Origin of the sequence: Leptospira barantonii (genome assembly GCF_002811925.1) — a bacterium.
GTDB classification, from domain to species: domain Bacteria; phylum Spirochaetota; class Leptospiria; order Leptospirales; family Leptospiraceae; genus Leptospira; species Leptospira barantonii.
The window spans coordinates 40,001-154,794 of record NZ_NPDS01000009.1; the positions used below are offsets into that span (position 1 = coordinate 40,001).

115 protein-coding genes and 1 tRNA gene (2 of these 116 running past the window's edge) are annotated in these 114,794 nt (G+C 44.2%); 57 read left to right on the top strand and 59 right to left on the bottom strand.

Annotated elements, in window-relative coordinates; all coding sequences use genetic code 11:
- Positions 1–590, top strand: partial view of a polynucleotide adenylyltransferase PcnB gene (pcnB, locus tag CH367_RS18005; RefSeq protein ID WP_100763883.1) — the 3' portion only. The gene continues 949 nt to the left of window position 1, outside the view; only the last 590 of its 1,539 coding nucleotides appear in the window; its start codon lies beyond the left edge, outside the window; the stop codon is at positions 588–590.
- Between the two features lie 65 nt (positions 591–655).
- Here pcnB and recJ read toward each other — a convergent pair whose 3' ends face one another.
- The 7 genes from recJ to CH367_RS18040 all read right to left on the bottom strand — a co-directional run bounded on the left by recJ (position 656) and on the right by CH367_RS18040 (position 7,043).
- Complete coding sequence (gene recJ, locus CH367_RS18010; protein ID WP_100763884.1) at positions 656–2,587, bottom strand: single-stranded-DNA-specific exonuclease RecJ; 1,932 nt, start codon at positions 2,585–2,587, stop codon at positions 656–658.
- A 2-nt stretch (positions 2,588–2,589) separates the two neighbouring features.
- Positions 2,590–2,910, bottom strand: a complete 321-nt coding sequence (locus CH367_RS18015) for a bactofilin family protein (RefSeq protein ID WP_100763885.1) — start codon at positions 2,908–2,910, stop codon at positions 2,590–2,592.
- 177 nt (positions 2,911–3,087) lie between these two features.
- On the bottom strand, positions 3,088–3,807 hold the full coding sequence (locus CH367_RS18020; RefSeq protein ID WP_100763886.1) for a glycoside hydrolase family 25 protein: 720 nt from the start codon (positions 3,805–3,807) through the stop codon (positions 3,088–3,090).
- A 142-nt stretch (positions 3,808–3,949) separates the two neighbouring features.
- Positions 3,950–5,116 carry an iron-containing alcohol dehydrogenase gene (locus CH367_RS18025; protein ID WP_100763887.1) on the bottom strand — a complete coding sequence of 389 codons (1,167 nt, stop codon included), beginning with the start codon at positions 5,114–5,116 and terminating at the stop codon, positions 3,950–3,952.
- 83 nt (positions 5,117–5,199) lie between these two features.
- Complete coding sequence (locus CH367_RS18030; protein WP_100763888.1) at positions 5,200–5,523, bottom strand: hypothetical protein; 324 nt, start codon at positions 5,521–5,523, stop codon at positions 5,200–5,202.
- Between the two features lie 12 nt (positions 5,524–5,535).
- Positions 5,536–6,306 (bottom strand): 16S rRNA (cytidine(1402)-2'-O)-methyltransferase, encoded by a 771-nt coding sequence (gene rsmI / locus CH367_RS18035; protein WP_100763889.1) that lies wholly within the window; start codon positions 6,304–6,306, stop codon positions 5,536–5,538.
- A complete protein-coding gene (locus CH367_RS18040) occupies positions 6,303–7,043 on the bottom strand; it encodes an LIC11073 family putative lipoprotein (protein ID WP_100763890.1) in 741 nt (246 codons plus the stop codon). Before CH367_RS18040 ends, rsmI (CH367_RS18035) begins: the two co-directional genes overlap by 4 nt.
- A 121-nt stretch (positions 7,044–7,164) precedes the next feature.
- Between CH367_RS18040 and CH367_RS18045 the strand changes: the two genes are divergently transcribed.
- Complete coding sequence (locus CH367_RS18045; protein WP_100763891.1) at positions 7,165–7,866, top strand: LIC_20245 family lipoprotein; 702 nt, start codon at positions 7,165–7,167, stop codon at positions 7,864–7,866.
- Positions 7,867–7,923: 57 nt separating this feature from the next.
- On the opposite strand, the gene nadE is transcribed toward CH367_RS18045, so the two are convergent.
- Entirely contained in the window at positions 7,924–9,858 is a 1,935-nt protein-coding gene (gene nadE, locus CH367_RS18050; protein ID WP_100763892.1) for an NAD(+) synthase, read from the bottom strand.
- A gap of 114 nt (positions 9,859–9,972) precedes the next feature.
- A complete protein-coding gene (locus CH367_RS18055; RefSeq protein ID WP_100763893.1) occupies positions 9,973–11,052 on the bottom strand; it encodes an acyl-CoA desaturase in 1,080 nt (359 codons plus the stop codon).
- A 207-nt stretch (positions 11,053–11,259) separates the two neighbouring features.
- Here CH367_RS18055 and pyrE point away from each other — a divergent pair, with 207 nt between their 5' ends.
- Together pyrE and CH367_RS18065 are read left to right on the top strand one after the other, a co-directional pair.
- Positions 11,260–11,823, top strand: coding sequence for an orotate phosphoribosyltransferase (gene pyrE, locus CH367_RS18060; protein WP_100763894.1), 564 nt, complete (start codon positions 11,260–11,262; stop codon positions 11,821–11,823).
- On the top strand, positions 11,816–12,523 hold the full coding sequence (locus tag CH367_RS18065; protein WP_100763895.1) for a hypothetical protein: 708 nt from the start codon (positions 11,816–11,818) through the stop codon (positions 12,521–12,523). The genes pyrE and CH367_RS18065 overlap by 8 nt, the downstream gene beginning before the upstream one ends.
- Positions 12,524–12,606: 83 nt before the next feature.
- On the opposite strand, the gene CH367_RS18070 is transcribed toward CH367_RS18065, so the two are convergent.
- From CH367_RS18070 to CH367_RS18085, 4 genes are all read right to left on the bottom strand, one after another.
- Positions 12,607–13,545 carry a hypothetical protein gene (locus tag CH367_RS18070; protein WP_100763896.1) on the bottom strand — a complete coding sequence of 313 codons (939 nt, stop codon included), beginning with the start codon at positions 13,543–13,545 and terminating at the stop codon, positions 12,607–12,609.
- Positions 13,546–13,621: 76 nt separating this feature from the next.
- On the bottom strand, positions 13,622–16,123 hold the full coding sequence (locus CH367_RS18075; RefSeq protein ID WP_100763897.1) for an ABC transporter permease: 2,502 nt from the start codon (positions 16,121–16,123) through the stop codon (positions 13,622–13,624).
- Positions 16,124–16,129: 6 nt separating this feature from the next.
- Complete coding sequence (locus CH367_RS18080) at positions 16,130–16,825, bottom strand: ABC transporter ATP-binding protein (RefSeq protein ID WP_100763898.1); 696 nt, start codon at positions 16,823–16,825, stop codon at positions 16,130–16,132.
- A 195-nt stretch (positions 16,826–17,020) separates the two neighbouring features.
- Positions 17,021–18,145, bottom strand: a complete 1,125-nt coding sequence (locus CH367_RS18085) for a SpoIID/LytB domain-containing protein (protein WP_100763899.1) — start codon at positions 18,143–18,145, stop codon at positions 17,021–17,023.
- An 818-nt stretch (positions 18,146–18,963) separates the two neighbouring features.
- Here CH367_RS18085 and CH367_RS18090 point away from each other — a divergent pair.
- The 4 genes from CH367_RS18090 to CH367_RS18105 all read left to right on the top strand — a co-directional run bounded on the left by CH367_RS18090 (position 18,964) and on the right by CH367_RS18105 (position 23,259).
- Positions 18,964–19,368 (top strand): hypothetical protein, encoded by a 405-nt coding sequence (locus tag CH367_RS18090; protein ID WP_165783327.1) that lies wholly within the window; start codon positions 18,964–18,966, stop codon positions 19,366–19,368.
- A gap of 116 nt (positions 19,369–19,484) precedes the next feature.
- On the top strand, positions 19,485–20,597 hold the full coding sequence (locus CH367_RS18095; RefSeq protein WP_100763901.1) for a FecR domain-containing protein: 1,113 nt from the start codon (positions 19,485–19,487) through the stop codon (positions 20,595–20,597).
- Between the two features lie 107 nt (positions 20,598–20,704).
- The gene (locus CH367_RS18100; protein WP_100763902.1) at positions 20,705–21,994 is read left to right on the top strand and encodes a tetratricopeptide repeat protein; all 1,290 of its coding nucleotides are present in this window, start codon (positions 20,705–20,707) and stop codon (positions 21,992–21,994) included.
- A gap of 89 nt (positions 21,995–22,083) precedes the next feature.
- Complete coding sequence (locus CH367_RS18105; protein ID WP_100763903.1) at positions 22,084–23,259, top strand: hypothetical protein; 1,176 nt, start codon at positions 22,084–22,086, stop codon at positions 23,257–23,259.
- 57 nt (positions 23,260–23,316) lie between these two features.
- On the opposite strand, the gene rlmD is transcribed toward CH367_RS18105, so the two are convergent.
- Positions 23,317–24,699, bottom strand: a complete 1,383-nt coding sequence (gene rlmD / locus CH367_RS18110; protein ID WP_100763904.1) for a 23S rRNA (uracil(1939)-C(5))-methyltransferase RlmD — start codon at positions 24,697–24,699, stop codon at positions 23,317–23,319.
- A 284-nt stretch (positions 24,700–24,983) separates the two neighbouring features.
- Here rlmD and CH367_RS18115 point away from each other — a divergent pair, with 284 nt between their 5' ends.
- From CH367_RS18115 to CH367_RS18135, 5 genes are all read left to right on the top strand, one after another.
- Positions 24,984–25,454, top strand: a complete 471-nt coding sequence (locus CH367_RS18115) for a hypothetical protein (RefSeq protein WP_100763905.1) — start codon at positions 24,984–24,986, stop codon at positions 25,452–25,454.
- A gap of 54 nt (positions 25,455–25,508) precedes the next feature.
- A complete protein-coding gene (locus CH367_RS18120; protein WP_125226142.1) occupies positions 25,509–26,618 on the top strand; it encodes a hypothetical protein in 1,110 nt (369 codons plus the stop codon).
- A gap of 77 nt (positions 26,619–26,695) precedes the next feature.
- Positions 26,696–27,673 carry an ABC transporter ATP-binding protein gene (locus tag CH367_RS18125; RefSeq protein WP_100763907.1) on the top strand — a complete coding sequence of 326 codons (978 nt, stop codon included), beginning with the start codon at positions 26,696–26,698 and terminating at the stop codon, positions 27,671–27,673.
- Entirely contained in the window at positions 27,670–28,455 is a 786-nt protein-coding gene (locus CH367_RS18130) for an ABC transporter permease (RefSeq protein ID WP_165783328.1), read from the top strand. The genes CH367_RS18125 and CH367_RS18130 overlap by 4 nt, the downstream gene beginning before the upstream one ends.
- A 5-nt stretch (positions 28,456–28,460) precedes the next feature.
- On the top strand, positions 28,461–29,267 hold the full coding sequence (locus tag CH367_RS18135; protein ID WP_100763909.1) for an ABC transporter permease: 807 nt from the start codon (positions 28,461–28,463) through the stop codon (positions 29,265–29,267).
- Between the two features lie 10 nt (positions 29,268–29,277).
- Here CH367_RS18135 and CH367_RS18140 read toward each other — a convergent pair whose 3' ends face one another.
- A complete protein-coding gene (locus CH367_RS18140; protein ID WP_100764037.1) occupies positions 29,278–29,739 on the bottom strand; it encodes a hypothetical protein in 462 nt (153 codons plus the stop codon).
- A gap of 122 nt (positions 29,740–29,861) precedes the next feature.
- On the opposite strand from CH367_RS18140, the gene CH367_RS18145 reads away from it, so the two are divergent.
- Positions 29,862–30,329 (top strand): hypothetical protein, encoded by a 468-nt coding sequence (locus CH367_RS18145; protein WP_100763910.1) that lies wholly within the window; start codon positions 29,862–29,864, stop codon positions 30,327–30,329.
- Here CH367_RS18145 and CH367_RS18150 read toward each other — a convergent pair.
- The 12 genes from CH367_RS18150 to CH367_RS18210 all read right to left on the bottom strand — a co-directional run bounded on the left by CH367_RS18150 (position 30,319) and on the right by CH367_RS18210 (position 39,343).
- Positions 30,319–31,206, bottom strand: coding sequence for an alpha/beta hydrolase (locus CH367_RS18150; protein ID WP_100763911.1), 888 nt, complete (start codon positions 31,204–31,206; stop codon positions 30,319–30,321). The genes CH367_RS18145 and CH367_RS18150 overlap by 11 nt on opposite strands.
- Entirely contained in the window at positions 31,169–33,121 is a 1,953-nt protein-coding gene (locus CH367_RS18155) for an Lnb N-terminal periplasmic domain-containing protein (RefSeq protein ID WP_100763912.1), read from the bottom strand. The genes CH367_RS18150 and CH367_RS18155 overlap by 38 nt, the downstream gene beginning before the upstream one ends.
- 216 nt (positions 33,122–33,337) lie before the next feature.
- Complete coding sequence (locus CH367_RS18165) at positions 33,338–33,823, bottom strand: DUF3015 family protein (RefSeq protein ID WP_100763914.1); 486 nt, start codon at positions 33,821–33,823, stop codon at positions 33,338–33,340.
- A 14-nt stretch (positions 33,824–33,837) separates the two neighbouring features.
- Positions 33,838–34,326: a DUF3015 family protein gene (locus tag CH367_RS18170; RefSeq protein WP_165783329.1), complete on the bottom strand. Its 489-nt coding sequence runs from the start codon at positions 34,324–34,326 to the stop codon at positions 33,838–33,840.
- A gap of 78 nt (positions 34,327–34,404) precedes the next feature.
- Positions 34,405–35,286 carry a hypothetical protein gene (locus CH367_RS18175; RefSeq protein WP_100763916.1) on the bottom strand — a complete coding sequence of 294 codons (882 nt, stop codon included), beginning with the start codon at positions 35,284–35,286 and terminating at the stop codon, positions 34,405–34,407.
- 13 nt (positions 35,287–35,299) lie between these two features.
- Positions 35,300–36,013, bottom strand: a complete 714-nt coding sequence (locus tag CH367_RS18180; protein WP_100763917.1) for a hypothetical protein — start codon at positions 36,011–36,013, stop codon at positions 35,300–35,302.
- A gap of 35 nt (positions 36,014–36,048) precedes the next feature.
- Complete coding sequence (locus CH367_RS20875) at positions 36,049–36,387, bottom strand: hypothetical protein (protein WP_165783330.1); 339 nt, start codon at positions 36,385–36,387, stop codon at positions 36,049–36,051.
- Positions 36,384–36,722 carry a hypothetical protein gene (locus tag CH367_RS18190; RefSeq protein WP_100763918.1) on the bottom strand — a complete coding sequence of 113 codons (339 nt, stop codon included), beginning with the start codon at positions 36,720–36,722 and terminating at the stop codon, positions 36,384–36,386. The genes CH367_RS20875 and CH367_RS18190 overlap by 4 nt, the downstream gene beginning before the upstream one ends.
- A gap of 83 nt (positions 36,723–36,805) precedes the next feature.
- On the bottom strand, positions 36,806–37,168 hold the full coding sequence (locus CH367_RS18195) for a TRL domain-containing protein (protein WP_100763919.1): 363 nt from the start codon (positions 37,166–37,168) through the stop codon (positions 36,806–36,808).
- Complete coding sequence (locus CH367_RS18200; RefSeq protein ID WP_100763920.1) at positions 37,165–37,491, bottom strand: TRL-like family protein; 327 nt, start codon at positions 37,489–37,491, stop codon at positions 37,165–37,167. Before CH367_RS18200 ends, CH367_RS18195 begins: the two co-directional genes overlap by 4 nt.
- Entirely contained in the window at positions 37,488–38,042 is a 555-nt protein-coding gene (gene lsa14, locus CH367_RS18205; protein WP_125226143.1) for an adhesin Lsa14, read from the bottom strand. Before lsa14 ends, CH367_RS18200 begins: the two co-directional genes overlap by 4 nt.
- Before the next feature lie 83 nt (positions 38,043–38,125).
- A complete protein-coding gene (locus tag CH367_RS18210) occupies positions 38,126–39,343 on the bottom strand; it encodes a tetratricopeptide repeat protein (RefSeq protein ID WP_100763922.1) in 1,218 nt (405 codons plus the stop codon).
- A 13-nt stretch (positions 39,344–39,356) separates the two neighbouring features.
- On the opposite strand from CH367_RS18210, the gene CH367_RS18215 reads away from it, so the two are divergent.
- The 3 genes from CH367_RS18215 (at position 39,357) to CH367_RS18225 (ending at position 44,033) form a co-directional block, all read left to right on the top strand.
- Positions 39,357–41,471: a sodium-translocating pyrophosphatase gene (locus CH367_RS18215; protein WP_100763923.1), complete on the top strand. Its 2,115-nt coding sequence runs from the start codon at positions 39,357–39,359 to the stop codon at positions 41,469–41,471.
- A 457-nt stretch (positions 41,472–41,928) separates the two neighbouring features.
- Entirely contained in the window at positions 41,929–42,744 is an 816-nt protein-coding gene (locus CH367_RS18220) for an Lp29 family lipoprotein (protein WP_100763924.1), read from the top strand.
- A gap of 308 nt (positions 42,745–43,052) precedes the next feature.
- A complete protein-coding gene (locus CH367_RS18225; protein ID WP_244284626.1) occupies positions 43,053–44,033 on the top strand; it encodes an SRPBCC family protein in 981 nt (326 codons plus the stop codon).
- Positions 44,034–44,212: 179 nt separating this feature from the next.
- Here the strand turns inward: CH367_RS18225 and CH367_RS18230 are convergent, their stop codons facing one another.
- Complete coding sequence (locus CH367_RS18230; RefSeq protein WP_100763925.1) at positions 44,213–45,472, bottom strand: 3-deoxy-D-manno-octulosonic acid transferase; 1,260 nt, start codon at positions 45,470–45,472, stop codon at positions 44,213–44,215.
- A gap of 6 nt (positions 45,473–45,478) precedes the next feature.
- Here CH367_RS18230 and CH367_RS18235 point away from each other — a divergent pair, with 6 nt between their 5' ends.
- Positions 45,479–46,096 carry an HAD-IA family hydrolase gene (locus CH367_RS18235; protein ID WP_100763926.1) on the top strand — a complete coding sequence of 206 codons (618 nt, stop codon included), beginning with the start codon at positions 45,479–45,481 and terminating at the stop codon, positions 46,094–46,096.
- On the opposite strand, the gene CH367_RS18240 is transcribed toward CH367_RS18235, so the two are convergent.
- Positions 46,068–46,838, bottom strand: coding sequence for a flagellar filament outer layer protein FlaA (locus CH367_RS18240; protein ID WP_425268869.1), 771 nt, complete (start codon positions 46,836–46,838; stop codon positions 46,068–46,070). The genes CH367_RS18235 and CH367_RS18240 overlap by 29 nt on opposite strands.
- 69 nt (positions 46,839–46,907) lie before the next feature.
- Here CH367_RS18240 and CH367_RS18245 point away from each other — a divergent pair, with 69 nt between their 5' ends.
- The 3 genes from CH367_RS18245 to proC are packed head-to-tail and all read left to right on the top strand — an operon-like array spanning position 46,908 to position 49,072.
- Complete coding sequence (locus CH367_RS18245) at positions 46,908–47,627, top strand: hypothetical protein (protein ID WP_100763928.1); 720 nt, start codon at positions 46,908–46,910, stop codon at positions 47,625–47,627.
- A gap of 1 nt (position 47,628) precedes the next feature.
- Positions 47,629–48,297, top strand: coding sequence for a YggS family pyridoxal phosphate-dependent enzyme (locus CH367_RS18250; RefSeq protein ID WP_100763929.1), 669 nt, complete (start codon positions 47,629–47,631; stop codon positions 48,295–48,297).
- A gap of 1 nt (position 48,298) precedes the next feature.
- Positions 48,299–49,072 carry a pyrroline-5-carboxylate reductase gene (gene proC, locus CH367_RS18255; protein WP_100763930.1) on the top strand — a complete coding sequence of 258 codons (774 nt, stop codon included), beginning with the start codon at positions 48,299–48,301 and terminating at the stop codon, positions 49,070–49,072.
- Between the two features lie 231 nt (positions 49,073–49,303).
- Here the strand turns inward: proC and CH367_RS18260 are convergent.
- Positions 49,304–49,376, bottom strand: a tRNA-Met gene (locus CH367_RS18260).
- Between the two features lie 196 nt (positions 49,377–49,572).
- On the opposite strand from CH367_RS18260, the gene CH367_RS18265 reads away from it, so the two are divergent.
- The 9 genes from CH367_RS18265 (at position 49,573) to CH367_RS18305 (ending at position 59,541) form a co-directional block, all read left to right on the top strand.
- Positions 49,573–50,631 (top strand): sensor domain-containing diguanylate cyclase, encoded by a 1,059-nt coding sequence (locus tag CH367_RS18265; protein WP_100763931.1) that lies wholly within the window; start codon positions 49,573–49,575, stop codon positions 50,629–50,631.
- Between the two features lie 40 nt (positions 50,632–50,671).
- Positions 50,672–50,902 carry a hypothetical protein gene (locus CH367_RS18270; protein WP_100763932.1) on the top strand — a complete coding sequence of 77 codons (231 nt, stop codon included), beginning with the start codon at positions 50,672–50,674 and terminating at the stop codon, positions 50,900–50,902.
- Positions 50,881–51,843, top strand: a complete 963-nt coding sequence (locus CH367_RS18275) for a retropepsin-like aspartic protease (protein ID WP_100763933.1) — start codon at positions 50,881–50,883, stop codon at positions 51,841–51,843. The genes CH367_RS18270 and CH367_RS18275 overlap by 22 nt, the downstream gene beginning before the upstream one ends.
- Positions 51,840–52,973 carry a tRNA 2-thiouridine(34) synthase MnmA gene (mnmA, locus tag CH367_RS18280; RefSeq protein WP_100763934.1) on the top strand — a complete coding sequence of 378 codons (1,134 nt, stop codon included), beginning with the start codon at positions 51,840–51,842 and terminating at the stop codon, positions 52,971–52,973. Before CH367_RS18275 ends, mnmA begins: the two co-directional genes overlap by 4 nt.
- A 15-nt stretch (positions 52,974–52,988) precedes the next feature.
- Positions 52,989–55,271 (top strand): alpha-hydroxy-acid oxidizing protein, encoded by a 2,283-nt coding sequence (locus CH367_RS18285; protein WP_100763935.1) that lies wholly within the window; start codon positions 52,989–52,991, stop codon positions 55,269–55,271.
- A 99-nt stretch (positions 55,272–55,370) separates the two neighbouring features.
- Positions 55,371–56,447, top strand: a complete 1,077-nt coding sequence (locus tag CH367_RS18290; RefSeq protein ID WP_100763936.1) for a PilZ domain-containing protein — start codon at positions 55,371–55,373, stop codon at positions 56,445–56,447.
- A 14-nt stretch (positions 56,448–56,461) separates the two neighbouring features.
- Complete coding sequence (locus tag CH367_RS18295) at positions 56,462–57,517, top strand: pseudouridine synthase (RefSeq protein WP_425268870.1); 1,056 nt, start codon at positions 56,462–56,464, stop codon at positions 57,515–57,517.
- Complete coding sequence (gene nhaC, locus CH367_RS18300; RefSeq protein ID WP_100763938.1) at positions 57,514–58,926, top strand: Na+/H+ antiporter NhaC; 1,413 nt, start codon at positions 57,514–57,516, stop codon at positions 58,924–58,926. The genes CH367_RS18295 and nhaC overlap by 4 nt, the downstream gene beginning before the upstream one ends.
- A gap of 63 nt (positions 58,927–58,989) precedes the next feature.
- Entirely contained in the window at positions 58,990–59,541 is a 552-nt protein-coding gene (locus tag CH367_RS18305; RefSeq protein ID WP_425268871.1) for a M23 family metallopeptidase, read from the top strand.
- A 43-nt stretch (positions 59,542–59,584) separates the two neighbouring features.
- Here CH367_RS18305 and CH367_RS18310 read toward each other — a convergent pair whose 3' ends face one another.
- The 3 genes from CH367_RS18310 to CH367_RS21025 are packed head-to-tail and all read right to left on the bottom strand — an operon-like array spanning position 59,585 to position 61,806.
- Complete coding sequence (locus CH367_RS18310) at positions 59,585–60,430, bottom strand: isocitrate lyase/PEP mutase family protein (RefSeq protein WP_100763940.1); 846 nt, start codon at positions 60,428–60,430, stop codon at positions 59,585–59,587.
- A gap of 11 nt (positions 60,431–60,441) precedes the next feature.
- Positions 60,442–61,017 carry a DKNYY domain-containing protein gene (locus CH367_RS18315; protein WP_165783331.1) on the bottom strand — a complete coding sequence of 192 codons (576 nt, stop codon included), beginning with the start codon at positions 61,015–61,017 and terminating at the stop codon, positions 60,442–60,444.
- Positions 61,018–61,071: 54 nt separating this feature from the next.
- The gene (locus CH367_RS21025) at positions 61,072–61,806 is read right to left on the bottom strand and encodes a hypothetical protein (RefSeq protein WP_244284630.1); all 735 of its coding nucleotides are present in this window, start codon (positions 61,804–61,806) and stop codon (positions 61,072–61,074) included.
- A 140-nt stretch (positions 61,807–61,946) separates the two neighbouring features.
- Here CH367_RS21025 and CH367_RS18325 point away from each other — a divergent pair, with 140 nt between their 5' ends.
- The 5 genes from CH367_RS18325 to CH367_RS18345 all read left to right on the top strand — a co-directional run bounded on the left by CH367_RS18325 (position 61,947) and on the right by CH367_RS18345 (position 65,089).
- The gene (locus CH367_RS18325) at positions 61,947–62,954 is read left to right on the top strand and encodes an adhesin OmpL37 family surface protein (RefSeq protein WP_100763942.1); all 1,008 of its coding nucleotides are present in this window, start codon (positions 61,947–61,949) and stop codon (positions 62,952–62,954) included.
- 36 nt (positions 62,955–62,990) lie between these two features.
- Positions 62,991–63,599, top strand: a complete 609-nt coding sequence (locus CH367_RS18330; RefSeq protein WP_425268872.1) for a hypothetical protein — start codon at positions 62,991–62,993, stop codon at positions 63,597–63,599.
- A 76-nt stretch (positions 63,600–63,675) separates the two neighbouring features.
- A complete protein-coding gene (locus CH367_RS18335) occupies positions 63,676–64,101 on the top strand; it encodes an SRPBCC family protein (protein WP_100763944.1) in 426 nt (141 codons plus the stop codon).
- 129 nt (positions 64,102–64,230) lie between these two features.
- Positions 64,231–64,560: a metalloregulator ArsR/SmtB family transcription factor gene (locus CH367_RS18340; RefSeq protein WP_100763945.1), complete on the top strand. Its 330-nt coding sequence runs from the start codon at positions 64,231–64,233 to the stop codon at positions 64,558–64,560.
- Positions 64,547–65,089, top strand: a complete 543-nt coding sequence (locus tag CH367_RS18345) for an SRPBCC domain-containing protein (protein WP_100763946.1) — start codon at positions 64,547–64,549, stop codon at positions 65,087–65,089. The genes CH367_RS18340 and CH367_RS18345 overlap by 14 nt, the downstream gene beginning before the upstream one ends.
- Positions 65,090–65,167: 78 nt before the next feature.
- Here the strand turns inward: CH367_RS18345 and CH367_RS18350 are convergent, their stop codons facing one another.
- From CH367_RS18350 to CH367_RS18375, 6 genes are all read right to left on the bottom strand, one after another.
- Positions 65,168–66,205: an LIC11086 family outer membrane transporter gene (locus tag CH367_RS18350; protein ID WP_100763947.1), complete on the bottom strand. Its 1,038-nt coding sequence runs from the start codon at positions 66,203–66,205 to the stop codon at positions 65,168–65,170.
- Entirely contained in the window at positions 66,205–67,101 is an 897-nt protein-coding gene (lsa30, locus tag CH367_RS18355; RefSeq protein WP_100763948.1) for a laminin/fibronectin-binding adhesin Lsa30, read from the bottom strand. Before lsa30 ends, CH367_RS18350 begins: the two co-directional genes overlap by 1 nt.
- Positions 67,073–68,272 (bottom strand): MbnH family di-heme enzyme, encoded by a 1,200-nt coding sequence (locus CH367_RS18360; RefSeq protein ID WP_100764041.1) that lies wholly within the window; start codon positions 68,270–68,272, stop codon positions 67,073–67,075. Before CH367_RS18360 ends, lsa30 begins: the two co-directional genes overlap by 29 nt.
- 47 nt (positions 68,273–68,319) lie before the next feature.
- Entirely contained in the window at positions 68,320–69,270 is a 951-nt protein-coding gene (locus CH367_RS18365; RefSeq protein WP_100763949.1) for an MbnP family copper-binding protein, read from the bottom strand.
- A gap of 144 nt (positions 69,271–69,414) precedes the next feature.
- The gene (locus tag CH367_RS18370) at positions 69,415–69,852 is read right to left on the bottom strand and encodes an LIC_11090 family protein (RefSeq protein ID WP_100763950.1); all 438 of its coding nucleotides are present in this window, start codon (positions 69,850–69,852) and stop codon (positions 69,415–69,417) included.
- Entirely contained in the window at positions 69,849–70,151 is a 303-nt protein-coding gene (locus CH367_RS18375) for an STAS domain-containing protein (RefSeq protein ID WP_100764042.1), read from the bottom strand. The genes CH367_RS18370 and CH367_RS18375 overlap by 4 nt, the downstream gene beginning before the upstream one ends.
- 147 nt (positions 70,152–70,298) lie before the next feature.
- On the opposite strand from CH367_RS18375, the gene CH367_RS18380 reads away from it, so the two are divergent.
- The 3 genes from CH367_RS18380 (at position 70,299) to CH367_RS18390 (ending at position 74,741) form a co-directional block, all read left to right on the top strand.
- Positions 70,299–72,347, top strand: a complete 2,049-nt coding sequence (locus tag CH367_RS18380) for an O-antigen ligase family protein (protein ID WP_100763951.1) — start codon at positions 70,299–70,301, stop codon at positions 72,345–72,347.
- Positions 72,348–72,375: 28 nt separating this feature from the next.
- Complete coding sequence (locus CH367_RS18385; protein ID WP_100763952.1) at positions 72,376–73,290, top strand: glycosyltransferase family 2 protein; 915 nt, start codon at positions 72,376–72,378, stop codon at positions 73,288–73,290.
- A 125-nt stretch (positions 73,291–73,415) separates the two neighbouring features.
- A complete protein-coding gene (locus CH367_RS18390) occupies positions 73,416–74,741 on the top strand; it encodes an adenylate/guanylate cyclase domain-containing protein (protein ID WP_100763953.1) in 1,326 nt (441 codons plus the stop codon).
- Between the two features lie 8 nt (positions 74,742–74,749).
- Here CH367_RS18390 and CH367_RS18395 read toward each other — a convergent pair whose 3' ends face one another.
- Entirely contained in the window at positions 74,750–75,046 is a 297-nt protein-coding gene (locus tag CH367_RS18395; protein WP_100763954.1) for a YciI family protein, read from the bottom strand.
- A 259-nt stretch (positions 75,047–75,305) separates the two neighbouring features.
- Positions 75,306–75,869 (bottom strand): metal-dependent hydrolase, encoded by a 564-nt coding sequence (locus CH367_RS18400; protein WP_165783332.1) that lies wholly within the window; start codon positions 75,867–75,869, stop codon positions 75,306–75,308.
- A gap of 329 nt (positions 75,870–76,198) precedes the next feature.
- Between CH367_RS18400 and ilvD the strand changes: the two genes are divergently transcribed.
- Together ilvD and CH367_RS18410 are read left to right on the top strand one after the other, a co-directional pair.
- Entirely contained in the window at positions 76,199–77,881 is a 1,683-nt protein-coding gene (gene ilvD, locus CH367_RS18405; RefSeq protein WP_100763955.1) for a dihydroxy-acid dehydratase, read from the top strand.
- Positions 77,878–78,414, top strand: a complete 537-nt coding sequence (locus tag CH367_RS18410; protein ID WP_100763956.1) for a nucleoside 2-deoxyribosyltransferase — start codon at positions 77,878–77,880, stop codon at positions 78,412–78,414. The genes ilvD and CH367_RS18410 overlap by 4 nt, the downstream gene beginning before the upstream one ends.
- A 19-nt stretch (positions 78,415–78,433) precedes the next feature.
- On the opposite strand, the gene CH367_RS18415 is transcribed toward CH367_RS18410, so the two are convergent.
- From CH367_RS18415 to CH367_RS18430, 4 genes are all read right to left on the bottom strand, one after another.
- Positions 78,434–79,081: a hypothetical protein gene (locus CH367_RS18415; RefSeq protein ID WP_125226144.1), complete on the bottom strand. Its 648-nt coding sequence runs from the start codon at positions 79,079–79,081 to the stop codon at positions 78,434–78,436.
- A 168-nt stretch (positions 79,082–79,249) separates the two neighbouring features.
- A complete protein-coding gene (locus CH367_RS18420; protein WP_100763958.1) occupies positions 79,250–79,900 on the bottom strand; it encodes a toll/interleukin-1 receptor domain-containing protein in 651 nt (216 codons plus the stop codon).
- Between the two features lie 143 nt (positions 79,901–80,043).
- Positions 80,044–83,421, bottom strand: coding sequence for a methylmalonyl-CoA mutase family protein (locus CH367_RS18425; protein ID WP_100763959.1), 3,378 nt, complete (start codon positions 83,419–83,421; stop codon positions 80,044–80,046).
- Between the two features lie 36 nt (positions 83,422–83,457).
- Positions 83,458–84,261, bottom strand: a complete 804-nt coding sequence (locus tag CH367_RS18430) for a lysophospholipid acyltransferase family protein (RefSeq protein WP_100763960.1) — start codon at positions 84,259–84,261, stop codon at positions 83,458–83,460.
- Between the two features lie 137 nt (positions 84,262–84,398).
- Here CH367_RS18430 and CH367_RS18435 point away from each other — a divergent pair, with 137 nt between their 5' ends.
- Genes CH367_RS18435 through CH367_RS18445 form a run of 3 tightly spaced genes read left to right on the top strand, consistent with a single transcriptional unit; the run spans position 84,399 to position 88,153 of the window.
- Entirely contained in the window at positions 84,399–85,370 is a 972-nt protein-coding gene (locus tag CH367_RS18435) for a phosphatase PAP2 family protein (RefSeq protein ID WP_100763961.1), read from the top strand.
- 1 nt (position 85,371) lies between these two features.
- Positions 85,372–86,658 carry an oligosaccharide flippase family protein gene (locus CH367_RS18440; protein ID WP_100763962.1) on the top strand — a complete coding sequence of 429 codons (1,287 nt, stop codon included), beginning with the start codon at positions 85,372–85,374 and terminating at the stop codon, positions 86,656–86,658.
- 7 nt (positions 86,659–86,665) lie between these two features.
- Positions 86,666–88,153 carry a hypothetical protein gene (locus CH367_RS18445; RefSeq protein WP_100763963.1) on the top strand — a complete coding sequence of 496 codons (1,488 nt, stop codon included), beginning with the start codon at positions 86,666–86,668 and terminating at the stop codon, positions 88,151–88,153.
- Here CH367_RS18445 and CH367_RS18450 read toward each other — a convergent pair.
- The 4 genes from CH367_RS18450 to CH367_RS18465 are packed head-to-tail and all read right to left on the bottom strand — an operon-like array spanning position 88,133 to position 92,812.
- Entirely contained in the window at positions 88,133–89,047 is a 915-nt protein-coding gene (locus CH367_RS18450; RefSeq protein ID WP_100763964.1) for an ATP-binding response regulator, read from the bottom strand. The genes CH367_RS18445 and CH367_RS18450 overlap by 21 nt on opposite strands.
- Before the next feature lie 54 nt (positions 89,048–89,101).
- Positions 89,102–90,460, bottom strand: a complete 1,359-nt coding sequence (locus tag CH367_RS18455; protein WP_100763965.1) for a PDZ domain-containing protein — start codon at positions 90,458–90,460, stop codon at positions 89,102–89,104.
- Positions 90,457–91,923, bottom strand: coding sequence for a S1C family serine protease (locus tag CH367_RS18460; protein ID WP_100763966.1), 1,467 nt, complete (start codon positions 91,921–91,923; stop codon positions 90,457–90,459). The genes CH367_RS18455 and CH367_RS18460 overlap by 4 nt, the downstream gene beginning before the upstream one ends.
- On the bottom strand, positions 91,916–92,812 hold the full coding sequence (locus tag CH367_RS18465; protein WP_100763967.1) for an LIC11113 family protein: 897 nt from the start codon (positions 92,810–92,812) through the stop codon (positions 91,916–91,918). The genes CH367_RS18460 and CH367_RS18465 overlap by 8 nt, the downstream gene beginning before the upstream one ends.
- Here CH367_RS18465 and CH367_RS21030 point away from each other — a divergent pair.
- The 7 genes from CH367_RS21030 to rsmI (CH367_RS18495) all read left to right on the top strand — a co-directional run bounded on the left by CH367_RS21030 (position 92,762) and on the right by rsmI (CH367_RS18495) (position 99,591).
- Positions 92,762–92,989, top strand: coding sequence for a hypothetical protein (locus tag CH367_RS21030; RefSeq protein WP_244284636.1), 228 nt, complete (start codon positions 92,762–92,764; stop codon positions 92,987–92,989). The genes CH367_RS18465 and CH367_RS21030 overlap by 51 nt on opposite strands.
- A 55-nt stretch (positions 92,990–93,044) precedes the next feature.
- Complete coding sequence (locus tag CH367_RS18470) at positions 93,045–93,893, top strand: sulfurtransferase (protein WP_100763968.1); 849 nt, start codon at positions 93,045–93,047, stop codon at positions 93,891–93,893.
- A 170-nt stretch (positions 93,894–94,063) separates the two neighbouring features.
- Positions 94,064–96,223, top strand: coding sequence for an alpha-glucosidase (locus tag CH367_RS18475; RefSeq protein ID WP_100763969.1), 2,160 nt, complete (start codon positions 94,064–94,066; stop codon positions 96,221–96,223).
- 64 nt (positions 96,224–96,287) lie between these two features.
- Positions 96,288–96,713: a thiol-disulfide oxidoreductase DCC family protein gene (locus CH367_RS18480; protein ID WP_100763970.1), complete on the top strand. Its 426-nt coding sequence runs from the start codon at positions 96,288–96,290 to the stop codon at positions 96,711–96,713.
- A gap of 404 nt (positions 96,714–97,117) precedes the next feature.
- Entirely contained in the window at positions 97,118–97,906 is a 789-nt protein-coding gene (locus CH367_RS18485; protein WP_100763971.1) for a M23 family metallopeptidase, read from the top strand.
- The gene (locus CH367_RS18490; protein WP_100763972.1) at positions 97,907–98,722 is read left to right on the top strand and encodes an HAD family hydrolase; all 816 of its coding nucleotides are present in this window, start codon (positions 97,907–97,909) and stop codon (positions 98,720–98,722) included.
- A gap of 32 nt (positions 98,723–98,754) precedes the next feature.
- The gene (gene rsmI, locus CH367_RS18495) at positions 98,755–99,591 is read left to right on the top strand and encodes a 16S rRNA (cytidine(1402)-2'-O)-methyltransferase (RefSeq protein WP_100763973.1); all 837 of its coding nucleotides are present in this window, start codon (positions 98,755–98,757) and stop codon (positions 99,589–99,591) included.
- A 16-nt stretch (positions 99,592–99,607) separates the two neighbouring features.
- Here the strand turns inward: rsmI (CH367_RS18495) and CH367_RS18500 are convergent, their stop codons facing one another.
- From CH367_RS18500 to CH367_RS18515, 4 genes are all read right to left on the bottom strand, one after another.
- Positions 99,608–100,633 (bottom strand): hypothetical protein, encoded by a 1,026-nt coding sequence (locus CH367_RS18500; protein ID WP_100763974.1) that lies wholly within the window; start codon positions 100,631–100,633, stop codon positions 99,608–99,610.
- Between the two features lie 126 nt (positions 100,634–100,759).
- A complete protein-coding gene (locus CH367_RS18505) occupies positions 100,760–101,608 on the bottom strand; it encodes a hypothetical protein (RefSeq protein WP_100763975.1) in 849 nt (282 codons plus the stop codon).
- Between the two features lie 52 nt (positions 101,609–101,660).
- Positions 101,661–102,365, bottom strand: coding sequence for an RluA family pseudouridine synthase (locus CH367_RS18510; protein ID WP_100763976.1), 705 nt, complete (start codon positions 102,363–102,365; stop codon positions 101,661–101,663).
- Positions 102,358–102,810: a MarR family winged helix-turn-helix transcriptional regulator gene (locus CH367_RS18515; RefSeq protein WP_100763977.1), complete on the bottom strand. Its 453-nt coding sequence runs from the start codon at positions 102,808–102,810 to the stop codon at positions 102,358–102,360. The genes CH367_RS18510 and CH367_RS18515 overlap by 8 nt, the downstream gene beginning before the upstream one ends.
- A 211-nt stretch (positions 102,811–103,021) precedes the next feature.
- Here CH367_RS18515 and CH367_RS18520 point away from each other — a divergent pair, with 211 nt between their 5' ends.
- Both CH367_RS18520 and CH367_RS18525 read left to right on the top strand, forming a co-directional pair.
- Entirely contained in the window at positions 103,022–104,200 is a 1,179-nt protein-coding gene (locus CH367_RS18520) for a hypothetical protein (protein WP_100763978.1), read from the top strand.
- 191 nt (positions 104,201–104,391) lie between these two features.
- Complete coding sequence (locus CH367_RS18525; RefSeq protein ID WP_100763979.1) at positions 104,392–105,570, top strand: hypothetical protein; 1,179 nt, start codon at positions 104,392–104,394, stop codon at positions 105,568–105,570.
- Positions 105,571–105,614: 44 nt separating this feature from the next.
- On the opposite strand, the gene CH367_RS18530 is transcribed toward CH367_RS18525, so the two are convergent.
- Positions 105,615–106,031, bottom strand: coding sequence for an SRPBCC family protein (locus CH367_RS18530; RefSeq protein ID WP_100763980.1), 417 nt, complete (start codon positions 106,029–106,031; stop codon positions 105,615–105,617).
- A 126-nt stretch (positions 106,032–106,157) separates the two neighbouring features.
- On the opposite strand from CH367_RS18530, the gene CH367_RS18535 reads away from it, so the two are divergent.
- The 3 genes from CH367_RS18535 (at position 106,158) to CH367_RS18545 (ending at position 108,603) form a co-directional block, all read left to right on the top strand.
- Entirely contained in the window at positions 106,158–106,772 is a 615-nt protein-coding gene (locus tag CH367_RS18535) for a helix-turn-helix domain-containing protein (protein WP_100763981.1), read from the top strand.
- A 77-nt stretch (positions 106,773–106,849) separates the two neighbouring features.
- Positions 106,850–107,902 carry a hypothetical protein gene (locus CH367_RS18540; RefSeq protein ID WP_100763982.1) on the top strand — a complete coding sequence of 351 codons (1,053 nt, stop codon included), beginning with the start codon at positions 106,850–106,852 and terminating at the stop codon, positions 107,900–107,902.
- A gap of 53 nt (positions 107,903–107,955) precedes the next feature.
- Positions 107,956–108,603, top strand: a complete 648-nt coding sequence (locus CH367_RS18545) for an HAD family hydrolase (protein ID WP_165783333.1) — start codon at positions 107,956–107,958, stop codon at positions 108,601–108,603.
- 70 nt (positions 108,604–108,673) lie between these two features.
- Here the strand turns inward: CH367_RS18545 and CH367_RS18550 are convergent, their stop codons facing one another.
- Positions 108,674–110,146, bottom strand: coding sequence for a sodium:proton antiporter (locus CH367_RS18550; protein ID WP_100763984.1), 1,473 nt, complete (start codon positions 110,144–110,146; stop codon positions 108,674–108,676).
- Positions 110,147–110,390: 244 nt separating this feature from the next.
- On the opposite strand from CH367_RS18550, the gene perRB reads away from it, so the two are divergent.
- The gene (perRB, locus tag CH367_RS18555; protein WP_100763985.1) at positions 110,391–110,834 is read left to right on the top strand and encodes a peroxide-responsive transcriptional repressor PerRB; all 444 of its coding nucleotides are present in this window, start codon (positions 110,391–110,393) and stop codon (positions 110,832–110,834) included.
- Positions 110,835–110,849: 15 nt separating this feature from the next.
- Here the strand turns inward: perRB and lpdA are convergent, their stop codons facing one another.
- From lpdA to CH367_RS18575, 4 genes are all read right to left on the bottom strand, one after another.
- On the bottom strand, positions 110,850–112,268 hold the full coding sequence (lpdA, locus tag CH367_RS18560; protein ID WP_100763986.1) for a dihydrolipoyl dehydrogenase: 1,419 nt from the start codon (positions 112,266–112,268) through the stop codon (positions 110,850–110,852).
- A gap of 49 nt (positions 112,269–112,317) precedes the next feature.
- On the bottom strand, positions 112,318–112,707 hold the full coding sequence (locus CH367_RS18565) for a HEPN domain-containing protein (protein ID WP_100763987.1): 390 nt from the start codon (positions 112,705–112,707) through the stop codon (positions 112,318–112,320).
- Complete coding sequence (locus CH367_RS18570; protein ID WP_100763988.1) at positions 112,697–113,005, bottom strand: nucleotidyltransferase domain-containing protein; 309 nt, start codon at positions 113,003–113,005, stop codon at positions 112,697–112,699. The genes CH367_RS18565 and CH367_RS18570 overlap by 11 nt, the downstream gene beginning before the upstream one ends.
- Positions 113,006–113,115: 110 nt before the next feature.
- Positions 113,116–113,859, bottom strand: coding sequence for a class I SAM-dependent DNA methyltransferase (locus tag CH367_RS18575; RefSeq protein ID WP_100763989.1), 744 nt, complete (start codon positions 113,857–113,859; stop codon positions 113,116–113,118).
- A gap of 60 nt (positions 113,860–113,919) precedes the next feature.
- On the opposite strand from CH367_RS18575, the gene CH367_RS18580 reads away from it, so the two are divergent.
- Positions 113,920–114,794, top strand: partial view of a hypothetical protein gene (locus CH367_RS18580; RefSeq protein WP_100763990.1) — the 5' portion only. The gene runs 214 nt beyond the window's last position; the window shows 875 of its 1,089 coding nt (coding positions 1–875); the start codon lies at positions 113,920–113,922; its stop codon lies off the right edge, out of view.

Genomic DNA, 114,794 nt, shown 5'->3' on the forward strand with positions numbered 1-114,794 from the left:
TCTTTTCGGATCTCGCTTCGGAAGCATTACAAAAAGAGAATATGAATTTGGTCCCTGCGATCAAAAACTGTCTCGAGCCGATTTTCAACCGATTGGAAACCCCTAAAAAGGACAAGGATCGTTTGATTAAGATTTTCGCGAGCCAGCAAAGATTCTTAAGCACCGAAGACGAAAAGTCGTCCCAAAATAATTTCTTCCGTATGAAGGATTATTTCTACGACGCGTTTATGGTATTTAAAATCGGAGCGATCGCTGAAAACGACGAGCAGTCCATTCAGAGCGCTTTCTTCTGGGAAATTTCCGTACGGAAAAGACCGATCCCCGTTAAGAAGTTCAACGGCGGAGGTGGCGGTGGACAACAACAATCGCAACCGCAACGCCAAAATAAAAACCGCAATAAGAATTTCCGAAATCGCAATCGGGAAGAAGGCGGTCAAGGTCAACAACGCGGTGGTGGCGATCAGAAAAACAGAAGAGAAGGAAATCAAAATTCTTCCGGCTCTTCCGAATCCGAGAACCAAAATCGTAAGTCCAACGAGAATTACGGAGAAGATCGTTCCGGCGGAAATCAAAACCCCGGAAACGAATGAGAAAAACCTAATATCTCAAAATCAAAGCCGAATAAAAAAACCGATCTTGCGATCGGTTTTTTTATTTAGTTCTCCGATTCCTGAAAGTAGTTCACTACAAACTGAAGAGATGTTTTGGACCTGTAGGTGGATTCTTCCAAAGAACCCCATAGATCCAGACTTCCGGCTCTGCTGAGCAAATCTAAAAAATCCTTCCCGCGATTCCAAATCAAACACTGAATCGATTCCGGAGCGCCTAAGATTCTAAAACGAACATGTTTTCCATCGGTCATCGGTTTGGTATGATAGACCTTTGCGTTTTTGATCGAATACATGGGAACGGGATTCTCATGACCGAACGGTTCGAAGATCGAAAGCTCCTGAAAAATTTTTGCGTTCAATTCTTCCGGCTGAAGGCTGATCAGACTTTCCGTTTGTTCGAGTGCGGATTTTTTTTGTTCCTCTTCCAACCAAGGTTCCGCGTGTTCGAAGATCACCTTTGCGAGTTCGGGAATTTTATCGATCTCGAGGGAAAAACCACCGGCTTCCTTGTGACCGCCGAATTGAAAAAAGAGGGGAGCCGCTTTTTTGAGAAGGTTCAAAACGTTTTCCTTTCCGTAAGAACGAATGCTTCCCTTTGCATGTCCGTGATCGGGTGTGATGAAGAGCACGGGTCTTTTGTATTCTTCCACAAGTCTTGTCGCTACGATTCCGGAAACTCCCGGTTCGAAATCAGGTTCGTAACAAAAAAGAACGGCCTTCTCGGTTCTTTCCTTTTTTCGTTTTAAAAAACCTTCGACTTTGAAAAGATTTCTTTTGGTTCTTTCCCTTCTTTCCTCGTTGAGCTTCTGAAGTTCCTTGGCCCCCGCTTGTGCGCGGGAAGGATTCTCCTCAAGCAAAAGATTAAGAGCGACTTCGGTCGCGTTCATTCTTCCGGCGGAATTGATCATAGGACCGAGTCCCCAACCTAAGTCCTTCGAAGTCACGTGTTTCTCCGCAAGTTCCATGAGTTGCAGAAGTTGGAAAAGACCTTCCCGATGTTGGGTTTCCTTACGATAAAGTTTGAAAAGAATCTTACAACCTTCTCGGACGATGATTCGATTTTCACCGTAAAGAGGCATCATATCGGAAACGGTTCCGATCGCCGCGAGATCGAAATTCTGAAGATATTGATCGTGGATCGCGGGGTATTTTAGAAATTCATGATAGAACCATTCTCGTTCCGGATAAGAGGACTTGAACGAAAAGTTTTCGTCCACGACGGATAAGGAGAATTTAGATTCGGCTTCCTGTCTTTCCCCTTGAAAAAGAAGTTTGCCTCGGTATATTAGAAAACCTGAAAATAGAGAATTCCCGTCCGGAATCCAAACCGCGCGGTTGTATTCTTCCAGGGAAGAATAAAGATACGCCTGAATGAACTTCATCGCCAACACCGAAGTGCAGATTTTTTCGTTCGGATACAAGGAATCCTGTCGTTTCGGAGAAACCAAAAAACAATTCGGAATTCTTTCCGGGATCTCGTGGTGGTCGAGAACGATCACTTTGATTCCGAGGGAAGCGAGCTCGTCGATCTGAACGTGGTTGGTCGTTCCGAAGTCGAGTGTAATGAGAAGATCGGGTTTGTGTTTTTTTACGAAGTCCAGCGCGGCCGGACAAAGTCCGTAGTCTTCTTCGTTCGAGGTTTTGAGGATCAATTCTCCCCTATGGATCTTTTTTAAAAAACCGCCGAGTAAACTCGTGGAGGAAACTCCGTCGCAGTCCCGATCGCCGAAGAGAAGAATTTTCTTTTCGGTGCGAACGGATTCTTTTAAAAGTTCCAAGGCCGGTTCGAGGTCCGGCAATAAAAACGGAGAAGGAAGTTCTCTCAGTCCGTGATACAGAAGATGTTCCGGATGGGATTTTTCCCGTAGATGTGTTTCGTAAAATCTATGTTGAAGAGGGCTGAGATGCTGACGGAACCCGGAAGGATGTAATTCCTTTAAACCCGGGCCGTGTGAAAAAGGGGAGAGCTTTGGCATTCTTACATAGCGCTGTTTCCGCTAAATCTCGCTCCGGATTCGATTTCCAAATCGGGTGTGCGGATGTCGCCGATTACTTTGCCGGTTTTGCGAATGGATACCTTTTCGTTTGCGGAAACGTTTCCTTTCAGATTTCCTTCCACTTCCAAGGTTCCGGTTTCGATATCGGCTTCCACTTCTCCGGTGTCTCCGACCACGAGTTTTCCGGTGGTTTCGATCGTTCCTTTAAAGTTGCCTTTGATTTTCAGGGAATTGCTGAATTTCAGTTTTCCGCGGAAATGGATATCGTCTCCGATGATTGTATCGATGTGTTCGTCACTCATTCTGGCTCCAAGTTTTAAGGTCGGAGAGGCAGTTTCAAATGTTTTTTTGCGGGGAGGGCAGGGCTTGCCGGAATTCTCGGCCGCGTTTGCCGTGATCGTGCGTGCCGGGGTTGTGTGAGTTCCCACATTTGGGTGAGAATGGGGTTTGGTCGTAGTCGTGCGATCTTGTATGAGATCCTACAAAGAATTCAGATCTTCCAAACTTCCGTTCCAAACGTTCAAATCCACCGGGCCGGAAATTCCGGGAAGCCGCGCCCTGCTGTGATACTGCCAAAGAATCCATCTTTGATCCGAAAACGCATTCGGATGTTTGAATATATCCCGAATCCAAACCGGATGATCCTGAAAGTCTTCGCCGATGTATCGATCGATGAATTCATAAGTGAGATAAAGAATCGTTTTTTTACCGAAGTGAGAATCGACCCGGTTCAGAAAATCCCGGATTTCTTGGGAAACGTTTTCGATCGGAGGTCTTTCCTTACAGTTTCCTATAAATTCCAGATCCACAACCGGAGGAAGCGAGTTGGATTCTTGGGGAACGGTGGAAATAAAATTCTCGGCTTGTTCCTTACCGGATTTGCACAACGTAAAGAAGTGGTAGGCTCCTACGACGAATCCGTTTGCCTTTGCCTGTTTCCAATTGTAGAAAAAGGATTTGTCTTTGAAGTCCCCACCTTCGCTTGCTTTGATGAACACAAAAGAAACCTCGGACTTCGGGACGTTTGCCCAGTCGATTTTTCCTTGATGATTCGAAACGTCGATTCCTCGGATCGGATATTGGGAACGGGAAGGCGAAACAAACCAGATCCAACCTCGATCCAGAGCCTCATACAATCCAAGTCCGCTTAAAAAGAATAAAAGTAAGAATGGAAAAACGAAGAATTTTTTGGATTTCATGGGCGGTTCGTTTTTTGTATGAGATCCTACATTTTTGTTAGAATCGGGATTTGATTCTAATCGCGCGAACTTGTAATAGATCCCACATTTTTAGAAAATCCCGCGATTTCGAAGGAGTTCCCACACTTTCCCCGATTCTTACTTAGAACGCCGCAACCAAAATCGTTTCGATCTCGTTCTTAGGAAGTTCTCTCGGAAGAGAATCCAAAAACGGAAACGAAGCCGCGAGATTCGCGATCATAGGAAGATCGATCTTTCTCACCTCGTATTCCGAAAGTCTCTGAGGGATTTTCAATTCGATAAAAATCTTACGAATCCCTTCCACCGCCTTAATGGCCGCCTCGATCACGGAAATATTCGTGATGTCCTCGTCCAAGGCTCTCGCGATCATCACGTATTTACCGGCGGAGGAAGTCAGGTTGTATTCCATGACGTGGGGGAGAAGAATGGACATAGACTGGAAGATATCCAAATTCGTAATATTCGCACTTGCTAATGAAAGAGCGAAACAAAGCCCCAAGGAACTGGAGGACTGAGCGATCCCGGTCAAAAGACTGGCCGCATACAAACCGTTTTTATAGTTGATGTTCTTCGGATCCCGGATGGAAGGAATCAGGTTCTTTTGTAAAAGTTCGATAGCGCGTAACGCGGAAGAGATCGTAAGTTCCGTGGAAAATTTGGAAAGAATCGTATCCACCGCGGCGGCCAAAATTCCAACTCCCACCTTGGAAATATCCGTGGAAGTCATAAAGGAAGAAATCTTAGGATCTGCGATGATGAGTTCGGGGAAAAGGAGTTCGTGCGAAAAGTATTTCGTGATTCTTTCCTCACCGAGAAGAATCGTGGAGATCGGAGAACATTCCAAACCGAAAACCGGATGAGTAGGAATCAAAATCAAAGGAAGGGGTTTTTTGAGTTTCGCTTTCCGTTCGCTTAACATTTCTTCGGCGAAGATATCGTTCGTAACGAGAAGGGCGATGATCTTCGCCATACTGATCGATTCGTAAGAACCGTAACCTATGATACAATCCGCGTTCGCGATCTTCGCGAAGTAGGCGGCCGTGTCCAATTCTTCCGGAGTCGGTTCCTTGACGATATCGTCGTAGAGAATCACTCCGTCGATATGTTTTTCCAAACTGGTTTTGATGATGGAAAGTTCGTCCATATTCTCCAGCTCTTGTTGAGTGGAGAATATTACGGTTCTTGAACCTATGTTTTTGACGAAGTTACCCACCTTGTATCCGCAATCGGCTTCAAAGTGGATTTTTGGAGGAAATGTGTAGTTAACCCAATCGGGGAGTATCGGCATCGTCGTCGTCCCCCAGAGTTATCTGGTGAATCGGAATATTTCTAATTTAAATAGAGGTAAAAATCAGTTTATCCGTAACGTTCTTATTGACCCAACATTGTTTCTGAGATTCTATCCGCGATCGTATTCAAAACGTCGCCGCTCAGATTGTCATAGTCTCCGTTTTTCAACTTTTCCTTAACTTCTTTGAGTTTAACGGAACGGTCTTGATCGTCCGGAGTAGAAATAATTTTGCGAGTTATAGTTTGAACTTCTGCTTGAAGTCTAGCTTCGGATGCTTTTTGTTTTGCGGTATCGGAAATAGAAACGTTATCAAAAGCCTCTTTTGATTCCGCTTTTTTAACAGGTGCGGTTCTTTTCGGTTCGTACCCGCTTCCACCGATCCCACCGATTTTATCGATAGTCATGATTTGTTACCTCTACTGAATTCTATCGGCCGATCCAAGAGAGCCTTTAAGCATTTTTTTCCGATTCGTATTGATTAAAACCACAAATTCGCCCTTATGAGCAAAATCCTTCGGTTTTCCCGGGAGATTGGGCGAAAAAAGGAGAATTTCCTCGTGAATTTTGGTCATTTCTCGGCCCAACAGGTATTCCGCATCGGAAAAAATTTCTTTCACGGCTTCGAGTGTATCCCCGATTCTGTGGACAGATTCGAAGATCATAATGAGCCCTTCGAATTCTTTCCATTCTGCCAATTGATTTCTTTTTTTACCCTTTTTTTCGGATAAGAATCCAAGAAACAAAAACGGATTGGCCTGCCAACCGGAGATGCCGAGTAACGCGGTCAATGCGCTCGCTCCGGGAACGGGGGTGATTTTAAAACCCGCTTCTCGGGTCACTCGGATCAGATGAGAACCCGGATCGGAAACGCCGGGAGTTCCCGCGTCGGAAACAAGTGCGAATGTTTTCCCCGCTTTCAAATCTTCTAATATACCCGCGTAGGGAGTCGGAGATTGATCCCTATAGAGCGTGGAAGCCGGTGTTGAAATTGAATAGTGTTGGAACAATCTTCTGGAATGTCCCGCGTTCTCGCAAAGAATTCGGTCCGTGTTTTTGAGAATTCGAAGAGCGCGAAAGGTAAGATCTTCCAAGTTTCCGATCGGAGTGGAGATCACGTAGAGAGTTCCCGGTTCGAGTGGAATTTCGGAAGAAGTTTCTGGAGAAGAGGATTCTTCCTCTACACTCATAGATTACAGCCCGAAGGTGAAACTCCGGAAGGACAAACACAGCCCGTTTCTTCCGCGCCGGCAATCAAACAAGGATTACAGAGCGTTCCAACGGGGCAGTTTTGTTTTACCGTCGTATTGCAAGCCGCGTTGTTGCATTCCGATGGATTACAGCTCGAGCCGACAGGACAAAGATAAGGACGAGAAGAAGAACACATTCTCACCGGTGTGGATGGGTTTGAAAAGATACCGCTGTTCAAAAGAGATCTTAACGTGAACGTATAAATTTCACATTTGATAAACGGAAAAACGCCCGGTGGCGGAATCTGATTCAGAACTCGATGTGTTTGTAGTTTTGCGGAACTCGTAGAGGCTTCCGAAGCGAGATGTGGGAAAGAGGGTTGAACCCCATTCTCCAGATAAACGTTTCCACCCGCGAGAGTTTCCGCAACCGAAGGCGCCGCGGTTGTGATGTAAAGATTATAACCGACGAACTGAGGTTCCGCGTTCGTTACGAAATAGCGGATTAAAAATTCGGGTTTGTAGGAATTCGGTTCGGATACGAAGTCCACGTCCTTTGTCGCGTTGTTTGTGATTCCCTCGTTGACCGCGACCACGCTCAAAAACTGAGGAACTCCTACCGGAGAAATGAATACGAAAGGAGATTGCGCGACGTCCGTGTTCATACCACAGCCGAAAAAAATCCACAATAAGGAAAGCGCGGGAAGAATCGTTGGATGAAGAATTCTAAAGGACATTTTTATCTTGCGTGGGATTCAAATTCTCAAATATTAGAAGACGGATCCGCTATTCAGGATAGAATTTCCTAGTTCGGCGGTCTTACAATCAAAATTTCCAGATTTCTCCCGGAGCATTCCAGTGGTCAGCATTCGTAAACTAGTCCTTTATTCCGGCATTTCCATCGCGCTCGTTGCGCTTGTTTGGATTCTTTTTTCTTCCGAAGATTCGGGAGACGCGGAAAGAAAAAAAAGGGAAGCAGATAGCGTAGCCCTTCTTCTCGGCGGAGGAGGAAGTTCTTCCTCTTCTTCATCGGGCTCTTCCGGCGGCCGAACGAACGAATCCATTTTCGACTCTTCCTTTTATAAGGCGGGCAAGGGAGAATATATCGAGTCGAATTCGGGCGAAACAAAACCGGAAGACCCGAACGCGGCGGACGCGGATAACCCGATGAATCCTCAATCCAATAAACCTTATACGAACGAGGAGATGGAGCGTTTCAGTCAATTGAGGGAACGTTTTCCGAACAATTCTCTCATTCCTAAAAAGTTAAGTCCTTCCGAAAAAGAAGCGAAGAAACAGGAAGAAAATCAAATCGCGGAAGCCGCTCGAAACGTTTATGCGAGAACCGCGTCTCCGGTTCAGATCCGTTCTTATTACAATCACATGGAAAAACAAACCCAGGATAGAATGGACATCATCAACTATCTCGTGGATTTACAAAAAGGTTCCGGCGAAGAAGAAACCGAAAAGAAACTCCAGAACATTCAGGATTCCATCAAGAACCAACTCCAACAAGTGCAACGCGATAAGGAGAATGCGTTTAAACAAGCCGGGTTTTAAGTTCGATTCTACAAGTCGGTCAGCAAGCGATTCAGGCTTTCGCAGTGACGATCGATTCTAAATTCCCGAACCCCTTTCTTCGGAAAGGATCGGGAATCTGAAACTGGACTTCGGATCCAAACCGTAATCGTCCAGATGAAACGAAGGCGGCAACCTTTCCCGTTTCCATTGATTTCTGTGAAATAAAGAAATATATTTCCGAACCGATTCTTCCAAAAAGCCGGGCGCCAATTTTTGAACCTCGGGATCGCCCGAAAGAAGTTGAACGATCTCCGAAAAACCCGCGCCTCGAACCACAAAAAGTTCTTCGATTTTTTGCAAAAGAGGATATGGCATCAGATCCTTCTCGTCTTCTTGTTTGTCTTCTAGAGGTTTTAACTCCGCGCTCGGAGGAGAAAGAACGATTTCCTTCACCGATGGATATGCGGGAAGAATCGGATCTTTTCCGTCTGTGACGAACTGCATCCACTTCAAAATAAATTCTTTACTGACTCCGGTAAGAGGAGCGACCGATCCCGATGAATCCCCGTCCATCGTAGTATAACCCGCGCCCGCTTCGCTTCTGTTTCCGGTGGAAAGAAGAAGATGTCCGTTTAAATTGGCGAGCATCCAGATGATCGGAGAACGAACCCTTGCTTGAATGTTTTGCAGAACCAGATTGTGATGTTCCCAATCCAAGGAAACTCCGGTCATCTTGGAAATCTTATCCGAAATACTTTGTACTTCGGAACCGATCGTAAGATCTCCGTGAACGGATTTCACGTCGTCGGCCAATGCCTTTGCAAGGGATCTGGTTCGATCCGAATTGTTCTCAGTGGCTTGATACAATGTATAAAGAAGTTTATTCTCGTCGATTCCGATCGAGGCAAAAAAGTTTTTCCCCAATTCTTCTTGGGCGATTTTTTTCATCGCGGTAACGAGAAGCGCGCAGGTGGAACTGTCCGCGCCTCCCGAAAGGGACAACGTATAACCCTTCGTTTTAGACTGTATTAGATAATCAAAAAGTCCTAATGCTACCGCACGCGTGAAATCCTGATACGATTCCTCTTCTTTGGAAAGGGAAGGTTCGGAAACGGGGCGGTTTACCTTCGGAGTTCGTTTTGGGAATTCGATTCCGAGATAGATTCGATTTTCTTCCGAGGATTTTTTTTGCGAGAAACGATTTCCGGAAGGACGAAAGTTTTTGGCGCGATCGGCTCTGGATGCGTCGAAGTCGATTTCGCTGGAACAAAGATTGTAATCTCCGAAAAAAAGACGTTCGGATTCCGCGATCAGTTTTCCGTTTTGTGCGACCAGGGAGCCGCCTTCGAAGATCAGTCTTCCCGATTCGTTTCCGCAAAGATTGGAAAACAGATACACGTTAGACTCTCTTCTCGAACTTTCCTTAAAGATCTGTCTGCGAGTTCTTTGTTTTCCGAACGCGAAATGAGATGCGCCCGGAGAAAGAATCAAATCCGTTCCGGCTTCCGCAAGGGGAATCGAAGGTTTTTGTAAAACCCAGGAATCCTCGCAGATTTCAACGCCGAACGAAAAATGATCGGTTTCAAAAACGAGGGAACCGAACGGAATCGCGGAGCCGTCCGGTGAGACAAAATTCTCCTGTGCCTCTTCTCCTCTTGCAAACCAACGGTTTTCGTAGTGAACTCCGGTGGTCGCAAGATTGGATTTGGGAACGATCCCGGCCACGGTCCCGTTACAAAGAACCGCCGCGCAATTGAATAGATAAGGATTTTGGAATATAGGTAAACCGACTACAACGATCTTATTTTCGGTTAAGGGGAGAATCTGCGTCAAAGAGTTCCAAGATTCTTTCCAAATACGAGGAAAGAAAAAAGAATCCTCGCATCCGTAACCGGAAATACAAAGTTCGGGGAACAGAATCAGATCCGAATTCTTTTCTTGAGAGAGAACCCTTTTGATTTTATCCAGGTTCCCTTGAAAATCGAACACTCTCGTTTTGAGAGAAACCGAAGTAAGTCGCACAGACTGCATGTTGTACAGGATTCAGGTTCGAATCCGTTTTGAAAGTGTTTTTTAATTCGAAAAGGTCCGGTCATCCGGTCTACAACCGGCGCCGAACCTTCTTCGAGAAAACCGAATCGGATTTTAAGAAAGGGTTTGCAGATCACCGGAAACGATTTGTTTCCAAGTTTTGAGAGCGGACCTGAATTCTCCCTCGGCGACGCGAACCTGATTCTTATCGCCGGAAGATTCTTTTTTGGAAACAAAATCCGCCTGACGATCGATCAACGATTGTTTATACGATTGCAGTTTTGTTTCCAGATCGGCGGAGAATGGAACCTGCAATGTTTCCATTCTTTTCAAAAAACGTTTTTCGTCCATCTGCACTTTTTTGCGGAAGATCTGTTCGTCCGGGATTTGTTTTAAATCGGACGCAAGACCCAGATGATACAAACCTTTGATGAGCCACTTGCTCGGATCGTAGTCGAAAAAACGGATTCCGTTTCTGTAATCCGCTTGGAACTCGTGGTGAAAGTTATGATATCCTTCTCCGTAAGTGAACAGAGCCAAGATCCAGTTGTCCTTTGCGGTATGTTTGTCCGAAAACGGTTGTGTTCCTCGGAAATGACAAAGCGAGTTGATGAAGAACGTAAAGTGGTGGTTGATAAAAAGTCTTAAGAACCCCGCGACTAAAACGCCTCCTAAAAAATCTCCCCAAAGAAGACCGATCAAACCGGGAAAGAAAAAACACATAAAGATCGAGATCGAATAGTAGTGTTCGTACTGCCATACGATCCACTTGTCTTCCCAAAGATCGGGGATGTTCGTCAGAGAATATTCTCTTTTTTGAAACAACCAAAGAATGTGCGCGTGCCAAAATCCTTTCGTGATCGCATACGGATCTTCTTCCTTGTCCACGTGTCTGTGATGAATTCTATGATCCGCGCACCATTCCAAAACGGAACTTTGAAACGCGGCGCCGCCGAAGAGCAGGAAAAAAATTCTTACCGGAAGCGCGGCCTTGTAAGCCCGATGCGAGAATAGTCTGTGATAGCCCGCGGTGATTCCGATCCCGGTCGCGAACATCATGAATAAAAACAAAAGCCAGGTTTGATACGGGATTCCTCTCGTAACCCCAAGCCAAACGGTTCCCGCAACTCCGACGATCGGAGTTACGATTAAGAAGATCGTGGTCACCCAATTGATTGATTTTTCTTTTTGCATATTCAATTCCTAAAAGGCCGATCGGGACGTTCGTCCTGTTTCGGCCCATTTAATTAACTCTGTTAGTTATGAGCGGAAAGAGGGAAGCTGGTTGCAAAAATGGAGAATTTTTTTGAGATTTTTTTTCGAAATCGAAAACGGTTTCCAGATTCTTTCCGAGAAATTCACTGGTTAAAATCAAACGCGAATCGGAATTCACAAAAGTTTATGAAACAAGAACTGCTCGAACTCATTCGTTCCCATGCGTATCGCTATTCGGAACAACCTTTCACCCTCGCTTCGGGAAAACAATCCAGACATTACTTCAATTGTAAGGAGATCACGCTCGTTCCCGATCGTCTGGAACTTCTTTGCAGATTTATCGTAGAACAGCATTTAGGCGACTCCGGAATTTTAAAACCGGAAGCATTCGGCGGTCTTACGATGGGCGCCGATCCGATTTGCTACGGAATCAGTTTGGAATTTAGGAAACAAAAAAAGAACGTTTTCCCTTTGATCGTTCGGAAACTTTCCAAGGATCACGGAACGAAAAAGTTAGTCGAAGGCGCGGTTCACGCGGTAAAAAGTTGTATCATCGTGGACGATGTGATTACCACCGGAGGTTCTACGATTCAAGCCATCCGCAGTTTGCGTGATTCCGGAATCGAAGTCACTCAGGGAATTTGTATCTTGGATCGGGAAGAGGGCGGCAAGGATGCGATTCTTTCCGAAGGGGTTCAGATGTTTCCTATATTCAAAAAAAGTGAATTTGGGAATTTAGAACATGAGTGATTTCCCGTACGACTTCGGTAAGTTTAGAAACAACCTGATCTTAAGATCGGTCGCGGTGATCGCTCTTTATCTGGCGTTTATCGTATGGAATTTTTTGAAGGTTCCCGAAGAAAACAGAACCGACTTCGTGAGAATCTTCGGTCTTCTTTCTCTCGTTCTCGGTTTTTTACTCTACCGAAATTTTTCAAGACAGGTTCGTGTGTTGAAAGGTGCCAAGGTCGAGCTAAATTCAAATTCTTTAAAGTTATTCAATTCGAAAGGACAATCCCTCGAAACCAAACTCAAGTCCGTGGTTTCGATCGAACGAGACGTGTTCCGTTCTTATGTTCGATTTCTGATCACCACTAAGGACGATATGATTCCGGTTTTGAATCTTGCCGACCCGGATCGTTTTCAGGAAGAATTGGAAAAACATTCGGGGAAGAAGACGGTCGTTCAGGAAAAGAAAGCGGGGTTTTTTCATCCGAAAACTCTTTTGTATTTTATTCCTTCGTTCGCGATGTTTGTAGCAGTAATGTTCGGGCCGTTTCCTTTGAAGATGGAATCTTTTTATCTGATTGCGAACGTAAACGCATTGCTCGTGGCCGTTTATTTTCCGGAAGACAAGGTGAAACTCGTTTATTCCGCGAAACGAAGATGGATTTTTCTTTTGGGCGCGCTTTTGATCGCGCAGTGTCTGATTTACTTAAAGGTTTTGTAATGTTCTGAGTCGCGTTTTCTACGCGGCGTCTTCATACGGCGCTTCGTTTTCACGAGGCGCTTATACAAGAAGCTCGTTTGGTTCTACATTCTCGGCTTAGCGAGCAAATTGAGTTTTCTCTGAATCAATCTTCTGAGTTCGATCATCTCTTCCAGATACGAGGCAAGAACCTTGTCCACGTTGATGTTCTTTTCCATTTTCAAAAGACTGTCTCGAACCAAACGAAGATTTTCTTCGTCCGTGACCTTACCGGAAATGATCAGTTTTCGAATCGTCTCGAACTCGCATTTTCTAAGATGAACTCGGAGTAAAAACTCGATCGAGAATTTGGAAACCATTCTCCCCCAAGGGCTGTTCGGATTGAGATTGGCGGCCTGAGCTTGGGCTTCGATCCGATCCGCCGCTCTTTGAGAAGGAACGGGTCCGAAAGAATTCGAAAAAGAATTCATCGCGCGTGTGGGTTCGTCTATGTCCTTTCCTTCCGTGGGAGTGTCGCCTTTGGAAACTAAAATTTCTTCCATCGCTTGAACGCGGAATTCTTCCTGAAAGTCGTTCGGATTGTTGTTCATCATCCGAATGAATTCTTCAAGCATCACGGCGATGTTTACGATTCTTCCGATCGGAGTGTTGTTCAGTTCTCGGATCTTAGGAAAGAGTTCTCTTGTGATGAGGGAAGGCGATTTTTTTTTGTAATAGGTCGCCTCGTAGAGACGTTCCAATTTTTTTTCAGCGTAGTATTTCAGATCTTGAAGAATTTTCAGATCGGCGTATGCGTATGCGTCCACGCCGGGATCGTTCATCTTACTCGCCTTCTCGTCCGGCAATACGATCTTAATGACGAATATGATCTTCGCTTCCCGAAGAACCTCGAGAATGTTTCGAATGTCGTCCGGTTCTCTCGAAAAGAGAGACATCAACTCCTTGATAAAAGAATCGGACGTGGGAATTTTTTCGTCTTCTCGAAGATTGATCTTACGGATCTCTCCGGCGATTTCCAGTGCTACTTCACTCAAGGCGCTCATACGAATGATAACATCCTAAGAGAAACTGCGTTGGCGATCAAGTTGGTTTTCGTTTTCAAAAGGGAGGAATATCTCTTCATTCTTGGCTGATCCGAAATCCTAATTTTCTCAAAGTATACAAAGGAACCAAACAGGAAAGAATTCCCAACACCGGCGAGAGGATCAGAAAAAATATCGGAACCTCGGGGGATACGGTGAATTTCAAAGTCCATCCGAATGCGTTCTTGTTGATGACGTATAAAACGACCGGGGAGAGAACGAATGCGAGAACGATTCCGAAACAGGTCGAAACCACAGTGATAAAAACGCTTTCCGTCAAAAGAATCGAGTTGAGTTGTCTTAGATCGGCGCCCAGATATTTAAGAATTCCTAACGTTGTTTTTTTCGAGATCAGATTGTGAAGAAGGGAAGATACGAGCGAGATCATCGCGATGATAAACGCGGTCGTTTTTAAGGTTCCCAAAACTCCGAAAACCTTGTCCACTCCGTCCGTATAAAGTTCCCTCAGTTCCTTTACGTTCAACAATTTTAAGGAAGAATTTTGTCTTAAAATTCGAGTGATCGATTCTTCCGCGGAGGAAAGATCCGCCGGGGTATTTAAGAATATCTTAATGGAATTGTATCCTTGAAGTCCGAAAAAGGTTTCGTAGTTCTTGATATCCATCATGATCGTTCCGCGTTCGGAAAAAAAATGTTCCTTGATTCCTTTGATTTTGAATTCCTTTTTTCCGAGTTTGGTTCCGAGAAAAATCGTATCTCCGACTTTGAAGTTCTGCAGATACGCCATATTGGACGAGATTAGAATTTCGTTTTCCATTCTCGCGGAACTTTCGGGAGAATCCTTTCGATTGTATGCCCCGAACGTATATGCATGAATCGTAAAGTTTCCCTTTTCGGTTTCGACCCTAGTGTTTACACAAAAGCCGTCCAGGGATTTTACCTCCGGAAGTTTTGAGAGTTCGCTTAACAAAGAAAGGGGAACTCCTCCGTGGATTCCCGCGGCCAGATTCGAAGTATTGATTACGGTTAACTCCGCGGGAAATTCGGAATCCACCCAGTCGTTTAAAGATCTTCGATAACTGTCCGTCAAAACCGAAAGACAAACCACGAGCGAGGTCGCGAGCATCAAGGTCGCGGAAGTGAGGGTGTTTCGTAGAGGTTGGTTTCTCGTTTCTTCCAAACCTACTTTCATAAATACGAAGGACCGGTCCGATCTTTCGGAAAGTCTAAAAAAGAATATCGTAATGATCTTAAATACCCAAGGGAAACAAAGGGTCACACCGATTACGATTCCTCCGATTCCTAAAAGCCCCGTGATCGGAAGTTTCCATCGCAACGGAAAAAATGCAATCAAAGTGAAAATACAAACGAGAGAAAGACCGAATAGGAACATCTTACCGTCGTCGATTCGATTGGTTCCCGAAGAGGAATCTCTTAAAATCGAAACCGGCGAAACCCTTCCCGCGCGAAACGATGGAAACGCGGCGGAGATAAACGATCCGAGAATTCCGATTCCAAGTCCTATGATCCAAGTGGAAGAGGGGATGGACTTGTATGTTTTTAGATAGGATAAATCCGCAGAGGCGGCTTCTGGACTGAAAAAATCCATTCTCGAAAAAAGAAAACCGAGCCCGAGCCCTAAAAAACTTCCGGTGATTCCGAGAAGCAACGCTTGGGAAACAAAAAGTGCGAACGTATGGCCGGCGCTGAGTCCCATCGTTTTCAAAATTCCCAATTCTTTTTCGCGGCTTACATACAAACCGGACATCGTGTTGGAAACCATAAAGAACGCGATGATGAGGGAGATAAAGGAAATGACGAGAAGATTCAATTGAAAGGAGCGTAACGCGTTTCCGGATTTTTCGCGTATATCCTCCACGGTTTCGATTCGATAATCCGAGCCGAGTTTTTGTTCGAGAATTCTTTTCTGTTCCGTTCGGAATCGGTCCGGTTGGATGAGAAGAAAGCTAACGTGTTCCCCTGTGTCGAATCGTTCCATGGCGGATTCTATGTCTTCCATGAGAATGCTTCCGCCTTCCGTATCGAATACTTCCAGTTGCGATAGAGCGAAACTTTTTGAATTCGTTTTAACACGAGTCGAAGAGGTCCCCGTCTTTTCGAATAAGGAACGGCTGATAAAAACGGAGTTAGTTTTATCCTTCGTATCTTGCGACGTTTCGGTCGAACTTTCCTTCTGCGAGGTTCGAAACTTTTCGAATTCTTTTAAAAAATCCATACCGATGTATACGGCTCGAATCGAATCGTTGACGATGACTTCTTTTTGAAATCGAGGAGAAATCTTTACGATCCAGGAAAGAGTAGGATCGTCGGACAAGGTTTTGATCAAATCGACAGGAACGTTCTGATCCCCCGAGGCCGAGGAGATTTTGATTTTATATTCTCCCTGAAAGTATCCCATCGCAAAGTCGGTAAGACTTTTTTCGGCTTTCATTCCGTTTGCGGTCGTCGAGATGAAAAGCCCGACACCGAGAGAAATTCCGGCTAACGCAAAGAATGCGGCGACCTTATGACTTCGAAAGTATTCGAAAAGAAATAGAACGTAAATTCGATAGGACATGAATCTTCAATCCACCAAAATCCCGTCCGCCATTTTTAAACGGAATTCTCCTAACGATCCCAGTTTCTGATCGTGGGTTACTATAAAAAGTGTGAATCCGTGTTGTTTCTGAAGATCCATCAGAAGACGTATTACGTTTTCTGCATTCTTCGTGTCCAGGTTCCCGGTCGGTTCGTCTGCGAGAATCAACGAGGGGCGTTTGCAGACCGCCCTTGCGATCGCGACCCTTTGTTGTTCTCCTCCCGAAAGTTCGTCCGGTTTGTGGTTTTGTCTGGCGGAAAGTCCGACCTTTTCAAGGGCTTCTTTCGCAAGTTCGCGCGCTTCCGTTTTTCCCACGCCGGAGATGTAAAGAGGAACCGCCACGTTTTCGAGGGCGTTTAGATAGGGAAGTAGATGAAAGAATTGGAATATGATTCCAGTTTCCTCTCTTCTGTATTTCGTGAGTTCCTTTTCGTTCATCGAATGCAAGGAATGTCCGTTCACTCGGATTTCCCCCGAATCGGGAACGTCTATACCGGAAAGTATATTCAAAAAAGTTGATTTACCGGAACCGGAAGGGCCCATGAGCGTGACGATCGAGGCGCTCGGTATGTCGAGCTCCAATCCTTTGAGGACTTCCGTTTGAAGTTTTCCACTTTGATAGGATTTTCTAAGTCCGGAAATTCGGATTCTTTTTGAGTCGGTCGCGTTCGAGTTTGTCATTTGGTTTTGAGGGAACAGGAGAATTCGAATCGAAATTTGTGAAAAGTGAAAAATCAACCGACAGGAATACCTCGTGGTCGGTTTATTTTGTCGTAGATACGACAATTCTTCCCCGAAATTGAGCTTGCAAAAAAACAAAAAAGCCTCCGAAAGAATTCTCTCTCGAAGGCTTTTCGATTCTAAACTTTTAAATTCTTAGCGTGTGATTCTTGCAAGGTCGGTTCCAGGATAATAGTGTCTGAGAATTTCAACGTAATTGTAATTCTCTTTTGCCATTCCGAAACTTCCCCATTGACTGAGTCCGACTCCGTGACCGGAACCCATTCCTTTTACCAAATAACCGTTTCCTTCTTTTTGAATTCCGAATCTCAAAGAACGAACGGGAGTGCCTAACGTTTGTCTGAATTCTTTTCCGCGAATTCTGGAAGAACCTTCCGAACCGCTCAACTCCATAAGATCCACTCTTCCTGAAGCCGTTCTGGATAAAACTTGGACCGATTGAATCTCTCCAAGTTTTAAGTTTGAGAATTTGGAATTGATCAGTTCCCCGGAAATCGTTTCTTTCCAATAAAAGTTGTCGCCGGCGCGATCGAACTCCGAAGCGACCGTGGAAAGATAAGGAATTCTTTTTCCACCCCATACGTTTTCGGGAGTTTCCGTTTTACCGCCGCTGTTCGAATGAAAGAACGCTTGGATCGGATTTTCCTCGAAGACGGCCATTACTCCTGTGGTGTCTTGAACGGCCTTCGTCGTAGATGGATGTTCTTTTTCTATGCCGCCATACACTTGAGAATTTACGGTTGCTTCCACGTCGTAAAGCGCATTCTTTTTATTTAATATTTCACGAACTGCATAGGTTCTTGCGCAGATTGCCTGAGCCTTCAGAGCTTCCACGGGCCAACCGTAAGGAACCTCGGAAGGAACCACTGCGTAAAGATATTCTTCCAAAGGAAGAACGTTAACCACCAAGGCGGCCCCTTGTCCTTGAGGAATGAGTTGGATCGCTCCTCTAACCTTTAAGGACTTGTATTCAAGACCCGCATTCTCACCCACAAAACGAATCGGCGCTTTTAAACGGGAAGAATCCAACGAGATGATATCGATTCCTTTTTTAATGAGAAGATCGTTCGCGTCATACACGGAAATGATTCCTTCTCCGCGGATTTGAAGATCTCCTTCGGACTTGCCAAGAAGCACTCGAACCTCGTGAACCGAACGGCTTTTATACGGAGGCGTCCAAGGACGAATGATGACGGTATTACAACCCGTTTCCAAAAATACGAGGATTAGAATTAAAAGCAAAACTAGTTTTCTGATCATAAGAATTCCCGGAGATACGTCTATCTCTCTTCTTGAATATCGTAGAGAACCGAAAATCCCTGCAGAGATTTTTGGGTTTAGCGGGGGGATTTGGCGGAAGAAACAGGGCGGATTTTATACTGAGAGCGAATCGAAGGCAAGTGCGTAGGAGTTCTTCTTTAAACGGACATGTAACGAAATCGGAATGTATGCCCTTTATACGGAGACTGTGAGCTCAAAATTTAAGCAGATGAAATGAATGTGTTTTTTTGAGTAAAAAGATTATTTTTTCCTTTCATTTGGATAAACCAATAAAAAAGCTATTTTTGAAGTAATCCCTTCGTTTACAAAATATAGATGAAAGTGTTTGATTTCACGTGATTCGAGCAATTTAAGAATCCCGCTAAATTTAATGAGAATTGTATTTTCTCCTTAAAATATTAAAATTAGAATTTAGGAGCAAGTGAAGATTTATGAGAATCATATCTTTGTGTTTGATCATTTTGAGTCTTTCTTTTTGTGGTCAAGCGTATATAAAAGCTCGATCTAATTCTTTAAGTGAGACCAATCGATATTCGAATACGTATTTATATTGGTTTTGGGGCTCAACACCAACCCATACTGTCGATGTAAGTAAAATTTGTCCCCCAGGCGACTCCCTCATTGAAGCCCGGTATTACCATTCATTTGTAGGATATATGGCCTTAATTGCCACCTGGGGTATTGTAGTTCCTATTCAACTTGAAGTCACTTGCGCTAAATAAAGGAAAAGATTAATGAAATTATATGTTATTCAGTGTTTCTCTTTAATAATCCTCTTGTTTGCGAATTGTATATCGATGAGAATTATCGATCCGACTAAAAAAATGGCTAACGGCATCCCTGAAGAACGTATGACCCTTACCCTTTTTGGCGTTAGAGCGAATGACCCAAATATGATATGCGAAGGTGGTTTGCAGGAAGTTCAGTTTGAGCGTCCGTTTTGGGCCGCGTGGATAATGGAAATATATGGAATATTACCTCTATTTGTTAACGTTCGAAAAAGTGTTTCGATATGTGCTGAATCCGGAACAAGTTCCAGTTTAGATTCCGCCAATTTTAACGATATTATTTCGCTCAAGAATGGAGAAATTATTACCGGAGTAAAAACCGCAGTGACAGGAGATTCCGTTGTAGTCACAACAAAGGACGGTAAAGTTTCGGTTTATAGAAAAAGAGAAGTCTCGGGAATTAAGAAGAATTAAATTCGCTCTGCTGATTCAAATCAGATTGAATTTAACGATTATCCTTGAAGGAAGTTATTCACCTTCAAGGATAATCTAGTTTTACGAAATTATAATATATTAAAAGGACTCCATCGATGAAAAAAGTCTTATTCATTTATATAACACTGATCGTTTTTATTGCAAGTTGTGCTAAAGGACAAGGGAGTTCGAATTCGGGTTCGAAAAAAAGTTCCTTTTCAAGTATTCCCACATTCATCGTCGGCTCGGTGGAAATTAATCAAAAAGCGAGTAATTCAGGGGACATCATTGAAGGAGATCAAACGATTCGAATCGGAAGCGGATCTCTTGCCGATATCCAGATTCGTGGCTTCCAATCTCAAATTACTTTTAGAGCGAAAACGCAAACGGAACTGAATCTTTATTCTCGAGTGAAAGACGATAAACGGACTCTAATCGTTTTTCTAAAAAAAGGGGATTTGCTTTTTTCCGTAAAAAAACTTCAAAAAGACGAAAGCGTTCTCATTTTCACACCTTCTATGAAGGCAATGGTAGTCGGAACTCAGTTTAAGGTCGTAGTAAAAGAAGACGCCACAACAAACATTAAGGTTGCCGACGGAAGCGTGGATGTTCGGCCTTCCGATCCTACGTTGGAACTTCTTATGAACTCCGAAGAAACGGATTCCAAGACTAAGGAAAAAATCAACGCGGCTTTTGGACAAGGACAGGTGCTTGAATCCGGAAAGGAAACGACGGTTACGAACGGAAAAATCAAAGAAGCGCTCAAAGATCCGGAACTTTTGAAATTATTGGAAAGCCCGGAGTTAAAAAATATCAAAACGCCGACCGAGCCGGCCGAAAACGCGGAACTTAAAAAACAACTCGCGGCGTTGGAATCCAAACTACCGGAGAGCATTGCGGTAGGAGAAATTAAAACTTCCCAAGGTTTGGCGGGAAATACTTTAAAAGATCTTCAAAAAGAGTCGTCTGAGATCGTGAGTGTTTCGGATAACAATCAAAAGACCGGACAAGAATTGAAAAAAGAAATTGATAGCGCTCTTAAGGAAAATAACGGCGTTTTATTATCAACCATGGGAAAGGTCCTTGGAAAAGGAGCTGAAACCCTGGTTTTAAAGAACGGACAAAACGTTACTGGAATTATTTATCAGACAGGTAGCAATTACAATGTCAAAACTCCTCAAGGGGAATTGCACTTTTCTGAATCTCAAGTGTCCGGTCTAAGATTTTAAGAAACGGTGATCTTGTGTTTATTCGGATTCTCTTTTTAATTTTTTTTGTATCCTGTTCAACTTCTAAGTCCAATCTTCTTTCGAGTGATGGCCAGAAGAAGCGTCTATTGATCGATAAATTCGATTATTTAGAAAATAAAAAACTGAAGCCGATTGCCGCTGGTTTGACGAGCACTTTGACAAACGGCTTATCGAGAATTCCCACTTTAGAGGTTGTCGGACCTTCCGAAAAAGCCAGCGCTCTAAAACTGATTAAGGAAAAACAACTCTACGGAGAAGAAGTGGATCCTGCGGAATTTCTCAGCAAGATTACTGCGGCCGATTACTTTTGCAATGGAGACATTCAAGCGGAACAGAATGCGGCTCTTGTCAATGTAAGAATTTCCGATGCTCACAAAGGTTCACTTATCTTGAGTTCTTCTACTCGAGGTAACTTAGAAAAACCGATCACACTGCAGGAAAAGATCGTTGGAAACCTGCTTTCAAATATAGATAGCAACGATGCCGAAGCAAACACCGCGCTTGTAAGCAATTCTTCGACTAAGAACGAATCTGCGTTTTCATTTTATGCGCAAGCTTCCGATATTCTCTATTCCGAACCTCAAAAAGCCGCGATCCTTTTGATCAGCGCATTGAAGAACGATCCCGAATACTTGGATGCTTTGGAAGATCTCGCCAATACTCTTTTTCAAATCGGGGAAACTAAAAAGTCGATGGAGTTCCTCGTAAGAAAGAAAGAGGTTCTCGAACGTAAACAACTTCAGAACACGGTGGATTACGCAAACACCCTCTGCAATCTCGGAGTTACTTATTTTTCCTTAGGAGAAAGAGAAAAAGCGATGCAGTTGTGTCTTCAAGACAAGGAATTGAAAGAATCCTTGAAACTCAAAAAGACAAAGCTCTACGCGAATACTCTTCAAACGATCGCTTCTTTTCACGTGTATCAAGGACGATATAAAGAAGGAATCCAATTGTTCGAATCTGCGAGAACCATACTGACTACGTTGGGATTGGATAAGACGTTCGACTACGCGGATCTTTTAACCTCTTTGGGTTCGGCTTATAAACAGAACGGAGAACCCGAATTCGCAGGCGGACTTTATAAGGACGCGGAAAATATTTACCAAGAAATTGGACTTTCTACCACTAGTTCTTACGCGGCTTTGTTAACCAATCAAGGGTTGCTTCATCTCGCGAAAAAAGAATATAAGGAAGCTCTAAAAAAATTCATTCAAGATAAGTCCATACAAGATAAGCTTGGTCTGGGAAAATCGGACGGATACATCGTCACTTTGAATAATTTGGCTATCGTTTTATCGGAATTAGGTGAAAAGAAAAAGGCCACCGAGTTTCTTCAACTGGCGAATAAACTAAAATCAAGCAAAAAGAAAAATTAATATAGTTTTGTGGACGCTCGGCGCGAGCCGCAATTAAAAACGGTCTTCTTGTTTTTATTTAAGTAAAATTGAATCGAGGATTTTTTTACATGCAAAATATTCATAACTCTCATTCGAAGAAATATTTCTCGAGAATATGGGCTCTATCGTTTGCAATCATCATTTTTTTCGGAATCAATGCTTGTTCCTCTACGCAGGACGGCTCCGGAAAACAAGATAAATTTGTATATGTCAACAACGTTCAAGGCATCAACGAAGACGATTTCGAACTCAACGCAAAAAGAAAAATTCTGGAGAACGGTCTCGGAGAATTGATCGAAGGCGGTTCGCAAGCGATCGATGGACAATTAAAAGAAATGATCGTGAATTCTTCGACCGAAGGATTTGTGACCGAATTTTCAAGAATCGGTTCCTTTCGAAAAAAGGGCAATCTATTGGAAGCGGACGCAAAGGGAAAGGTGAGCCGCAAAGCTGTCGAAGACGCGCTTAAAGAAAGATACAGAGATCTCGGTAAACCTAAGTTTCTTATGATTATCGATGAAAAAATATTAGGAAAATCGAATGCAGGTTCTTCGGTATCGATCTCGGAAAACGCAATCGTAAAAAAATTCGTCGAATTTGATTTTTTAGATAAGAATCAGTTTAGCAGAATTTTGGCAAAAGAGGGCGGAAAGACCGTCGGAGTGTATGGAAATCAATCTTCCGAAGGGAAGGCGATTTCTGCCGCGGCCGAAATGGAAGCGCAGATTCTATTGGTTGGTCAGACGGAAGTTACGAACGCTGGAGATATCGAAGACAGCGGACTGAAATCCTATCAAGCGGTACTTCGTTTCAAAATTTTCGATGTGAATACTGCAAGAATCATCGCGGCGGATAATACGAACGGAGCGTTTCCTCACGTAAGTCCGGAAACCGGATCTCAGGAAGCGATTCGTAAGGCCGTGGACAAGGCTTATCCTAAGATTCGCGATCAAATCTCTATGAAATGGAGACCCGGAAATCTGATTCGAGTCAAACTCGAAGGCATCGCATATGACGATTATGTCGACAAGGACATTAAGGGTTTAATTCGCGGGATCAAAGGCGTAAACAGCGTATCCGAAGCCAGTAGCGGAAATACGAATAAAATGATAGTTTTAGAAGTGGAAGCCCTTTTTAACGGAAGCAATCTTTACCAAAAGATGAGAGAAAGAAAGAGCGATTTTGGTTTCGAGTTTACTCAGAAAGAAGTAAAACCGACTTCTGTTCATATCATCAAAAAGTAATTCATATTTTACTAATATATCTCAAGTGTTTAATGTCACCTCGACGCCCGGAGAAACTCAATTCTCGGGCGATGAAGTATCTTTCGCGCTCAGAAATGCAACCGATTCCAGGTGAGGAGTTTGCGGATACGGATCAGTGATTAGAATTTTTTGAATTTGAAACGTATCCTTCAATTTCATCAAATCTTCTTTTTGAGAACTTGGATTGCAGGAAACATACAGAAAAAAGGAAATTTTAGAATTTTTCAGAGCATCAATCACGAATTCTCCAAGTCCTGCCCGAGGAGGATCCGCTATTAAGACGTTCTTCTCCTTTGTTTGAAAAAGATTCTCTAGACCGGCCGAAGCTTTTTTGGAGAATAGATCTTCTCTCAAATAAGAAAATTGAATATTCGGAAAATCAAATTCCATTTGTTTACGGGCGATCTCCAAAGAACTTTCGATCGAATCGATGCCCGTGATTTTTTTGAATTTGTGCCCGAAGATTCTGCTGAAAAAACCGGAACCGCAAAATAGATCGATCAGATGATCCGAAGTTTTTGGAATCTCATTTTCTATAAAATTCAAAATCGGTTGAAAACCTTCCGGATTTGGTTGAAAAAAAGAATCGAATGGAACTCTGAATTCCTTTCCGGAAACAAGTTCTTGATATGATTCTTTTCCCCTGAGAATTTTTACTTCTCCCATCGCGGAGATTTCCCCCCGTCTTCGGTTGAAACAAAAAAGAAGATGGTCCGCCTTTAGAGATTGAAGGCAGGCTTCCGCGAATTCTTTTTCTTCGTTTGAGTCCTTAAATTCTTCCGCGAAAGTTAGAATCGTCATTAGATCGGAAGTATTCTTCGCTTTTCTCAACGTGATATATTTTAGAGATCCTGAATCCGATCTGCGATCATACGGAATGTTCGGAAAGTTTGCGATCAACGTTCGAAATCTTTTTAGTTCTTCATTGGATTCGTCGCTTTGTATAAAACAAGTTTCCAAATCCACTATATATCGAAATGAACCCGCCTCTCTTTGCCCGATCGTCGGACCCGGAAAAACGGCGAAGTCCATTCGATTTCTATAATGGAGTTGATTTTGAGCGGGGATAAGAATCGGATCGATTCCGAAATCTTTTTTATAACTTTCTAAAAGGTTTGCCGTTTTATAAATGAATTGTTCTTCGTACGGGATATGTTGTGCGGAACAACCTCCGCATCGCGTGAATGCGGGACAGGGCGGCGTGACGGCTCTCGGAACCTGTGAAATTAATTCTAATTTTGCGGACGGTTTTCTTCGTTTCTTTTTAAACAGCGTGACGTTATACGAATCGCCGGGAAGAGAATAGGGGACTTCGATACGATTCTTTTCAAAGGTTAGAGTTCCTCGCAGGTTTGTTCCGATTTTTTCGACTTCGGCGATGCCGTTCGGTCTATGAGGGGGGGAATTTGCGTCTGACATAGAAGATTTTTAACAAGAAATAGATCAAAAATGCGAAGTAATGTCTGCTTTGGCTTTATTAAGGATATAACGAGTGACACACTATTTTTATCAAACCTTTCTTTGTTTGATATTCGTTTTATAATGATTTTAAAAAAATACATAAGTTTATTTCTACTTTCTCTTGACCCAATTTGTTAAATTTTCTACGCTCTCCAATCGAACCTTTTTCGAACATAGCGTTTTAATGGATGACTCTCCAAATTGTTATGTTTTGAAAAAGATCAAATGTCTTAGGAGACCAAATGAAACTAATTAAATTGGCAGTTCTTTCTGTAATCCTGATCGGATTCGTAGCAAATTGCTCTACAGAAACTACTTATGTTAAACACCCAACGGAAATCCAAGTTACATCTGCACAACCAAACGGTTCTTTCACTAGCTTAGGAACTATCGTTGTTGAAAAACAAGATGTTGGATTTGCAACAAGTGGACCAAGAATCACTGCTGCAGGCGGCGGTAACTTAATTACTAACGAATCCTTCAGATGGGTAAACAACGGAACCGCAGGTGACGTTGAGCAACTTCTTACACAAGAGCTTGTGAAAGAAGCAAAAGCAAGAGGTGGAAACGCTGTAGTTAAAGTTAGCTTTGGCGCTTACGCTGTTCCAATCTTTATTCCTTTCATCGGACCTCTAGGTGTGAAGTATTTTATGGCAACTGGTGAAGTTGTAGTCCTTGGCGGATCTGCTTCTACTCCAGCGAAAACAAAATAATAGAAATTTACTTTCGTTTCCGGGGGGATGTCTCCCGGAAACTTTTGGCTGTTCGTGAAAAATAAACCTATCCTTCTACTCTTCTTTTTATTCGCTTCCTGTTCTTTTTTCAGAGTCAATATTCGAGAATACTCTTTGTATGAAAAAGAATGTAAAAAACAAATTTATTTCCTACAAGACGTCTGCGAAGACGAATTCGAGAGCTTAAGCTTAGCGGATCATTATCTTAAAAATGTAGATAAACGTTCGATCGAACAATTGGATACGAACACACTTTTAAATTTAACAAAGAAATATGGTGCAGACTTTGCGTTATCTTATTATTATCAATCGTTGATTTCAGATGTGAAATCTGAAGAAATTCATTCTTTCGTTAGCAAGTTTGGAAAAAATGATTCCGCGAAAAATTCACAGATCCCAACGACTTCAACAAACATTAAAGTAATCCATGTTCCCGGAATGTTTTATAAAAACTCCGGTCAGGACAATCATCTTCTCGGACTTGCACATATAATTACGTCGATGGGTCTAAAATTCGATTATGTGCCAGTAGATGAAACGGGGACAATTCAGGAAAACGGCGAGATGATTTGTTCTTATATTTCGAAAGAAGCTCCTGATCTTTCCATCATTTTGGTATCCACTAGTAAGGGCGGCGCAGACGTTAAAACTGCGATTCAAAAATGTGGTAAGGAGAAATATTTTAAGAGGGTTCTCGGTTGGTTTAATATCGGAGGAATTAATAAAGGGACGCCTATTATAAATACGGTAAATCAAAGTTGGCGTAAAACTTCCGAAACAAGAATTGCGTTTTTTTTCAAACAATTCAATTGGTCAGGTTTTCAGAGTATAAAAAGGGATCCAGGGTCGCCTTTATTTGCGGATCTTGAGATTCCCGAGTCGATGATCGTGATTAATATCATCGGTTTACCGATGGATCGTTACGTTTCGTTACGAGCTTACGAATATTATCAAAGCTTGCTTTCTTCTTACGGACCCAATGAAGGTTTAGCTTTGATTGGAGATAGTTATATGAAAGGTGCATATAACTTCGGAGCTTGGAGAAACGATCATTATTTTTGGTTGATGAGAGATAAAGCCTCCCTTGAAGTATTCATTCATTTTATGCTCGCGAAAATTGAGAAAAGTGAGAGGCAAAAATAATTTTCATTTAAGTGACTTGTTTTGAATTTCCAATAGCCCAAAGTCGGTTTGACAGAGTCAGACTATAGGGTAAACCTTTGATCTCAGTCGAACATCTACAAAAATCGTTTCAAATCAGCAAAAGAAATCCCGGCCTACTCGGGGCGATTGGATCCTTATTCTATTCCAAAAAAGAAACCATCCGAGCGGTGGACGACATCTCCTTTACGATTCAACCCGGAGAATTCGTGGGATATATCGGGCCGAACGGCGCCGGCAAATCCACTACCATTAAATTATTGACCGGTGTTTTAACGCCGGACCAAGGAAAAATTTCCATATTCGGATTGGATCCGTGGAAGGATCGAAGAGAAAATTCGGAACGGATCGGAGTGGTCTTTGGACAAAAAACACAGCTTTGGTGGGATCTTCCCATGGGAGAATCCTTCGACTTATTGAAATCCGTTTATAAAATCGAAACGAAAGATTACAAAAAAAGAATGGAGATGTTTCAGGATCTGTTGGGGCTGAACGAATTTTTTAGACAACAGGTTCGTAAGTTAAGTTTAGGACAAAGAATGAAGGCCGAAATTGCGGCCAGTCTATTACACTTTCCTAAAGTGTTGTTTCTCGACGAACCGACGATCGGACTCGACGTATTGGTAAAGGAAAAAGTAAGAGAATTTATACGGACGATCAACCGAGAGGAAAAGGTGACAATTCTTCTCACGACTCACGACGTTCAGGACATAGAATCTCTCGCAAAAAGAATCGTATTGATCGATCACGGAAAAATTCGTTTCGACGGTGATTTGAATTCTTTTCGAAACTTGGGAGGAACGGATAATATAGTCGAAATTCATTATAAAGGAACCGAAAAACCTTCGCTTCCTTCCGAGTTTCATTGGACACAAAACGGAAAACCGAATTGTATCAGTGTGATCGTAAGGGAAGGGCAGTCTTTAAACGGACTTTTATCCGCATTGGGTTCTTCCGGCACTGAAATATTAGAAATCGCTCATAAAAAGCCGGATCTATCGGCCGTAATCAAACAGATCTACGGAGAACGTTCTTGAATCTTTATCTAAAGGTAGTCTCCAAAGCGTTTCAACGATCCTCGACATACAAACTCGAATACTTTACCGGAATCTTAAACGCGGTTTTGTATCTTGCGATCCTTACGTCGGTTTGGCAATCGGTGACGGCGGGCGATTTTGAAAACGGAAGGGATAAGAATTCTTTAATTCTTTATTCGGTAATTGCAACGTTGATCAAGGTTTCCTTCGGAAGACAGGACGGACTTGTTTCTTCTAAGATTAAAAATGGAACGATCGTCTTTGATCTATTGAAGCCGATTCGATTTCCTATGATCGTATTTGCGGATACGATCGGAGTCAGTTTGTATCATCTTTTTTCAAGATCTCTTCCCTTGTTGATTCTCGCTTATTTTGTTTTGGATCTGAGATTCGTACCCGATCTGCATTCTTTTGCGGCCTTTCTTGTCGTTTATACTTTAGCGTTTTTGATTTTCTTTCTGATCGGATTTACGATCTCATCCTTGTCTTTTTATTTTACCGAAATTTTTTCATTCTTCCTTTTGTATTTTGCGCTTATCACTTTATTCTCCGGCGCGGTGGTTCCTTTGGATTTGTTTCCGGAAACACTTAGAAACATTTCTTCTTGGTTGCCGTTTCCGTATTTATACTACTATCCGACTCAAGTGATCCTGGGGAGCGAAATCGGAATGAGTTTCGGAGAATTGATCCTTCGATATTTTTTGATGATCGGAGTGTTGACGAGTTTGGCATCCGCCGTATATCTTTCCGGTTTGAAACGATTGGAATTGGCGGGAGGGTAGAATCGATGCGCGACTTTCCGTTCAAAACTTATCTCAAGCTCGCGGTATCTTCCGTACAATCTCACATGGAATACAAAGCGAGTTTCTGGATCTATCTTGTTACGTTACTCGTCTTTTATTCGGCGCAAGCGGGGACGATCTTCATTCTACTGTCTAAATTTAGCGCGATCGGAGGGTGGACTCGGGGAGAAATCGCCTTTCTTTACAGTTTGCTAATATTCGCACAAGGAATCGTCGCATCCGTTTTTTCGGGAATGGTGGAGTTTGGTTCCCTCGTCCGCGACGGAGGATACGATCGTTATCTTTTAAGACCTCTTTCTCCGATCGGACAAGTGTTGATGAATCACTTCGATATATCGGGACTTCTTCATCTCGTTTTGGGCGTCATCACGTTTATAGTCGCCAATCAGTTTACGAATATTGAATGGGATTTTCCGAAGATCTGTATGTTGTTTGTGGTCGTGATCGGAAGCGCTATGATTTTGGCGGGAATTCGAATCGCGATCGCGTCGATCGCATTCTACGCGATTCAGAACTATTCACTGGTTCATCTTGTGATCTTTTCGAGCAGGGAATTTATGATGTATCCGATGAATATCTACAGCGTATCGATTCGGATTCTTCTTACGTTTTTATTGCCTTTGGGTTTCGTGAACTTTTATCCGGCTCATTATTTTTTGGATAAGAATTCCGAATCCCTATTTCATCCTTTCTTTATATACTTGAATTTTCCGGTGGGATGTTTTTTGTTTTTAGGTTCCTTGATTCTATGGAAGAAAGGCCAAAAAAGATACGAGTCGACCGGAACCTAAAAGTCGGGGATTATTTGAGTTCCAGGGTTTCGATACCGGATTCGGTAAAGATCTCTTCATACTTGGAAATGAAAGGCGCTTCCTTTTCGATTCTTTCCTCGATTGCCATTCCTTTGATCTCGGACTCGTTGTAAGTTCTCATAAAATCTCTTGCCGCGAGCCTCTGAACGAGTTCGTCCCAGAAGATGCTGTCTTGATATTCCGTGATCAGATCTGAGATGTCCGTCTTCTCTTCGAATTCTCTCGTGAGATAATGAAGTTCTTCTTCGCTGTCATACGCGACAAGATGAGAAACTTCTAAAGCCTTTGCATAGGATAAAACCTGTTGTTCCATGTCTTCGTATGCGTCGTACGAATCCAAACGATCGGGCGCGGGTTCCTCTTCCTCGAGAATGGAATGGTATAAAAACCGAGTGATCGCCAAGGATTTAAGAAGGGCTTCGTATTGTTCGCGAGTGAGTTCGATATTCATTGCAATTCCCATTTCAGGAAAGAGGCTCGGATTGCCAAATCCTATTTCTCGGAATTTATTGAATTGTCTCGATTCAAAAATCTCCTTGATCGGTTTCTCGGAGGAGAATCCATTGATTCCACATGACGAGAAAAATTTCATTCTGCATTTTGTTCTTCGTCTTGGTCGGATGCGGAGCCTCGAAATCCAAATTCGTACGATTGAAAAAAGAATCCGTGGAACAAGCGTCCCTGTATCTTCTTCGTCCGTCCCGAGTTCCGTTGGCGTTCTGGAAACAAACGATTTTCATCTATAAATACTCGGGAACGTTTCAGAACTCGACTCCGGCTTTTTACGCCAAAGTTGTGTTAGACGACGGAGAATACGTCCAGTTGAATCTCGAAGAGGGATATTATCGTCTGCAATCGAGGGACGCGGAAAAAATTCTTTTTTTAGGAAAGAATAAAACGTATTTCGTGGACTACTTCCTTTTTAACGAAGGTTATTTTTCGTTTCCGGAACTGTATTTCAAAGAATTGAACAAGGAAGCCGCGATCGAATTTTTAATCGATTCTTCTCATATGGATCGTCACGAGAATTCTACGGATTGAAATTTTGTATTAAAGAATCCAAGAATATTAGAAAATTCTTAGATTCTTTGGAATTCCCGAGCGCCATCCAGTTGACATGACCTCCGCCCCGAACCTCCCAAAACCATTTGGGTTCCTTCGCAAGTTTGAATAAATTCATTCCGTTTTCGTAATGAACCACGGGGTCTTCGGTTCCGTGGATCACCAAAAGAGGAACGGGAGAAATCATTCCGATCGTTTCCTCCGGACTTAGGGAATCGTCCATAAGTATTCCGAAGATGGAATCGATCGGAGTAAAAAAGATATTCCTGAGAACGCTTTTGAAAACCTGTCGATAGCTCGAAAAACTTCCGTCCAAAACGACAAGAAGTAATCCCGATTTGTCTCCGATCTCCGGCACGGCCCGGGCGGCGATCGCTCCTCCGAGGCTCTGGCCGTAGACGATCAAAGGAATGTTCTGAATTTTAGAATATTCTAATTCTCTTATGATGAGCGCGACCGAGTCCTTGTGAATTCCCTCCCTTTCGGCGACCCCGCTGGAATCCAAATATCCTCTGTAATCGAAAGCCACCAATTGATAACCGTGATTTACGAGCCAGACGAGGCTTGTGAAATGACTCGTTCGATTTTCGCCGTTTCCGTGGAACTGAAGAATCACTCCTTTCGGTTTGGAATTTTTAGGACCGATTCTCCAGAGTTTGAGAGTTTCACCTTCGGGTGTGATGAAAATTTCTTCCGTATAAGAAAAGCCGAGCGCGTCCGGTTTCCAATATCGTTCCTGGTTGGGCTGATAAAAAAGGGAAGAACAGGATACAAAGAAGAATACGACAAGATGCGACGTCGTACTGAAAATTCTTCCCTTAAAAAAAGAACGCGGATGAGAATTGAAGTTCTTCATAATATCGTTGAGCCTTTCCTTCCAATCGTATTTCCCAATTCTGAGAAAGGGAAACGCTGATCATCGGTGAAATTTTGTAATCGTCTTTGTAACCGTAAATTGAGAAAGCGAAATGCTGGACTGAAATTCCGAGTTTCCATTTTTGATAAGCGACAACCGAAAATAATGCGACTTGCGGTGCGACCAATAAACCTTCTTGATAATAGGAATTTCCGCGGGCCTTTGCGCCCGTTTGAAGCGAAATCACCCAAGAGATAGAACTTTCCGAATCCCGATTCGATAAGGAATAACCGAACGTAGCGTCCGCGTTAATGTTCGATACTCTGTATGGAGTTTCTCGTTTATCCTTTTTGTCGTCGTATACGGAATGAAGGATCGAAAGCGAATTCGAATCGGATAAGAACGGAAGATAGAGAAGTTGATTGGAACTTGGATACTTCGGTTTTATCATCGAGGAATCGGTTCCGAAATCTACAAAAAAAGAAAGGGGTGTTTGGATCGGAGTAACCGGGGCTAAGGAAAGAATTTTTATCAGACTGGATTCTTCTAAGTGCGGGTTTTTTTGAAGATCGTATTGTCTGAGCTGGAACGAAAAGTATTCGATCGTCGAAAACGGAACAAAACCTTTGTCGTAGTTCATAAAATCGTGATACGCCGCGCGTATGGAAACATCCGTATAACCGCCGAGGTTGGAAGTTCCTCGGTTGATCTTGATTCTACCGCTTCCGTGTCCGTCTTCGGGAGGGGCGGAAGTCGGTTCTCGAGAAAGGATCGGAGGGAACGGAAGTTTGCTTCTTTCTACTAGTAGATTTCTATACTTTTGTTCCTCTTGTGCATTCTGTTTTTCTAATGTTTTTTGAAAACGTTTCGCGTCCAGGATCGCATCCAAAAGATGCGCCAGGCGTTCCCCTTTGAATTCGTTTAACAAATCCGTTAATTCGATTTTGGAGGAAACGTATTCGTAGAACTTTGTTCTTTCTGTCGAGGACAATTCTTTGATCTTTTGTTCCATCTTGGAAGTTAAAGAAGGTCGGTATGTTTTTCTGCGGATCAAACCTTCTTTGTTCAAAGCAAGTTTTACCGTATCCGAAGGAATCGTATAAAGATTGAATTCTTCTCGGAGGTGAAGATCGCTTTTTGCGATTTCCAAAAGTGACAATAGATGATAGGAACAATTCTCATCCAAAAAGTAATAATCGAAGTAGGTCGAGCCGAGTTCCCAGATATGGGACGTTACTCTTTTTGCGTCGGACGGTTCGACGTTCAGCTCGTATTCCCAGAGATCCCTGCTTTCCATATCGTTGTATTCGTTGATTTTGTAATAGTATGGAAAGATGCTAAAGGAGCCGGGATATCCGCCGAACAAACCGCGCACGGCATACGTTAAGGCTCCGTCTTCTTTCGAATAATTGGCCGCAAAGTTCACCGCATAATCCAAGATCTCCGAACGATTCGGATTCTCGCTTCCTATCTTTAAAAGATTGTGTCCGAATAAGGAAGCGGGATTGTTCAGATAAAAGGACGCGAAGATGAGTTGGATCGAAGTCGGGTTCAAAGCTTGAATCCAATTTTCAAATCGTGTGCACCGAATTTGTGGCAAAGAATTTTTATCGAAATGAAGATGAGAATCCAACCAACGAAACCGCTCCGGATACTTGCAGATGGGATGAAGTTTTTTTTCTTCGAACTCGTCTTCGTTCGGAGTTCTAAAAAATCCTTTGATGGTTTCGTTCAATTCTTCTTTGGGGTTCCACTTTCCGTTTTCCGAAAGAAAAAAATCCTGACCGTCGATTTCACTTTTTGAATTTCCAAAAATGGACTTTCGATAGTGCAGTAACAAAAGCCAATATCGTGTTTCGGAAAGTTTTTGTAGTTCCGCGGATCGTAGATAAGATTCGAGCGATGATTCCGACAATTTTGCCCGCGGGTTTTCTTGTGCAAAGAGGGAATGAAAATTCGGAGTCGCTAGAAAAAAACAGAGTAGAAATAAAGGAGAATAAAAACGGATCAAGGACAGATTGGAACGAAGTTTTCGGAATTTCAAAAAAGGAGAATTACTTTTTATTTTTCGAATATTCAAGAATGAGAATTTACAAAAAGGCTTTCGGAAATTCCGAAAGCCTTCGAGAGATCAGATTTTACAGCTCTTAGAAAGAAAAACGTCCTTACTCATTTCCAATTTGATTTTAATCAGAAAATCGGAAGGGTCCGCGTTTGCAAACAAAGAAGAATGATTCTTTCTTGTAAGATCGGCGAATGCCTTCGGGTCCTTACATTCCAAAAGGGAAGCGAATGCTTCGAGTTTTTCACCTTTTCCCTGAGCCGATTCTAAGAGTAAAGAATCGTAATTCAGATGGACGAAAATTTCCTGTTCTTTCGATTTTTGAGTGACCCCGTCCGTTTTACAGTTGAGTGTTCCCGTTGTGATTCCGGTAAGCTGGTTCGCGGAAAAAAGATCGTTGATCGTCGCCGCGATCACTTGATGAACCACTTTGTTTTCCGTGATTACTACCGAGCCAAGACCGCAACCAGCGGCCCCGTAGGCTTGAACGTTTTTCGTAAAGGAAAGCGAGGATACGGCCAAAAGAAGGATTAGGATTTTATAATTCGTTTTCATTCTGTTCCTTCTCCTTAGATTTTACAAGCCGAAGCTAAAACTTCGTCCTGAAGAATTTCGTTTTTGACCCCGTCCAACAAGGTCGCCGGAGTTCCGTTCGGCACGAACAGTTTCGTATAACGGCTTTGAGCGAGAGAGGAAAATCTTCCGTTCATCTCGACCGGACATCCGAAAAGGGAGGAAAGAGCGTCTAACTTCTCTCCTTTGCCAGTTACCATTTCCTGTTCGAGGGAAGAATAATTGACCGATACGAAAACTTCCTGAACTTTTTCGTTTTTAACAAGACCGTCGGTCGCACAATTGGAGGTTCCGATCGTGATTCCTATGGTTTGTAGTCCGGTTGCGTTGGTTGTTGCGGCAAGAAGCTGATAAGCCATCTTGTTTTCTTTGAAGAATAAGGAACCTAAGCCGCATCCAGCTACGTGGTAATCCTTTGCGGATAACGGACTCAGCAGAGTGATGCAGGAAAGCGTCAAAAGGATCCATGAGATCTTTTTTTTCACAGTGTAACTCCAAAATGAGAATAGAGAATTGTTTCCCATTTTGAAGAATATGTCAATTGGTTTTCGAATTGAGAAATCTTACTTCGAAATCTCTTCCACGAGTTTACATTCCGGAATTTCTTCCTTCTCGACTCGTTTCTCTTTTCTATAACCTACGATATGACCCGGAATCGAAGCGGCCAAGCCGACCAATTCTCCCACGGAACTTAAGATCGGTCCGGTAGCATAGGTCGCGTAAGCGGGATATAACGTCCGATAGGCGAGCAACTCGTTCTTTAAATCGCATTTGTGTCTGAGATATCGAAGCGCGTCGTCCGAAGCTCGCGCTTCCGCATACAACGGACCTACGATCGGAAACGAATAACCGAGACTGTAAAACGATTTGTATTTTCTAAGAGCGAAGTCTTTTGAATGTCCGCCTTCGTGAAGAACCACGGAAGGAAGATCGCTGTAAAGATTGATCGTATTCGAATACGGATTGTAGTGATCTCCGGTTAAAAGCCCTGCGAAAAGTCTACCGGGAAGAATCACACCCGAGATCCAGTTTAGAATTCCCACAGTGTATTTCAAAATCGGATGAACGGCATCCGATCTCCAAAGTTGTACGAGATCGTCGATGGGCGCATATTGATTGAATCGGACCTTTACGTCTTTAAGATTATTTTCTCGGATATAATCTTTGAGATAATTTTTCGTTTCTTCGGAGAAACGGTGATTGCTCATCTTTCTATTCCAGAGAATGAGTTTGGATAAAACGCCGAAGACGTTTCCCATAAAATCCAAAAACCAATACGGTTCCCCTTCTTCGAATTGAGGATTGTTTTCGTCGAAGGTATTCTGATTCGGATAATACGGCTTTGCGTAGATGTATTTTTTCTCTACGGAATACGTGCAACCCATTGAAAAAAACAAGGACGAAAGAAGAAGAAAGGCGCTGAAAAATTTTAAGAAAGGATGCATAAGAATCGGTTTCCTACTTTTTTTGGGGAGGAATAGTTTTGGCGGACTGTTCCAAGGCGGACTTTAGTTTTTCAGAAAATTCTAATAAAGCCGTTCTGCCGAGCTGATTGAGTTGGTCTTCTCGGTTTCCTCGAAATCCGAGATAAGGCATGTAGATCAGCCAACCGACGATCGTACCGGAAGCCAAAACGAAGTTGCAGTCGGTTACGTTCGATTCTATAGAATCCTCGAAATGAAAATTCAAAAGGTTCTCTTTTTTTTCGGAATGTAGAACATCGATATCGAGTTTCACGTTCGTTATGTTTCCGTAAAAACAGGAATCGTCCGTCTTCAGTTCGAATCCTTTGACGAGAATCTTATATTTCTGATTCGTTTTGTAATCGTTTCTGTTTCGATCCAATTCTCTTGCGATGATCGTGCCGACGGAGCCGTATTCGTTCTCCAACTTTTTCGGAGAAAGAAAGAATAGGGAGGGAATCCGATGTGCAAATGGTCCGTATTTGAGTTCGGGGGATTCTTCGATTTCAAAATGCGGATTCGAATTCGGAACCGCAAGATGAAGAAACGTATCCAAGTTTCCCACATCGTATGCGTCCGTTCCTTTTTTGGGAATATACACTCGTACGGAGATGCAGTTTAGAAACGAAAAAAGAATCAGGGAAAGGATCGAAACGGAAAGAAAGAAGTTTCGAAGTGAGGATTTAGTAATGGATTTATTTTGGAACATTAGAATATCGTAAATTTTAAATATTGGATTCATTTTCAAGGAGAACCCTCCCGTTTCACCAAAGCGGTGATCGTAGTGCAGTAACCGGTTCCGATAAAACCGTAATACCAGGATTCTTCTAAGGTGATCTGCGAAAGAATTCCGTCCTTAGCTTGCGCGGAAATTTTCGAGTAGGCTTTTGCGAATCTTCCGTTGATTCCGATCGGAATAAAGAATAACAAAACGAATCCGCATTCTTTTGCATACGCGGGGTATGTGATCGTATTTTGATCCGGTTTGAATTTCTTTTGATTCTCGGGAATAAAAATCGGATCGGATATACAGGATACGGTCAAAGTCAACAAGAGGAGGGCGGTGAAAAATTTGGGATTCATTGGATCGCGTCTCCCGAAATGGTCATACACTGAGTGATTCCAAGCACAGCCCAGAACCAGGTTTCTTCGATGGTGATGTTTTTCAGTCCTTTCGCGCCCGGAATTTGTTGAACCGCGTAGTTATAAGCACGTTCCACTTTCGAGTTTTGTTGGATGGGGAAAAAATAATACCAAGGAACCAGAACGCCTAAGAATCCGCAGGCGCTTCCTTGAACTCTTCCGAGAGTTTTTTCTTCTCCCGTTAGAGGACGTTGGATGACCACGTGATCGGACGAACAGTTCGCGGTGAATAGAATGAATAAAACAAAAATAGAAAACGGAATTCGAAATTTCATGAAATCACTCGGATCTGAAGTTTGAAGATCGTTTCGAATCCGGTAAAGTCATTTTTAATTCGGAAACGGAACGCTTTCGAATTTCATTCTCCCCAAACGACGATGCAGTTTTTGTAAAAGATAGGTCCTAAAAAACTGAAGGAAGAATAATCCACGACCGCAATCTTCTGTATTTCGAATTCCTTCGCTATGTCCGCTACGCTGTTTTTCGGTCCTCGGAACGTCGCGTTGTAATAAAAAAGAGAAATCGCATACGTGCAACTTTCTCCTTTTCTCGAAACTTTTGCGGAAGAGATCATGTTTCCGTTCGTTTTGGAAAGAAGGTGTTGTGTGTTGTACGAAAATAAAAGCGCGGGTTCGGAGGTTGCGATACAACCCGAAAGAAGAATTCCCGCAAACGCAAGTAAGACGATTGCTGATTTTTGAATATTCAAAATTCTTTTCATTCTTTTTCTCCCGAAACGATCACACAATGGTTTCTGTAGACGATCGCGAGAATCTGAAGAACGCTATAGTCGATGATCGCGATTCTTTGAATTCCGTTCTTTTTGGCGACGCTACCCGCTCCCGCGTTTCCGAAACTAAAAAGCCCGAGTACGCTGTGAATACATCCTTCCGCGCTTACGTCCGACCGAACCTCGTTTGTGGGATTGATTTCTCCCGGATATTTATTGTGGGTAAATAAAAACCCTCCGACAGGACCGGCCGCACATCGGGTCAGTGAAAGAATAAAAAATAAGAGAAGCAGAATATTCAAAATTCGTTTCATTCCGTTTCTCCTTCTTCGGATTCTTTTTTATCCACAACGGGCGTAGGGGCGGGAACCGAAGGGACGGATTTTTTTTCCTTCACTTCCTCGGAAACCTTGACGGCGGTTTGGGATTCTCCCCTGACGATCGTGCAGAAACTGTGATAGCCGATTCCTAAAACGGCGGTATGTTCGTATTCGATATGTGCAATTTTTTTAATATTCGCTTTTTGAGAAGCGCTTTGAATCGAGGAATCTCCCCAAGCAAAAAGAGCGAGAACGGATCTGGAACAGGATTCTCCTCTTTCCACTCCCTTTGCGTTCCCGATGATCGTATTCGGGATCGATTCGTTGTGATAGATAAATCCGCCCTTATACCAAAGTTCGAAGGAAGGTCTTCCGTAAGCGGGCGTGGGATTTGTGTTCATCTCTTCGGGACCCACGGGAGAATTGAGGACGTTGATCCCCGTGCAGGAAACGAAGTTCCAAAGAAAACTTAAAACCAGGATTCGAATCCAAACTCCGAGAATCGGAATTCGAAATCGATTAGGACGTTGAATCTGCAATATCATAAATCCTCCGCTTACTTTCTTATAGTTCGCCCTTCGAGTGTTTGCCGACACAAAATCCCGTTTTTTCTAAAAAAAGTGGAATGTTATTTTTCGGACAAAAAGGAGGATTCTTCCTCATCGTAAGAAAACGGAGATACGACCTTGGATATGTCCTCGTCTTCTTGTCGTTTGCGAAGTCTTTCAAAGTCGGATTTCCATTCTGCGGTTTTTTGGTCGGAAGTACGGCTCGGATTTTTTTGAACGAAGAAAAGTGCAAAAAGAAGAAGTTCGCGGTTGTATCCGGTTTGTTTGAGTTTTTTGTCCAAGAATTCCTCATCGACTCGGCGTCCGCTTTCGACGATTTCCTGGAGAATTTCGATCGCTTGAATGTCGGTGGTCGAACTTTGTTGTCGGTAGATTCTATGCAAAGGATATAGAATCTCCTTTTCGGCTCTTCCATTCTTCTTAAGGCTTAGGTAATAGGCTCGTCGGGCAAGCGCGAGAGAGTCGTTGAATCTTCTGTTTTGTAGGAACTCCAGCGCGGACTCGTAGGCGAAGATGGGTTCGTTTCGAAAGATCGCCGCCCGATCCAAAAGGGATTGTTCCAAACTCGGGGATTTTTTTTTCTTCAACGACAAAAGAAGAATTCTATGAAGATACGGATTTTCCGGAAAGTAGAGAAGGAATTTTCTGCATTTGACAATACTTTCGTCGATCTTTCCGGATTCGTGAGCGGTGTTGACTTCGGCTTCGATCGCCGACAAATCGTTCTTGTAGGGATTGTTCTCCCGAATCCAGTTTAGGGTTTCATTGTAATATTCTAAATTTCCAAGTCTTGAACTCAAAACCAGAATTTTGTATCTGAGGAGCGGATTCTCGTGATTTTTGGATAGGCTGAGTCTCGCAAACTGAAAGGCCTTTGCGGGTTTCTTTAGTTCTTCGTATCCTTCTACGAGTTCGGTCCAAAGCGTCGGATGATTGGGTTCCACTTCGACGCTTTTTTCGAAACTCTGCATGGCCGTCGTAAGATCTCCCTTTCCGATCCAGGCCCTTCCTTCGATCTCGTAATAAAGTCCCGTTCTTTTTTTACCGTGAGAATCCGCGATTTCCAGTTTTTGAAGGGCTTCGTCGTAACGGAGGCGTTCTAATTCTTCCCGGGCCTGTCGGAGAAGCTCGTCGTAAGAAAAGGTTGAATTCCCAAAGAGCGTTGAATAACCTGTGCAAAGTAAAAAAAAGAAACAAGCGGATAGTAGTTTCCTAGGCAGTCTGTCAGGTAGAATTCTTCCCATCTTTTTAAACATCGGAACATTGAAAAAAAACAAGAGGTTTCACTGAATGAATTCAGTTACGATTATTATCGCCATGGCACTTTTGGCGATCGTTACTGCTGTAGTGTATGCCCTGAAGGTTGTCCGCATCCAAGTAGGCGCTCCAGGTAGTAACGAAAAAGAAACGCAAAAACTTTTAGAAATTTCTTCCGCCATCTCCGAAGGAGCTATGGCCTTCCTCGTCCGGGAATACAAAGTCATTTCCCTTTTCATCGCCTTTATGGCGGTCCTGATCGTTCTTCTTTTGGACAATCCTGGATCGGAAGGGTTCAACGACGGAGTTCACACCGCAATCGCGTTCGTTGCCGGAGCGTTGATCTCCTGTCTTTCCGGTTTTATCGGAATGAAAATCGCGACCGCAGGAAACGTAAGAACCGCAGAAGCCGCTAAGACTTCTATGGCAAAAGCGTTTCGTGTTGCGTTCGACTCCGGAGCCGTTATGGGATTCGGTCTCGTGGGTCTTGCGATCCTCGGGATGATCGCTCTTTTTCTCCTTTTTACGGGAATGCACCCTACGATAGAAAAACACTTTCTTATGGAATCCTTGGCCGGTTTCGGTCTCGGCGGTTCCGCTGTGGCTCTTTTCGGTCGTGTAGGCGGCGGGATTTATACCAAAGCCGCAGACGTGGGAGCCGACTTAGTCGGTAAGGTTGAGAAGGGAATTCCGGAAGATGATCCGAGAAACCCCGCAACGATTGCGGATAACGTAGGAGATAACGTGGGTGACGTTGCCGGAATGGGAGCCGATCTTTTCGGTTCTTGTGCGGAAGCAACTTGCGCGGCTCTTGTGATCGGAGCAACCGCTTCGGCTTTATCCGGTTCCGTGGATGCGCTTTTATATCCGCTTCTCATTTCCGCGTTCGGAATTCCCGCTTCTCTTTTGACCAGCTTTCTTGCAAGAGTCAAAGAAGGCGGAAACGTAGAATCCGCTCTGAAAGTTCAGCTCTGGGTTTCCACTCTTCTCGTTGCCGGAATCATGTATTTCGTAACGAACACCTTCATGGTGGATTCTTTTGAAATCGCGGGAAAGACGATCACGAAATGGGACGTTTATATCTCCATGATCGTGGGTCTTTTCTCGGGGATGTTCATCGGGATCGTAACCGAGTATTATACTTCTCATTCTTACAAACCAGTTAGAGAAGTTGCGGAAGCATCGAACACCGGTGCGGCGACCAACATCATCTACGGACTTTCTCTCGGATATCATTCTTCCGTGATCCCCGTGATTCTGCTTGTGATCACCATCGTAACCGCGAATCTTCTCGCCGGTATGTATGGAATCGCAATCGCGGCTCTCGGTATGATTTCCACCATCGCGATCGGTCTTACGATCGACGCTTACGGTCCTGTTTCGGATAACGCGGGCGGGATCGCTGAAATGGCGGAACTCGGAAAAGACGTTCGTGATAGAACCGATACCTTGGACGCGGCGGGAAATACAACTGCGGCGATCGGTAAAGGATTTGCGATCGGTTCCGCGGCGTTGACCTCACTTGCGCTTTTCGCGGCGTTCATCACAAGAACTCATACGACCAGCCTCGAAGTTCTGAACGCGGAAGTGTTCGGAGGATTGATGTTCGGAGCGATGTTGCCATTCCTCTTTACCGCGATGACTATGAAGTCCGTTGGTAAGGCGGCAGTGGATATGGTGGAAGAGGTTCGTAAACAATTCCGCGAAATTCCCGGCATCATGGAAGGAAAGAACAAACCGGACTACAAACGTTGTGTGGATATTTCCACGACTGCGGCTCTTCGCGAGATGATTCTTCCGGGTCTTTTGGTTCTTTTAACTCCGATCTTTGTAGGATATCTTTTCGGAGTGAAAACTCTTGCGGGTGTTCTTGCGGGCGCTTTGGTTGCGGGAGTTGTTCTCGCGATTTCCGCCGCAAACTCCGGCGGAGGATGGGATAATGCGAAGAAATACATCGAGAAAAAAGCCGGTGGAAAAGGTTCAGACCAACACAAGGCGGCTGTTGTCGGTGATACCGTCGGAGATCCGTTTAAGGATACGTCCGGACCTTCGATCAACATTCTCATCAAATTGATGGCGATTACAAGTCTCGTGTTCGCGGAATTTTTCGTTCAGCAAGGCGGACTGATTTTTAGAATTTTCCATTAAAATTTTCTAAATTAGAATTTCTTAAAATAGAAGGCTCTTTCGCGAAAGCGGGAGGGCCTTTTTTATTGGCGGGGAGTTTGGAAAAGTTTGGGCGCCTCCTTCCGATTTTCAATCGGAAAGACCGGGCTCGTCGCGACTCCACTTCGTTTCGGTCGTTCCGACTGTATTAACTCAAACTCACTCTCTACGGGTCGTTCGTTAATGCATCGCTTTGATCCCTGGCGCGGGATCCGTAGAAGAGCTTCGCCGCTGAGTTTCCCGCGGGGATTTGTTTTGTGGATGTATGGTTACGCTTCCCTTTAAAGTAGGATTGAACGACGGTTTTCTGAAATTAAATTCTAATATCTCAAATTACAATGTTCAAGGTTGAGTTTGCGTTTCGCGATCATTAGTAAAAAATTGACGATACCGAATAGAATTCTATTCTTGCCGGAAGTTTATTTAAGGAAATGTAAATATGAAGATATTTATTATAATATTACAGTTTACGATATTGTTAAGCTGTTCTAGAAATTTTGTACGCCCTGCAAAGGTGGCGGATTTGAACTCTATCATAAATAAAATTGATCCGAAAAAAGTTGCCTTAGTCGGATTTTATCCGTTTAGAGAGGTATTTACTGGAAGGGAAGGAAATACATCGCATTACGAAGCCATATTGAATTATCAACAAGATTTTAAAATTCATTTAAAGGAATTCGGCACCCCGATTCAAAATATCAAAGAGACGGGAATGAATCATGGTGTATCTAAGACAAAGGTGAATGAATTTTGTTCGAACTACATGGAGTTGGTCAAAAGAAGCGGATTGCCCGAAATTTCGCACGTCGTAAAAATAAAGGTTAATGCAGAAGGTAGTAAGACGACTTACGATTGTGAATTAAAGAAGCGGGATGTAAAATATTACGTTGTTGGAATATTGGGTCCGCCGTTTTATAAGACTGGAAAATTAAATCCCATAAAAGCATATCCAACTTTATTATTGGCGCTACCAACATTATTTACGATTCCTTTGTGGGCAGAGTCAGACACTGAAACAACAATATTGGTATATGATGAAAATTTAAATCTATTGAAAAGATGGGAAGACGTAAGCACCTATCAGATCACGTTTGCATGGTGGAATCCGGCCAGAGAAGGAGAGGGTAATGAATTTACCCAACCTACGGAAGCCGAAAGAAACAAAAGAGAAGCGAATAAGATAGAATTATACCAGCCGATGTTAACGGAATTTCAACAAGAATTTTATACTTCGATTACCCAAACTAAGAAATAGAATTATATATTTATTAGTTGGATTGACCACATTGCAGTATTGCCGCTGGATCGTTCAGGTGTAGAAGAGGAATTTTTGTTGGAGGTACGACAAAATTTGCGCGGATTTATTTTGGTTTACGAAAGCCGAATTTTCTGCTAAAGGGAATTAGCAATTTTCTCCCACCACCTCGCCCCACCACCCAAAATCAGGGTGGGGCGATCGTTTTTACAATAAGATCGTCGGAACTCCGACAAAGTTTGGTTTTCGATGATTCTTTCCTACTTTCTTCTTGCCAGTTTTCAAAAACCACGATCACCTTCAACGTTATGATTCTCCGTTCTTTTTTGATCCCTGTCGTAATTTCGGTTTTGTATGCCTTGGCCGTGCAGTATTGTTTTCGAATCGAATCCTTAAAGGAACTAGGGCTCGGAATGACTTACGGAGGAATTTTTATTCTTCCCTTTTTAATCGGAGTGATCTCTTCCTATAGCGTCGAAAGAACAAAACCCCGATCCGTTTTGTTCCATATATTCTTTCCTTGGCTACCGACGATCGTTTCCATGTTCTTTGCGCTTATAGTCAATTTTGAAGGAATGATTTGTCTCATCATGGGTCTTCCCATTTATCTCGTCTTATCGAGTTTAGGCGGGCTTGCGGTTGCGATTTGGTTTTATATCTTTCCCGAGAACAGAACAAATCTGCTTGCCGTTTTCGGAATTCTTTCTCTTCCACTTGTGACCGGATATTTCGAAACCTATTGGGATTTGCCGAATGAAATTCGTTTTGTAGAAACGAGGATTGAAATCGATTCCACACCTGAAAAAATTTGGAAGAACATCATTCGCATTCGAGAGCTTGAAAAAACCGAGGACGGATTTTTTTATTCGATGGGATTTCCGCGACCGGTAGAAGCGACTCTTTCTAAGGAAGGAATCGGAGGAATTCGAGAAGCCAAGTTCGAGAAAGGACTGGTTTTTTACGAAACGATCACCGAATGGGACCCTCAACACAGATTGAAGTTCGAGATCCAAGCCGATCCGAATCTAACTCCCTTGACCACATTGGATCCTCACGTTGTGCCCGGCGGAATCTATTTCGACGCGTTGCAGGGAGAATATGAATTAGAATATAATAAAACTCTAAAAAATAATGGAAAACAAAACGTCGTTCTTCATTTGAGAAGTAAATACCGTCTATCCACTCGCTTTAATTTTTACGCGTCTCTTTGGGGTGATTTTCTGATGAGGGATATTCAAAATTCTATTTTAAGAATTTTGAAACGGAGAATAGAGGGCGGGCCAGAGTGAGAATCGTCTGAATCAAAAAGTAGGAACTCCTACATTTTAAGGGTGGTAAATTCTACTTGCGAAGAGTATGATTTTCTGATATAGAAAAAATTCGGAACCTTTCCCACCACCTCACCCCACCACCCAAAATCAGGGTGGGGCGCGATTCCGGAAAAAATCGTCGGCCTCCTACAACCTTCCTAGATCAAACCCTTGATCTCCTCATACAACCTTCTCGCCGCACCTCGACCGGATTGAACAAATTCACGGTTGTTCTTTCGAATTGTCGCAAGTTCCTTCTCCGAAAGATTCAAAATTTTGAATATATCTTCAGCGTTCGAGACAACAAACAAACCGCCCATTTTCTGCAAAATCGTCGCTTCGGGAGAATTCGAAATCTTAGGACCGGTCATCAAGGGCAAACCGAAAGTGGCGGGTTCCAACACGTTGTGAACTCGATTGTGGAGAGCGCCTCCGACATACGCGAAGTCCGCGGCCTGATACGCAAATGCCAAAACACCTAACACGTCGAATACGATCGTTTGGGCGGACATGGTTTCATACGGAGTCGACGTCCAAGTTTGATAGGAAATCTTCGCGTCCTGGAGACGGTGCTCGATGGAAATAATCCGATCCGGAGAAGTTTTGTGCGGAAAAATCCAAAACGCGAACTCGTTTAACAAATTCGGATTTTCTTTACGGATGAGCGTGTGCAGAGACACGATCAATTCTTCGCAAGGTTCGTAAGTGGATGCGAATAGAATGATTTTTGAATATGGATAATTCTTAGGTTTTTTGAATTCTTTTTTGTTGTCCTCGATTTTTTTGAGAACGGTGTCGAATCTTGTGTCGCCCAAAACTTTGACCGGAACATTCTCCGGAACGAGCGCGCGAAACGCGTCATAAAAGGATTCATGAGAAGGATAAATTCCGTCCAGATGTCGAAACACAGCTCGGGTCAATCTTCCCATAAAACCGTCCTTACGACTTCCGATCACCGCAGAACCCAACACGACCTTGGTGCCGAATCTTTTAGAAGCCAAAATCAGATTCGGCCAAGTGTCCCAAGCCATCAAAACTAAAACCTTGGGATGAAAATGAGAAAAGATCCAATCGTAAGCGAACGGAGTATCGATCGGAAGACGAAAGGTTTCATCGGCGGGAAACGCCTCAAGTTGAGAATCCCTTACGCTGTCCGAAAAAACGGATTGGATCAAAAATGCGGAAGGATCGTTCTTACGAAATTCCAAGGCCAAGGCCCTGCACTGATCGAGTTCTCCCACGGACGCGGCGTGTAGCCAGATCGTATGTTTACCGGAAAGATCCAAGGGTTTGGAAAGAATTCTTTTCCGATCCGCGGAACGTTTTCCTAAAAAACGCCTTACCGACGGAAATAAGAGAATGATCGGAACGATAAAGACGAGAAGAAAGATCGTCAGGATTTGATAGAGAAAAATCATAGGTTTATGAGCGGAGTTCTATTTGCTTTTGATCTGATGGACACCTTAATCAAGGATCCCTTTCATTCTGCACTCTATAAAATACTTCCTAGCGAATCGAGAGAAAAATTCATCCAGGGACGGGAAAGAGAGGCCTTTATCGAATTCGAAAAAGGCCGGATCGAAGAGGACGAATTTTTCGAAAGATTCTATCTTCCCGAATATAGAAACGGGGATTTACCCGATCCGAGAAAGATCAAGGAACTCATGTTCACAAAGGTTCGATTGATCGGAGAAACGGTCGAAATCATAAAACTTCTCAAGGCCAACGGAAACAGACTCGTGCTCGCGAGCAACTATTCCGTCTGGTATAAGGAACTCCAAAAATTTCCGGAGATGCAGGAAATCTTTTCCCACTTCGATCAACTTTATTTTTCCTGCGAACTCGGGGCGCGTAAACCCGCGGAAGAATACTTTCAATGGATTCAAACCGATTTTCCGGGAATGAGATACGTATTGATCGACGACAACGCGTCTAACGTGGAAGCCGCGGGATATTTGGGTTGGGATACGTTTCAGTTTAATCCGAAAACGCCGTCCGAACTCGGGGAATTCTTCAGAAACCAGTACCCCAATTATCTTTGATTTCCGCGCCCGGATAGGCTTCGTCCCTCGTATCCACGAGAATTCCCATCCGATCCAGATAAAAAACGAATTCTCCCTTTTTCTGAAACGGACCGGGGATCAATCGAATCTCCGCGATCTCGAACGGATAACGAAGACTTCGATTCAACCTCGTATTTCTGTCCGGGATCTCCAATTTCTTTTCGATTCTTTTCCAACCGTCAAAACTCAAATCTCCCAGATCCAGAACGATCTCCTTCGACTTATGTTGATGGAGAATCAATTCGAGCCTCGCGTTTTGAGAAGAAGCGCTCATCCAAAAAAAGATTCTTGTAGGGGTTCCGATCGGAAGTCGGATCTTTTCTTTGGGACGAATTACGATATGTGCGTGTTTCGGATTTTCAAAAAAGGTCTGAACCATCATCGACCGATAGTCGTTTGCCGGAGAGAGAGTAGGATACGATTCTCTTTCCTTTTTGAAGGCGGAGTTCTCGGGAACGAGCGCGTTAAATCGAATCTCGTTTAAAAAAGAAACCCCTCTGTAAATTTCCCAGGGCCTTTCTCCGTCGAAAGAATCCACAAGAAAAAGATTGTATTGCTTCCAATCCGAGAGTATCTTTTCTAAAATCAGAACCCGGCTGATTTCGTCCTCGTCTCGTTTGACGGGAGCGGAGCGAAGGTCGGTCGTAGATCCGACAAAACCCAATGCGGAAGCCAAAACACAAACCGCGGTCAAAACTCGGACGTAAAACAAGGCTCTCACAGGATTCTATTCGGAGAAAATGAGACTTAAAAACAGAGGAAAAAACCGATATTGTAAACAGGTGCAAACATGAGAAGAGACCAGTTGAAAATTCTCCTTTCGGGAATCTTAGTTTTACTTTTAGGATCGCTGATCGTTTACAGTTATCTGTTTCGAGAAGACATTTCCCGATTCTTAAAAAAGAAGGAAGGGGAAGAAGTCTCGAGTAACTCCAAAACCGACCGCGTCATCTTAAGTCCCGAAATGAATTCGGAACCTCCGATTTCTCCCAACGATCTAAACTCTCTTCCGACCGAAGAAAAAAAAGGTCCGACGCCCGGAGAATTCTCCTCGAACGAAAAAGAAAACCCGACCTCCAAAGAAAACAAATCTCTCAAGGAAGAATGGCCCGAGGAGAAACACCAGCGTTCCGCTGAAAAATCTCCGAAGGAAAAGGCTTCCGAAGAAAAATGGAATCCTCCCAAAGACGAAACCAATGTCTATAAGGAAGAAGAGCCCAAAAAAAGAAGAATCGAGGATTCCAGAGAGGATTGGGAAACCAAAGCCGATCGAAAGTCCAAAAAACAGCACATCAGCTCGGGTAAAAAATCGAGGATGAAAAAAGCTTCTTCCGTGAAGACCGGAAAAAGAATCCGTTCCTTGGAAACAAGGGTGAACCGCCTCGAAAGAAAATTAGGAATTTCTCATACGAAGAAAAAACACAAAACTCGTAAGTCCGATAAACGAAGCCTTGAAAAAAGGGTTCAAAAATTGGAACGGGAAATGGAAAAGTTAAAAACCAAAGAATGACATGGGAATCCGGGAACGTTATCAAGAAATCAACGAAGAGTTAAAAAAACTCAGACCCGCAAACCCTCCCGTTCTCATCGCAGTCTCCAAATTTCAGCCCTTGGAAAAAGTAAAGGAAGCGATCGAAGGCGGAGTATCACACTTCGGAGAAAATCGAATCCAGGAAGGGCTTGAAAAATTCTCGTCTTGGATCGGCGAAAAAAATTCTTCCCTGGTTCTGCATCATATCGGACCGGTTCAGAGTGGGACCTTGCGGAAATTATTCTCGGGTTATTCTTACGCGCACGGAGTCGGATCGCTCGCGACCGTAAACGAACTGCTTGCAAGAGCGGAGAAAGAACAAAAACAAATCCGTTATTTTCTTCAGGCGAACCTAACCGGAGAAAATTCGAAACACGGTTTCGAAAAAAAAGAACTGATCGCCGCGCTCGAAAAAAAAGAAAGTCTATCCAACACATTTTGTAAACTCGAAGGAATGATGGTTATGGGTCCCTCGGACGGAGATCCGATCGGAACCAGAAACGTTTTTCGGGAACTCTCTCAAATTAGAAAGGATTATTTACCCGAGGGAAAACTTTCGATGGGAATGTCCGGAGATTATAGGATCGCAGTAGAAGAGGGAAGCGATTTTGTACGAGTGGGAAGCGCTATTTTTGGAGAAAGGAATTGATATGAAACAAACGATCGGAATCGCAGGATGCGGAAATATGGGAGGGGCGATTTATCTTTCCCTCAAGGAACGTTATCCGACACAAGTGTTCGGATACGATCCTTACATGACCTCGAATCAAAAAATAGAACTCGTATCTTCGTGGGAAGAATTCGTTTCCAAATCCGAAGTGATCATCGTATGCGTAAAACCGGCGAAGGTTTCCGAACTTCTCAAACAGATTCAAACTCCAAAAAAAATTATTTCCGTTGCCGCGGGAATCGGAACTCAGGCGATTCGAAAGGATCTACCTTCCGGATCTCAAGTCGTTCGAGTGATGCCGAATCTTCCGTTGCTGGTATCGGAAGGAGCGATCGGTTACTACGGAGACAAAACGTTGTATGAAACCGTATCGGACATCTTTCAATCCTTAGGACATTCCGTGGAACTCGGTTCCGAATCCCTCATCGATGCCGTAACCGGACTTTCCGGATCGGGACCTGCCTATGTGTTCAAGTTCATACAAGCCTTGGCGGAAGGAGGAGTTCTTTCCGGTTTGGGTTATCAGGAAGCCTTGGATCTAAGCATACAAACCGTGATCGGTTCGGCCGAACTTCTTCGAAAGGAAAGAAAGAAGGATCCTTCCACACATCCGGAGGTTTGGAAAAATAAGGTGACTTCTCCCGGAGGCACAACGATCGCGGGGCTTGCGGAATTGGAAAAGAATGGATTTACCAACGCGGTTTTAGAAGCGGTCCAATCAGCGACGAAACGTTCTCAAGAACTCGGTAGTTAAAAAGAAAATCCGTAGTCTCATTCTATAGAATAGGATTCTAAAATGAAGAATCCTATTAGTGCTTTATGATTAGTCCGCCTAACGAGAATAGTCTAACGCGAATCTGCGAGTAAATATTCACGTTCTAAAAATAAAAAAGATAGCAAACTTCTTATAATACGAAGTTATATGGGAAAACAACTCTTGGATTTAAAATTTATCTTGAAAAGAAAGAGGGAAGGATTAAAACACTAGCGCGGACAGGATTCGAACCTATGACCTTTGGGTTATGAGCCCAACGAGCTACCAGCTGCTCCACCGCGCGGTGTCTTAAGGTCAGTATTCGTGAAGAACCTTCGAAAGCAAGAATAAATCGACAAAAAGAATTGATTTTTAAAGAAAAATTGGTCTGATAACCTCTTAAAGAGAATCAGTTCGAATGAAAAAAAGCGTCGAATCAAACTCGACCACAAATTGGAAAAAACTCCCTTAGTATCTACAGAGACCGGAGAACCAACCGATTGATCAGTAAAGAAAATGATCCCTTGATGATAGAATATCTGGAAAAGAAAATCTATGATCAAAAGCAATTATTAGAAATCAGCAAGGCGCTTAATTCCACATTAGATTACAAATATCTAATGGATGCAATTTTAAACATTTGTCTCGCTCAGTTACAAACTCTTCAGGCCGCGATCTACGTAAGCCCGGAAGCGGATTCGGATTTTTTCGAACTCGATCCGAGTTATAAAGGATTCGATCTTTCCGAAAACGAAAAATCTTTTCGAATCAAAACGGACGCGGCTCTCATTCAGTTTATGGAAACTAGAATGAAGGCTATGACCATAAACCAGATCGAAGAGAGTATGGGAAGATCCGTGAACGAGGTCGACTTTCTACGCGGAATCGGAGCCGATTTGATCATTCCCTTGAACGCAAAGGGAAAGGTGAACGGACTTCTGGTTCTGGGTGAAAAGATGACCATGAGCGAGGTTCAAGAAGAGGACCGTGACTTCTTAACGACCCTTTCTACTCTCGCCGGAATTGCGGTGGAGAATTCTCGTCTTTATGAATTGGCGACCGTCGATATGATGACCGGACTCAAGGTGCATCATTACTTCCAAACAAAACTCAAGGAAGAGATGGATCGATGTAGAAAGAAAAAATCCCATCTCACACTTCTGTTTACGGACGTGGATAACTTTAAGAAGTTCAACGATACGCACGGTCACCAAGCGGGTGACCAGGTTTTGATCGAAGTCGCAAGACAACTCATTCGTAACGCGGGCAAACACGATACTCCGGCCAGATACGGCGGGGAAGAATTCTGCCTCGTGATGCCGGGCGCCGACCTGGAACGAGGTTACGAAATGGGCGAGAAGATCCGTAAGGCCGTGGAAGCGAGTTCCGTAAAGAACCCGAACGGTGGACCGGATCTAAAGGTGACCCTTTCCGTGGGGGTTTCTCAGTTTTGGGCCAAAGATAAGAACAACCGGGATCTGATTGAAAGAGCGGATAAGGCACTTTACGAGGCCAAACATTCGGGAAAAAATCAGACCATTTGTTTTAAAGAGAACTAGAAAAACTTTTCTTTTTTTAAAATCTGCCGATGGGTACGGTATGGAAAAGAATCTCCTGCTGTACCAAGCTCCTCTAAGCGGGCTTGAAGAAAACGAGCTCACAAAACGGATCCAGGATCGCGCTCTCGGGAAAGAAAAATTTGATTTTTCTCCTTATTCGTGTTTCATAGAATACAAACCCGCAGATCCGGTTACGGGAATTCAGTACAGGGACTGCGTGATAGACTACACACGATGTTCCAATCAGAAATGTATCAAAAAACTTATCTGAGGATCCTTTATTCTTTTTTAATTTTTCTTTTTCTCTCCTGTTCTTTGATTCCCTCGAAGGCGCAGATCACTGTGGTTTCCGGGGGAGTCGAAATCATTCTTCCGTTTTACCAAAAGAACGGATTTCGTTTTATTCAACTTTCTTTATCTCCGGATCAAAAGCCTCTTCGATTTTTAGTGGATACCGGTTCCAGATTCTCCTTTTTGGATGAACGGTTTTTTACGGAGCGGGACGCCAAACGAAGAATCGCGGTCACCTTTCCGGGTGGAAAGGACGATTCCTACCGAAGAATCAGAACCGTTCAACTCTATCACAATTCTCACGCGATCTTTAAGGACATGACCGTCCATTCTCATACGTTTTCCGGAAATCTGGAGTTGGACGGAATCATAGGAATGGATTCTCTGTATGAGAAAATTCTAATATTGGAATATCCTTCTCGGATTCGTTTTTTGGAAACTACCGGCGGAGAATTCGCGGAGTCCATGATGACTGAATTTCCGGGGATTACACAAAATACGATGCCGCTCCGATTCTTCTCGGGTTTGCCCGTTCTTGAAATCAATTACGGAACAAAGGACAAGGCGGTTTTGGTTTTGGATACGGGAGCCGATCCGAGCGTTTTGGAGCTTCCGGAAACGATCCCGGATATCGTGGAAGAAACGATCTGGAGCCGGACCGTTCCCGTAATCAATTTTCAGGGAAAAATCACCCATATCCGAACCCGTTTTGTTCGTAAACTCTGCGTTCTTTCTACGTCTATATGTGTGGATAATTTGGAAATTCTCCCCTCGGGCCTTCCGGTGGATTTTTCAGGTGTTCCGACCGGTGTTCGAATTCAGGGAATTCTCGGGGTAAACTGGATGAACGAGTATAGAATTCTTTTGGACATGAAACGGAGTCTTATAGGTATAGTAGGGAAAGACGGCGGGAAGAGATGAGCAAGGGTAAAATCATAGTGGCGATGAGCGGCGGAGTGGACAGCGCGGTGACCGCGGGCCTTCTTATGGAAGAAGGTTACGAAGTCATCGGTGTCAACTTGAGAACCTGGGAATACGAAGCCCCCGCCTGCGACACGACTAAAAAATCCTGTTGTTCCCCCGAAGACATCCGCGACGCGAGAGATGTCGGTCTTTCTTTGAAGATTCCTTTTTACGTCGTTAAAATGGAAAAGGTTTTTCAAGAGAAGGTAATCGATCGTTTTATCGACGATTATCAACACGGAAAAACTCCGAACCCTTGTGTGGAATGTAATACATTCGTGAAGTTCGGAGCGCTGTTCGAAAAAGCGAAGGCTCTCGGAATCGACAAGATCGCGACCGGTCATTATGCGCGTATCGCGCAGAACGGAGATCGTTTTGCGATCGCAAACGGGATCGACGTCGGAAAAAATCAGGCTTATTATTTATACGGACTTTCTCAAGAGAATTTAAAAAACGTAATATTCCCTCTCGGTGAAATGACAAAACCGGAAGTGCGCGAGATCGCGAGAAGAATGGGACTCCCGGTCGCAGAAAAAGCGGAGTCTCAAGAGATTTGTTTTATTCCTGAAAACGACTATAGAAAGTTTTTGGAAAAGAAAAATGTGGAGTTCACTCCGGGTTTTTTCAAACTCAGAGACGGTCGTATCATCGGCAAACACAAGGGACGCGAGAACTTTACGATCGGTCAAAGAAAGGGACTCGGGATCGCTTGGAAAAATCCTCTCTATGTCATCGCGATCGAAGATGACGGTTCCGTAATATTAGGAGAAGAGAATGAAACCTATACGGGTTCCTTTTCCGTGATCGACGCAAACTACCAGGGACTTTCTCCTTTGAACGAGGGAGAATCGATCGAGTGTAGGGTTCAGGTGCGTTACAGACATACTCCGATCCGTTGTCGTATTACAAAAGTGGGGGAAGACTTGGTGGTCAATCCTCTCGAAGACGTTCGCGGTGTAACTCCGGGACAATCCGCGGTGTTTTATCCTCTGGATTCCGATTATCTGTTGTTAGGCGGAATCATCCGTAAGGGAAGTATAGAGATGCAAACCCGAGAAGCCGAACCCGCAGTTTCCCTTCAAAGTTAAGATAGGATTTCCTTTTTGTCTCTAAGTCATAAAATTACCGGAAAGACGATTCTCATCGTAGGCGGAGGACTTCTCCAAGTTCCGATCATTCAAACCGCGAGAATGATGAAACTCACCACGGTCGTTGCAGACATGAACGGCGACGCGCTTGGGATGAAGATCTGCGACGTTCCGATGGTGATGAGCACAAAAGATATCGAAGGTATGGTTCGCGAATCCAAAAAACTCGCGACCAAGATCAAGATCGACGGAGTGATCACCGCAGGGACCGATGCGAGTATGACGGTGGCCGCGGTTGCAAACGCGCTCGATCTCCCCGGGATTCGTTACGTGGACGCGGAAGCCGCATCGAACAAAGTAAAGATGCGCGAGCGTTTGAAAAAAGCGGGGATTCCGCTTCCCGGTTTCGCACCCGTTTGGAGTCTTTCCGATACGAGGGACGCATTAGAATTTTTGAAATTTCCTCTTGTGATGAAACCCGCAGACAACATGGGCGCGCGCGGAGTGATCAAGGTGGAGAACCGAGAAGAATTACAAGCCGCCTTCAAACACGCAAAGAAATATTCTCCCACGGGTGAAATGATTCTCGAGGAATACATGCCCGGTCCGGAAGTTTCCGTGGACGCTCTTACGTGGAACGGAAATTTCGCGATCACGGGAATCGCGGATCGAATCATCGAAAGAGAACCGTTCTTCATCGAGATGGGACACAATATGCCTTCCGCTTTGAGCCCTTCCATTCTAAAAGAAGTGGAAGACGTGATGTTCCGAAGTATGAAGGCGCTCGGAATCAATCTCGGAGCGGGCAAGGGCGATATCAAGGTAACTCCGGACGGAGTGAAGGTCGGTGAGATCGCGGCGAGGCTTTCCGGCGGTTTTATGTCCGCGTTTACGTTTCCTCTTTCATCGGGAATCAACTTGAACCGCGCGGCCATCTTGATCGCGCTCGGGGAAGAACCGGACAATCTAACTCCCACCTTACAAAGGGTTTCCATCGAAAGAAGTCTTTTGGCTCCGAGAGGAAAACTTCTTTCCATAGATGGAATCGAAGAAACCCGTAAGATAGACGGGGTCAAAGATCTATTCTTTATGAATAAGATCGGGGACATTATCCAAGAGCCCACGAATAACATCGAAAAGACGGGACACGTTATCATCAGCGCGGACACTTTAAAAGAAGCGGAAGCGGTATTCGACAAAGTGAAGAATACGATTCGTTTTACCTGCGACGAACTGTATTCCGTTTCCGAAAAAGAAATTCAACAGAACGCAAGACTTCGTTTCGGTAAGGAAGTTTGTTGGGTCTGTAAGGTTTGTGACGGAACCGATTGTGCGTCCGGTGTTCCGGGTATGGGCGGCTTGGGAAGAATGCTTACGTTCCAAGACAATATAAACGCACTTCAGGAATATTCCATTCTCCCCAAATACATCCGAGAACATACGCAAGCCTCTGTCGAGACGAGTTTCCTCGGTAAAAAAATCAAAACACCGATGATGGCCGCTCCGATGACCGGAGCCGTCACGAACATGAACGGGGCTATGGACGAATTTACGTTCGCCGCAACCTTACTCGAAGGTTGTCAAACCTCGGGCACCTTAGCATGGTTAGGCGACGGTGCGAGCCCCGATAAATATCTCATCATGCTCGAAGCGGTTCGCAAAACGAAAGCGGACGCGATTCTTATCTGCAAACCGAGAGAGGACGAAGGTCTTCTCAAGGAACGATTTCAGGAATCCGAAAGCGCGGGATTGTTCGCGATCGGAATGGACGTGGACGCGGTGAACTTCAAAACGATGGCGCTGAAGAATATCTCTTCGGTGACACGCGACGTTTCCAAACTCGGAAAAATCCGATCTCTTACCAAACTTCCTTTCATCGTAAAAGGGATCATGACTCCCGAAGACGCAAAACTCGCGATCGACGCGGGAGCGGATTGTATCGTTGTTTCCAATCACGGCGGAAGGGTTTTGGACGATATGCCCGGAACCGCGAGAGTTCTTTCCGGAATTCGAAAAGCAGTGGGTGACAAAATCCCAATCGCAGTGGACGGGGGAGTTCGAAGCGGAATGGACATCTTTAAGATGATCGCACTCGGCGCGGATACGGTTTTGGTCGGAAGACCGATGGCGATTTTTGCGGTCGGGGGCGGAGTTGCCGGAGTTCGATTCCTGATTTCTCAGTACACTGAAACTCTTTTGCAATCGATGAATGTCACCGGTGTCGAAACCCTGAAAGGAATCGATACGGATCTTCTCTTTCGTAAAAAATTAGACGAAGAAAATTCCGTTTCCGAATGAGAAAATCGTTTTACTAACTCGGCTTTTCCGATTCACTATTCAAACCGCAAATTAGGCCCTAAGCCGGACGCGGACGGAAAAACGGATCTCGCCAAACTCATGGATAAAATCATCAATGACCCGGAAGGGATTCACAAAATTCTACTGTCGCTTTTTACGAGACTTCCAGTCGTCATTCTGGTCAACAACAGACCTCTTCCTGTGCGTGTTGTCGGATTAAAAGATACGGTTCGAATCGTTGTAACACTTCCTCCCGGAACTCCTGCGGAGCAGAATCGAAAACTTTTTCTCGTTCACAACAATCACAGGTTTGCGGCCTTGTTCAACGTGGAAATGCACAACGCCGCGAACGGTGTGGAACTTCTGCTTGCAACCGCGATTCAGGTTACGGTCGCGCAAAGAACCGAGGAAAGGATTCATGTGGATTCTTCCCAAGTCGGATCGCAGATCACTCTTACGAACATCATCAATCAATCCAATCTGAGAAAAACATTAGGATTTGCTGATAAAAAGATAGACGAGATCGTAAAAAAACACGCGAAACAAATGAAGGAAACGTATCCTCATTCCAATATTTTCTTTTCGGATCGTATGGACAACCGATTGAGATTGATGTATAACTTCGATCAACCGATCTACGTCGTCGATCGGAACTCCAAGGGAGACGGAAGCGGCGGTTTTCAATTTCTTCCCTTTCCCGAATATCAAAAGCTAATCGCGGTGAACAAACTTGAAAACGGAATTATTTCCGAAATTTCCATCATGATTCGTTATAAAGGTTATACTCCTCTCGGTTACGTTCAGGTTCTCGCCGACAAGGAACTGACGACGAACGATTTCAATTCCGCTAATATAGCCGCGAACGCCGTTTCTAAGGAAGTGATCGCATCCGGTTTCTTTCAGGAATCGAAGGAACGATGTAACGTGGACAACATCTCCATGCAAGGGGTAGGTTTTTTTCATCCTCAATCCATATTCTTTTCCAGAAGTTTCGCCGTGGGAGAAACGATCCTATTCGATCTGAATCTTTCCGCGGAAAGTAAGGGAACCTTTCGAGCCGTTATCCGAAACATCAACAATACGGATAAGATGTTTAGAATCGGTTGTGAGTTCTTCAACTTAAACGAAAGAGAAGAGAATATGATTCAGACATACGTCGATTCCAAGGAAGCCTGAGTCTGAGCGCGGTTTTGATCGATCGTTCCCATTCAATCGAAAATTCGGAAGGGGAAGAATCGGATCCTATATCCGAACGATTGAGTTTTCGTATTTCCAAGGAAGAATCCGGAACCAGACTCGATCATTTTCTTTCCAAGAAGTTCACCTATCATTCCAGAACCGCGTGGCAAAAGGAAATTTTAGAGGGAAGAATCTTGCTTTCCGGTAAAAAAACAAAACCCGGAATTTTGATCAAAGAAGGGGACCTTGTCGTTTATCAACCGATCGAAAAAGAGGAACCTCCCGTTCGAACCGATTATCAAATTCTTTTCGAGGACGACTTTATAGTCGCTGTCGATAAACCGGGAGATCTTCCGGTTCACCCCGCGGGTGTGTATCGAAAGGGCAATCTTCTTACACTTTTGCAGGAATCGAAAAACTTCGGAGATTTGTTTACGATCCACAGACTCGATCGGGAAACCTCGGGTGTGGTGCTGTTTGCCAAGGATTCGAAGACTGCTTCGTTTTTATCCGGTTTATTCAGCTCCGGGAATATTCAAAAATACTATATTACAAAAGTATACGGAGAATTTCCGAAACGAAAAGTCGGCTACGGAGTTTTAAAATCCGACGCGAGTTCCGCGATTCGAAAGAAGAGGGCCTTTGAGGAGCGCAAAATCGATCGAGGTTCTCGGAGTTTACGGAGTTTGAAAAAGAGCGTCGTTTTGGAAGGTGTGACTTCCGCGGAAACCGACGAGGAAATCTGTCTGACCTATTTTAGGAAAATTGAATTTAATAAATCTATAAAGTTAAAGGATTCCTCATTCGTTCTTTGCAAACCGATTACGGGGAGAATGCACCAGATTCGGGCGACACTTTGTAGTTTGGGTTTTCCGCTTTGGGGTGATAAACTCTATGGAAAGGATGAGAACGTGTTTTTGGAATTTATCGAAGAAAAAAATCCGGATCTAACCGCAAGACTCGGTATGGAAAGACAGGCCTTACACGCATATTCGATTCGATTTACGCATCCGATTACGAAAAAAAGAACGAGGATCAGCGCGCCCCTTCCAAAGGATTTTTTATGAGAACGATCACACCCGGTTTGTTCGAATCCTTAATCCCGGTGATCGTTCTCGTGATGGGACTCGGTTACGCGGGAGTCGTATTCGGAAACGGAACCGTGGACGGTCCGGCTCAGATGCTTTTGATTCTTTCGGGAACCGTTGCCGGTTTGCTCGGAATTCGTCTCGGAGTGAAATGGGAATTTCTGGAAGACCAGATTCTCGAGTCGCTGAAGAACGTCTTAAAACCTGTGCTCATCCTTTTATTGATCGGTTCCTTGATCGGAGTTTGGATCTGGTCGGGAATCGTTCCCTCGATGATCGTATGGGGTTTGAAAATTCTCAAACCCTCTTTCTTTTTGGCTACCGCTTGTATCTTATCCTCCGTGGTTTCTTTGATTACCGGAAGTTCCTGGTCCACGGCGGGAACGGTAGGAGTCGCTCTTATGGGAATCGGAACCACTCTCGACATCTCTCCGGGAATCGCGGCGGGTGCGATCGTATCGGGCGCGTATTTCGGAGATAAACTTTCCCCCTTTTCGGAAACCACGAATCTCGCTTCTTCGATCGCGGGAACACCGTTGTTTACGCATATTCAACATATGTTATATACTACCTTGCCGGCGTTTTTTATCGCGCTCGTATTTTTTACTTGGGCTGGTTTCGGTTATCACGGTTCGGAAATCGGAGATCAAAAGGTTCAGGAAGTGATCCGTCTTCTGGAAGGTTCGTTTCGGATTCATCCGGCCTTGCTCGTTCCTCCGATCTTGACCTTCGTGTTGATCTACTTTAAGATTCCCGCGATCCCGTCCATTCTCGCGGGAATTCTTTCCGGGGTTTTATCCGGAATTTTTTTACAACATCCGGACTTAAACTTTCAGGAAGTTTACAAACAGGTTTTGAACGCCGCTTCCAAAGGAAATTCCACAAGAACCGGAAACCCGATCACGGACGCTCTTCTTTCTCGGGGAGGAATGGCATCGATGCTTCCTACCGTGTGGTTGATTTTTTCGGCGATGTTTTTTGCGGGTGCGATGGAAGGCGCCGGTTTTATCCAAAAGATCACCAAGGGAATATTGAAATATGCGAATACGGATCGATCTCTTTTGACGGGAACGATTCTCACGAGCATTTCGGCCAATCTTCTTTCTTCGGATCAATATCTTTCGATTTTGGTTCCGGGAAAGATGTTCAAAAAATCGTATGAAGAACACGGACTCGATTCTAAAAATCTTTCGAGAGCCTTGGAAGATTCCGGAACGATGACATCCGCTTTGGTTCCCTGGAACACCTGCGGTTCCTTTATGGCCGCCGCGCTTGGCGTTCCCGTGGTCGTGTTTCTTCCCTATGCGGTTCTAAATCTTTGCAGTCCGATCATTTCTTTGATCTGTGCCTGGACTGGATGGACGATTCGAAAGAAGGAAGTTCAGTAATCGACGATGGGAGTTTATAAATTAGAATATTCTAACTTTCTAATTAAATGAAAACATTTGATTTTGAGCAATAAGATGAAAATCGGTTTTTGTATCCTTTCGATTCTAATCATCGGATTTCTGATTCCGCAAAACTTCGTTATACCCGTGCAGGATGCGGGTCGTTCGAGCTATCGTTCCGATTCGTTTTGGTTTTATCCCTGGGGAAGATCAATCACTCACAAAGGAGTGGATATTTTTGCTCCGCGCGGGAAGGAAATTCGTTCTTCCGTTTCAGGAATCGTAATCTTCCGAGGAAACATTGATATGGGAGGCAACGTGGTTCTCGTATTAGGCCCCAAATGGAGAATTCACTACTACGCGCATTTGGAAGAAATCGAATCCAATGTTTTGTTGTTCGTAAACAAAGGATCGAAAATCGGAACCGTCGGAAATACCGGAAATGCGATCGGCAAACCGACTCATTTGCACTACGTGATCGTTACGATTTTCCCTTATGTATGGCTTGCGGATCAAAGCATAGAAGGTTGGAAAAAAATGTTTTATCTGAATCCGATTCCTGATTTGACCGCGGCAGAGGAAGAGGCATCAAACGAGAGCGGTGAGAAGCGTTAGGCTTTTTCCCATTTAAAAAGAATTTTATCAAAAATTTATGACGTCACTTTTGTTTTTCCCCAAAAGACGCGAAGAAATCGCAAAGCTCTTTGTGAGAATATTGCGCTTCCGAAAAATCGAATGTACCCTTATGAATCATTTCAAACGCCGCCTCGCGAATCAGATGAAAACAAGCGCGCGAGAGACTTCCTCCGATGCTGACTCGCCTTACGCCTAAGGACTGTAAGCCGGATAGGGTAAGTTCGCTTTTACCAAGACCCATAACGATATTGAGCGGGCCGTCGATCGAACGGACTAAGTTCTCAATCGTTTCCAAATCGTAAACGCCCGGAACAAAAAGACAATCGGCGCCCGCTTTGCGAAATAGATTTGCGCGGTGAATCGCCTCGTCTAAGGCTTTCGGATGTTTTGTTAAGAAAGCATCGGTTCTCGCATTGAGAGTGAACGGAATTCCCGTAGCATTCGCAGTCTGACGCGCGGAATGAATGCGTTCTGTCGCGAGTTGAACGTCCAGCAAAGGTGAAGAAGTGTCGCCGCTAAGATCTTCGATATTACAACCCACCGCTCCGATTGCAATGGCCCTTTTTACGGTTTCCGCAACTTGATCCGGTTCGATTCCGTATCCCCCTTCCAAGTCGGCGCTGACCGGAACGTCCAAAGAACATACGATATTCTGAATATATTCCAGCATCGAATCACGATCCAAGATCTGATGATCGGGTAAACCCGCCGCAAAAGCGATTCCCGCGCTGGTCGTTCCAATGCTTGCAAATCCGGAACCGGCCAACATACGGGCGCTTCCCGCGTCCCAAGCATTGGGCATGATAAAAGTGCCTCGGTCGTGTAAGCGGCGGAATATTTCGCCTTTTTCAATTTGTGATAGGGCCATGTCTTTTTACCTCAATGTAAAATGGGAGTTCTTTGGTCCGAGTTCTCGATTTTATACACGATCTTACCTTCTGCGTCGAATCCGAAATTTTTGTCTTTGTAAAAATCGTTCTGAAGTTTTACGAACGATTTCGCGTCCGCGTTTTTGAGAATTCGAATCTCTTCGAGTTTGTAAAAATGATACACGAAATTTTTGTCTTTGGAAATATCCAGATTTAAAACTTCGAAAGTGTTCGGGTCGGCTCCGGAAATTATTTTCCCGGAATAATAATCATAATATACGTTGTTCTTATCTTTTGAGTAACCGAATTGCAAAACGGCAAACGTTTGCGGATGCGCTTTTAAAAACGGAGTTTTACCGAAGTAGATTCGATTTTTATCCTTTGCGTATTCGTGCTCGATGCATTCAAAAGATTTAGAATCCGCATTTTTGATCTCCTCGTCGTAAAGAAATACTTTGTCTTCGATCCGTTTGTATCCGACGCATTCTTGATTTGCGGAATTTGATACGTTTTCGCGTGCGGCTTGAAACGAATCACCACCACTACAGCCGAAAACAATCAAAATAGTAAAAGATAAAATTCTCACGACCCGGAAACCAAATTGATTTAGAAAAAAAGAATATTCGAATTCTCTAAATATTTAAAAAAGTATCTTCAGAATTAAGAATATACCTAAGTTGATTCCTCCCAGAATAAAAAACCAATTTAGGTTCGGAGGCAGAAAGGTTTCCTGGATCGCAAATTCGATCGCACGTTTGAGCGCTTTTTGAAGATCTTCCGGGCTCGGATTTTCCGAATCCGGAATTCTCGCGGAAACTTCCGTAAGAAGGTTTTCGATCCCGAGTTTACCCGTGATTCTTTTTACGAGAAATCGGATCGGGGTAGGAAGGTCTTCCAATTTGGAAAGATAGTGGGGAAGATTTTGAATCTGTTTCGAGATCGAAAAATTCTTACCCTTGTTCTCGTCGGACTCGGCCTTTTTGCGGATCGACGCTTCCAACTTTTCGGAAAGATACGCGCTTACGATTTCGGAATTGTCCACGACCAAAAACTGGAGCGCCTTGGTGACCGCGAATTTTTTACCGAATAAAAAATGAAGAAACGGAAAGACGATCCCGAATGCGAGCACCATCAATGTGATCGGCCAGAGTTGAATGACGAGAAGAATGAGCACGAGCACCGCCCCGATTCCACCCGCTCTCGCCGCGGGCATCCCGGCGATCCCGTCCGTAAAGGATTTCATTTCGGGAAATAAGAACGCGAGAAGGATCCAGTTGAAGGTCCATCCGATCAGAGTGAAAAAGACCGTATTCACCAAAACGGTAAACGAGGCCCTCGCGGTGATTTTGAATAAGGAGGCAGTATCGAGTTTCATACTTTGAGTCGCACCTTTCTTGCGCTTCCATATAGGATGAATCCTTTCTGCGGACAAGCCGTAAATTTATTCGGAGCGAATTTACTCTTTTTTTCCTTGGAAAAAGTAGGGAAGGCCGATATTCAATAGAGAGAAAAGCCATGGTTTCCAGAATTCAAACAGCACTGATCGCATTTATTCTTATTTCCGGAGAACTGCTTTGGGCCGTTTCCCCGGATCAGACCAACCTAGGGATTCTGATTGGGGAGAATAAAACCAATCTTAAATTCATCAATATCTGCGTGAGCAATCTGGCTCCGATATTGGACGAAAGCGCGTCTTCCGCTCCGGATAAAACTCCACCTAACAGCACAAAGGCAGAAGCCGGAACGACTCCACCCGCATCGACTGCGGGTAAAGAGGAACTCTATAAAAAACTGGGAAGTCTTCCTTCTTACGCGAGTTTGAAAAAGGCGAACCAATTCGACTTTAACGGAAATATGTGGTATTTTCAGAGCAATTACAGCCTTTCCTTTAAAAACCTGCGCGGCGCTCAGGGAGAAATGAAGGATCTTTATCAGGCGACTCACGAACAATATCTTCAGAATTCAAGAGTTCTTTTGGAATACGCGTCGCCTTTGATCGTAAGAAGCAACGATAAGATCGCACAACATCTTTTGCGTTTGGGATTTCGGGATCTGAAAAGTTCCGAGGATCATTTTACCACCGCGTACAATTCCGCTCCGTATCAATTCCGTTATAAACTTCTGTTGCATAGCGAAGGAATTAAGATCGCAAGAAGGGCGAGAAAGTTCGCGCTTCTCGCGATGATCGCATCCAAAACTCCCGCGGAAGATAAACCGGAATATCAATTCGTAAACTTGGACGATATCAAGGCGTCCGCGGAAAAGGAAAACATTTCCGATTACGAAAGAATCAGAAACACTCTCATCAATTATATCGATAACGATCTGATCCAAAGAAAAATCGTTCCTCCCGGAGAGGCAAAGGACAAACCTTTGGACGTTCTCGAAATCCACGACGACAACTATTCTTTCATCACTTCGGGAAGAATTTCTCTGATGGATATGAGTAACGACGAGATCCGTACGGACGATATGGTTCAAAAGGAAACTCTTCCTCCGATTCCCGCGAAAACCGGAAATTAAGAATATTCTAAAATACGAATGCGAGCGGAGAACGTCTTGAAAAAATTTTCGAAAACCATTCTTCTTTTAACCCTCGCGTTCGTGCTCTTGTCCTCCATTCTCGATCTAAACGCGGGAACTCTTTCCTTTCGCGAAAAGAAAAAATCGATCGAAAGAAAAATCAGAATTTTGGAAGAATCCAGAAAGGCGATTCCGTTTCAAAAACAGGAAGAGAATTGGAATCGTATCTCGACACTACGGGATCGTTTTCAAAATTTCGCACGTTCCGGCACGGCTCGGGAAAGGGAAGAATCCCTTCTTCTTTTGGAAAGGGCGGTTCCTCAGGTGACCGCGGACTTTGCGGAAGCGGGAAAAGTTTCGGCTAAGAATCTGATCGTTCTTTATTCCGAAGGTTATCTTCAGAAAAAAAATCATCCGGAAGAAACTCCCGTTTCCGCGAGCGCGGAAGAAAAGGCTTCTAACTATTTTCGAATGGCAAAGGAAGAATTGAACCAAGCCGAAAAGTTCGATCGGGACCGTAACGACTTTTACGCACTCGTACTGTATGGAAGATCCATTCAATATTCTTTAAACGCTCTGGACGTTTTGAGTCTTGAAATCCCGAGCGGTTATTCCGGAATTCTCAAGAAAAAGAAACGTTCCTAATCCAATTTAGTTTCTTGCATTGATCCAAAAAACACTATAGACTATCCTCCGTTTTAAAATTCATTCGGAGGATTTTATGCCGGATATACTTCACAGGGTAGGTGTAGCTTTGCCGTCGGCTCGGGTTTTCGAGGCGATTTCGACGGTGGAAGGTCTGAGTCATTGGTGGGTTGCCGATACGAAAGGGAGCGCCTCCCTAAACGAAGTCATCGATTTCGGTTTTTGTAATATGAGAGTTTTGGAATCCCATCCGAATATCGTTCGTTGGGAATGTATCACCGGTCCGAAAGAATGGGTCGGAACCAGAGTCACTTTCGAACTCGAGTTCAAAGATCATCAAACGTTCGTGTTGTTCCGTCATACCGATTGGAAGGAAGCGGTGGAATTTATGTATCACTGTAGCACGAAGTGGGCCACATTTTTATTGAGTTTAAAGTCTTATCTGGAAAAGGAAGAAGGCCGTCCTCATCCCTACGACGTTAAGATCTGCATCGGGGATTAAAATCATTCGAGTTCTAAAAGTCCGAATTCAATATTTTTTTTGAATTTCGACCCGTAAAACGGGTGCGGATTCTTTTTTATCTTATATTTAAGTATTGACTTAATTAAGTAAGTACTTAAATATAAGAGTATGAACGCTTTTGCCGCGCTTGCGGACGACACAAGAAGGGAAATCGTGAGATTGGTCGTTAAAAACGGAGAATTGACTTCGACCGAGATCGGCCAAAATTTCAAGATGAGCCTTCCCGCCATTTCCCAACACCTAAAAGTTTTAAAGGAAGCGAAGGTTCTTTATATGAAGAAGGACGCGCAAAAACGTATCTATAGCCTAAACGAAACAGGGATTCATGAAATGGAAGATTGGCTTTTGGACATTCGGAATTTATGGAATAAACGTTTGGATCGATTGGAAAAATATCTATTAAAGATGAAGAAGGAGAGAGGCCGTGATAAAAGATAACGCTGAAACGATCATTCAAGACAACAAGGTGACTTATAAAAGATACTTCGACGTTCCGGTCGATCTCGTCTTCGAAGCCTGGTCCGTGCCGGAACATCTTGCCGAATGGTGGGGACCGGACGGATTCACCCTAACGACTCTAAGTATGGATTTTTCAAACGATGGAATCTGGGATTTTATCATGCACGGACCCGACGGGCACGATTACAAAAACAAGATTCGATTTACGGACATCCAAAAACCTCGTCACATCCACTATAAACATCTGGGCGACGGAGAAGGTCACGAGGACGTGAACTTCGAATCCAGAATTCTTTTTGAAGAAGTCGGAGAAGGTCACGAGGACGTGAACTTCGAATCCAGAATTCTTTTTGAAGAAGTCGGAGAAGGAACGAACTTGATTATGGAACAGATCTTCTCGAGCAAAGAGGAACTCGAACGAGTGAATCAGAAATACGGAGCGATCGAAGGCGCTAAACAACACATCGCGAATCTCGCCAAATACTTGGAAAAGATTCATAAAATTTAAACCGAAATGGAAACGAGAAGGATCGAGGTCGAACGGAGTCGACCATAGGATCGAAGCCCGCAGAACATACACGGTCGATCAGATGCGATCGGCCGTGTCCTTGGAATTTTTTTCCGCATCCGTAGATTCTTTTGGAACGTCTTCTTTGGAATCTGAATCCGGTTTTGTTTCTTTTTTGGTTTCTGCTTCATTAGAATTATCTAATTCGGAAATTTCGATCGAAACCGCCGCCGTAAGCGCGTAATCATACAAGCGATAATCGTCCCCTCGATACAACGGATAACGATACGAAAGGTTGAAGTTGAGTTTTTCAGAAACGTTGGCCGAAAATCCGAGACTCACTTCCCGAAAGATGGAAGGAACCTTACCTTGATCCGTTCTTTTTAAATCCACACCTTCGTACGGGGTTCTGTATAAGATTCCCGTAAAGAAGGAAAGACCCGGTTTCCAAAGATACGTGATGTATCCGGAAAAAAGAGTCGTCTTTTTCAAAAGATAAGCGTCTTGAGGTGCGGCAGAAGAGGGTGTTCGTAACCAATACGGAATTCCGTCGTTGTCCGAAAGATTGGAAGGTTGGGATCTGGACAAAGGAAATATTCCGCTGATTCTTCCCACGAAACTAAACTTACCCGCAAGATAGCCTAACGTGAGACCGGGAATTCCCGAATAATAATTTCCGCCCGTGAACTTATCCGTATCGGGTCCGGAAGGAAAACCTACGTTCGCGCTGAGGACCACGAAATAATTTTTCTGAAAGTCGATCAAAGGAAGATACTTTAGACCGATGTATGTTTTGCCGATTCTCGCGGCGTCGGAACGATCCTTTTGTTCGTAATACGTATACGGCGTGCTGAGATTGAGCGCGAACATTCCGTTTTTGAGATTCATCTCTCCGTAGAATGTGGTCGTATGGATATTGCTGTTTTCGTTGGTTTGTTTGTAGTAGTCTTGCGTAAAGACCACGTAGTTCGCCGGTTTTTCCCTTTTGCCCGTAAACGGATCCACGAAACGTGTGGAAGCTTGGTCGCTTCCGCCCATTCCGGTGTGATGCGCCTCTATTTTTGCGAAAGAAAACAATAAAAGAAGAATGTAGAAAATTAGAATATTCTGTTTCATTAAAATAAACTGCATCCGGTTTGATACAGAACCCTGTCCTGTTGTTGAAGGTTCGCCAAAATCAGATTGTATAGATTCACGTTTTGATACGGATTGATATCCACGGGGCTGGTCAAACCCGCGATCGTATTTAGGATCGAGGTTCCGCTTTGGTCCTGAAAGATTCCGTTCGATTTCCAAGTCACCGGAAAACTTCCCAATTTTTCGGGGACGATATCGAATCTGCATCTCGGAAAAAGTTCCAAAACGAAAGAGGACATCTGAAGTCTTACCGTTTTCGCGACGGGTGCCGTGATCTGAAACGTAAGATTGACCGAGTTGATTTTATACTTTACCGAAGCGAGATAACCCGAAGGAATTCCGGTAATCAACGGTGCGGAAGACGTGTGAACGTCTCCCGTAAGAATCGTTTCGGTGATCGTATTCAAACTCGTGTCGCTGAACTTTGCCGTTCCGTATTCTTGTCCGTAAGGAGAAGTTTCCGGAAGATCCAGAGGGACAGTATACGGGGTATGAGACTGTGTCGAATGTTCGTTGGGATCGGTGACGTCTAACGTTCTTGTTTGACCCGGGACCGTGGGAACTGGATTCGGATTGACCCGGATCGAAATTCCGTCCCAAACGATCTGTGAACCGGACTGAAGTTGAAGACTGTAAGTGGTCGCTCCCGAAATCACGTCGAAGTTCCCGATATTCGAATCCTGTTGATCGTCCGTATAGTAAAGATAGGTTCTAAACGAAGACGGTCTTTCGCTGTAAAGAGTAAGAAGTCTCTGCAACATCTTCGCTTCTTCCTTGCTGGAATCTCCCACGGAACCGAAGGTGCAGGTTCCGAAGAAGATTAAAGAAATTGCATAAACAAAAATCCTAAAAAGGATCGCTGTGTTTCGAATCATTTACGAATTCCGTATCCGTTAAACTTTTTAAGAAATTTACGAGGTCCGTTTTTTCGGCCGCGGTAAGTCCGATCGCAAATACGAACGGGTTTTTGTTCGGGTTCGCTCTGCCGTCGCCCGTGTTCGGACCGGTCGTGATGTTTCTTCCCCCGGCGTTGTAGTGTTCCACTATGTTCTCCAGAGTATCGATCGAACCGTCGTGCATATACGGAGCGGTCAATTCGATATTTCTAATGGAAGGAGCGCGGAATTTTCCCTTATCCGAGTTCGAAGCGGTAAACTCATACAAACCTTGATTGCCCGAAGGATAACTTCCGGTTCCTCCGATATTGTAAAGACCGTTGTTGTGAAACGTGATTTCTTCCGTGATCGTTCCCACGTGAACGCTCGAAGCGGCGAGGTTGAAACCTCCGTGACAGTGAAAACATTCCCCCTTTTCGGAAAAGAAGATCTGAGCCCCTCTTAAGATCGAAGCCCTTTGTGTGGAGTTTCCGAGTGCGGCCACGTTTCCGTCGTATTGATATTTGTCGTAAGGAGAACGTCCTGAAATCAGGGTTCTTTCAAAACTCGCGATCGCCTTGACGACGTTAGACGTGGTGAACGGATCTCCGAGCGGAAACGCTTTTTGAAACAAGGTCTGATAACGATTGTCCGCTCTCAGACGATCGAGCATATCGTTTTCACGATTGGCAAGTCCGAGTTCGACCGGATGTTCTCCGAACATAGGAACGAGCATCTGGTCTTCCAAATTTTTTAAGTTCGGATTGACCCAGGTCTGACGCACGTTATACGCAACGTTGATGATCCCTTGCGCGTTTCTGGGATGAATGTCTCCGGTAGAACCGACGCTCGTGGTCAACGTATCGGTAAACGCGTTCGCTTGTTTATGACAGGAACCGCAGGACTGAGTTTGGTTTCCCGAAAGTTTCTTATCATAGAATAAGAATCTTCCAAGATCCACCTTCTCCTGTGTCATCGGGTTGGAAGCCGGAACGGCGGGAGTCGGAAAGCCGGGAGGCAGATTCCAAACATACGTGTTCTGAGGAATCAGCAAAAGCAAAAGTGCGTCGTTCTGATTGGATTCTTTCTTATCGAAAGGAGCGAACGGAAGAATTCCCGATCCGCACTGAATTAGAAAAAGCGCATATATACAATGAAGAAATCGTTTCATAATCTTTCCCCAAGACACGGGGAGTTCCCCCGATGTCTTTGTCGAAGTTAACTCTTAGGTCTTACCGTAAAAACGGTCTTTGTCGGAGTTGCAGGAACGCCGGTCGCTAAAACCAAACCGATATTCGGGAAGATCGTAGGACAACCCACGCTCATCATACCGCTCGTTCCGGACATACACATAGCCGCGCCCGCGCTCGCGGTAAGATCGATTCCTTGCAGAAGAGCTTGCACATCGATCTTAACTTCTTGAGTGGAAGGATTGAATCCTCCGTCCGGAGTCAAAGTGACCGGAATTAAATTCGATCGTATGCACGTGCTCGCCGATCCGGTTCCAGTACAATCTCCCGCGCCGATATGAACCGAGGTTCCTGCGGCTCCGGTTTCGACTGTTTCGAAATCGAGTTTTAAAAATTTATAACCCGCGGTCCAACTCCAAAACATACCAGTAGTATTCATCGGAGCGGTTTGATTGTCCGCGTCCAAGTGGTTTTTGTTTTCGGGAACCCCAACGGTAAACTTGATTCCCTTATACGTTCCCGCAGGAATCGAAGCGCTTACGAGGTTGTTTGTTTCCGGAGTTCCGTCGCATTTACCGGTTTTGTTTTCAAAGTCGAGAAGAGTGATGTTCCCGGAATTAAACTTGCCGTCCTGATTGAGAACAAGCGCGACTTCTTCTCCGCTACTCTTGACGAGTTTTACGTCGTGTACGAAAAGACGAAGGTCGTGTAATTGAAACGTTGTGCTCTCCGCGATATGTGCGTTTGGAATGAATGGAAGGTTTTCAAGAATGCTCGCATGACCTTTGAGTGTGGCCCCACATTCCAGCTTTTGAGTTCCAGCGTAAGCGGAAAACTGAATTCCGGGTGTGCCCGCGAGAGCGATCAAAGCGACGATGTTGTTCATGTCGGAATCGTCCTTTTTTTTATCCCAAGGACAATGAACGGTGAAAAAAGAAAGTGATACGACCAGAGTAAGAACGGATATTTTTTTAAACATGATAATCTCCTAATGTATTGGAACCAAGGTCCGAACGAATTCGAAACAAAATACGAATCGTATGAAAAAACGACTAGTTTTCGCAGTACGAAACAAATCGACGACACCGTGTTCGGACGGATCGAAAAAGTTTTGGAAAAAGGGTTAGGAGAATCGAGGGGGTTTTAAAAGTGAAAGGGAAAAATGGATTCCAGAATCGGAATATTCTAAACTGATAATGTGAATTACGTCGGTTTCGTGGTTTAAAGCGGAAAGTTGAACCGGAGAAAACAAGGCCGAATAAAAAGCGCTGAGTTTAGAAACTTTGTTTTCGGTTTTTTTGCAGGCGCACGCGTGAGTTTCGCCGGATTTTGCGGAATGACAATTCGGAAGCGCGTTGGAAGAGTGAACTTCCTCGCCGGAGCGGGATTTTTTGGAGAAACGTTTGTCTTCTTCATTCGAATGTTTTTGTTTTTTACTTCCGTGGTTGCATTCGCAGATTTTCGCTTTTTCCGCGAGAACACAACCGAAAAGACCGCTCGAAAAAACTAAGGCTTGGAATAGGATGGAAACTGAGAGAAAAGACGAAAGGAAGAATTTCATCCCAGATTGATCTTGAGCTTGGAAAGAACCAGTTGTAGTCCTTCGCTCAGTTTCACTTCCGAAATCTGAATCTGTTCCTTTTTCAATTCGGAAATAAATTTTAGAATACGGTTCAAAACCATGGAAGGAATGGCGACAACCGGCGTAAGATCCAGGATCACGTTGTTGGGACGGATTTCACGGATTTGGGCGAGAATTTCCTCCATTTCTTCGGTTTCGACAGAACAAATATTCTTACGAAACTCGACCCGAAAGGAATTCTTATCGGGATAAATTGTGGATTCTTCCAGTTGTTGCATAAATGAGAACGCCGTTACTACTATTTTAAGACTGAGTATTTCCTGGAAACAAAAAAAACGTTCCTTTGCGGTTGAAGAGTCGACAAACGGTAGTCTTCGTTCCGATTTTATGTTTCGCAAAAACGCTTTTCGAACTTTTGTATCCCTATGGAAAATCGGATTCGAAATCAAATCGAGAATTTCTCCGCGACTCCGCGTTTGCGGTCCGCGGTTTGGATCGTATTTTCCGTTCTTTTGATTCTTCCCTTATTGTCCTTTTATCCTTGGAAATTTAGAATCGGATTCGTTCTTCTTTTTATTCTCTACGCGTGGGTCGACGTCTTATCGCCGTTAGTCGGCACGTTCCTTGTCGTAGCGAGCGGAGTGTTTTTCGGAAATCATCCGGGTGGAAGATTTTTAGAAATTCAAGATTGTCTTTGGATTTTTTGGTGCGTGCGGGGAATCATAGAGAATCGTCTTCACGGAAATTCGATTTTTGACGAGGGTTTTTGGAAACGTCCGATCGGAATTCTTTTGATTTTGTTTTGGTGTTCCGGATTCTTAAGTCTTTTGGCCAATCCCGATTTGATTCTCGATTTGCGATTTTATCAGAAGGGATGGTTTTGGTTTTTGCATTCCACGGAGCTTGAACCGAACTATCCTTGGAAACTTTTGTTTCTGGGAGTTTTGTTTTGTTACGGTTTTATAGCGCGTAAGAATTGGCTCGATGAAAAATATAAAAATTCGGAAGAATTCTCCGCGTTTGTTTATATATTTTCGGGCGGGATCGTTTTCGGTGCGGTAGTATCGATCGGTTTCGGTTGGGCGGAATATTTTTTTCCGTTCGTAAAAAACACATTAAATTCTTATCATACATGGCTGGACGGATACAAACTCGTCGCCTTACCGCATTCCTTGATTCCTTCTTTGGAGAAATATCTACCGAAGGAGGCGATTCAATCCCTGTTTTGGAATCGAAGTTGGTTTGCCATCTATTTGATTTCGAGCCTTCCATTTTTCTGGGAGTTTTTAGGAAACGATCCTAAAAATCATAATTTTAGAATATTCAAAAAAGAATGGATTTGGCTTCCGTTAGCGGTCTCGATTTTGGGAATTACATTTTTTTGGATCGGTGCGCGGGGAGGAGTTTTATCGTTTGCCGCGTTTTGTGTTATCACGCTTTGTGTTTGGTTTTATTTTTCTTTTGTAAAGAACGAAGTTGTGATCCGGGTTTTATCGTTTTCGTTCGCGGGTTTGTTTGTGGTAGGAGCGATTTTATTTCCCTTGTTCGTTGTAGGAACACAAGGAGGCGGGTCGGGAGATCCGGAAAGGCTTTCTCATTTTATCGCGGGACTCAAACTCGCTTCCGAAAAACCGTTGTTAGGCGGCGGATTCGAATCCTTCGGCTGGTACAACGAATGTTGTCTCAATCCTTTGAAACGGGAAAGCGCCTATCATACCACACACAACCAAACGGTTCAGATTTTTTCCGGTCTGGGGTTTCTCGGGCTCGTAGTTTATTCTTTGCTTTGGGGAATTTTGTTGTACGGGCTTTTGCGGTTTCGAAACGAAAAAAAGTCGGTTCTCCATTCTTCCCTGATCGTCGGATCGGTTTCCGCGGTTTTTATATATTCTTTTTTTCAGGAATGGTTTTATCTGAGAGCGGTTTACTTTCAATGGATCGTTTTGTTTTTGATTTTCGGAAATTTTGCGGATCTTAAACTCCGGTTTCCATTCGAAAAATCACTTAAGAATATTCAACTATTGGCAATCGTCTCCTTTGTCCTTTTGCTCGGGTCTTGGATTTTCTTTCCTACAAAAACGTATCTTTCCGGGATTTATTTTCCGCCGGTAAAATCGGAAGGGGGGGCGGAACAACGTCGATCCGAGGCCTGGGTTTTAGCCGGAGAAGGGAAGATGACCTTGGTTTCCAAACCGGATCTTTACGACGTTTGGCCGGATTGGAATTTGGAAAAAGGTTCCTTATCCCTTTTCGTAAGCGGAGGAAAATGGAGGGAATACAAACCCACAAAGTTCGAAGAACCCCGGGAATACCTAACCCTGCAAACGATCGAAGGGGAGAATCTTTTGAAATCGAGTTGTGTTTTGCTGAAAGAGCCGAACTTCTTGCAAACACTGATATTCTGGAAGTTCGAGCCGATCGATCCGGAACCTCGAAAGATCTGTTCCCGGATTCGAATTCAAAAATACTTATAATCTATAACTAGAATATTCTAAAAGTTTTATGAATCCCGTTTCGATTTCAGCGATTATTCCCACTTTCAATCGGGAAGTTAAGGTATTGAGGGCCATTCGAACGGTTCTCGCGCAGACTTTGTCGCCCTTGGAGGTTATCGTCGTGGACGACGGTTCCACGGACGATACGATTTCAAAAATCAAAGAAGAATTTCCGGACGCGACCGCGGGCGGTTTTATTTCCATTCTTCCCTTGGAGCACAAGGGAGTCAGTCACGCGAGAAATCGAGGAGTGGAACAAGCGCGGGGAGAATGGATCGCGTTTTTGGATTCGGACGACGAATGGCTTCCCGAAAAACTGGAACGTCAATGGGATTTTATATGCAAAAATTCGAATGTAAAAATTCTACAGTCGCAGGAAGTCTGGATTCGAAACGGGAAACGGGTGAATCCTCCTTCTTATCTGGCAAAAAAGAGCGATGAAATTTTCGAACAAAGTTTGGAGTTTTGTAGCGTTACTCCTTCTTCCGTGGTTTTAAAAAAAGAACTCTATCAAGAAACGGGCGGAATGGACGAAGAACTTCCGGCTTGTGAAGACTATGATCTGTGGCTGAGGATTACCTCCCGAGTTCCGGTTTCTCTTTTAGAGGAACACTTACTCATTCGTTACGGCGGACATGAGGATCAACTTTCCTTCCAACATCCGGTGATGGACCGTTTTCGAATTTACTCCATTCTAAAATTATTAAATTCTCATTTACCAAACGAGACACAAAGAAGCCTGGCTCAGAAAATTCTGTTTATAAAATGGAATGTTTTAAGGCAGGGAAAAGTCAAAAGACATTCTTGGAACGAAGAATTGGATTCTCTTTTCGATGCAACTCTGCGGGAAGGACTTCATTCTTCATTTGGAATGCGTATCAAAGAGTTTCTGTTGAACCCGGAAGTTTGGACAAGGTTTTGATCGTTTGATAGGTTTTTTGATCCTTTCCGGATTTGTCGTTTCTTTTTTAAAACGCTTCTGAAAGTTATTTCCAATCTTGACCGTTTCGTTTATAATCGACGGTTCAAAAACTTTCGGAGCTACAAATGGCGAATCCTATTCAAGAACTCACCAAGAAGTTCAAAAATAGAACGATGGACCCGCTTTCCTACGAGATTCTAAAAAGCGAGATCGTTCGAACAAAAATTCTTTTTATCTTTTTTTCGGTCGCGTCTTCGATCATGGTCGTTTTTTTCACTTTCTTTCGCGATTTTATCGACCAAGAAACCGGAGGACGTTTTCCATACTGGGCCATTTTAACTATCAACATAGCGACCGCGCTTTATGAACTCGCCGTTAACCGAGTTTTCACACGGTTTCTAAAAAAAAGAAAGGTGGTGTTCCCGATTGCGAGATTCGGAAACGCGCTCGCCGAAGTTTCTTCCGTCGCTCTTTTGATCTACTTGAGCGCTCAGGGTTTCGAATCTCCTTTGATCGCATTGTATTCTCCGGCCGTTCTTACGTTTTTTGCGTTCATCATTCTTTCGGTGCTTCGACTCGAATTTTGGTTGAGTGCGTTTACCGGATTGGTCGCGGGAATCGAAGTGATTCTATTAGCTCTTTATTATATTCCAAAAAACCCGATTCCGATGCCGATCCACTTTTTCAATTCCGTGGCTCCGTTTTTTTCGAAGGCGTTGCTTCTCTTTTTCGGGGGTGTGGCCGCGGGTCTTGTGGGGCTTCAGCTTCGTAAATCCTTGATCTCCGCGATGGAAGCGGTTCAGGAAAAAAACAAGGTGGTCGGTATGTTCGGTCAATACGTTTCGCCTGACGTGGTGGATCGTCTTCTCGAACAAAAGAACGAAAGTTTTTCGGAATTCAAACACGTATGTGTGATGTTCTTGGATATCCGTAACTTCACTCGATTCTCCGAAAAAAGATCTCCCGGAGAAGTCATCGATTATCTAAACTACATCTTTTCTCATTTGATCGATATCGTGAACATGCACAACGGTATGATCAATAAGTTTCTCGGAGACGGTTTTATGGCGGTCTTCGGTGCTCCGATTTCGGACGGCGGAAACGACGTGAAAAACGCGGTGATGGCTTCCTTGGAATTGTTGAAGAAAGTGGAGTTTCTCAATCAGGAAGGAAAAATTCCGGAAACCCAGATCGGTATCGGTTTACATTCCGGTGAAGCAATGACGGGTAACGTAGGTTCCGAGGCGAGAAAGGAATATACGATCATCGGAGACGTGGTCAACCTCGCTTCCAGAGTGGAATCCTTAAACAAGGAATTCGGAACCAAACTTTTGGTGACTCAAGCGGTTTACGACGATATCAAGGCCAACGTTCCGGGAAGACATTTATCTTCCATCCAAGTCAAGGGAAGAGAACAACCCGTAGACATCTACGAGTTGGGCAAGGTATAAGTTTAGATTCAGTTCATCCAGAACTCGAGGAATTCTTTTTGATGTTTGACCGGATTCCATTCTATGATTTGGTATTCGGCGACTCCGTTCGTATAAAACGGATCCTGATGACAGAAGTCTTCGAGTTCTTTGCGGGAGCCGGCTCTCGCGATTAGAATTCCTCCGGTTCTTGGTTCCTGAGGTCCGGACGCGAGTAGAATTTTTCGTTCGAATCCTTTGGACAAATGTTCCCTGTGTATGACCACATACTGATCCACCGTTTCGATCGGTGTGAGATAACGAAGAACTACGATAAACTGTTTCATGTTATTACCAGAATTTTCTAAGCTCTTGAAATTTGCAAACTTGTCGTAGTTCCGACGATCTACCGTGAAATTTTTCGGGCCCCACCCTTGTATGGGCGGAGGTGGTGAGGAGGCGGGAAAATTTGTGCCGAATCCTCTAATATCAGAAAAATCTCCGGTTTACAATCGTAAAACATGGATCTTGTCGGGACATTTTGTAAATTTTCAAGTTTAAGTTATCTTATAAGACTGCGAAACTTCCTCCTACGTCTTTAAATTCTTACGACGGGGAAGAATTCTTACGCTTTTTCAAAACGAATTCTACGATCTTTCGGACCAGAAAAATAGAAGCCGCAATTTCCAGAAGGGGAATCCAAACGACTGAAATTTCGGATTTCAAAACGGCGACTCCGCGATCGGTTAAAAAGTTTTTAATTCCGATGGGCGAAACTCGGATCGGTCTTTGTTCGAAAAAAAATCTTTCGGAAGAATAGGGGATGAGGAATCCCACTCCGAGTCCGCCGTTCGTCATCGCGTCCAAAACTCCGTGCGATAGGATCGAAATGAATAAAAACAGGATCATGATTTCCATTCTCGCTTTGAACCAACGAATCAGTACGCAGGCCAATACGCTCAAAGAGAATGCGAACAAAACGGAATGACTGAATCCTCGATGGCCCAAGTCGCTTTCGTATGGAATTCCGAATTTAAACGCGATTACGTCCGCGTCGGGAAGAATCGAAAAGACGATTCCTAAAAGAACCAATCGAATTGGAACGAATTTATTTCCGAACGCGATCGCAAACGAGATCGGAACCGCCGTATGAGTCATGATCGTGGGCATAGATTTATCCTTAGGTAATTTATAAACGGCTTTATTCCAAAGACATGATACACGTTTTAAAAATTCTCCGGAAAGAGGGTATACTCGTAACAAGTATTTGATGAAAGTTCTTTCCGTATTTCTTTTTTTGAAAAATGTCTTTGAAAATTAAATCCGATACCAATAGTGTCGAAAATTGGAAAATTAATGGACATTCGTTGTTTCGAAAATTCTTCCCTTTCTAAAAATCTTAAGACCCGTTTTGACTTTTCCATTTGACCGGAAAGTGAGTCTGCAAAACTGTACGTATAAAACCCGATGCGATCGTATTTCGGAAGGGAGAGTTAAAGATGAGCGATAACCTGAAAAAAAGAAGTTCCATGACAACCGATGGAGACAACCGAGCTCCGAATCGTGCGATGCTCCGCGCCGTGGGTTTTACGGACGAAGACTTTCGCAAACCGATGATCGGAATCGCTTCCACTTGGAGCGAAATTACTCCCTGCAATATTCATATCAATCGACTCGCTGAAAAAGTAAAAGAAGGAGTTCGTACCGCCGGAGGAATGCCTCAGATTTACGGAACGATCACCGTATCCGACGGTATCATGATGGGACACGAAGGAATGCACTTTTCTCTTCCTTCCAGAGAAGTGATCGCGGATTCGATCGAGATCGTTTCCAACGCGATGAGACACGACGGTGTAATCGCGATCGGCGGTTGTGATAAAAACATGCCGGGTTGTTTGATGGCACTTTGTAGAATCGACGTTCCTTCCATCTTCGTTTACGGTGGAACGATTCTTCCGGGCAATTGCGACGGACACGACGTCGACATCGTTTCCGTTTTCGAAGCGGTTGGGCAGATGAACGCGGGAAAAATTTCCAGAGAACAATTCGTAAGAGTGGAACAAAGTGCGATTCCGGGTGCCGGAAGTTGCGGTGGAATGTATACCGCGAACACGATGTCTTCCGCGATCGAAGCGTTGGGTATGAGTTTGCCGGGTTCCGCTTCCATGCCGGCGGTAAGTTCCAGAAAATCGGACGATTGTTTCGAGGCCGGAAAGGCTTTGATCGAACTCATCAAGAAGAACATCACACCGAAACAGATTCTTACCAAAAAAGCGTTTGAAAACGCGATCACCGTCGTTCTCGTGTTAGGCGGTTCAACCAACGCGGTTCTTCACCTGATCGCGATCGCAAAAGAGATCGGAGTGGATCTGACTCTGGAAGACTTCGATCGTATCAGTAAAAAAACTCCCCACCTTGCGGACTTAAAGCCGGGTGGTAAATACGCGATGACCGATCTCGACAAAGTGGGCGGCGTTCACGGAGTGATGAAGTATCTTTTAAAAGAAGGAATGCTCCACGGTGATTGTTTGACCGTTACCGGTAAAACGATTGCGGAAAACCTAAGGGACATGCCGGACCTTGTTCCGAATCAGACGATCGTTCGTAAAAGATCCGAGGCTCTTCATCCTTCCGGTCCTCTCGTGATCTTAAAAGGAAACCTCGCACCCGACGGAGCGGTCGCAAAAATTTCGGGTCTGAAAAAAATTTCCATCACCGGTCCCGCGAAAGTGTTCGAGTCCGAAGACGATTGTTTTAATGCGATCATGTCCGATCAGATCAAAGCGGGGGATGTGATCATCATCCGTTACGAAGGACCGAAAGGCGGTCCGGGAATGAGAGAGATGCTCGCGGTTACTTCCGCTCTTGTGGGTAAGGGACTCGGTGAAGACGTGGGTCTTATGACCGACGGAAGATTCAGCGGCGGGACTCACGGTCTTGTAGTCGGTCATATTTCGCCGGAAGCTTTCGACGGAGGTCCGATCGCGATCGTTCAAAACGGAGACACCGTTACGATCGATTCGACCAAAAATCTTCTTCAAGTGGAAATCTCTCAGGAAGAAATCGATAAACGTTTGAAGGCTTGGAAACCGATCGAGCCGAGATACAAATCCGGAGTTCTTGCCAAATACGTAAAACTGGTTCAATCGGCGACTAACGGAGCGATTACGAATCTACTTTGAAAACGATCTATCTTGCAGGACCGGAAGTTTTCTTACCGGACGCTTTTGCGGTTTTGCAAGATAGAAAATCTCTTTGCGCTTCTTTCGGCTTTAACGCCTTTTCTCCTTTCGATTCCGACATCCCCTCCGGCCTTGAAAAAGATACGGATCTTGCACGGAAGATTTTCTTCGGCAACCTGGAACTGATCCGAAAATCCGATATCGTATTAGCGAATTGTAATCCGTTTCGAGGTCCTCTTGTGGACGACGGAACCTCTTTTGAAATTGGAGCCGCTTTTTCTTCCGGTAAAAGAATCTACGGTTACGCGGGTTCGATTCTTCCTCTTCCCGAGATCGTTAAAAAGAAGATTCCCGTGTTTCCACATCCATCCGGTTATGAGATCGACGGCGAGGGCTTTTTGTTAAACGAAGACTTCGGCAACTGTCTCAACCTGATGTTGGAATATTCGATCGAAAAATCGGGCGGACTTCTTGTGGAAGGCGGGTTTGAGGATTGTTTAAAACGAATCGCCGAAAGGGAGAATGGCGGTTGAGTCTTTGGCTTAAAGTTGCCTACTTCGGCAACGGAAGTTTAGAAATATAAAATCCTGGAATGCGATCCCAGCTTCCTTGTCTTTTGGTTACTAACCCAAAAGCGAATATATAAAGAAAGCCTTTATCGAATCTAAGATAGATTTCGTTAAAATGATTTCGATTGCCTTCGCAGAGATATGTTCTTTCGAATTTATTGCATCCTTTCAAGGAAACACTCTTATCTAAATCCTTTAAGAATAAATATGAGGAATTCTCCAGAGTGATTTCGCCTTTTTCAATCTGAGAAATTAAGGCCTTTGAATCGGCGATTTCTTGCTCCGTTTCGGATTCCATCCGAAACGCGTCTAATTTTAAGCTGTCATCTTCCTTTTCGAGAAAAGCGACCGACCATGTGCGTCCATATTCCCAGGTTTGTTTAAAATTAATATGAGCGGAAAATATTCGGCCTAAAGTAAAGGTTCTTTTTATTTTTAAAGGTAATTCTCCCGCGGCGTTTTGAAATTCGTTCAAGACATTGCAAAGATCCTGGCGCTGGGGTATGCAGGCTTTAGGAGTAACAACCGTCTTTAATAGATCATCAATTTCTTTTTCCCTATTGTTTAAACTTTCCGATTCTGCAAAAATGCTTAGAGATAAGATAATGAATAAAGATAAAAATTTAAGCATAACGGTTAATCCACGAAATATTCGAATAAGATTTAGTATTCAACTTAAGAATGCAGATTTTTTCGAGTTTGCTACCCCAATTTTGCAGATCTGGAGTTTATGCGACAGTCATCGATTTTGCGTTTATACTACGTTTGTAAATTCGCCCCACTCAACTTTTCAGCCACACTAAGAAACATTCCTGACATCTCCCGTTTCCAAAATCGCAAGCGTCCTTTTCGAAAGCAGATACCGATAATCCTTCAATAAAGACGGAATATACCGATTCTTGCATAAACCCGCGTCGTAAACCTGTCGATTGTTGGCGGAACGTTTGAGAAGTTCCTTGATCTGCGATTTCTTCATTTGATCCATATAAGGAAGAATCATCTGAAAATTCTTTTCCGCTTGTCTGAACGAACGAGACTTGCCGATGAGATCCACGATCATATTCGTTCCCACTGAAAAATTACAGCGGATGATTCCCGGAATCAGATCGTTGATGGAAAGTGTTTCTTCCTTGATCTTTGCGGATTGAGTTTTACCCACGAACCCTTTCGGAACGGTTCCGTCCAAGGAAAGAAAGACGAGCGTCATTTCGCGAAACGCGGCTATGCCCGCTTCCTGTTCGCACCAAGGAGAAGCTTCGTATTCTCTGCTTAAAAGCGCCACGAAAAGATCCGATTTTCTCAATTCGTTTAAGATTACGGTCTGCCATTCGGAGGAGACTTGTATGTCTTCGTGCGCGAGGAACGACTCGATTCCGAATCGATCGAGTATATTCTGAATTTTACCTGCGATATATTTGTCTACGGTGGAGTAACTGATAAAGGCTTTCATTTTGCGACACTCTAACGAACATGATAACCGTGTTAGCCGACAAATTCCGCTTCCCTAATCTTTAGACAAGATTCGGAAAATGAAAGAATCGACTAACTACGGATAAACGATCGTAAGGGCGTAAAGAGACTTAAGAAGTCCCGTCACATACTTCTTCGGTATTGTCCGCCGACTTCGTAAAGCGCGTGTGTCATCTGTCCTAAGGAGACTTTTTTGGATGTTTCCATAAGTTCCTCGAAGATGTTTCCGTTGGAAAGACTCGCGTTTTTCAATTTCCGCAGACGATCCTCGAGGTCTTGTTCGTTGCGTTTTTGAAATTCCTTCAAAGCTCCGATCTGAGACTGTTTTTCCTCGTCTGTTGAACGAATCACTTCCTTAGGAATGACCGTTGGAGAACCTTCCTTGCTTAAGAAAGTGTTCACGCCGATCACCGGAAATTCTCCGTTGTGCTTTAAGGATTCGTAATATAAGGATTCTTCTTGGATCTTATTTCTTTGATACATCATCTCCATCGCTCCGAGAACTCCGCCTCTTTCCGAAATTCTATGGAATTCTCCGAGAATCGCCTGTTCCACAAGATCGGTGAGTTCTTCGATGATGAACGAACCCTGACCCGGGTTTTCGTTTCTGGCAAGACCGAGTTCTCGGTTGATGATGAGCTGAATCGCCATCGCACGACGAACCGATTCTTCCGTAGGGGTGGTGATCGCCTCGTCGTATGCGTTCGTATGCAAAGAATTGCAATTGTCATAGATCGCATACAGAGCTTGCAGAGTGGTTCTGATATCGTTGAACGCGATCTCCTGTGCGTGAAGAGATCTTCCCGAAGTTTGAATGTGATACTTGAGCATCGCCGAACGGTCGTTAGCTCCGTATTTATTTTTCATCGCCTTGGCCCAGATTCTTCTCGCGACCCTTCCGATCACCGCGTATTCGGGATCGATTCCGTTCGAAAAGAAAAACGAAAGGTTCGGCGCGAAGTCGTCTATGCTCATTCCTCTGCTTAAGAAATATTCCACATAGGTCAGACCGTTTGCGAGTGTGAACGCGACCTGAGTGATCGGGTTGGCTCCGGCTTCCGCGATATGATAACCCGAAATGGAAACCGAATAAAAGTTACGGATCTGATTCGTGATGAAGTATTCCTGAATATCTCCCATCATTTTTAATGCGAACTCGGTGGAGAAGATACAGGTATTTTGCGCTTGATCCTCTTTGAGGATGTCCGCTTGAACCGTTCCGCGAACCACCTTCACGGTTTCGCGTTTTATCTTTTCGTAAACTTCCTTGTCGAGAACCTCGTCTCCGGTCACGCCTAACAACATAAGACCGAGTCCGTCGTTTCCTTCCGGAATCGGAGCGTTGTATTTTGGAACCGGCAGATTTTTTGCCTTATAGATACTTTCGATTTTTTGACGGACTTCTTTTTCGAGTCCGTTGGCTTTGATATATTTTTCACAGGCCTGATCGATCGCGGTGTTCATAAAAAACGCGAGCACCATCGGCGCGGGTCCGTTGATCGTCATCGAAACCGAAGTGGTCGGGTTGCAAAGATCGAAACCGGAATACAATTTTTTCGCGTCGTCCAAGGTTGCGATGCTAACTCCGGAGTTGCCGATCTTACCGTAGATATCCGGTCTTACTCCCGGATCTTCTCCGTATAATGTGACCGAGTCGAAGGCGGTGGACAGACGTTGTGCGGGCATTCCAAGGCTGACGTAGTGAAACCGTGCGTTTGTTCTTTCGGGTCCGCCTTCTCCGGCGAACATCCGGGTCGGATCCTCTCCCGTTCTTTTAAACGGAAATACGCCCGCGGTGAACGGAAATTCTCCCGGAAAGTTTTCTTGAAAGGACCAGCGTACGATTTCTCCCCAATCCTTAAACTTAGGAGTCGCCACTTTCGGAATTTTTAAATTGCTCAAGGAAAGGGAAGTGTTCGCGACCTTGATTTCCTTATCTCGGACCTTATACGTGAAGTTTTCTCCCTGATAGTTCTTCAGTTTTTCTTCCCAAGTCGAAAGAATTTTTTTGGCCTCGGGAGAAAGGGAGTTTTCAATTTTAGAATATTCTAATTCTAGAATGTTTGTGTCCTGTTTTCCCGCCTTTAGGATTTCGATCGCACCTTTTAACTGGAACAGTTTTCTTGCTTTTTCCGATTCCTTTTCGGTCGACTGATCGTAACGAACGCATTCTTCCCGAATTTCGGCAAGGTAACGTACTCGGTCCGGCGGAATGATGAATATTTTTTCGCTCATCGCTTCCTCTTTTCCATAAGAGGATTCCCAACCGAGATTCATCTTTTTGGAAAGGGCGCCGATTACGTTTGCGTAGAGACCGTTGGTTCCGGGATCGTTGAACTGGGAGGCAATCGTTCCGAACACGGGCATCTCGTCCAAATTCTTATCAAAGAGTTGTCTGGATCTTTGGTATTGTTTTTTTACATCTCTAAGAGCGTCTAACGCGCCTCTTTTGTCGAACTTATTGATGGAGATCAGATCCGCGTAGTCGATCATATCGATCTTTTCCAACTGTGTGGCCGCTCCGTATTCCGGAGTCATGACGTATAACGCGACGTCCGCGACTTCGGTGATCTCCGAATCGCTCTGGCCGATCCCCGCGGTTTCCACGACGATCAGATCGAAACCCGCACTTTTTAAAACGTCTATACTTCGTTTAACGTTTTTGTTAAGCGCAATGTTCGCTTCTCTTGTCGCGAAGGATCTCATATAAACGCGTTCGTGGGAAATCGAGTTCATCCGAATTCTATCTCCGAGGAGCGCGCCCCCGGTTTTTCTTTTGGAAGGATCCACCGAAAGGATCGCGATCGTTTTATCCGGAAAGTCCACGAGAAATCTGCGAACGAGTTCGTCCGTCAGAGAGGATTTTCCCGCGCCGCCGGTTCCCGTGATTCCAAGGATCGGAACGGTTTTGGTTCCGGGTGGGAAGTTCAACTTTTCGGTTAACGCGGATTTTTCGAGTTCCTCTCTTTCGAACGTGTTCTCGACGAGAGTGATCGTTTGTGCGATCGCCAACGGATTCTTATCCTTTAAGGAAGAATGTAACGTGCCGTTGAACGTAAGAGGGGGAATAAAATCCGACTTGCGAATGAGATCGTTGATCATTCCTTGGAGACCAAGTTCTCTTCCGTCGTCCGGCGAATAAATTCGAGTCACTCCGTAGGCTTCGAGTTCCTGGATCTCGGAAGGAAGAATGGTTCCGCCTCCGCCTCCGAAAACCTTGATATGACCCGCGCCTTTTTCCTTCAAAAGGTCTATCATATATTTGAAATATTCCACGTGACCGCCCTGATAACTCGTGATCGCGATCCCTTGCGCGTCCTCTTGGATCGCACATTCCACGATTTCGCTCACGGAACGGTTGTGTCCCAGATGGATCACTTCCACTCCCGAAGCCTGGAGAATTCTTCTCATGATATTGATCGAAGCGTCGTGTCCGTCGAATAGGGATGCGGCGGTGATAAAACGGACCTTGTGTCTTGGGGTATAAATTTGCGTTTCCATATAGATTCTTCTATTCTAAAATTATAAAATTCTAATTTAGCTTTCCGGAGTATCGATGAGTTTTCTCACCCGATTCTCCAGTTCCTCGGTCACCATCTTTGCGGCTTTTTTCAAAGGTTCCTTCGGAAAATCCTTCGGGTAGATCGGCTTACCGATGTTATACGTGATTTTTGCACCGAAGGCCTTGCCGGTCAAAAAGGCTTCGGGTTTCATCATTCTCCAGGCGCCTTTGATCGCGCTCGGGATGATGGGAACTCCCGCACGAATCGCGAGTTTCGCCGAAAGGGCTTTGAAGGATCCGGGGGTTACGTTTTCGGTTCTGGTCCCTTGCGGATAAACCGAAATCAATTCTCCCCTTTGAATGAGTTCGACCATATAGTTTTCCAGGTCCTCGTAGTAGACTGCGGCGGACTTCGCGTCCTTCACGTTATGCGCTCTTAGGATGGGATGACCACCCCAGTGGATGAGTTGTTTTCCCTGCATATCTCCGAGAGCGTTCAGAGCGGTGACGAGGGTTTGTTTCATCAAACTGAGAGGGAAAGTATTCAAGGGAGAAGCGGGGTTGTTTAGGAAATCCAAAACGGTTTCCTGAGGATGAAACAATTCGTATTTTCCAAGATAAATCACTTTTCTTAAAACGGAGGTTCCCTGTACGATTACATCCAGGTTGTCCGTATGATTCGAAATCAGAACGGCGCCTCCCGATTCGGGAACGTTTTCAAGACCCGTAACTTCCACCGAATACACGAGGTGGAGAAGAGTTTTTAAAAATTGTTTAACGGGTTCTCTTGGAATCAGAAAGAGGCTGTCAAGAAGGTCGGATTCTGTTTGGGTTTCCATCAAGGTCTGCTTTTCGAACGAGTGTTCAATAAATATTGGATTTAGAATTCATTGTACCGAATGGAATCGAATCCATCAAGTTGGATTTTTCGGTCCCGAATACGAGTTTATAAGAACAAGTTAGGAGATATTGAGAGATGAGCGGAAATATAAGTTGGTTTCAAGATTCGTTTTGGTTCGGCGAAACGTTTTTACAATCTCTGCGAGGATCTTCCTTCGATCCGATCTTTGCCACGATCACGTTGGTCTTTCATCATCTCGGCGGAAACACATTCTTCATGATTCTTCTTTCCAGCGTTTACGTTTTTCTAAATCGTAAACTCGGAATCCGACTCGGAGTAGGTCTACTTACGACCGGAATCGTCAACGGAATCGCAAAGGCTTTGTTGGAAAGTCCGAGACCCACGCTTCCTTGGAACGGGCCGGGAACCTTGACCGAATTTTCATACGGATTTCCATCGGGGCACGTTCAAACATCCGTTGTGATCTGGGGTTTGATTTTTCTTCACGTAAAAAACAAAACGATCCGAACGTTATCCTTATTCATTCTTCTTTTTATGCCGTTTTCCAGAATGTTCGCCGGGGTTCACTTTGCGGGCGATACCTTGGGCGGTTTTATACTCGGTCTTTTGTGTTTGGTTTTGATCGAGATTTTATTCCGATCCTTTCCCGAGTTGGAATCTCCGAAACCTTTCGAAGCTCAGAATCTTTCAAACACGAAAACGATTTCTTTGATCCTAGTCGTACTGACTTTGCCTGCCGTGCTTCTGCATTCTCATTTGGATTCTTTGGAAAAAATGAAATCGTATGAAAGTGTGATTTCAGCGAGCGGCGCCTTGGGTGGATTTATGATCGGAATTCTTTTGTCCAAGTTTCATTCCTTGGATTGGGGAAGACCGGATTCTCTTTCGGAAACGATTCGAAGAGCGGCGATTTTGATTTTGGGAATACTCGTTTTTTATATTCTTCCCGGCATCGTCGTTCAAAAGCTGTTCCCAGAAAATCCGGTTGCAAGATACCTCAGGTACGGGATCGTTAGCAGTTACATCGCTTTTTTCTCCGTATACATTTTGGATCGCTGGAAGGGAAAAGCCGATTTAAAAAAATAGAATGTTGAATCTCCCGGGGAAGATGCAAAAAATTTCGAACCTTCTGGTTCAGTTCCGTAAATCCGGAATGTTCAAGTCTTCCCTTTTCGTCAGCGTATCAAAGGCGATCTCTTCCTTACTCAATCTTGTGTTTATGGTTTATTCCGTAAACATACTCACAAAAAGTGAGAATGGACTTTTTCAATACTACGCCGGGTTTCTTCCGGTGTTGCTTGCGATCGCGGAGTTCGGACTTCCCGCGGCTCTCGTAAAATTTTTGGCCCCCGTAACCGAGGACAAACAAAAGATAGGAATCCTTTTGTCCTCTTCGATGCTCATCAAACTCGGCGCGCTCGGTGCATTGGCGCTGATCAGTTTGATCGGAGCCCTTCTTTTGAGGGAAAGTTCGGTCGTGGTTGCGTTACTCGTGCTTGGAAGTTTTATACTTTCCTTCAATTCGTTTTTTGAAAGTATCTTCATCTGTTTCGGAAATTATATTTCCCTATCGTTTTGGAATCCTCTTCCGAATTTAATCCGACTTCTCGTTTTATACGGAGCGGATCACTTGACCGAACGAGCTCTTGGGCATCTGGACATACTCGCGATCTTCACGGCTTCTCCTTTGTTCGTTTTAGTATTGTTCTTCTTCGTGTTTCCGAGAAAACAACTCTATTGGAGCGGAGAAAAGAACGGAATTCGGGAAATGACTTCCACGCTTACTTCGTTCAACGGATACGCGTTTCTTGCTTCCATCTTTGCGATGATTTCGGACAGGATGGAGATTTTCTTTTTGAAGTGGTATCATTCTCAGGAATCCGCGGCCGTCTACGGAACCGCCTTACAGTTGTTCAGCGGGTTTGTGATTTTATTTTCGGTCATCAACTCGCTCATCTACCCGAAACTTTCCAGGCTTGTCGATTCGGAAGAATTTCCTAAGTTTCTTTGGAAGTCCATGTTGCTCGCGGTGGGAATGGCGGTTCTTTTATCGCCCGGATTTTTTCTTGCGGAATGGATTTTGAATCTGCTCTTTCGCGGAAAATACGCGGATTCGATCGGAGTTTTTCAAATTCTCTATCCGAACTATATGCTTCAGTTGGTTTTTTCACCTCTCGGAATCGCCTTATTCGCGTTAGGTCAACCGAGAATGCTCGCCTTCCTCGCATTGATCCGACTTGTCTGCGGATTGGTTTTGGCTAATCTTTTGATTCCCGAGTACGGACCGACCGGCGCGGCTTCTTCTTATTTCTTGGGGCAGATCGTATCTTGGCTGATCTTGACCGGATACTTTTTAGCCTTCTTTCGAAGATGATTCAGCGATGCGACAATTGAGTTCCGCGAGAAATCAAAATTTTTATTTTTTTTCTCCCGTTCGTTTGGTATTTTCTTTTTTTTGTATATTCCAAATCCTGCAATTTTCTGTCGAAGCAGAATCGTATTCTCGGTATAAACTCGACGATCTGTTGTTTCTAAAAGAAGGAAAAAAAGATCTGATCGGAAAGGGAAGGTTCGACGAAACCGAAAAAGAACTCGAAACAAAACCCGGAAACTTTTACGCAAACTTCACCGCGCTTTACCGAGGTTTGACCCAAAAAGGGGGAACACAGGAAGAACAAGCCGATCGAAGTTTTTCCAGAGGAATCGCAAGTCCCGAGGTCGGTTTTCGAAACAAAAGCGAACGCTTTTATCATAAAATTCTAATATCTCCCTTTTTACAATACGAGGAAAACCTAAACGGAACCAAAACGACGACAAGAGGTGCGGACGGAGAATTGTTGTGGGTTACAGGTTGGGAATCGCCAGCGCTTCGGGTTGGGATTGAAGCGGGAAGGGGCTATCAACGACTCGATCGAAACGGATTTTTATTCGTAGGATTTTTAAACTATGGAGAATTTCAATTTCACTGGAAACCCCTCGGAATCACCGCGTCCGCGATCGGAGTGCAACTTCAAAATTCTCCCCTATATACGGAACGGGATCGAAACGAATCGCCAGAGCGGATTTCCGGCGGAAGTGTGCAGGTTCTGGAGAACTCTTTCCTTCAGAATTTTAGAATATTCTACTATTTGTATAAGGAATCCAGACAGGAAATCGTAAAGGGGGATCTGTTTTTGAGCTCGTCTCCGTTCAGACCCTATGGACAATATCAATACTACGGATTTGAATTCTCCAGCGCGAAATTTTTCGGACTCAAATTGGACGCGGACGCGATTCACGTAACCGGTTCGAGACAGTACGGACTCGACGCGTTTCAAAGTTATCAAACCTCGGGGTCCACGAACGCGAGTTTGTTCGGAACAAAACTGATTTGGGAAAGACCCGAGGCTTCTTACTTTTTGGGAGGATTTTATTCTTCCAAAGACGGGGATTTAAGAACCGATCGAAAGTCGGACGGATACGCGGGCATTCGTACCGACCCGAGAGGATACGGAGGAAAAACTTCCTTCTTGTTGATGGAGAGTCTTCTTTTACAAAACGGAAACGTGTTTTCCGAGGATGGAACCGCGTCCAAACCGAACTTTGAGAACAAGGGAATTCAACTGATCCAACTCGGAATTCAAAAAAACTGGGAACAAAAATGGACGGCTCAGGGGATGATACTTTCTTCGTCTTCGCCGATGGGGCACGGTTGGGAAGGAATTCTTACGGGCGGTTATCAATCAGAATATGCGTATATTCTAATGAGCTTATCTTATGCGTATGTCGATCCTCAGCGCGAAAAAAGGATTCTTTTCGAAGAATGGAGAACCAAGGAAGAAATCCGGGAATATTCCAGAGTTTATCTTTCAGCCGGTGTTTACTTTTGAAGGTGTTGGAAGTTCTTTTTTTAAGGTTTTGCTAAAACGAACCTCGTTTCCGATATCGTTGTAAACGAGTTCGTCCACGTTCATTCTCACCAAAAAAATTCCCCTGCCCGAAAGATGACTCGCGGTAGGATCGGTTACTGGATCGGGAACCTTGGAAGGATCGAAACCAGCGCCGTGGTCCTTTAGAGAAACGTAAACCTTTTGATTTTCAAAACCGATCTCCAGTTGAACGGATTCGTTCAGAGCGTCGCAGATTCGATCCACGTGATCGAAGTAGTTCACTTCGGAGGAAAGAAGTTTCGATTTGTTCTCGTAGTTGATTCCCGCGGAACCGTGTTCGATCGAGTTTCCGAGAAGTTCATACAATGCGAGTTTGATCGCGAGAAGATCGTCCGTATGAATGCCGGGAATCAAGGAAATGGAACGCATCACCAAGTTCACGTATTGATTCAGATTTTTAAGACTGGGTTTGATCGAAAATTGTTGTTTGAACTGAGTAAGTTGAAAATGATTTTTGCCGATCAGTTCCTGACTGGAAATAAATAAATTCTCGAATTTCTGCAGAGAATGACGAATCGCATCCATTCGAAAGGGTTTGATGAAAAAATCGACCGCTCCGAGTCTGAGCGCGCGGATCGAAACGTCGATGTCTTGATTGCCCGTTATGACGATAAAGGGAGTGTTGACTCCTATGTCTCTCAGTTTGGACACGAAGTCGATTCCGCTCATCTTAGGAAGACGAACGTCGGTTACGATCAGATCGAAACTTTTATTTTTGCAGATTTCGAGGGCTTCTTCGGCGGTTCCCGCCAAGGTAAGATCGTGAAATGCTCCGAATATTTCTCGGAACAAATCTCGGATCACTTCTTCGTCGTCTAAAAAAAGAATTCGCATTGGATCTACCGATCTCAAACATTACATTTCCCGAATAGATCCGTCAAGATATTATCAGTCTAAATTATCTAGTTTGTCCAGGTTATAATTTGCGAGAATTTTCTGATTCAGGCCTTGGAGTTGTTCTTTTTCAAACGTCGCAATCCGATTTCCTGAAAAACGAAACACGATATGTTGGTCTCGATTCTCCTTTAGAATTTCCTTAAGATCGGAAAGCGAACGAACCGCTTTGTCGTTCACGGATTCCAAAATCTGATCCTGAAAATCGTGAAAGCCTTGATTGGAAGAATCGGGAAACACTCTGCTGATGAATACGAGTCGATTTTTTTCGGGATGAGTTTTCTTGTTGAAGGATTCGTATAGATAAAGAAGTTTTTTATCCGAATTCTCGCGATACTTGTCGCCGGATTCCTTCAAATAAGCTCCCGTAAGTTCGGTGAAAAAAAGTCCGCCGCTGATCAGATAAGCGGGAGGTTTTGTTCCGGATTTGGAAGGTATAAAGAAAAATTCTTCCGTATAACTTTTTAAGGAATAGGTGACCTCTCTTCTTTTTCCGGCGCGAAAAACTCCGAGCGTAACCGATGTACCCGGAAGCGCGATATGATGGTTTCTCGTAAGAATTCTGGAAAGAATTTCCTGTTTATCCGGTTGATGGGAAAATCCCTGACCGTTGACGCTGTAGATCGCATCACCAGGAAATAAGTTGTGAACCGGACCGACTCCGGGAAGAACCTCGGAAACCACGACCCCGTATGAAGAATCCGGAAAATAAAATTTTCTTTCGGGACCCGTAAGAGCGTCGTCGAAGGAGAATCCGGGATGAGAAATCGGATTGCTCGAAGCTCCGTTTGCGAAAGCGGAAAGATATTCCGAGGGAACGTTCCAACGTCCGTCCGAATATCCGCAAATTATGTTTTTCGAATATAAGAATTTTCTTTCTCCGCCTTCCTCCCTGGATTGTCTGCTCATCCTGAGGATAGAATTGGAAAAATCGGGATGACTCCATTCCAATTTCGGAAAAAAACCGGAACAGGTAGAATGATGAGCTCCTCCCAAATAGGCCTTTCTTTTTGCGGAGAATTTTCCCTTATGAGAAAAAAGAGCCAAACCGGTTTCCGGATCGTGTTTGAAAATATACAAGCGGGTTCCCGGTCTCGTATCCGGATTCATTTCCGAAAAAAGCGGAAGTTCACCCGGAGGTAAAAGCGCCAGTAAGAAGTCCGGATCGACTACCACTGCGGGAACCTTTCTTTCGTAATGAGATCCCTTTTGCCAAGGATTCTGGTGAGAGAATTTTCTAAAATGTACGAGGATCGTTTCCGCTTCGAGAGAGGTCGGCAGAGTAAAACTCAAAAGAACAATCGCCGCGATCTGGAAAAGATAAAATGCGCGTTTCGAGAAAAAGGAAATCATTCGTCCGCCTCCGCGTCGAAGCGTTTTTTAATGCGAACATTGATCTTATCGATCGTATCTTGATCGATTACGATCGGAAGATTGACCCCTCTGAATTTCAAAGTGATCGTTCCTCCATAGAATTTTTTCCAAAGAGATTTGAAGTCGTCCAGGTTGGAAGGGGTTCTGTCGTTGATGGATTCCAAAATTTTATAACGATAACCCGCGTATTTCGAATTCAACGGATCCGGATAAACTCCGGAAAGAATGATATCCCTTTCCGTAAAACGATACAACTCGTCTTGGATATAATAACTGTAATGATAACGAAGAGAACTTTCCAGACGTTTGGAATCCCCGCCCGCGAGTGCGCGGTTGACCGGCTGAAACAAAAAACCGCCGGATAAAAAACTCGCGCTCGTTCCCTGTTGTCTGTAAAGATCCATCGTGGGAACGCGTTTGAGAGTTCCTTCCACCTTGTAGTTCTTACCGTTACGATAAAAGAAAATCTTAACCTGATCACCGATGAATTTGTTCTCGATCGTCTCTCCGATGAAACCCCCGCCGCCGCCGGCGTCCATGATCCCGCCCTCGTCGTTGAGATAAGATTCGTCGATCTTATACACGAAGTCTTCCGGTTTTAAAAGATCCGAAAAGGAAGAATCCGGATAAACCGTGTTGATCAGAATTCCGTTCAAACCTTCCGGAATTTTTAGATACGATTTCAACGATGAAGAATAACCGTTTTGAAAACTAAAACCGGGAAACGGAAACCCGTGATAGGTTTCGTCTTCGACGTCCTTTAGAAAATGATTGATGATCTCCGGAGGAATCAAATACGCAATGTTCCCTTGGGATTGACTGACTTGAAACGTGATTCCCGCAACCTTACCGTTTTGAATCGCGGGACCGCCCGAATAACCCGGAACGATGTTTGCGTTGACTCGGATCGCCTTTCTATAATCCAAACCCGTAAACGAATAACGGATTCGTTCCAGTCTGGAAACATTCCCGTTTTCTAATGTGATATTGTCGTCTCCGCCCGGATAACCGAGAATCAAAAGATTACTTCCTAAGGCGGGAGATACGTCCGAAATTTCCAAAGGTTCCACGCCGTTGAAGAATTCTTCCTCTTCGACCTTTAAGATCGCGAGGTCGCAGTCGAATCCGAGATATTGAACGCTCGCCTTATAGAACTTGCTGGAATTGAAATGTTTTACCTTTAGATAACCCGAGTTGGAAACGACGTGCGCGTTCGTAAGAATCCGATTCCCCGCGATGACCATTCCGGTTCCCGCGTCCCGATTGATGGACTTTTCGGAATAGCCGCTCGATTCCTCTTTTTCGGAGAACGTATCGCTTCGGATGATGACAACGCTGTCGAGCAAAGCCTTTAGGTCCGCCGAATTCCCGTTCTGCGCAGAAAGAGCGGAACCGAAAAAGACACTTAATAAAATTAGAATATTCTGAAACGATTTATTCATTGTAGATTTCCGCTTCCTGTTCCCAGAGAATTTTATCCGCTTCGATGGAATGGATTTTGAGTTTTCCCAAATACTTCGCGCCTTCCTGGATTTGATCGGTGTCCTTGTCGTCCAAGCGGATCTTTCCCAAAAAGTCGGAGCGAATCCGGATGAAAGAATAGGGCGAAGAGGGAACACAACTCGCTTGAAAGGAATAATAAACCGCCTTCTCCCAATAAAAGTCGGAATCCTTTTTCAAAAAGATCAACGGACAGTTGGAATCGAAAAAGATTTCCTTTCCGCTTTTCAAATCCCGTTTGGCCGGATGTTTGGCGATGCTCAAAAAATAACGAAGACCGAAGTTATCCTTGTATTCTTTGGGAGGTTGAGGTCGGATCGGGTCCTTGTCCTTCTTACCTTGTTTTTTAAAGTCCAAGGAAGAATCTTCCTTATACCATTCTCCATAAGAAGGTTTTACTTCTAAGAATACCTTCTTGCCGATTTCTAAAACCTCTCCGAACGAAACTCGAACGGAAGAATTTTTCCAAAACTCGTTGCCCGTTCCGAGATAAATAAAGCCAGGCCACTTTTCTTCCTTACAATGATAAGAAAGATAAACCACCTTTTCGAAACGACCGGTTTCTTCGAAGCCGCAGGACTTAGGAGGTTCAAAAGAGGAATATCGGGAACGAAACGAACGAGCCAAGGACGAAGAAGGACGTTTTTGAAATTCCTTTAAGAAAGAATGAAAGCGTTCTTGAAACGAATCCGAGGATTCGTTTTCTGCTTGGACGTTTCCGATTGAAAAAAACGAAAGAATGAGAACATACGCGCAGATAAACCGAATCGTCTTCGGTACATCGGGAAATATTCGGGACAAAGTACAGTCTTTCCTGAGTTCTCTTCTCATTGTTTAGAATATCGGCCCCTTGACCCCCCGATGTTAAATTCTTCCGTAGAAAGAAACGTATGGAAATTTTTTCCGAATCCGGTTTCGAGAAGAATTTCGGTTTTCATTTTTATAAAGTCTTATGTCTCAAATTTGCGATGTTTTTTAAAAAAAAGTACATCGGAATTCTCAGGCTAAAAATAATGGTTAAATTCTGAGAATAACTCATTTCGAATCGATAGGGTAGGTTTGCTTGTCCAGCTGGAATTTTATAAAAACTGAATTGAATGATAAGGATTTTTTAATCGATTGCCGTTCGGCCACCGGTTATCAGGAATCTACTCTGAAAGGAGCGTATAGTTTTCCTTTTATCAAAAAGGCTTTCGCTTCGGATGCGGAATCTCAAAAAAAGATGACCGGTCCTTTGGAAGAAATTTTAAAACTCGTACAAAAAGACGACTGTGCTCGAGTGATCGCCTTCGACGAAGGAATGGGAATGTTCGCTTCGAGAATGGTTTATCTTTTGAGAGCGGCCGGTTATCAAAACGCGTTCTTATACGGAAACCGTTGGCCTGCGGAAGGAACTTCTCAGGAAAAAGGCTCCAAGGAAATGGAAATCGGGCCCGGCGATAAACCGAAAAAACTCGAAGGGATTGTGGACAAGGCATTTCTCGAGAAAAATTTAACCCGACTTCAAATTTTCGATACGAGAACCCAAGAAGAATACGAAGGAAAACTACCAAGACTTACCGCGCCCGAACCGGGCTCGTTATGCGGTCGTTTGCCCGGAGCGTTTCTTTGGGACTGGAGAATTCTTTACGACGGTCAAGGCAATCTGATCGAAAAGACGCAGTTCAATAAAAAGTTGAGATCCTTTCCGTTTATGCCGGAAAGAACCACCGTGATCTACGATTACAACGGTGCACGATCCTCTCTTTTGGCTTTGATGTTAAAAGAAGTCGGATATCTGGACGTTCATACATACCAAGGTTCTTGGTTTGAATGGAGAAGATCCAGTCTTCCGAAACAAGCGGTTTCCGTTTACGGACAAACGGGTGCGGGCGGCGCGGCTCCTCGAGTCGGCGGCGTGGATCGCAAATAAATTCTTCTCTATCTTCAAAGAAGAACTCAAAAATCACTTCGAACAAAGTCTGAACAAACGTTCTTCGGAACGTTTGACTTCGGAAACTTTCTCTTTCCTCGATAATAAGAACTGGCTTTTTCAGAGGAACCTTGTAATTCGGTATCTATTCGTTTTATAAGGAGAACTGAATGTTCTTACGATGGGTTGTTTCGATTTTCTTATCCTTGGGAATCTTCGCGTGTTCCGGCCCTTTTTCCAGTTACACAAAAATCTCTCTTCCCGTTGAAAAAGAATTCTCCTTTGGAAAAGGATATCGATCGATTCAAAGGGAGAATGTTTTAGAGATCCGTTCTTCCGCGGGAAGTTTTCTTGAACTTTCCCTAACAAAACCGTTTTTATCCGCAGGCAAGGGAGAACAAAAAGTAAAATCCAAGTTTGCGACCTTCCACATCCAAGATGAAATCTCAGCTTCTTGCGATTCTCAGAGTATAGAAAAAATTCTTCCTTCGACGACCGATCTGAAGATCCTCGGAAGATTGGAAGGAAAGAACTGCGCCTCGGCCTACGAGATCGTATTTCGTCCGTTAGACGAAACCTCCCTCGAGTTTAAAATCAAGATCGAGGATTCTTCCCTAAATCGCACCTATCTAAGAATCGGTTCGGATGAAACCGAAAATATTTTCGGACTCGGAGAACAATTCAGTCATCTGAATCTAAAAGGAGAAACCCCGTTTTTGTTAAGCGAAGAGCAAGGAATCGGAAGAGGGGATCAACCGATCACTGCGGGTGCGAACCTTACCGCGGGCGCGGGTGGAAACGAATATTCCACATACGCTCCGATTCCGTTTTTTCTAACTTCCAAAAACAGATCGGTGTATTTTGAAAATTCGTCGTATTCTAAGTTTGATTTTTCCGAATCCGATACGATCACGATCGAATTTCGTGAGAACGGTCTTCAAGGAAGAATTTGGAAGGATTCTTCCCCCGTGCGTCTCGTTCAGAAATTTACCGAAATGACGGGAAGGGCTCCCGAACTTCCGGATTGGGCTTATGGAACCTGGCTCGGAATACAAGGCGGAAAGGAAACCGTTCTCAAACATATCGAATCCGCAAAGAAGGAAGGGAATCCGATCACGGCGCTTTGGATTCAGGATTGGGCGGGAAGAAGAAAGACAACTTTCGGTTCTCAACTTTGGTGGAGATGGATCGCGGATGAAACTTCGTATCCGGACTTCAAAAAATTCTGCGCCGATCTAAACGCAAAAGGAATTCATGTATTAGGATATTTGAATCCGTTTTTGGCTACGGAAGGACCTCTGTATGCGGAAGCCGTTCAAAAAGGGTATCTCGTAAAGGATAAGAACGGAAAGGATTACGAAATTCAAACAGTGGGATTTCCCGCCGTTCTTTTGGATCTTACGAATCCGGAAGCCGTGAAGTGGATTCAAATCGTGATTCAAAAAAATATGATCGATGTCGGTCTTTCCGGATGGATGGCCGATTTCGGAGAATGGCTTCCTCTCGACGCAAAACTTCATTCCGGAATTTCCGCAGAGGTTTACCATAACGTGTATCCCGCGGAATGGGCGAGAATCAACCGCGAGGCGATCCGCAAAGCGGGTAAAGAAGGAAAGGTCGTATTCTTTACAAGATCCGGTTTTAGCGGATCTATGAAACATTCCACTCTCTTTTGGGAAGGGGATCAGATGGTGAGTTGGGGAGAACACGACGGAATCGTATCCGCAGTGACCGGACTTTTATCCGGTGGCTTAAGCGGAATCTCGCTCAATCACAGCGACATCGGCGGATACACAACGATCAACAATCCGATTCGAAACTATCATCGTTCCAAAGAACTTTTTTTACGTTGGGCGGAATTGAACGTATTCAGTCCGGTCTTTCGAACACACGAAGGAAATCGTCCCGAAAAAAATCATCAACCGTATTCGGACGAAGAAACCGTAAAAGAGTTTGCGAGATACGCGAAGATGCACTTCGCATTGAAAGATTATCTCAAATCTCTTGTGAAAGAAGCGTCGAAGACCGGACTTCCGGTTGTTCGTCCGTTGTATCTACACTATGCAAACGACGATCAAACTCATTCTATCCAAAGGGAGTTTTTACTCGGAGAGGATCTTTTGGTTCTTCCCGTTTTGGAAAAGGGAGAATCCTCCGTTTCCGGTTATCTTCCCGAAGGAGAATGGGAACATCTTTGGACCGGAAAAACTTTCATCGGTAAAAGCGAGGTCGACGTAGAAGCTCCGTTAGGCGTTCCTGCCGTCTTTCTAAAAAAGAACGGGCCTTGGTATGGAAAGTTGAAGTCCGCTCTTCTTCCGTTCAAACGATAAGAGATTGTGATGATCGAGAACGGCAAATGGATCGTTCGTCGAAAACATTGAGTCTAAGAATAGAATGGAACCTTCCACCGGCGACATCCCCGAATATCCGATCGTGTTCTTTGACGGAGTATGCAATCTTTGTAATGCGGCCGTTTTATTCTTCATCGATGCGAACGCTCGTAAAAATCTGAAGTTTGCGAGTCTTCAATCGGAAGCCGCGGCGCGGATTCTCGGGAAAAAAACGGAACCGGGGGAAGCGCCAAACTCTGTTTTGTTTTTGGAGAACGGAATTCTCCATCAAAAGTCGAACGCGGTTTTGAAAATCTGCGCTCATCTTTCGTTTCCCTGGAGAATTCTTCCTTTCTTTCGTTGGGTCCCGAGTATGATTCGCGATTTTATCTATGATTGGATCGCAAGAAACCGTTATCGATGGTTCGGTCGTCTGGAAGCGTGTCGTATGCCCGATCCAAGTTTAAAATCCAGGTTCTTGGAAGAATAAAAACAGAACGTACGACTCGCTCTTGTTGCGGTGCAAAAAGTTTTTTCCCGAGAATGTGGGAACTCATACACGATCGACTCAAGGTAAGCTCTGTCTTCGGAAAATGTAGGAACTACCACAAGATCAAATAAGAATCCATTCTCAATAGTCTCGGCTTGTAATCCCCGAGGACGCAAAAAATCGCTTAAAAGAATAAAAATCATAGAATTGCTTCTAAAATAAACAAAAACGACTCTAAATCTTCCTATATCTTCGATTTTAACTTTGGGAATTCCGTCGAAAAATCCTTGAATGGAATCCCGAAACGAGAAGACTGACTTCAGAAGTTGTTTTCCGTTGCCGACGTTCAATTTAGGTCTCGGATTCCGGGGTTTTTGTTGGCGACATATTTTGGAATAAACGATATGAAAAGAAAAACTGGCTACATTCTGGCGGCATTGACTGTTCTCGGGCTCTTTTTCAGCATAAAGTCCTTTGCCAATACCAATCTCGAAGAAATCAAACTCGATAATCAATATCTTCAGACTTACAGAGGTCTGGAAGGAATCTGGATCGTTCCGAACCGCGTTAAGGAATCCGTGGGCGACCTCGTTCATAACTTTGGAACCACCGAACACGAAATCAAAAGGGTGAACGGAATTCCGGACAACGAAAGAATTCCCGTAAACGAACCCGTATTCTTCCCTTATAACGATAATTTTACACGAAGCCTTCTTCTCGAAGACAAGGGACGCGAAATTCTTCGTACCGATCAAAGAGAATTCATCTGGCCGATCAGCTTTAAACATTCTTTCGTGACTTCCCGTTTGGGAAGAAGATGGAACGCGATGCATTCCGGTGTGGACATCGCTTGTCCTACCGGTTCGATCGTGATCGCGGCCGCGGACGGAGTCGTTTTGGAATCCAAAAAAGACGGCGGTTACGGAAACAAGGTGCTTCTTTCCCATCCGGGAATCAACGGGATCAATACTCTTTACGCTCACAATTCTCTTCTATATGTAAAGGAAGGGGATAAGGTGAAGAAGGGACAGATCATCGCACTTTCCGGAAACACGGGGCATACGACCGGTCCTCATTTGCACTTCGAAGTTCGTTATCAGAATGTCGTATTAAATCCGGAACACTATCTTCCCGTTTTTCAATCTTCTTCCGAGGCTCGTGTGGCGATCGCCCGGGAGACAATCGAACAATAAGTGTCGATCACGCGGGATTTTTGGAATCCGCCCGTCTATGAAATTCTTTCCCGGACTTCACCCGGGAAAGCCGCATTCGATTTTGATAATACACTTGTAAGAAACGATTTCGGCGAGGCTGTGATGGAACTTTTTCTTTCGGAAGGAGTTCCCGCTTTCAAACAAGATATCTCTTCTTTTTTTGCAAAGGAGAATGTGGAAGAGATCCTCGCTACTCGCTTTCGAGATTCTTCCCGATTTCGTTCTCTGGTTCTTTCCGAATACGAATCGATCCAATCCAAGTCGGGGCTTGAGGCTTCTTACCGTTGGAGTTCCTGGATTTTTTCGGGGCATTCTCCGGAAGAATTGAAAAAAATTTCCAAACGAGTTTGGAACGATCACGCGTCCGATCCGGGTTCTCATTCCGTAAAAATTTACAAGCCGATGAAGGAACTCGTGGACCATCTTCTTTTAAGCGGCTGGGATGTTTGGATCGTGACCGCTTCTCCGCAAGAAATCATTCAATCCGTTTCTCCATTGTTCGGAATTCCGGAAGATCGTGTATTGGGCATGAATCTTTCGATCGAGAATGGAATTCATTCCTCAAAAATCGTAGAACCGTTCACATACGGAAAGGGAAAGGTCGAAAGACTCAAGAACGCGACTGGAGCGTTTGCCGATCTTGCGTTCGGGGATTCGATCAACGATTTTCCTTTGCTGGAATCGGCGAGCGGCGCTGGAATCTTTTTGGATCGGGGTAAGGGTGTGGTTCCTCCGAAGTCGACCCGGATTCAGGCGATCGGAGAATGGGCCGTTTTGGATCGTGTTTCCGTTTAGATAAACTTTCTAATTTTATAATATTCTAAAATATGAAACCTTACGAAAAAGGAACGCTCGTTGTGGTGTCGGTTTCCCTGGGAAATCCCGGAGACTTGACCGTAAGAGCTATGGAACTTTTAAAAAGTGCCGATATCGTAATCGGGGAAGAATCCAGAACGACTTCCACTCTTCTCAAATCTCTTTCCATTTCCAAAGAATTTCTACTTTGCAACGAACATACCACCTTCGAAGAAATCGTAAGTCTCGGTGAAACCGTGATGAATTCGAATCTTACGGTTTTAGTTTCCGATGCGGGAACTCCCGGCATCGAAGATCCGGGTCGCGAACTCGTCCAAGAAGTTTTAAGACGGGGAGGGCGCGTGTACAGCGCTCCCGGTGCGATCGCGTTTGGAGCCGCATTGAGTATTTCCGGTTTTAAGATTTCTCCGTTTACGTTCTGCGGTTTTCTTTCGAGAGAATCCGCGGATCGCAAAAAGGAATTGGAACGTTATCTGAAACCGGGTCATACGATCGTGTTTTACGAAACGCCGTATCGTTATAAGGCGGTTCTTCACGATCTCGATTTCGTTTTAAAGGAAAGCGGAGAGGAAAGACAGATCTTTCTTTGTTTGGATTTGACTCTCGAATCCGAATTTCAATTTCGCGGAAGGGTCGGCGAACTTTTGAAAATCGCGGATAGTCTTCCGAAAGGAAATCCGGTGATCGTGATTTCGCAAAGAAAGGGAAAATCGCAGTCAAAATCTCATCCTAAGGAAGAGAAAAAATCGACGAAACCTTTCTCGAAGGATCGTAAAAAACCGAATTCAAAATCGTTCGGAAAAGGCGGTCCAAAAACTTCTTCGAAAGGTTTTCCGGGTCAAAAATAAAAGATCCATTAGAATATTATAAATCCGGCATATCAATTGTCTTTAAGAATGTCGATCGATCGTTAAAGACGGATTCGGAGATCGGAAACGGGGAAATGTCCGAAATCCTTTGACAAGGATCCGAGAGTTTTGAGGAGAACGCGGTTTTATTTTGTGTTTGAATCGCCGGTAAAAAACCGATTTGTTTGGAACCTGCTTTTACGTTGGAAAAGTTAGTGATTATCAGTTTCACTTTTTTATCTTTTAAAACGTTGATTCTAAAATTTCCGTTCGCAGTTACGTTCGCATAACTCGTTCCATAGTAATCGAGTCCGATTGCCTGAACCGAAAAGTTCTGCCTATTCTTTGCGTCCACTTTTCCTTCCAGACAAGTGAACTCCGGTTGGGGTTTATCGAAATTCCACCAGCCTGAGGCTTGAATTTTAGAATAAATTTGAAACGGAAATTCCGATTCAAATGCGTCTGCAGTTGTATTGTTTGATTGAGTCGTATTCTTATCGGTAGAAACTAAGTCCCAACTTCCTTTTGAAAAACGATATACGTTCGAATCTGTCGGGTTCGCCAGGGGTTGAACTTCCACGGTCAAAGATTTTTTAGGTTCGATTCGTTTACCTTCATCGTCATAAAAAGCGAGATAAAACATACCGGTTGATTCCAAAAGAAGATTGGAGCCAATCTGCGTGGGAATTCCCGCAAAGAGAAAATCCGCATGATTTCTTAGAATCGTAATCCTTACTTCCACTTTTTGAGAATCAGAGAAAGCTCCTGCGGGAATTTTGAGTCTTAAGTCGCCCGCGTCTAAAGTAGTTTCCCGATAGGAAAGAAAGGATCCGAAAAAGGGTTTTAAAATCGAAAAGCCTAACGAACTTACGTTCGAAGAAGATTTGGATATTTCCCAACGATCTTCTTGTTTTGCTATGATTCGATTTCTTTCTTCCTGACTTAAGGAGGGATTGCTCGGATCCTCTTGAGCGGCAATTTCGAGAACGACGAAAAATAAAAAGAAAAACAAAGAGAAGCTGTAACTTGAAATTCGATTCATAAGAATGCTATCGATTTTTTATCTAAGAACTTTAGTTCCGATCTCTTTTTTGTGTTTCCGTTCATTCGAATTCTTTTCATTACTTCCGGTTTTTCTGCGGATACAAAATTTTTCTCGCTCTAAACATCAAAACTTCTTCAAATACTCGGGCATTTCCGGAAGCGAAGTCTCCGTCCAAGTCCAAGCGCCTACAAGAGATACGATCGGGGCCGATTCTCCGTGTAAGATTCGGACTAAAGCGTCCTTGAGATCGTCTGCAGACGTTAGACGAAATGGAATTCCCGGGAATCGATCCTTAAAAGAGGATTCTTCCTGTTTGGCGACGTATTCCAAAAAGAAATCCGGAAAACTCAAACCCGATTCTTTTTGAAGTTTCAAAAGGTTCTGTAGATCCTTGTCCTGGGATTTTTTTCCCATTCTTTGCAGAATGATCGTAATGCCTCGAACGCTCTGGCTGAAAAAAGAACCGGCGCGGATGATCTTTCTTTGATTCGGTTTTTCTAAAGCCCATTCTTCCATTTTCTTTTTAACAAAAGCAAGGGAACCGTAGAACGGTTGAAGATGAGGTCTGTAATAATACGCGGAATAACCCACGGTCAAAACGGGTTTTAATTTTTCTTCGACTGCGATCATCGGATCCACACAGAACTTCAATGCGTCTTTGACGTCCTGTTCCGGCGTTTCCGAAACGGGATAACCCAGATTTCCCCTCGCGGGAGTATAAACGAAAAGATCGAGTTTTGATATTCCGTTTTTTGCAAGTTCTTCGTAAAGACGGGAAAGCGAACGATCGGGTTCGTCCAAATTGATTTCGGTGATTGTAAGATCCGCTTCCTGCAAGGGAGAATTTTTGCTCGTAGTTGCAACTATCTTCCAAGTTTCGTTTTTGGATTTTGCGTATTCCCGGATTGCGTGAACCGCGCTTTGTCCTGCGACTCCGCTCGTTCCGATGATCAATGCGTAATGATTCTCCATAGGTGTCTCCCGTCGGGAAGAAACCATCTCTTAAGTGCCGTTCCTTGTCTTTCTATTTTATGGGGAATCGAGAAAAAACGGAAGAATCCAATACGACCCCGCTCATAAATTTTTGAAAGTCGGATGGGGGAGGGCAAAAAATTCTTTCCTGTTTTCCGTCTTCACTTTGAAAAGAAATCCCTAACGCGTGTAAGAGGGAACGTTTCGCGTGAGGTGTTCGTTTTGTTTCGGCGGAAATTCCGTAGACAGTATCTCCCAGAATCGGATGGCCTTTTTCGCTTAGGTGAAATCGAATCTGATGTCTTCGTCCCGTATGAAGTTTTGCGAGAAGAACGGAATATCCTTCCTTTTTTTCGCTCTTGAGCGTGATGAATTCCGTTATCGCCTTGTCCCCACCCGAAAAAACCTTTCGAACTTTTTTATTTCCATCCTTGATATAACAGATTTCCGTAAAGTGTTTTTCCTCGACTATGCCGGAACATACGCAGAGATAAATTTTTTCGGACGCCTTGAGGATCGTGTCGGCCTCCTTGTTTTTATCTGGGTTTTTGCAGAAAAAAACGAGACCGCTCGTGTCCAAATCCAAACGGTTTACGGTTCTTAGATATTCGAGGGAAAGTTGTTTTTGAAGACGATCCGTGAAATTCTCCCGTTTGGAATCCTTGGTCGCGTGCACCGGAATTCCGGGAGGTTTTTCCGCGATCAGATAAGAATCAGTTTCGTAGAATATTTTAATATTCGAATGTTCTTCAGGCATTCTTCTGTCTTAGATCCAAAAGCGAGCTTCTGAAATTTTTTTCGTCCTGAAGAATGGAGAAAAAAAGTTTGTCCGTGGATTCAACGATATGAACGGCCTTACCCACGAGTTCTTTTCCTTCCGAGGTTAGAAAGAGACAGTTCGCCCTCGAATCTTCGGGATCGGGTTGTCTTGTGAGAAGTTTTTTGGCTTCGAGACTTCTCAATACTTTGGAGGTCATCATCACGTCGGTTTTTGCGTGTTCCGCGAGACGAACCTGAGTCGCCTTTTGGGAAGCTTCTTCGAACCAAGCGAGGCTCGCCAACAACACAAATTGAACGTGTGTTAGGTCCAGGGCCAATAGGTTTTCTCGAATTCTCTTTTGCCAGAGATTCGTGATCTGCCAAAAGAGAAATCCTGTGCTTTCTTCCGCCTGGGATTCTTTGAATATGGATTTCGGTTTCATTGCCTTTTACTCGGGCTAGGTTTCATTCTATTTTTTAATCCCCGATTGTAAAGTTGGAATGTACGCCGAGTTTACGATTTTCAAGACCGGATCTCTGTATCTTTGGCATGGATTCCGAATTGGAACGGCTAAAATTTGCGGGTGGAGTTCGGTTTATTCTTTTTTCTGAAAAAAGAATTTTTGAAATGGGTTATATTATAAAGAGACCATTATGAAAAAAGATATTTCCATTTTGTTTTCAGCTCTCTGGTTGTTATCCTCTTGTGCCGCGGCCGATAAATTCAGTCTGGATACCTCGAATCCTTTGGCTCTTTTGGTCCAGATCGTTTGGAGCGTGAATTCCGTTCCTTCCACCTCGAATACGATTCATTTTGTTGCCGTGGGAGAAAAATGTTCCTCTTGGACAAGCAAGGACGGCAAAACTTGGACATACAGCAATTCTAAATTCTCAGGTTGTACGGACGGTTCCGTCAATTCGATCGCTTTCGGAAACGGAACCTGGGTTGCGGTCGGCGCGTTGAACGCGAACGGCGGTTGTGGAATTTGGTCCAGCAAGGACGCGGACATTTGGACCGCTTCTTCCTGCGCACCCAATCCTTCCCCGCCGAACGGAACTTCCGCGCTTCACAACTTGAATACGATCGTATACGGCGGTACGAATTTTATCGCGGGCGGGCCGCATAACTATTCCACAACGGGTGTGGGATTTTTCGGTCAGATTTCAAGCGACGGATCGACTTGGCAGTATCTTTCTCTTACGGACGGTTCCACGTATATCGGTACGGATTATCTTTATTCTTCTTCGTATAACAGCGTTTCGTCGGAGATCTATTTCAGCGGAATTCACAACGTGAACCCGGAAGTCGTGAAGCTTACGGTTCCCGCTTTGGCTCAAAGTTCCGTTTCGGTAAACATGCCTTCTTCCAGTTACGGGGTTCTTGCGCTCAAGTCCGGAAAGATTCTTTTATACGGGGACGACAACTACACAAACCCCACGGTTGGAATCGTGAAGATCGGAACTCCGATCACAACTCTGGGAAGTACCGCCTCCGCAAACACGGGAGTGGGAAGTCATATCAATATCGCAGTGGAAGGAAAGGATAAGATCGTCGTTCTTGGGAATCAATGTAAGATGGATTACTACGGTCTGACCGCTCAGGTTTGGCATTCCGGTGCGGCTCCCAATATGACTGGATGTTCCGGTTTGGATTGGATGTCCCTTTCGTATAATTCCACGTTAGACCTCTATGTCGCCGGCGCGAAGGTGACTGGAACCGTTCCTACCGCTTTCGGTTATTCCACAACCGGTCTTCCCTCCGATTGGACCGTAGTCACTCAAACCGTTGCCGGATCTCCGGGTCCGGGTATATTAGGAATCGCTACACAATAAGATTTTTTTTCGTATCTTTCGATTCTGTTTGTTCCGTTTCGTATGACGTTGGTTCCGAATGTTTCGATTTTGATGTCTGTCAGATCCCCTCGTTTGTTATAGGATATATAAACCGGGACGGATCGTTTTGTTAAACGAATTCGAAAAACGAGATACTGTCGATCTACGTTTCCGGTTTATCGGAGAGTCAAGTGAACGTCAGATATTCTTCCTTCTTACTCTTTTTCGGATTTCTAACTCAATGTGCCGAGGCCGATAAGTTCAGCGTGGATGCTTCCAATCCATTGGCTCTTTTAGGGCAGATCAGCTGGAGCGTAAGTCATACACCCGTAAACTCTGGAGGTGTGACCGGAACGCAGTTTGTTGCAGTCGGTGAGAACTGTTCTTCTTGGCTTTCCGACGACGGAGTTTCTTGGAAATACAGTTCTACTCGGTTTCCGGGATGCAACACAGGAGGTTCCATACGAGGAATCGTTTATGGGAACGGAACTTGGATTGCGGTGGGAACCTTGGATGCTCCGAATAGTTGCGGGATTTGGTCGAGTCAGGACGATGCGGCGACTTGGAGTTTACGCGCATGTGCTCCCGCTCTTGTGAATTCCGTTCCTACCATCAAGGCTTTGTATGGAGTAGGGTTTGGAGCGAATCAGTTTTGGGCCATCGGAGGTCATAACGCCGGCGGGACCGGATACGATTATTTCGGACAACGTTCTTCGGACGGAATCAATTGGCAGTATTCGGGAGTGACGGACGGTTCCACTTATATATTAGCGGATTATTATAATACGGTTTCGTATAACGCGGCGGATTCGAAGGTTTATTTCAGCGGGGTTCATAGCGTTAATTATGAATTTGCAACGCTTGAACTTCCCTCTTTGACGGATACGCCCGTCAACCTTTCGATGAGTAGCTCCAACAATCAAGTGATGGCCTTGAAGTCCGGACAGATTCTGGCATACGGAGACAACGATTACGCGAATCCCACTTCGGCGATCGTTAAGATTTTTTCGTCGGCGACATTGGATTCTTCCTCGGTGAGCGCGTCCCAGACCGCCATTCAGGTTCACGCGAGTATCGCGGTCGAAGGTAAGGATCGAATCTTATTGTTCGGAAATTCCTGTTCCATGGATTACTATCAGTTCGGTTTGAACGTTTGGCATCCTTCGAGTGGAAGTGTGATCAGCGGTTGTTCGTCCAAAAATTTGTTGGGCGCGGCCTACAACGTCGCACTGGATCGTTATGTGGTCACCGGAACTTCCAACTTCTTTGCGTATTCCACAAACGGTTTACCATCCACTTGGACCGCAGTCGTTCCGAGCCTCGGGGGAGAATCCACTCGAAACGCAAACGCGGTCGCTTCCAAACAATAGACTTCGTCGTTCGATGATGAACTAGGGGAAGCGCCTAATCTGAATTAGGCGGCCTCGGCGAGTTTCGCGAGATTTTTCATCGCACCCGGAAGTTCTTCTCGGATTTTATTTCCGATCACTCTGGAAAATAAAAAAGAAAGAGGACCGGTAAATGTCACCGTGTGGATGAACTTGCTTCCGCTATTTAAGGGAAGAATTTCGTGTCTGAATTCCAACTTGCAAAGAGGCAGATTGGTCAGGTCGGAAAAGAATTCTTTTTCACGAACCTCGGTCAGTTTAAACCAAGTTTTCGGACCACCCTTCGGCTTCAGCATTCCCTTACTACCGACTTTGAATTCTCCCTCTAAGAAAGAATCTTCCACCTCGTGATCCCATGTTTTCCAGTTCGAGACGTCTTGGTAAACTTTCCAAAGTTTTGCAGGGTTGGCTTGGGTTGTTTCTTCGTGTTGTATGCGTTTCATTTTCTTTTTTCCTTTTGATATTATAAATGTAATTATAATAATCATGATTATTATTTCAAGTCTATTTTTTTCACAGTGGGAGTTTTAGATTGACAGAATTCTGCTATATTAGACAAAAAAAGTGTAATGAACCCAGCTATGGATGAATTGGAAGCAGGGAAAGAATCTCCCTCCAGCGAACATATCACAGAAGTCGTTAAAGAAAATCTCAAACTCATTCGCCATACAAAAGGGTTTTCCCTGGATAAACTGGCGTCCCGATGCGGGGTCAGCCGAGCGATGCTTTCACAAATCGAGCAGGGAAAGAGCGTTCCGACGATTTCCGTGCTTTGGAAAATCGCAAACGGATTGAACGTTCCTTTCAGTGAACTCTTAAAAGAAAAAGGCACCGAAGGCATAATCGTGATGAAAGCGGAAAACACAAAGGTTTTGTTTTCCAGTTCGAAAGTCTTCTCAAGCCGCGCTCTTTTCCCTTATAACGGAAACCGCAAAACCGAATTTTACGAACTCATTTTAAAACCGGGCGGGATCGAAGTCGCCGAATCCCATCAATCCGGAACCACGGAAAACATCGTAGTCGTTTCCGGTAAACTTCGTCTTCGTGTCGGAGAAAAGGTCGTGGAACTGGAACCGAAAGATTCCGTTTTTTTTCGCGCCGATATTCCGCACGAGTATTCCAATCCGACCGATCAGGAAACCCTGATGTATCTCGTGATGGATTACAGAGACGAAATCAACTAAGTCTTAAAAAAAGATCTTTTCATTCTCTGTCTGCAGGGAAGAATCCTTCGGATAATTCCTTTTAGGACCCGCAAAGAATGAAGAAACTTTTTGTTTTCTCGAAACGTTTTCCTTTTTCGATTCGATTCGTTTTTCCCAGAACCGTATTATTCCATTTCGTTTTTTCTTTTTCCATCGTTGTTCTCGGAGTTTCTTGGACTTTCGCCGAAAGTATTTCCTATTCTCCGCCGCCGGATCCTTCCGAGTCCGTTTACGCGGAACAAATTTCCTGTCATCCGAACGACTGCATCACTCTGAAGCTTGAAGACATTCTCGGGGAAGGAGTTCGATCCAAGATTTCCGATCTCATGTCCGAGAACGCGGGAAAGATTTTGATCGATACTTCCAATTCTCCCCGAAAGATCGATTCCGACGATCTCGACGATATCAGAACCGTACTCGAAGAAATTTCAAAACGAGACGGTAAGGTCGCTATCGAAAAACTGCACATTGCGATCCGCGCGTTTCAACTTCCGGATCCTCCTTTTTTAAAGGACGTGGGTTCCGTCGGTTGGGACGTGGTCAAAAGAATTTATAAGAAAGTCTATTACAGAAGAACCTCCGATTATCACGCAAAGGTTTTGTATCATCCGGAAAACCTAAACATCTTTCTCGTTTATTTCGTTCATCGTAAGTATGGAGATATCTGCAACACGGTATTTGCAAGTTGTAACGAAATAGAATATCTGGACGACGATACGTTCGACTTACAACTTTCCGGGGCGCTCAAAGAATCGAGGGAAAAGAAAATTCCGGTTAAGGTTTCTTTTCGTCAAACCGAGGCGGTTCTTCCCGAGGCAAAGATCGATCTTGAATATCTCAAAGGAGTCAATCGTTCGGCTCGTATTTATAAGTGGATGGCCGCGAGTAAGGAAAGGGAAGTCAAACCCGTCACTAAGTCTAGGTTTCTTGTTTTTCAAGCGGTGGTCACAGCGATCGATTATTCTTTAACCGTATACGATATGATCTCTTCCTTAATCATGTATCGACCCGCGACCGAAAGAAAGATAGAAGTGAATTACGTCGAAACCGATCAGGGCAAAAAGATCGATTCGGTGATCTTTCTTCCGCCCGAAGATGAAAAAAAATAGTCGCATTCGTTGAAACGTCGAAAAGAATCAATGAAAACGGATTGGGATTCTTTTTGAAAATTAAAGCGATCATTTTTGATTACGACGACACACTGGTCCAAACTCGAAAGGTACGTTACAAAACCTTAAAGTCTCTTGCATTAGAGAAATTTAATTTCGAATTGAAGGACGTAAGGATCGACGAAGCCTGGGGTTTGCCCGGAGACGATTTTTTAAGAAAGGTCTACGGAGAATATTCTCTGGATTTGGAATCTCTCTGGGAATCGTATAATACGTTCTGCGAACGGGATCCGAATCTTGTGTTCGACGGCGTGAACGAGTTCATTCTGGAACACGGTTCCATTCTTCCTTTGGGAATCTTATCCTCTTCGAGCGGAAGAAGGGTTTTGAAAGAAATCGAATCCATGGAGTTTTCGAAGGATTCTTTTTTTGCGGTTCAAACCGCCGAAGATACAAAGGTTCACAAGCCCAACCCCGAAGTTTTTTTACCGATTTTGGAAACTACAAAACGAATGAATCTGGATCCTTCTTCCATTCTTTACGTCGGAGATACGATCGGAGACAAAATCGCTTCGGAGAAAGCGGGTCTTCTTTTTTTAGGAATGGCGCACGAAGAAAAAACGGAGGATCTTTTTAGATCGTCTAACATAGATTTTGTGAGTTCGTTTTCCAAACTTCGAGAAAGAATTCGTTCGGTTTAAAAGTCGAGAAGGGCGGTGCGAAGCGGAAAGTAAAACGCCTCCCTTCTTTCGAAGAGAGGCGATGTTCTTCTTAACGGAAGAATATGAAAGTCAACAAAATGAAAGTCGGAATCAAGATTGCAAAAGAATAAAGAACGTATCCGCCGAAACTCGGCATTTTGATCTGATTCTCTTCCGCAACCGATTTCACCATAAAGTTCGGTGCGTTTCCGATATAAGTCAGAGCTCCCATAAACACGGCCCCCACTGAAATCGCTTTCAAAATGTTTTCCGCGTGAGCATCCGCAAGAATCTGCGCGACGTCCGTCATTCCCAAGGTTCCTTTCGCTAAGGATAGGAACGTAAGATACGTCGGAGCGTTGTCGAGAACTCCGGAGAACAATCCAGTTACCCAGAAGAACTGCCAGGTTTCCGTTACACCCAATTCTTTTCCGTGGTGTTCCAAAAGAATCAAAGCAGGAATCATCGTGATGAAAATTCCGATGAACAGATACGCAACCTCTTGGATCGGATGTAAGGTGAACTTGTTGTGTTCTCTTACGTGACCTTTCGTAGTCAATTTGGAAAGAACAATCAGTCCCACTAGAACCCCTTCCCGAATGAACGCGAGATACGGATTTTCGGCGATCGCAGGAATGTAGTTTTGATTTAAGAAAGCTACGGACAAAACGATCCCGAGCAACCAGATGAAATTCACCTGACCTTCGAGACTGATCTTTTCGCGATGAACGTGATCCTTTTTGATATCCTTAACGGTTTCCTTTTTATACGCGATCGTATCCCAAATGAAGTAAGCGACCAAAAGTAGAATTCCCGCAACGAGCAACTCCGGTAAAAGTTTAAACGTCCAGGTAAACGGAACTCCGATCAGATAACCGAGAAACAAAGGAGGATCTCCGAGAGGAGTTAAGGAACCGCCGATGTTGGAAACCAAAAAGATAAAGAAGATCACCGTGTGAACCACGTGTTTTCTTTCCGAGTTCGTTTTTAGAATCGGGCGAATCAAAAGCATGGAAGCTCCGGTCGTTCCGATAAACGAAGCGAGAAAGGTTCCGATGATGAGGAAGATCGTGTTGTTTAACGGAGTCGCTTCAATATCGCCTTTCAAACGGATTCCGCCCGAGATGTAGAAGAGCGAACCGAGAAGGATGATAAACGGAACATACTCGAAAACGAGTGTGTGAACGATCTTACCGAACCAGCCGTGAAGAACCAAAATGATAAACGAAATCGCTCCCAACGCGAGCGCGAGAATCAGTTTGTTCGTGTTGCTTTCCCACCAATGAGAGGTCGTATGCGAAACGATCGGTAAAAGTGCGATGCTCAAAAGCATAAGAACGAACGGAATTACGCTCCAATACGGAAGGTCTTCGCCGGCGACTTCGTGATGGCCGGAAGAAGCTTCTTCCGTATGAGAAGAATCATGTGCCTCGGTAGTCTGAACCGGACTTTGTGTTTCCCCCGCCGGTTCGTCCGCTAAAAGTGCGGTCGCCGGTAAGATCAGAAGGATCGCCAGAAGGACGGATGTTAGTTTTTGTTTCATTGCTCGTATCGTCTGAAGAATTTTTAGACATTCTCGGGACTTGGAAGAAAGAGTTAAAGTAAAAAGACTTTCTCGGGCTTTTTTTTCCCGCGTTATGACATTGTATTTTGCGAACTTTTTTAGATTGCAGAATTTTTCAAGAAAGAGATGGTTTCCTGAGAACTCCTCGAATAAAATTGTGCGAAAATTCGGCTTGAGGAAGTCTTATGGATAGAAGGGTTTCCCGATAGGAATTCTAAGAAGTATGGAAGCGTTGTTTGCAAAAAAAGTCTGTCTTACTCCGATCGAAATCGAACAGAGATTGAAGTCCGTTTCTATTCAACCCACCATGCAGAGAATTTCGATCTGTCAGTACGTTCTTTGCGAGGCGGATCATCCCACTGCGGAAGAGGTCAAAGAATGGGTCGATAGCCGGTCCTTCAAAATGAGTTTGGCCACCGTCTACAACACGTTAAACATCCTTGTTTCCGCCGGGCTTCTCCGCGAATTCAAATTCTCCTGCCTGGGCAAGTCCGTATACGACAGCAATATCGTGGACCACTATCATTTCTTTGATGAAAAGAGCGGTAAATTTCACGATATAGATACTTCCTTACTTTCCCTCAGTTCCAAACTTCCGCCGGAGTTTCTCGTCGATAAGACTGATATTCTCCTGACCGGAAATCTTGCGAACGGTTCCGCAACCTAATCGCAAGTTCCATTCTTAGAGATTGATCGCTTCTCCGAGCGAAGCTCCGAAAGATTCCATTACGGTTTCTGAAAGTGTTGGATGCGCGAAGATCGTGGATGCGATTTCCTTTGCGGTCAATTCCTGAGTGATTCCCAGAGCGACCGCGGGTAAAAGTTCCGTTACACCCGGACCGACCAAATGTGCACCTAAAATTTCACCCGAAGATTTATCGATGACTACTTTCGTAAAACCGCCCGCGTCTCCCATCGCCTGCGCTCTTCCGCTCGCGATGAACGGAAACTTTCCGACGCTGATCGTATAACCCATGTCAGTCGCTTTTTTTTCGGTAAGACCGATGGAGGCGACTTCGGGATGACAATAGGTACAACCCGGAATCGCATTGTAATCGATCGGAATATAACTGAGATGATGCGGGTTTCCCGCGTGAATCGAAATCGCTTCCGCGGCTTTGATTCCTTCCATGGAAGCTACGTGCGCGAGAAGAGGAGGGCCGTTGCAATCACCGATCGCGTAGATATGAGGGACGCTCGTTTTGTATTTTGTATCCGTTTTTATAAAACCTTTTTGGAAAAAAATTCCTATCTCTTCCAAGTTCATCGCGTCCGTGTTCGGAACAAGTCCGATGGACACGAGAATTTTTTCGGCTTCGAAAGATTCTCCCGTTTCCGGAAGATTTTTTCCCTTGAGCAGAACCTTTACTTTTCCATTTTCTATTTTGGGTTCGGAAACTCCCACCGCTGTAAGAACTCGGATTCCTCTTTTTGCAAACGATCTTTCTAAGAATGTGGAGATCTCTTTATCTTCCACGGGGAGAATCTGATCAAGCATTTCGACTAACGTTACTTTGGTGCCCATCGCGGCGTAAAAATCGGCGAACTCCACTCCGATCGCGCCCGCTCCTACGATCAAAAGAGACTCCGGAATTTTTTCCTGAATCATCGCGGTTTTGGAAGAAAGAACCGTTTGTCCGTCGAAAGGCAAACCAGGAAGTTCTCGTGCGCGCGCTCCGGTCGCTATGATAAAATATTTGGAAGTGATTTCTTCTTTGGAAGTATCGGGAAGCCAAATCGTATTCGAATCTTTGAATACTGCGGTTCCTTTTTTGCGGGCGATCTTATTTTTGTTTAAAAGAAATTCAACGCCGTTGGCCATCGTGTCCGCGACCTTTCGAGAACGTGCGATGATGGAAGGAAAATCCGGTTTTGCGCCGGAAAGATCGATTCCGAATTCTTTTGCGGAATGTATCTTTTCCAAAAGATGAGCCGATTCCAAAAGAGCTTTCGTTGGAATACAACCCCAGTTCAAACAGATTCCACCGGGTCTATCCTTCTCGATTACACAAACGTTCATTCCCAATTGAGCGCCTCGGATGGCGGCGACGTAGCCGCCCGGTCCCGCACCGATGACGGTAAGATCGTAGGATTCTGGCATAAAATTCTCCGGAACTATTAGAGTCTAGTTCCGAAAGGTTCGGCAAGAATTATTTTTTGAGAATGGCCTCTGCCCAAAGAAAGGTTTGTTCCGCAAGAAGGACCGCATCCATATATTCTTTTTCAAGAATTTCCTCATAATCTCCCGGATAACGGGTTGATACTGCGTAGTCCGTAAGAATCGGCAACTCTTCAAAAAAATCAGGTCTTTGGATTTCCATTGGCAAGGATGAGATTAAATTTTTGATATTATGAGTGAATTCGAATTGGGTTTGATGTTGAATCAATACGGCCTTTAAGGATTTCTCAACACTTTGTTGTGCGTGGTAACACAGTGCGTTGAGTAAGACTTCTTTCTGAATTCCCAATTTGGATAAAAGCAAATCGCTTTTCGCGTGCGCCAGCCAAGTTAAAGAAGAACTCGGATTTTCAGGCGGCATACAATTCTATTCCGTCTTTGAGCGCGTGAAAGTAGACAAGATGGGGAATGTTAGAATAGTTTTCGATAGTTTCTTCCGTGGCGACGATGAGATCGTACGGTCTGTTTATATTTTCGATTTTTCGATATAGGAACTGAGCGGTTTCTCGTTTTTTCGTTCCTTTCGGCATTACGATTAGAATGTCGTAATCGCTTTGATCGTTCGAAGAGCCCGTAGCCATTGAACCGAAAAGAATTATTTTCAAAGGACTTACAAGTGAAACGATTTGATTTTTCAGATTTTCTAAGTCCCGATCCATAAATCAATTTTTCCACATCGGATTTAAAAAATCAAGTAAATGGCGGTAAAGGGAATTTGATACGAGCGGGGATAAAACGAAAAATCTCCGGGTTCGGTGTATTTCGGATTCTAAGCGCTCTTTTTTTTCAGAACGAGAATCATTCTACCGGCAGAATTCTTAAACTTGGTTTCGTTAAAACCGGAATAGACGTGCATGATATCGAACTTATGCCTGAGGATCATTCTTTCGATTTCGGGAAGATAGAAAACGCGCATAACGTGTTTGTCCCGAATTTCCTTCGTGTTGATCTGATAGATATAGTTCACTTCGACCATCGTAGAGGTATCGGCCCTGACCAAACGAAAACCCCTGTTTCTTTGGATCGTCGCGTTTTGGGATTTGATCTGAGCGACCGGAGTAATCGGTTTTCTTTTGATCGTTCGGAGCGGTTCCGCGTTCCAAACTTCCAAAATCGCAAGACCTGCGGGTTTCAGATTCTGTTCGATGAGTTTGAGAGTCGCGTCGATCTCCTCGTTCGTTAAAAGATAGTTAAACGAACCGAAAAGGCTGATCACACAATCCAAAAGAACGCCGGATTGATACGTCTGCATAGGAGCGACGTCGAACTTACAATGAGAATATCTTTTTTTGGCGACGTCTATCATTCTCGAAGACGCGTCGATTCCCTTGGGTCTATAACCGAGGGATTGAAAGTAACGGACGTGTTCTCCGGTTCCACAACCCATATCGAGAATGGTCATAATTCTATGTTTGCGAAAAAGACGATCCAAAAACTTAGCTTCGGAATCGATCTTGCGCGCGGGCTTTTCGATATCAAAGTAGAATTCTGCGAGTTCGTTGTACAACTTCATAAAAAATCGGTTTAGAGGTATTGGAATCTGCCCGTTAAATATATTAACGGCAGTCTGCTTATGAAAATCCAATATTTCGGAATCATTTTCGTTTTTTTTAATTGTTCTCTCGGCTTTGTGGAAAGACAGACGAGCGCGACCAAAACCCTTTTTACCGGAGACACATTGGTTTTGAGTGGAATTTCGATTTCACTTTTGTTTTTGTTCGGCTTGGTTCTTAAGGAAAGCGTTCAAAAATCGTCGAACGGCGAATCAACGCCAGAACAACAACAGCAGTCCGTAGAAACGGAAACAAAGACGGAGCCATTACAAACCGCAACGACGGTTCGTTCGGAGAGAATTCAAAGAACACCGGCTCGAGTCGTTTGGAAACGAGAAGTCCCCACACATCCGGAACTGATTCTTGCACACGGAAAATTTTTGGAACAACTTGTTTCCCGTCTCGGCGGAGCGGAAATTTATTTCTTAAGCGGAAACGTATCGATTCTTTTGGCGTCCAGAAAGGGAAAGTTGTTTCATCTTCCGGAATCGCCCGAAGAAAGTTTTTTATCCGAAAAAAATCTGAATGAGATTCACGAAGGGAGAATCTGTTTCGCGGACGGATTTGCGTTCATTCCGTTATCGACCGGAATCGTACCGTTCGGTTATCTAAAGGTTTCCCTGACCGAATGGAATCAACTGAATCCGAGAGAATTTCAAACTTGGAAAGAGGAATACGAGGAACAGGTTTCGATTCAATTCGAATCCTCCGATCCGGAAACCGGATTCGGAAATCTGCACGCGTTCGAGCTGGATAAGATCCGAGCACATGAGAATATTCTAATTTTTGCAAGTATTTTCACGGAATCCCCGCATCCTTACGTTCTCAAGTGGATTTCACTCTGGACTTCCAAGGTTTTGAAAAAAAGGGTTCGATTCTATAGAATCCGAAAGGA

What these genes read in the sequence shown, in the direction of transcription:
- CH367_RS18075 (WP_100763897.1), bottom strand. Translation starts at nt 16,123, where the DNA reads ATGTCCTATCGAATTTACGTTCTATTTCTTTTCGAATACTTTCGAAGT.
- CH367_RS18440 (WP_100763962.1), top strand. Translation starts at nt 85,372, where the DNA reads ATGTTGAATCTCCCGGGGAAGATGCAAAAAATTTCGAACCTTCTGGTT.
- CH367_RS18085 (WP_100763899.1), bottom strand. Translation starts at nt 18,145, where the DNA reads ATGATCAGAAAACTAGTTTTGCTTTTAATTCTAATCCTCGTATTTTTG.
- CH367_RS18500 (WP_100763974.1), bottom strand. Translation starts at nt 100,633, where the DNA reads ATGAATCGAATTTCAAGTTACAGCTTCTCTTTGTTTTTCTTTTTATTT.
- CH367_RS18430 (WP_100763960.1), bottom strand. Translation starts at nt 84,261, where the DNA reads ATGGAAACCCAAACAGAATCCGACCTTCTTGACAGCCTCTTTCTGATT.
- CH367_RS18020 (WP_100763886.1), bottom strand. Translation starts at nt 3,807, where the DNA reads ATGAAATCCAAAAAATTCTTCGTTTTTCCATTCTTACTTTTATTCTTT.
- CH367_RS18420 (WP_100763958.1), bottom strand. Translation starts at nt 79,900, where the DNA reads ATGAAAGCCTTTATCAGTTACTCCACCGTAGACAAATATATCGCAGGT.
- CH367_RS18225 (WP_244284626.1), top strand. Translation starts at nt 43,053, where the DNA reads ATGATTCTCCGTTCTTTTTTGATCCCTGTCGTAATTTCGGTTTTGTAT.
- CH367_RS18290 (WP_100763936.1), top strand. Translation starts at nt 55,371, where the DNA reads ATGGATAAAATCATCAATGACCCGGAAGGGATTCACAAAATTCTACTG.
- CH367_RS18135 (WP_100763909.1), top strand. Translation starts at nt 28,461, where the DNA reads ATGCGCGACTTTCCGTTCAAAACTTATCTCAAGCTCGCGGTATCTTCC.
- CH367_RS18505 (WP_100763975.1), bottom strand. Translation starts at nt 101,608, where the DNA reads ATGGAGAATCATTACGCATTGATCATCGGAACGAGCGGAGTCGCAGGA.
- CH367_RS18360 (WP_100764041.1), bottom strand. Translation starts at nt 68,272, where the DNA reads ATGAAACGATTTCTTCATTGTATATATGCGCTTTTTCTAATTCAGTGC.
- CH367_RS18055 (WP_100763893.1), bottom strand. Translation starts at nt 11,052, where the DNA reads ATGCAAAAAGAAAAATCAATCAATTGGGTGACCACGATCTTCTTAATC.
- CH367_RS18080 (WP_100763898.1), bottom strand. Translation starts at nt 16,825, where the DNA reads ATGACAAACTCGAACGCGACCGACTCAAAAAGAATCCGAATTTCCGGA.
- CH367_RS18365 (WP_100763949.1), bottom strand. Translation starts at nt 69,270, where the DNA reads ATGTTTAAAAAAATATCCGTTCTTACTCTGGTCGTATCACTTTCTTTT.
- CH367_RS18520 (WP_100763978.1), top strand. Translation starts at nt 103,022, where the DNA reads ATGAAAAAAGATATTTCCATTTTGTTTTCAGCTCTCTGGTTGTTATCC.
- CH367_RS18340 (WP_100763945.1), top strand. Translation starts at nt 64,231, where the DNA reads ATGAACGCTTTTGCCGCGCTTGCGGACGACACAAGAAGGGAAATCGTG.
- CH367_RS20875 (WP_165783330.1), bottom strand. Translation starts at nt 36,387, where the DNA reads ATGAATCCCAAATTTTTCACCGCCCTCCTCTTGTTGACTTTGACCGTA.
- CH367_RS18480 (WP_100763970.1), top strand. Translation starts at nt 96,288, where the DNA reads ATGGAACCTTCCACCGGCGACATCCCCGAATATCCGATCGTGTTCTTT.
- CH367_RS18105 (WP_100763903.1), top strand. Translation starts at nt 22,084, where the DNA reads ATGCAAAATATTCATAACTCTCATTCGAAGAAATATTTCTCGAGAATA.
- CH367_RS18090 (WP_165783327.1), top strand. Translation starts at nt 18,964, where the DNA reads ATGAGAATTATCGATCCGACTAAAAAAATGGCTAACGGCATCCCTGAA.
- CH367_RS18375 (WP_100764042.1), bottom strand. Translation starts at nt 70,151, where the DNA reads ATGCAACAACTGGAAGAATCCACAATTTATCCCGATAAGAATTCCTTT.
- CH367_RS18065 (WP_100763895.1), top strand. Translation starts at nt 11,816, where the DNA reads ATGAGTGATTTCCCGTACGACTTCGGTAAGTTTAGAAACAACCTGATC.
- CH367_RS18455 (WP_100763965.1), bottom strand. Translation starts at nt 90,460, where the DNA reads ATGATTTCCTTTTTCTCGAAACGCGCATTTTATCTTTTCCAGATCGCG.
- ilvD (WP_100763955.1), top strand. Translation starts at nt 76,199, where the DNA reads ATGAGCGATAACCTGAAAAAAAGAAGTTCCATGACAACCGATGGAGAC.
- rlmD (WP_100763904.1), bottom strand. Translation starts at nt 24,699, where the DNA reads ATGTCAGACGCAAATTCCCCCCCTCATAGACCGAACGGCATCGCCGAA.
- rsmI (WP_100763889.1), bottom strand. Translation starts at nt 6,306, where the DNA reads ATGAGTGTAGAGGAAGAATCCTCTTCTCCAGAAACTTCTTCCGAAATT.
- CH367_RS18445 (WP_100763963.1), top strand. Translation starts at nt 86,666, where the DNA reads ATGCGACAATTGAGTTCCGCGAGAAATCAAAATTTTTATTTTTTTTCT.
- CH367_RS18570 (WP_100763988.1), bottom strand. Translation starts at nt 113,005, where the DNA reads ATGGATCGGGACTTAGAAAATCTGAAAAATCAAATCGTTTCACTTGTA.
- CH367_RS18350 (WP_100763947.1), bottom strand. Translation starts at nt 66,205, where the DNA reads ATGAAACAGAATATTCTAATTTTCTACATTCTTCTTTTATTGTTTTCT.
- pyrE (WP_100763894.1), top strand. Translation starts at nt 11,260, where the DNA reads ATGAAACAAGAACTGCTCGAACTCATTCGTTCCCATGCGTATCGCTAT.
- CH367_RS18215 (WP_100763923.1), top strand. Translation starts at nt 39,357, where the DNA reads ATGAATTCAGTTACGATTATTATCGCCATGGCACTTTTGGCGATCGTT.
- CH367_RS18030 (WP_100763888.1), bottom strand. Translation starts at nt 5,523, where the DNA reads ATGACTATCGATAAAATCGGTGGGATCGGTGGAAGCGGGTACGAACCG.
- CH367_RS18245 (WP_100763928.1), top strand. Translation starts at nt 46,908, where the DNA reads ATGAGAAGAGACCAGTTGAAAATTCTCCTTTCGGGAATCTTAGTTTTA.
- mnmA (WP_100763934.1), top strand. Translation starts at nt 51,840, where the DNA reads ATGAGCAAGGGTAAAATCATAGTGGCGATGAGCGGCGGAGTGGACAGC.
- perRB (WP_100763985.1), top strand. Translation starts at nt 110,391, where the DNA reads ATGGAAGCGTTGTTTGCAAAAAAAGTCTGTCTTACTCCGATCGAAATC.
- CH367_RS18465 (WP_100763967.1), bottom strand. Translation starts at nt 92,812, where the DNA reads ATGAGAAGAGAACTCAGGAAAGACTGTACTTTGTCCCGAATATTTCCC.
- CH367_RS18400 (WP_165783332.1), bottom strand. Translation starts at nt 75,869, where the DNA reads ATGCCCACGATCATGACTCATACGGCGGTTCCGATCTCGTTTGCGATC.
- CH367_RS18450 (WP_100763964.1), bottom strand. Translation starts at nt 89,047, where the DNA reads ATGCGAATTCTTTTTTTAGACGACGAAGAAGTGATCCGAGATTTGTTC.
- CH367_RS18435 (WP_100763961.1), top strand. Translation starts at nt 84,399, where the DNA reads ATGAGCGGAAATATAAGTTGGTTTCAAGATTCGTTTTGGTTCGGCGAA.
- CH367_RS18195 (WP_100763919.1), bottom strand. Translation starts at nt 37,168, where the DNA reads ATGAAAAGAATTTTGAATATTCAAAAATCAGCAATCGTCTTACTTGCG.
- CH367_RS18575 (WP_100763989.1), bottom strand. Translation starts at nt 113,859, where the DNA reads ATGAAGTTGTACAACGAACTCGCAGAATTCTACTTTGATATCGAAAAG.
- CH367_RS18515 (WP_100763977.1), bottom strand. Translation starts at nt 102,810, where the DNA reads ATGAAACCGAAATCCATATTCAAAGAATCCCAGGCGGAAGAAAGCACA.
- CH367_RS18180 (WP_100763917.1), bottom strand. Translation starts at nt 36,013, where the DNA reads ATGTTCCAAAATAAATCCATTACTAAATCCTCACTTCGAAACTTCTTT.
- CH367_RS18460 (WP_100763966.1), bottom strand. Translation starts at nt 91,923, where the DNA reads ATGAATAAATCGTTTCAGAATATTCTAATTTTATTAAGTGTCTTTTTC.
- CH367_RS18025 (WP_100763887.1), bottom strand. Translation starts at nt 5,116, where the DNA reads ATGCCGATACTCCCCGATTGGGTTAACTACACATTTCCTCCAAAAATC.
- CH367_RS18530 (WP_100763980.1), bottom strand. Translation starts at nt 106,031, where the DNA reads ATGAAACGCATACAACACGAAGAAACAACCCAAGCCAACCCTGCAAAA.
- rsmI (WP_100763973.1), top strand. Translation starts at nt 98,755, where the DNA reads ATGAAACCTTACGAAAAAGGAACGCTCGTTGTGGTGTCGGTTTCCCTG.
- nadE (WP_100763892.1), bottom strand. Translation starts at nt 9,858, where the DNA reads ATGCAGTCTGTGCGACTTACTTCGGTTTCTCTCAAAACGAGAGTGTTC.
- CH367_RS18175 (WP_100763916.1), bottom strand. Translation starts at nt 35,286, where the DNA reads ATGCATCCTTTCTTAAAATTTTTCAGCGCCTTTCTTCTTCTTTCGTCC.
- CH367_RS18070 (WP_100763896.1), bottom strand. Translation starts at nt 13,545, where the DNA reads ATGAGCGCCTTGAGTGAAGTAGCACTGGAAATCGCCGGAGAGATCCGT.
- CH367_RS18150 (WP_100763911.1), bottom strand. Translation starts at nt 31,206, where the DNA reads ATGAAGAACTTCAATTCTCATCCGCGTTCTTTTTTTAAGGGAAGAATT.
- CH367_RS18415 (WP_125226144.1), bottom strand. Translation starts at nt 79,081, where the DNA reads ATGCTTAAATTTTTATCTTTATTCATTATCTTATCTCTAAGCATTTTT.
- CH367_RS18165 (WP_100763914.1), bottom strand. Translation starts at nt 33,823, where the DNA reads ATGAAAACGAATTATAAAATCCTAATCCTTCTTTTGGCCGTATCCTCG.
- proC (WP_100763930.1), top strand. Translation starts at nt 48,299, where the DNA reads ATGAAACAAACGATCGGAATCGCAGGATGCGGAAATATGGGAGGGGCG.
- CH367_RS18220 (WP_100763924.1), top strand. Translation starts at nt 41,929, where the DNA reads ATGAAGATATTTATTATAATATTACAGTTTACGATATTGTTAAGCTGT.
- CH367_RS18475 (WP_100763969.1), top strand. Translation starts at nt 94,064, where the DNA reads ATGTTCTTACGATGGGTTGTTTCGATTTTCTTATCCTTGGGAATCTTC.
- CH367_RS18230 (WP_100763925.1), bottom strand. Translation starts at nt 45,472, where the DNA reads ATGATTTTTCTCTATCAAATCCTGACGATCTTTCTTCTCGTCTTTATC.
- lsa14 (WP_125226143.1), bottom strand. Translation starts at nt 38,042, where the DNA reads ATGATATTGCAGATTCAACGTCCTAATCGATTTCGAATTCCGATTCTC.
- CH367_RS18370 (WP_100763950.1), bottom strand. Translation starts at nt 69,852, where the DNA reads ATGAAATTCTTCCTTTCGTCTTTTCTCTCAGTTTCCATCCTATTCCAA.
- CH367_RS18385 (WP_100763952.1), top strand. Translation starts at nt 72,376, where the DNA reads ATGAATCCCGTTTCGATTTCAGCGATTATTCCCACTTTCAATCGGGAA.
- CH367_RS21025 (WP_244284630.1), bottom strand. Translation starts at nt 61,806, where the DNA reads ATGAAACTCGATACTGCCTCCTTATTCAAAATCACCGCGAGGGCCTCG.
- CH367_RS18250 (WP_100763929.1), top strand. Translation starts at nt 47,629, where the DNA reads ATGGGAATCCGGGAACGTTATCAAGAAATCAACGAAGAGTTAAAAAAA.
- CH367_RS18535 (WP_100763981.1), top strand. Translation starts at nt 106,158, where the DNA reads ATGAACCCAGCTATGGATGAATTGGAAGCAGGGAAAGAATCTCCCTCC.
- CH367_RS18485 (WP_100763971.1), top strand. Translation starts at nt 97,118, where the DNA reads ATGAAAAGAAAAACTGGCTACATTCTGGCGGCATTGACTGTTCTCGGG.
- recJ (WP_100763884.1), bottom strand. Translation starts at nt 2,587, where the DNA reads ATGCCAAAGCTCTCCCCTTTTTCACACGGCCCGGGTTTAAAGGAATTA.
- CH367_RS18380 (WP_100763951.1), top strand. Translation starts at nt 70,299, where the DNA reads ATGGAAAATCGGATTCGAAATCAAATCGAGAATTTCTCCGCGACTCCG.
- CH367_RS18550 (WP_100763984.1), bottom strand. Translation starts at nt 110,146, where the DNA reads ATGAAACAAAAACTAACATCCGTCCTTCTGGCGATCCTTCTGATCTTA.
- CH367_RS18335 (WP_100763944.1), top strand. Translation starts at nt 63,676, where the DNA reads ATGCCGGATATACTTCACAGGGTAGGTGTAGCTTTGCCGTCGGCTCGG.
- CH367_RS18270 (WP_100763932.1), top strand. Translation starts at nt 50,672, where the DNA reads ATGGAAAAGAATCTCCTGCTGTACCAAGCTCCTCTAAGCGGGCTTGAA.
- nhaC (WP_100763938.1), top strand. Translation starts at nt 57,514, where the DNA reads ATGAGAACGATCACACCCGGTTTGTTCGAATCCTTAATCCCGGTGATC.
- CH367_RS18395 (WP_100763954.1), bottom strand. Translation starts at nt 75,046, where the DNA reads ATGAAACAGTTTATCGTAGTTCTTCGTTATCTCACACCGATCGAAACG.
- CH367_RS18540 (WP_100763982.1), top strand. Translation starts at nt 106,850, where the DNA reads ATGAAGAAACTTTTTGTTTTCTCGAAACGTTTTCCTTTTTCGATTCGA.
- CH367_RS18040 (WP_100763890.1), bottom strand. Translation starts at nt 7,043, where the DNA reads ATGTCCTTTAGAATTCTTCATCCAACGATTCTTCCCGCGCTTTCCTTA.
- CH367_RS18390 (WP_100763953.1), top strand. Translation starts at nt 73,416, where the DNA reads ATGGCGAATCCTATTCAAGAACTCACCAAGAAGTTCAAAAATAGAACG.
- CH367_RS18095 (WP_100763901.1), top strand. Translation starts at nt 19,485, where the DNA reads ATGAAAAAAGTCTTATTCATTTATATAACACTGATCGTTTTTATTGCA.
- lsa30 (WP_100763948.1), bottom strand. Translation starts at nt 67,101, where the DNA reads ATGATTCGAAACACAGCGATCCTTTTTAGGATTTTTGTTTATGCAATT.
- CH367_RS18565 (WP_100763987.1), bottom strand. Translation starts at nt 112,707, where the DNA reads ATGCCGCCTGAAAATCCGAGTTCTTCTTTAACTTGGCTGGCGCACGCG.
- CH367_RS18325 (WP_100763942.1), top strand. Translation starts at nt 61,947, where the DNA reads ATGGTTTCCAGAATTCAAACAGCACTGATCGCATTTATTCTTATTTCC.
- CH367_RS18190 (WP_100763918.1), bottom strand. Translation starts at nt 36,722, where the DNA reads ATGAAATTTCGAATTCCGTTTTCTATTTTTGTTTTATTCATTCTATTC.
- CH367_RS18200 (WP_100763920.1), bottom strand. Translation starts at nt 37,491, where the DNA reads ATGAAACGAATTTTGAATATTCTGCTTCTCTTATTTTTTATTCTTTCA.
- CH367_RS18115 (WP_100763905.1), top strand. Translation starts at nt 24,984, where the DNA reads ATGAAACTAATTAAATTGGCAGTTCTTTCTGTAATCCTGATCGGATTC.
- CH367_RS18275 (WP_100763933.1), top strand. Translation starts at nt 50,881, where the DNA reads ATGTATCAAAAAACTTATCTGAGGATCCTTTATTCTTTTTTAATTTTT.
- CH367_RS18015 (WP_100763885.1), bottom strand. Translation starts at nt 2,910, where the DNA reads ATGAGTGACGAACACATCGATACAATCATCGGAGACGATATCCATTTC.
- CH367_RS18425 (WP_100763959.1), bottom strand. Translation starts at nt 83,421, where the DNA reads ATGGAAACGCAAATTTATACCCCAAGACACAAGGTCCGTTTTATCACC.
- CH367_RS18145 (WP_100763910.1), top strand. Translation starts at nt 29,862, where the DNA reads ATGACGAGAAAAATTTCATTCTGCATTTTGTTCTTCGTCTTGGTCGGA.
- CH367_RS18510 (WP_100763976.1), bottom strand. Translation starts at nt 102,365, where the DNA reads ATGCCTGAAGAACATTCGAATATTAAAATATTCTACGAAACTGATTCT.
- lpdA (WP_100763986.1), bottom strand. Translation starts at nt 112,268, where the DNA reads ATGCCAGAATCCTACGATCTTACCGTCATCGGTGCGGGACCGGGCGGC.
- CH367_RS18235 (WP_100763926.1), top strand. Translation starts at nt 45,479, where the DNA reads ATGAGCGGAGTTCTATTTGCTTTTGATCTGATGGACACCTTAATCAAG.
- CH367_RS18310 (WP_100763940.1), bottom strand. Translation starts at nt 60,430, where the DNA reads ATGGCCCTATCACAAATTGAAAAAGGCGAAATATTCCGCCGCTTACAC.
- CH367_RS18140 (WP_100764037.1), bottom strand. Translation starts at nt 29,739, where the DNA reads ATGAATATCGAACTCACTCGCGAACAATACGAAGCCCTTCTTAAATCC.